Below are 115,343 nucleotides of genomic sequence, written 5' to 3'. Positions count from 1 at the left end.
GAGATGTCCAGCGCTTTACGTTACATGGCGTGACATTGGCCGACATTACAGAGGCCCTTTCCGTCACGAGACCGATGATCATTTGTCGAACCGATATCAAAGGAATGAGGCAATCTTCTAGGTCGCGTTTTCGATATATCGAAGCGCATGAGCTCTCTTCATTCTCGTCTAAGTATTTAAATAACCAAACGACATTCACTGCAATCGATTTCCCGGACTACAATACGCTTGAGACGCTGTCGGATCACGAAATCGCAGAGATCCTATTTTTAAGTCATATGGAGCGCGGGATTAAGAAGCCGTTTCTGGATTCACTTGATAATGAGATTGCGTTCTTCAATGAAGCGAACGACCGTCACAGCAGTCTCTACATCCGTGATTGGTCGACGATCAATCGTTTCGTTCAAAACATGTTGCAAAGCAAATTGGACCGAGACATCCGAAATATTAGCTTCGTGCCGATTCCGCTCCCTGTCATCGATGAATTGCTCGATTTGGCACCTCAAGGGCTCATCATCGATTTTGATCACACGAAACGAAGTCTGTTCAATCGTCAAATCGTGATTTCTTTCTATGTGGCCGGTCGCTATGAAGACATGTCCGTCCTCGAAGAAGACTTTGATGCCAAAAAGGAATCAATCGCGCTGAAAGGACAGTTGGTGTATCGTCGTCGCACATGGCACATTGAACGGTTATAAGGTCATGGATGTAAGAAATGCAATCGAACCTCTGAAAACGGGGTTCTTTTTTGTTATTTTCAGACCGATTGTTTCAAGTCAATTCCCTTCACGAGCGGGTGTGAACGTTATTCTTAAAAATTGATAACAAATTGTCTTAATTTTTTGTTAAATTAACACTTTTCTTTTTCGAACGAGGCGTTATACTAGGAATAACCTTCTGGAGGAATGGAAGGCAATATAGAGAAAGCGAGGTGAAAATCTATTCATCACGCGGATGGATAGATACACGAAATGGAACAACTGAAAGTACAAGGAGTCTCTTCGTTCACCAAGTTTGCGACGAATGGAAAAATGCTGAAACTTAAAGATGCTCACGCAGGGGAACAACGCATTTCACTTCAGGATGCGACTGACATTCAAGTCTCTCTGCTCGACGAGGACCATTCGCGCTTCACTATATTTGGTCATGCCCACCCACTTGTGGAGCTGACCCTTCCTCACAACTCTTGTGAAGTCCTCTATGCATGGTTACTCCACAAGATGAAACGACAAAAAATTAAACTCGCATCGAACGCGTAAAAAAATGAGGTCTTGTCTCCATGTGGGAGAAAGACCTCATTTTTTATATTATGAGAACAATGAAACGAGCCAACTAACCAAAATACCGACGAGGGCAAAGTCTGAATCTCCAAATGTCGTACTTTCAAACCCGAGATTCCCCAAAAGCGGCAAGAGGAGCGCTGGTAAGAAACTGATTAATACCCCGTTGGCGATTGATCCAAGAATCGCCCCGCGTCGCCCGCCGGTAGCGTTCCCGAATACTCCTGCTGTCGCTCCAGTGAAGAAATGTGGAACAAGTCCTGGTACAATGACTGCCAAACCGAATAAAGGTAGAAGGAACATTGAGAACAGTCCAGCTGCAAAGCTCGCTAAAAACCCGATGATGACCGCGTTTGGTGCAAATGGGAAAACGGTCGGGCAATCTAGCGCAGGTTTTGCGTTCGGTACCATTTTATCGGCAATTCCTTTGAAGGCCGGTACGATTTCTGCAATCAACATCCGTACACCGGCAAGAACGATATACACCCCTGCAGCGAATGTAATCGCTTGGATGATGGAGAAGACGATGTAGTTCGACCCATCAGATAATTCCGTTTCCACAAATGCTGGTCCCGCAAAGATGGCGACGACCACAAATAATAACGTCATCGTCAACGAGACGGCGACAGACGTGTCTCGTAGAAAGCCAAGTTGCTTTGGTACTTGAATTTGCTCTGTTGAATGCTCTTTATTTCCGGCATATTTTCCGATTGTTCCAGATATAAAGTAACCGAGTGAGCCGAAGTGTCCGACCGCAAAATCATCCGATCCCGTAATTTGTCGAACGAACGGTTGAAGAAGAGCTGGGAATAAGACCATACAAAGTCCAAGCAATACTGATCCAATGATAATCAAAAGCGTACCATCAAGACCAGATACGGAAAGAATGGCTGCGAGTAAGCTCGCCATGAATAACGTATGATGACCCGTCAAGAAAATGTATTTAAATGGTGTGATACGAGCTAGTACGATATTCATGACCATCCCGAAGACCATAATCATAGCTGTTTCGACACCGAATGCGTCTTGTGCAACTGCGACAATCGCTTCGTTGTTCGGGATGACTCCCCGGATACTGAACGCCTCGTCAAACATCTGTCCGAAAATATCGAGAGCCGCAATGATGACGCCGGCCCCCGCTCCGATAATGACGAACCCCATAATTGTCTTCAGCGTACCAGAAACGATGGAAGCAATGTCTTTCTTCTGTAAAACGAGCCCGATGAGTGCGAACAAACCGACCAGTATGGCTGGTGTCCCCAATATATCTCGCATAATCAAATCAAGCATAAGCGCTCCCCCTTTACGATGAATTCTTTAGTTATACTTTTCCTTCAAGTTTTGATTTAATTTCCTCAATGTTCATGACATTCTCAAGTGCAACGATTTCTTTCGCCCCATCATCGAGTGTGCCAATGATATCTTGTGCCCCAAGGTAAATGTCGGCAGGTTCAGTTCGCGCTGTCGCAATGTCTGTATGTGAAACATCCGCCTCTTTCCCCATTTGTTCAAGCGCTTTTTTCACGTTCAACTCCATAATGAAGCTTGACCCTAATCCGTTCCCACATACTACTAAAATCTTTTTCATTTTTCTTCCTCCTCTGAATATCGATCGAGTATCTCAACAATTTTCTCTACCTTGTCTGCTTCTAATACGAGAGACACGTCTTGTTCATTTCCTAATAACTCTGTCAACTGTGCAAGTGCTTTTAAATGAGTAGTTTGATCAATGGCCGCGAGCACAAAGAATGCACGAACTGGTTTATCCCCTGGGAAGAGGACCGGTTCTGTTAGTTTTAGGACACTCATCCCCAGTTGATTCACACCATCTTCTGGTCGCGCATGCGGGATGGCAATCTGAGGCATGAGAACGATGTATGGACCATGTTCTACTACGTTCTCAATCATCGTTTCAACGTAACGTGTGTCGATCGCTCCGTTTTGGACAAGTGGTTCGGCCGCGAGACGAATGGACTCCTGCCAATTCGACACATGATCGCGAATTTGAATTTCATCTTTTGTTACGAGTTGATTTAGCACGGGTTGTCCCCCTTTCCATTCATCTGTCGTCGTTTCATCTTGGATGAGATGATTTAATTCTTTTCTCAATTGCGATTCTTGATGGATCGTCGCATATTTTTTCACCACTTCGAGAATGTCAGACACATCTAATCGAGCGAGTCCCCCATTCGCAATAAAGCGCTGATGAATTTGTCGCTTCAAAGCGAGTTGTTCTAGCCTTGTCGGAAGTGTCGGAACGAGTGTCACATGTGCCTGTTGTTGAACGGCCAACGGCAATGGGACCGTTGTGAAAATCAAATCGACAAGTGGAGCAAATTCTGAGACGTCACGTTGCGAGATCGGTGGTAAAAATACAAAGTCCGGAAATTGATTCTTCAAAATATGGTCGAGCATATGCGACACGCTAATCCCGCTCGGGCATACGACAATCGCCTTCATTTTCTCATCAAGATGTTGCCCTTGTTGATGAAGATGCGCTGCAAAATGCAACGTGAAATACATGACTTCCGTTTTCGGAAGATCTGCCTGAATTTGTTTTCGGATTGGGTCGAGTGAACGATCGACAATCACATTCAATACCCGGTGTTCTTTCAATACATATCTTTCTAACTCTTCTGGTGGCATGACTTCCGTATGAACACGTTTCAGTGTCGCTTTGGCGTGAAGCACTAACTTCTCACATAATGCCTCCCGTTCAATGACACGTGTACAACTCAATCCCTCGAACCGCTCGATTACCTGAATCATCGTAGCGGCAAGATTTTGTTGAACCGTTTCATCCATCTCTTCCGACACTTTCGGACCACTTTGGATGAGCATCATCAACATATCCCACAGTTGTGGTACGTCTTGAAAGTGCATCCTTACAGACTGTTCAACTTTTTCCGGCAACCAAGAGTCCTCATTACGAACGAATGTATCCGGCGATAATCTCGAACCAATCAGAAGGAAATAGGCCATTTTTTCGCGATGACTTTCCACAAATTGAAACTGTTTGAGGGTTTCAAACTGCTCAATCTGACGGACTCGCTCTTTGAACTCCTCTTGCCAATCGTCAAAACATAGGTCGAGTAATTGTGAGAACGTCGATTTATCGAGTAATTGTTCAATCGTCCGATACACATATAACGTGATCGTTTGGAAATGACCGTTAAACCGATAGCCTTCTTTTCTCGTATAAGAGAAGTCGAGACCGAATTGTGCAGCCTTTTTCTTGATCGTATTTAAACTTTCTTGAACGGTATATTTGGACACATCTAACAAATGTTGAAAGTGGAAACTTGAGAGAAACTCTTCTTGTGTCATGGCATAGAGCGTGATGACAAGCTCACGTTCTTCTTCTGACCAAACTAATTCCGCACGTTCCACTTGCTCAATCAATGCTTCTGTCACTGTCAATTCAATTTTTGCCCCATCCACCTTCAGATTGGATAGACCAGAATCATCAAGCCATTCCTGAATACGCTCTAGTTCATATTCGATTGTCCGACGAGAATATGGGAGCATCATCGTTAACGTTTCGATGGTCATCTGCTTTTCATGCAGGATGACATTTAATATTCGTTTACTTTTTTCATTCAATTGCATGGTAGAGGCCTCCTACACCTGTAGTATAAAACGAATCTACTTAAAAAATGTAAGCGGTTACGACAGACTTTTCGGAGACACTTCCACAAACTTCTGTCTGTACATGAACACAAAGAAAAGAGATGGACGAATCGTTTCCATTCGTCCATCTCTTTTTCGGTTAAGAAGTCGGTGCAACCGGATTGCGACGATAAATTGTGATCCCGCCGTGCTTGGCTTCTCCTACAACTTGAAAGAGCCAGCCTTTCTCAATCAAAATCGTTCGAGCGTTCAAAAAATCTTCTCGAGGCACCTGGACTTCGTCCACTTCTTGATCAAGCAATTGTTGGAACGTCATTTCCCAATCAGTCATGTCCATTCTCCTTACGTGCGTCTTCTCCTTGAATCCATTCGAACAAACGATACCCCGAATTCAACCGGTCTGTCGCATCCCATAACTCGGTCGGGACGTCGTGACCGGTATCGATGGTCTCATCTCCTGCAAAGACGACACGTTCATTCGTCATCTTTTCAAGATAGTCGAGCGCAAACGATAAGATTGACGTTTCCGAGACGTGCCCACTTTCTTGTAAGGCAAGATTGTATGACTCGTCTCGTTGATTATTCACGAGTAACGTTCGTCCCCCGTCAAGTAACGCCATTGGTGGGACGGCATCAACGTGGAAAACTTCATATGAGCGATACGTTTCCTCATCATAAGCTAACAACGGAACGAATTGACGTTGACCCGTCCATTTTTTTAATTGGAATAAAATCTTCATGGAAGTGAACCACGTGGCCCCTTCTATCTTCTTCTCTACTAAAATCGTAGGGACTGACGCTTCATCCGCTTCTTTCTTTTGAACAAATAACCACTTCTCTACATCTACAACGACGATCAAACCGTTTTCCTCCTTATAATCCATTCAGATAAGGCGATTATAGTCAGCGCGACGAGCCAGCCTCCAATCACATCACTAAAGTAATGGACGTTTAAGACGACTCGACTGAGCGACACCGCAAGGACGAGGCACACAAGTACGATGACGGCGAATGTTGACTGTCTCTTGCGATATAAGACATAAGCCATTAATCCGTATAACGCCAGCGATCCTGATGCATGTCCACTCGGAAAGCTATATGTCGTCGCATCGAGGGACGCATCAATAAGCGGGCGATCGATTCCGTAAACGAGCTTTAGCACTTGTGTGAAAAGAAGTGTCCCAATCCCAACGAGCGCAAGTCGCCATGCCTCGACTCGGTTACCGCGCCACAACCAAAACAATAAACCTAAAATCGAGAGCCCGACTATGACTTGAGCGCTCCCTAATTCTGTGACGTATGCAAATACACGATCGGGTAACGGCTGTAACAATTCATACACGAACGTATTCATAGGGCCGACTGCTCCCAAAACGACAAACACCGACACGATCACATATGCAATCGTCCCGGTGATGACCACCTGCATCGGTGTCAATTTCATCAATACAACCCTTTTCGTTCACGCATCTCTTCTTCTCCGAAGTCGACCATATCACGAAGACGGTGTGCCAATCGTCCAGACGCGTTTGCCGCAATCGCGCCGACGAGGTCGTCCATGAACGTATGCACTTGCCCGTCATCCATTTTCGTATCAAGCTGTTTGATGATGCCGATCTTGGCCTTGTCTAAGTACCCGAACGTCGTTACGGCAATCGAACCATATGTGTTCACGGCACCGATCGCAATCGTTTCATCCACTCCAAATAAGCCTTCGTCAGATGCGATGATAGACAAGAGCGGTTCAGACAGTTGACCCTTCTCCGCCAACATATCGAGCTCCGATCCGACGAGAATGGCATGTTGCAATTCGCGTTTATCGAGAACCGCCTCGACGGAATCCATGCAATCTTTCAACGAAAGATGCGGCGAGTAAGGCGCCTGCATCTGATAAACGATTTCGGCAATCGATTCAATCGTGACGCCGCGCTCGAGCAGGCGAGCACGAGCTGCTTCACGGACATCTCGTGAGTGTGGTACGTGTTTCATAATAGGCGCAGGATTAAAATCCCGCTTCACATCCCTTCGTTCAGAGAGTCATCATCTCTCTAGTTAATATAACCATTATACTGAAAAATCGAAAAAAGACGAACCCTGCTTTGACTTCCCTCATTAAATCGTTCATCATAAACATGTAGGTTAAACGATTAAAGGGGGAAGAGGAATGAAGATTGGGGTAGTCTTATTTCCGTCTAAACAAGTGCAAGATTTTGCGAACTCTTATCGAAAACGTTATGACACAAAATATGCGTTGATTTCACCTCACGTGACCATTAAGGAACGGACGGAGGTGTCAGAAGAGGACTTGCCAAAAGTACTGGAGTACTTGCAACAAGTCGCGGATTCGACTAAACCGATTCAGTTAAAAGTCGATGGTGTCCGCTCTTTTGCGCCGACGAACAACGTGCTGTATTTGAAAGTGTTGCCGACACGTGAACTGTCTGCTCTGCAGCAGCGACTTCACGAAGACGTGCTCGGTCAGGCACCAAAATATGAATTCTTGCCACATATCACAATCGGTCAAGATTTGACCGATGCCGAACTGTTCGATGTCCTCGAACGGATGCGGATGGAGCAAGTTCATTTCGAAGAAACGATTACTCGGATGGCTGTCATGTACGAACTCGAAAATGAAACATGGAACGTCTATGAGACGTTCCGTTTCCGAGGCTAATCTTATATGCTCCGGTCGACAAAACGACCGGGGTTTTTTTCTTGCTCTTCTTCTAACCATTCTTCCCGCCGAGGACGGATACGTTGAACGCGTTTGATGCGCGTCACTGGTTCGATGCTGGCTCGACCTGAAGGCTGGACTTGGCGGTTGACGTACTGAACGACAGTAAAATCAATCTGATAAGGACCCATGATCTGACCTCCTTCATAGGTCCTTACCCCATTCAACCGCTAGATAATACAAAAATGGCGCATCACTGCGCCATTTCCCAAACTTATAAAATATGGTATCCGCTATCGACGTGAATCACTTCACCCGTGACGCCACTTCCCATTCCCGAGAGAAGGAAGAGTCCTGTCGATGCAACTTCTTCGGCAGAGACGTTTCGACGTAACGGCGCTTTTTGTTCAAGTTCCGAGAGGATACTGTTAAAGTCGCCTACCCCTTTAGCCGACAATGTGCGAATCGGACCAGCTGAGATTGCGTTGACGCGAACACCGTGCGGACCGTACTCGTTTGCCAAGTATTTGACACTTGAGTCAAGCGCCGCTTTTGCGACACCCATCAAGTTATAGTTCGGAACGACGCGCTCTCCACCGAGGTATGTCAACGTGATCACCGAGGCATCTGATGCGAAATATGGTTTCGCCGCTTTCACGACAGCCGTCAAACTGTACGCCGAGATGTCTAACGCCTGTGCGAATTGTCCACGTGTCATTTCCGAGAATTCGCCGCGAAGCGCTTCTTTATCCGCAAACGCGATCGAATGGGCAATCCCTTGAATCTCCCCTGCTTGTTCATGGATTGAACGGAATGTCGTTTCAATCGCTTCGTCATTTGTTACGTCACACTCGAGCAACATCGCTTCTTGTTTCAACTCACCCGCAAGTGATTCAAGACTTGATTTGAAACGTTCTGCCGCATACGTTAATACGAGCTTCGCTCCCGCTTCATCAAGCGTTTTAGCAATTGCCCATGCGATAGAACGCTTGTTGGCAATCCCCATGACGACATAAGTTTTATTCGTTAACGTTGGAAAAATTGACATCATAAACTCCCCTTTTTAGTACCTGGTGATAATATCTGTTATCAGATTACAGAAAGGTTTCTGTTTTGTCAACCGGCTCGTTTCGTATTGCGATTTTTTTAAGTTGCGGTAAGATAAAATACGTATAGAAAGGGTGACTCGACTCCATTATGAACCGTATTCAATCATATTTTAAAAGTTTAGACACGACGCTGTTGACCATCGTCTTCCTATTGATGATCATCAGCCTCGGTGCAATCTATACGGCACAACCGATGTTGCCGACCCGACTTCAACATATCAACTTCGCTCTCGAACAGGGTATTCGGTACGTCATCGGCTTTTTCGCGATGTTTGCCATCATGACAATCGAGTACGAGCAGCTCCGAAAAATCCATTGGTACTTATATGCATTCGGTCTCCTTTTGCTCGTCGGACTCATCCCGCTCCGCGATACGACACTCGTCCCGAACATTAATGGAGCGTATGGATGGTATAACGTACCGGGATTCAGTTTCCAACCGGCAGAGTTCATGAAGTTGTTCCTTCTCATTTCAATGTCAACGATTGTATATGACCACAACAAGCGATACGGCTCTTCTCAACTCGACACGTGGCTGTTAGTCAAATTGGTGTTAGTCGCCATTCCACCGCTCGGTCTGATTGTGACGCAACCGGACTTAGGGACTGGACTTGTCTTGATGACGATGCTCGGCGCGATCATCATCGTCTCCGGTATCGGCTGGAAATGGTTACTCGGTCTGTTCAGCGCAGCCGCTTTGACCATCGGAACGTTCATGTATCTATTCTTCTCTCATTTTGAAGTGCTACAGGCGTTCGTACCAGGTCACGCCCTGAACCGATTCCAGGCATGGATCTATCCTTATGAGTATTCGGACGACTTGGCGTTCCAGCTGATCAAATCATTACAGGCGATCGGGTCTGGCCAAATGTTCGGAGCCGGATATGGACAAGGACTCGTCTATCTACCGGAATCACAGACGGACTTCATCTTCGCTGTCATCGCCGAGCATTACGGGTTCATCGGCGCGGCGCTCGTGATCATCGTCTTCTTCTTGTTCCTCTATCGCATGATTCATATCGCGCTTGAGTCAAGTAGTGCGTTCGGAAGTTACATCGTCACCGGCGTCATCGCTATGTTCACGTTCCAAGTCTTCCAAAACATCGGGATGACGATTGGTGTGTTGCCGATTACCGGACTCACCCTTCCATTCGTCAGTTACGGAGGGACGGGGATTATCATGAACATGATTGCCATCGGTCTTGTCATGAACGTAGCCTCTAAATCAAAAACCTATATGTTTGACGACGATTGAAAAATCCCTTCAAGGCTATAATGACCTTGAAGGGATTTTGTTATAGATATTGAAAGTCTTCCGGGATTGGTGCTTCAATCATCACTTCTTCTCCTGTTATCGGATGAATAAAGCGCGCAGAGGCGCTGTGAAGGGCGTGACGTGACATTCGAGCCGCTCCTCCATACATCGAGTCCCCAATCAGTGGATAACCGATATGACGCAAATGAACGCGAATTTGATGGGTACGTCCCGTCTCGAGTCGAATCGTCAACAATGAGTCGCCACCAAACTGCTGACAATCGAGTATGTGTGTGACGGCTCGCTGTCCGTCTTCTGTCACGATTCGTTCCATGATTGAATTCTCAGCACGCCCAATCGGTGCATCGATCGTTTGGATGGGGACTTCCCCTTCCACAAGTGCCACATAAGAGCGCGTGAGCGCATTGGCTTTCTGGAGTTCACTAAACCGATGGTGAATGAATCCATACTTCGCAAACAAAACGACGCCGCTCGTATCGCGATCGAGTCGATTAATCACATGAATCGCAGATGTCAAACCGATTTGTCGATAGTAACCGAGTACAGCGTTTGCAAGTGTGTCAGTCGGATGCAATCGTGATGGAATCGTCGCGATTCCTGCTGGTTTATTGACCGCCAGCACTGTCTCATCCTCATACAAAATGTGAATCGGTCTATTTGAGATGACCATATCTGTCGAAGGAGACTCAGGTGGGAATCGTACCACTACTTCATCTCCTGGTTCGAGAACGTGTCGAACCGTACGATGAATTCCGTTCACTTCGATTTTTCCTTCATGTTTTACGAGCGTGAGCATCTTCCGAGAGATCCCTAGGTCTTGCATTAAAAAGTCGCGCAGTGGAATAGCCTTCTCCACAACGCGACGAATCATAAACCCTTGCATTCGTTACTTTCCTTCCTCAATGAACGATTCGCGTACACGGCGCCAAAACGGGAACGGGCGGAAACGGGCGAACGTCACTTTTTCTTTTGCGACCGCGCAACGAATCGACACGACGTCTGACCAAGACAACGCTTCTTGATGGTCAAACGCCAATTCGAATTCCGTTTTCGTATGCGGCTTGATTTTCACTTGATGATGTTTCGGCAAAAGCAGCGGCGCCCCAATCGTCCGATAGACCAGATTATTGATAGAAGCCATTTCCGTCACTTGAATTGCTTCAATCGACGGGTGGACAATTGCACCACCGAGCGCTTTGTTGTAGGCAGTCGAACCAGACGGGGTTGAGATACAAAGCCCGTCACCACGGAACGTTTCAAAATAATCATCGCGAATCGACAAATCACAGACGAGTGTCCGCTTATAGTTTTTAATCGTACAATCGTTCATCGCCAATTGGCGATCGGTCTTTCCGTTCTCATAATCAATCAGTACTTCGACGAGCGGATACGAGACCGGTTCGAACGACTCACTCGTAATCATTTCCGTCAGCTCATCCAATTCATCCGGTTGCCAATCCGCGTAAAATCCGAGGTGTCCGGTGTGAATGCCGACGAGAAGCGTTTCATCGAGACGGTCAATATACTTATGGAATGCCTGTAACATCGTCCCATCTCCACCGACTGATACGACGATGCGTGGCTCTTCCGATAACGTATGCCCAGCGGCTTCAAGTTTTTCAGTCAGTTCCTGGGCGATTTCCGCTGATCGCGCATCTCCCCTCGATACAATCGCAAACTGCATATCGATTTCCCCCTAGTCCTCGTCTGTTTTCACATTCATCTCTTTATCCCGAAACACTTGCTGCGCGTCTTGAATCTCGACACGGAGTTGGCTCATCTCTGCATCGAGAAGAAATGCCGCCTCAGCCGCACGTCTCAATCGTTCTTGTACTTCAAGAGGCATATCGCCATCATATTTATAATTTAAAGAATGCTCGATCGTTGCCCAAAAGTTCATCGCAAGAGTACGAATTTGTACTTCGACAAGTGTCGGAATCTCCCCATGAATCGTTTGGACCGGATATTCGATAATGACATGATACGACCGATAGCCCGAATCTTTTTGATGTGTAATATAATTGCGTTCTTCCACTATTTTAAAATCTGTTCGACGATGAAGCAAATCCAAGACGTGAACGATATCATCGACAAACTGGCACATGATTCGTAATCCAGCAATATCTTGCATGTCGGTCGCCAGCTCATGATCCGCAATATTTTTTCGCTTCGCTTTTTCAAGAATGCTCCCGACCGGTTTGACCCGACCTGTGACAAATTCAATCGGAGAATGGTCATTTTGCGACTTGAATTGCTTACGAACGGCTTTTAACTTTACTTTCAACTCGTCTACCGCGATTTGATACGGTACTAAAAACTGATCCCAGTTCACTGATTGCATACGCTGTCACCACTTTCGTTCTTTTCCGGAAAAAACGCGTCCTTTCCGTATGTATCCGTTTGTATGGTATCATAAACGAACAATTGTTCATAGAATGGAGCGATGATTTATGACCCAAGAAGTGGAAATTGAATTTAAATCGATGTTGACAAAAGATGAGTATGAAAAACTAATTCGGGCTTACAAACTAGAAAATCAAGTCCGCTGGCAAGCGAACGATTATTTCGACACGCCTAGCTTCCAGCTAAAGAAACAAGGCGCAGCCCTTCGTATTCGTGAGAAGAAACATGGCCAGGTATTGACATTAAAACAACCGAACGAAGTCGGATTGCTTGAAACACATTCCTCGATCACTGAAGAAGAAGCGGAAGACTTATTCAAGTACGGAATCATTCACGATAATCAAATGAAGCAAGCTCTCGCCCCATTTCAACTGAATGCTGCACTCGAACACCTCGGACGCCTCGAGACGAATCGAGCCGAACATCAAACGGAAGATGGTCTTCTCGTTTTAGACGAAAGCCATTATTTGGAGACGACCGACTATGAAATAGAATTTGAAGTCACGAATGAAGAAGCGGGCAAACGTGCATTCGAACGACTGTTAGCAGAACACGGTCTCCCGTACCGTCCCGCCAAAAATAAAATCGTTCGATTCATGGAATTAAAAATGAGTCGGTCTGAAGGTTGAGCAGATACATTGCCAACCTTTTTTTTTCGTTGCTACAATGAGTTTACAACATTAAATGAGTTTTTTGCCGAGAGGAGGCGACACAAATGGAACTTGAACAATGTAATGGGTCATCCTGTTCACTGGAAGAAACTCCTATTCAAGTAACGTATAAGCCATTGGAGTTATTCTATTTCATGGACATCTCGAGTCCTGAAAATTTTCACGTGATGACACTGATCAAAAAGTTAGAGATTGAATACGGACATGTGATTCGTTTCCGAATGGTCTCTACCGTTCCTAGCTGTGTTGGCGGATGTCAGGAAGAAGTTCGCCTTCTCACAATGATCAAAGCGCTAGAATTACAAGGGAAACGTCATGCGATGCGTTTTTTACGTCATTTGCATGTAAATGATTTATTCTCTGGTGAACAACTGGGCTCAATCGATTTATGGGAAATCGCACGGTCTTTCGAAGAGTACGGTCTTGATTTGAGTGAACTTGAGGCCGATCTTCAATCGAACCAGCTCTTGAATGCTTTAGCAGTCGATCATCAAGTGCTGAAAGATTGGGAGATTGAGTCATTGCCCGCTCTTACGTTCGTGACGCGCGATGAAGCATTGAAGATTGAAGGTGTCTATCCGTATGACGTGTATCAATCGGTCATGACCGAGTTGCTCGGTTATGCTCCGAGCCGTTCGACTGACTGGGATGTAGCCAAAGTCTTGGCTCGTTATGACACGTCGACGATTACTGAACTATCGTATATTCTAGACTTAGATAAAGCTGTGATTGAACGGGAACTGAAGAAGCTCTCCTTGCAGCAACGCTGCCGCCCTGTCCCGGGATGTAGCGGTGAAGCATGGGCGCAAACGAAATAAAAAAGAACCCCACGGCCGGGGAGCCGTGGGGTTTTTGACGTCTCAAGCGGGGACAAGAGCCGTCGAACCTTGAGGCCCGGGGAAGGCCTACAAGATGGGAGAAAGTTTACGGTCAATAAAGGGGTTTGTGATTGATTTCACACTTATAATATACCTAGTCCCGCTTCATCTGACAACTAGTTTGTGCACATTGTCACATATTGTTCACGAGAACAATAATGATTCCATTTCATCAAGCACCGCTTCGAACTGATCAAGCGCTTTGAGAACCGGTTCTTTCGTCGTCATATCGACACCTGCCGCTTTCAAGACCTCAATTGAATAGTCGCTAGACCCAGCCTTAAGGAAGTTATCGATGTAACGACGTACGGCCGGCTCTCCCTCTTCCATGATCTGTTGCGACAATGCTGCCGATGCTGAGATACCCGTCGCATATTGATAGACATAGTAATTGTAATAGAAGTGCGGGATACGTGCCCATTCATACGAAATCTCTTCATCGATAACGATTTCTTCTCCGAAGTAGCGCTTGTTCAACTCTAAGTACGTCTCATTCAAATATTCCGGTGTGAGTGAGACACCTTCTTGAGCAGCCTTGTGAATCATATGTTCAAACTCAGCAAACATCGTTTGACGGAATAATGTCCCACGGAACGTTTCAAGTTGATTGTTCAACAAGTAGAGACGTTCTTCTTTTGCCTTCCGCGTTTTCAAAAGATGGTCGTTTAATAAAGCTTCGTTTGTCGTCGATGCGACTTCTGCTACAAAGATTGAATAGTCACCATACGGATACGGCTGTGACGTACGCGTGTAATGGCTATGCACCGAGTGACCGAACTCGTGCGCGAGCGTGAACAAGTTGTTGACGTTGTCCTGCCAGTTCATAAGGATGAACGGTTGTGTATCATATGCTCCTGATGAATATGCCCCGCTCCGTTTACCGCGTGTCTCTCGTACGTCGACCCAACGTGAATCGAGACCGTCTTTGACGATTTGAACGTACTCTTCTCCGAGTGGTGCCAAACCATCAACCATCAACTGTTTCGCTTCCTCGTACGACACCTTCATCTCTACATCTTTGACGAGTGGTGTGTATAAATCATACATATGCAACTCATCCAATCCGAGCGCACGTTTCCGCAACGCGACATATCGATGTAGTAAATCAAGACGCTCGTTGACCGCTTCGACCAGACCGTCATACACAGACTCTGGAATCGCATTGTGGTGAAGGGCTGCCTGTCGCGCACTCTCAAACTTACGGACACTTGCATAGAAGTTGTCTTTTTTCACACTGCCTGAAAGCGTCGAGGCAAACGTGTTCAAATACTGCCCGTACGTCCCGTACATCGCTTTAAAGGCGTTCTCGCGGACACTTCGATCACTCGATTCGAGGAACGTGATGTAACGTCCGTGCGTCAATTCGACCTCTTCTCCTTTTTCGTTCTTCACTTTCGGGAATTTCAAATCCGCGTTATTGAGCATACCAAACGTCGAACTCGATTGTCCGAGCACGTCTCCAGCCTGCGCAAGGATTGCTTCCTCCGCTTCCGTCAATACGTGTGGACGTTCTTGCGCCAACTCATCGAACGCATGACGATACACGCGAAGTGACTCGTGTTGTTCCATAAAGGCTTCAATTTGAGCTTCATCGATTGAAAGAAGCTCTGGTGTCATGAATGCGAGTTGGGCTGAAATTTGCGAGGCGAGTGAGCCTGCACGGTCATTCAATGCCTGATAATGACTGTTCGCCGTATCTTCGTCGTAACGCATGTGCGCGTACGTATACAGCTTATGTAATTTACGAGAAAGCTCATCACGGAGTTGTAACGCTTCGTATAACGTTTCTGCCGATTCACCGAGTTTTCCTTTAAATCCGATCAATGCCGGTACCTGCTCTTTTAATGCTTCAAAATCTGCTTCCCATGCTTGGTCGTTACTGTAGATCGTCTCTAAGTTCCACGTCTCTTCGACTGGAACTTGTTGTCGTGTCAATACTTCTGACATACGTTCACTCCCTTTTCTGATTGGTTCTTCGATTGTAACATCAATCGCTGAAGTCCTTGAAACAATCGTGTATCGTGACGTCTCGCATCTTCATAGGTGGTTGGAAGCACCCAAGTCGTGACATCACACGATAGACGACATGCATTCAAGAGTTGTTTCCATTGTACATGAAACGACTGAGAAAAGTCGCTTGTCGGTGTCACTCCGAACTGGCGGCACGTCTTTTGAACGCTCCATTCCACTGAATCATCCGGGGACTCATAGCGATTTAAATACAGAACGATTTGAAACTCAATCGGATGGATGTGTATTCCCCAAAGTGACGTGAGCGGAAGATAGCAGGCAGTCGGTAACAAGGCGGGGATCAATCCTAAAGGATACAGACGATTTAATATGAGACGTCGATTCTTTAGAGATGGATAAATCGGCGACATTCGCTTTCGTCGTATCATCTCCGTCCATTCCAATGCATTGAACCGATAATAAGCTTCATAAGGGGAAGTAGTCACTGAGGACGAGACTTCCCAACTTCCGATTCCATACTTGATCGAAATGGGAAACCCATTGAAACGCACCAACTGTCCATTTCTCACTGTCATCAACCGATGTCGCCGAAACAGTTCAAGGCGCATCCACGGTTGAAACGATTGGTTCATTTTTAAGTCGAGACCGCTCGCGAGCCAAATTACATCCAGACCTGCTCGTTTATAATCATTCGTTCGTGCGACATATTCTTCCGCTACCAATGGAGATGCCTGAATCTCAAACACGGTTGGATTCTCATCCACGTTTGTAAGAATGTCAGCCCGACGATTCCCAATCGTCACTTCTTGGTCGACAGGGTACCCTCTTTCTTGAAGCCATTGGCACACTGCCCATTTATCCTGATGGTGCGTAACGGATTCTGCTCTCCCACATGTATGGATGTGGGCGAAATGTAGCCGACGTTTCGCTCCTTGCTTTAGAATCAACACCTCCTGGCACGTCGGACATCGAAAAGGAGCAAGCTGCTCCGCCTGCATCCGATTTAGAGTAAAGGAATCAACGATATCCCCTTCTCGACCGATCGCAAACCGCATCTTGCTCCCCCCTTATAGTAGTGGTGAAAACATTCTGGCCAATGATTCTACGAGTTTTATAAAGAATGAGCGCTTTTCAAACTCTTCTAATACTAGTTCGTGAGACCCTTCGAAATCATGATATAAGTCTTGTTTCAACTGATGGACCGAGTTCGTGTTGTACAAAAGAGCATTCACTTCGAAGTTCAAATGGAAGCTACGAAAATCCATGTTCGCAGTCCCGATCGTGGCAAGTCCGTCATCGACGACGATGACTTTTGAATGCATGAATCCTTCTTCGTACAAATAAATCTTTACCCCGGCCAACAGTAACTCCTCATAATAGGAACGACTCGCATAAAAGACGATTTTATGGTCCGGATAGCTCGGTAAGACGATTCGAACATCGATGCCCGATAGAGATGCTGTCTTCAAAGCGCTCATAATGTCCTCATCAGGAATCAGATACGGGGAGGAAATATAGACGGACTTTTTCGCAGCATTGATCAACGAGAAATAAATCGATTTCATCGTCTCATACGGTTCATCGGGTCCGCTGGCAACGATTTGGACGCCTCCACTCGCGCTTCGTACCGTTTCGAGCGGTTCTAAATAGAATGGCGTGAACAGCCGTTCCCCCGTCATGTAATACCAGTCTTGTAAAAAGATCAACTGTAACTCGGACACCCCTTCCCCTCTGACATACAGGTGGGTGTCGCGCCAAAAACCAAATTTTGAATGTTCGCCTAAATACTCATCCCCTACGTTCAAACCTCCAGTGAACGCCTCAGTCCCGTCGATAACGACAATTTTCCGATGGTTTCGATAGTTCGTCTTACTCGACACGAGCGGAAGGACGACCGGAAAGAACGCCTGCACTTGAACGCCGGCTTGCTTCATCTCTTCGAAAAACGTACTGCTCGTATGGATGGAACCAACAGCATCATATAAAAATCGAACTTCGACCCCTTTTTTGGCTTTCTCGATTAATATTCGCTGAATTTCCCGAGAAATACGATCTTCCCGAAAAATGTAATACTCGAGATGAATGTGTCGTGTCGCCCCTTTCAGAGCGGGTAATAACTTCGAGAATTTTTCACGACCGTTCGTCAAGATTTGCGTATACGTATTCGAGGAGACGGGCAATTGGTTTAACGAAGAGGTGAGATGCATCAACTTCTCATAATCGTCATGCGCAAACATCAGTGACGGAGATAGCGTCATCGCTTTTTGCCGATAAGCCAAGTACGTCTCTTCGTCGAGCATCGCCTTCTCTTTAAATATCCGTTTACGACGATAGTTCTGACCGAACACAAAGTACGCAAATAGTCCAATGACAGGAAAGCCAATCATGACAATCGCCCAGATCAACGTGCGTTGCGGGTTGCGATTTTCAAGCAAAATCACAAGCAAAATACTGAACGTTGTCAAAAAGACGAGAATCGAGAAAAGCCCGATCACTTGTGAGCTCCAGTAATACGATAATATCGCAATGAGTCCTGCGAGCAAAATAAGGGAAAAGAGTACTTGTATGCGTCGCAACATATTATAACCTGACCTCGTTTCTGTCATGTATTATCATTAATTATACATCGTAACGCCAATTTTTTGAGGGGAGCGAATGAATTATGGGGACTTTTCTAATAACAGGCGCAACAAGCGGGATTGGGCGCGCCGTCGCCTTACAGTTAACCGAGAATGGGCATCGTGTCATCGGAATCGGTCGTGATGAGACACGGGGGGCTTCTCTCGAATCAGATTCGAACGGATTGGCCACGTTCATCCGATGCGACCTCCATTCAGCGGAAGACATCGATCATCTCTTTGGACACTTAAAGGAACAAGGGGTGACGTTACATGGTCTTTTCAACAACGCCGCAACATTTGGTAGACCCGGTACACCGGAGCGTTTGACTCAAGACTCATACAATGAAGTGTTTGACGTCAACCTCTATGCACTGAACACCGTCACACAACGTGCCATCCCTTTGTTTGCTCAAGGCGCGAGTGTCGTCAATAACGCCGCCATCGTCGGACACGTCAAATTCCCACCTATGCTGGCTCATTATGCCGCCTCGAAAGCCGCCGTGGTTGCCTTGACGAAAACGTTCGCACATCGGATGAAAGGAAAGGTTCGATTCAATGCCGTCTGTTTCGGTCCGGTCGATACACCGCTCAGTCATAAACTATATGGTGGAGAAGCAAAATTTAAAGAGGCAATGACCCATCATTTCCGGGGACATGCCGCCCTACCGGAAGAAGTGGCGCCTGTCGTCGAGTTTTTGTTAACCGATGCCTCAACCTATATAAATGGGCAAGCCATTACGGTCGATGGCGGATATACGCTCTCTTGAACAGAGACCACCTCTTCTTTTGAAAAGGTGGTCTCCTGTCATGCCGTCATCTTTTTAGCTCGCCCTATTTTATTGCGTAAATAGTTCTGTTCTTTTGAATGAAGACTTTCCCAATCAATCACATCTTCAAAATAATCAATCATCTCATCAAACGTCGAATCCAATGTCTCATGCGCCTGAAGACGCGCCATTCGAATCGCTTCGAACACGGACCCCATCACAAAGATGTCTTTACTGGCGTAAGTTTGCATCGGCGATAGTGATTCAAAAAGAATTGTCTCAAGCGTCTTTCGCTTCACATGCCAATCAGATTTCCCGTTCGAGTATAGAAAATCTCCATCCGGTAGTTCACAAAGTTCCCGTAAAATATCTCCGATGTAATGAATTGCGTGAATCGCCGTATTCGGGTCATTGATTCCTGGAGAGATTCCACGTAACGCAATCTCACTCAACTTTTCAATCGCAAATGACGGATCTTGCATCGAAGACCGGACTTCGCCGATCTCAAATAGTTCGATGTCCGGGGCGTCCTCGCCTTTCCAAAATCCGAGTAAATCCCCTTTAGCGACAAATTCACCTACGGCTACGACCGATTCAAAGTCCGTTTCATGATCTCCCTGCTTCTCTCTTAAAAATAAGCGGATATACCCCGTCTGCTGTGCCCGCATCGCCTGACCTTCGAATGAATGAACAGAACGTGGTAATACGAGATTCACGTCATCTGACTCGATGGCGTCTTTTTGCTCACTGATTACCGAAAGTGCTTCTTTATGTAACGCGGATAACAAACGTTCTGCCTGAATCGAGACACTGATCGTCTGAATGAACTTGACGAACGCCCAAATCGATCCAATGACCAAGAGCACACTGATCCCTGAAGACAATACGACGCCATCATCTGCCGTTCGGACGAGGAATAAATTCGAAATCCCGTACACGGTCGTCATAATGAAGAGACCAAGCGTATGCTTAGCCGACGTGTTCGTCAAAAAGTTATTGATTGTCCGTGGAGAAAACTGAGAAGAATACGTCGTCAACACGACAAGGATTGTCGAAAAACTAAACGTCATCATCGTCATAAGACTCGTGAACGTCGAAGACAGTACGGATGCTGCCGAGTCCAAGTCCAAATAAATAAAATCTGGTAGTAAATCTCGGAAAAATTCACCGAACAGTTGTGTCAACGCTGTTAACACGATGCCCCCCATCCCATATAGGAATGGAACGAACCATGCACTATCATCGAGCAGTAGTCGAATCCGTCTCACCATACCAACACCTCTTTACCATTGATTTGAAAAAAATCGCCTGTCCGTCTGAACAGGCGATTGATCATTTAGAAGTAGTGACGCACTTTCGCAAAGACATCGCCATCGAGAATGAGTTTACCATACTCTTCAAGCATCGGTTGCGTCTGTGTACTAAATGTTAAATATTCTGCCAAAAGACTGAGTGCATTCTCTTCGTCTTCAGGTTCCATTTCATCCGGGAAATCAATCCACAAATAGTAACGGTCTTGATAATGATATAGTTTCAAATCAAGATCACTGAACGTGTCACCTGCACGCTTACTCAGTGAAATGATCGCCTCGAAATCATCTGTTTCCATTGCGAGTGGCGCCCAAGCATCTGCTTCCGCTTCGAGTTCATCCAACTCACTCAATTGATCGAGTACCGATTGTTGATCTCGTGCTTCATCAATCGCCGAGCGAAGAAGCGAACCGAGTTCAGAATCGTCTTCCGTATCCATCACATTTTTCGCAATTGTCACGGTCACTTCTAGACCTTTTTCAAAAGCTTGGACTTGAATCCACAGTGGACCATCAAACGAGATGTCTTCACGTTCGTGAGCCTCGTCCATCATTTGCCAGAACAGCTGCTCGCCACGTTCTCGGTTGTACCAAATTTCATCACGTGCGAAACCACGTTTTTCGATGTCCACATATGTGATGAAAAATTTGACGGTATTGTCATTGATGCGCTCAATTTTCACGATTGTCCACTCCCTTCTCACCTCGCTCCCAATTCACATAAGGAGGAGAGGGGAAATTGTCTTGTTATCTTTGTACCCTTTTTGCCATCGTTCAATCTTAATGACGGGTTATAACTATATTTTATAGGAAATAATCAATAATAAAAAGCACACTGCTTAAACAGTATGCTCTCATTCATTCACAAGTCGCTGTGCTTCCTGCAATTGGAACGTTCGAACCTTCCGTGGCAAGAATCGGCGAATCTCATCTTCGTTGTATCCGACCTGTAGACGTTTCTCATCAATCAAAATCGGACGACGTAGTAAGCCCGGATATTCTTGAATCAGATCATATAATTGTTGAAGCGATAACGCATCAACGGATACATCGATTTTAGAAAAGACTTTAGAACGGGTCGAAATAATCTCATCCGTTCCATCTTCTGTCATACGTAAGATTTGTTTAATCTCATTCAGTGAGAGCGGTTCTGAAAATATGTTTCGTTCTGTAAACGGGATATCGTGTTCTTCGAGCCAAGCCCGTGCCTTTCGGCAAGATGTACAGCTTGGAGACGTATAAAGTGTGACCATTTTTCTTCCTCCCTGATCGAGTATGCGTCCATCTTTTTAAGTGACTCTATTTGTATACCCAAATTTGCATCCACTTAATTATAATAATTCTTAATTATTAAAACTTCAATGATATTCTTTATCATTCAGATATGAAAAGAGGGCGCATTCGTTGAATGCGACCTTGAACGACTCCTCTCAAGATGCTGGGATTCGAGACACTGGTTGAGATACCGTCTCTTTCCCTGGCTTGACTTGCAAGTCTTTCAACTTTTTCTTCAACACTTCTTTCAAAAGTCGTTTTTTCTCTCGTAGAACTTTGTCACGTTCTTTCATGGCCTCTCACCCCCGTACAGCGTAAGCAACCGACCGAGCATTACCGATTCTGAAAATCTTGAACTTGCACTAATCTACAAGTAAATTATAGCACATTAGTTTGTGAAATGTGAATCATTCTTACGAATTCAACATTTCTTTACATAGATATCGTTTGCATTACGTAGAGAAAACCTGTATAGTTTATAGAAATAACCTTTTTCTATTTAAGGAGGAGAGCGATGATGAGAATCACATTAGAAACCATTATGGGACATCCGGTTACCCAAAAATATTTAACTCGATCAGGCTTAAAACATGCTGTAGACGTTTGTGAACGCGCTCTCGAAATGGCAACAAAACGTGGTCTCGATACAGATTTAGCGACGAAAGCTGCGCTACTTCATGATATCGGTCACTATGAATGGTATACAGAAGGTAAGTGGAATTATGACTTATATCGCCAGAACGATATTCATGCGATTAAAGGTGCCGAACGGGCGCACAAGCTACTCATTCGTCTCGGGGAAGACCCCGCCCGTGCCAAAGAGATTTCTGTTATGATTCTCTTGCATACCGATTCCTATTTACCACCAAGCCGAATTCAACGGACCCCGCTTCAACAGCTCGTTCACGACGCAGATACGTTCGTGGAGCAGCCGGGCGGTCTTCACCATTATGAGACAATGGAAATCGAAGATGCGTTAGCTCGTGTCCGTCAAATCGACGCGATTGTCGAACGTCTCTCGAATTTGCCACGCATTTCAAACGGATAACCCGTCACCTATTCCATTAGGTGACTTTTTTTTGCGCTAAAAAACCCTGACTTCATTTAGAAGTCAGGGTTTTCACATTAAACCAGTTGTGCTTTGTATGCTTCGTACTCTTCGTCCGTGAGTGAGACGTAGTGTCCTGGCTCGACTTCACGAAGTGGTGGGATACTTGAATCTTCATCCGAACGTCCGACTGGACCTTTCGAAGTTGACTCGTATACGATCCGTTTACGTGTACGTTCATGCTCCGGGTCCGGAAGCGGAATCGCTGATAGAAGCGATTTCGTGTACGCATGAATTGGGTTCTCATAAAGGCGATCTGCTGTCGCAAGCTCTACGAGGTGACCTTGATACATAACACCGATACGGTCAGAGATGTATTTAACCATCGACAAGTCGTGAGCGATGAACAAATACGTCAAATCGCGATCGCGTTGCAATTCTTTCATCAAGTTGACGACCTGCGCTTGAATCGAAACGTCAAGTGCAGAAATCGGTTCATCGGCGATGATGAAGTCTGGCTCAACCGCAAGGGCACGGGCAATCCCGATACGCTGACGTTGTCCACCCGAGAATTCGTGTGGGTAACGACTCGCGTGCTCTTTCGTCAAACCAACCGTTTCAAGAAGGTCATACACACGGTTCATACGATCTTCTTTCGTCTTCGCAAGACCGTGAATATCAATCCCTTCTGCGATGATATCCGCAACCGTCATACGCGGGTTAAGCGATGCGTATGGATCTTGGAAAATCATCTGCATAGCACGGTTGAATTTCAACTTGTCTGCTTTTGATTTTTTACCGTGGACGTTTTCGCCTTTGAACACAACGTCGCCGTCAGTCGCGTCATAAAGACCGATGATCGTACGTCCTGTCGTAGACTTCCCACAACCAGACTCTCCTACGAGTCCGAGCACTTCACCTTTGAAAATATCAAACGAGATTCCGTCGACCGCTTTGACGACGCGGCCACGGCCAATTTTAAAGTGCTGCTTCAGGTTTTTTACTTCGAGTAATTTCTCGCGTTCCATTATTCAGCACCACCTTTCGTAAACGATTTTGCGAACGCACTGTCCGGACGATACTTGAGAGCGAGTTCACGAATCGCACGTGGCGGACTAACCGCTGGTGCTTGTGGGTGTAATAACCAACTAGATGCAAAGTGTGTATCACTCACTTGGAACATCGGTGGCTCTTTCTCAAAATCAATCTTCATAGCGTATGGGTTACGCGGTGCGAATGCATCCCCTTTTGGAGGATCGAGTAAGTTCGGAGGCGTACCCGGGATTGCAGGTAACGCTTCGTTACGGTCATCTGTCGGACGCGGCATCGATCCAAGAAGTCCCCATGTATATGGGTGACGTGGCTCGTAGAAAATTTCATCAACCGTTCCTTTTTCAACGAGACGACCTGCATACATAACAGCAACACGGTCAGCCATGTTCGCAACAACGCCAAGGTCGTGCGTGATGAAAATAATCGCTGTGCCTGTTTTTTGTTGAATATCTTTTAACAATTCAAGAATTTGCGCTTGAATCGTAACATCAAGTGCAGTTGTCGGTTCATCGGCAATCAACACTTTCGGGTTACATGCGAGTGCAATCGCGATAACGATACGCTGACGCATCCCACCAGAGAGTTGGTGTGGATATTGTTTCAAACGCGCTTCTGGGTTTGGAATCCCTACAAGTGTCAACAATTCGAGAGTACGTTTTTTCGCATCCTCCCCCGTCAATCCTTGGTGCTGTTTCAACCCTTCTGCGATTTGTTTGTAAATCGTCATTGTCGGGTTGAGTGATGTCATCGGGTCTTGGAAAATCATTGCGATATCGCGACCACGAATTTTGAGCATTTCTTTTTCCGAGAGTTTCGCCAAGTCTTTCCCTTCGAACATGATTTCTCCGTTCGTGATTTCACCTGGAGGGTTCGGAATGAGACGCATGATTGCCTTCGAAGTGACGGATTTACCTGAACCCGATTCTCCTACGATGGCGAGCGTCTCGCCTTTTTTCAAATCAAACGATACGCCACGAACGGCTTGAACCGTTCCTGCATATGTGTGGAACGAGACCTCTAAGTCTCGGACTGATAAAATCGTTTCCATGCACGAGTCCCCCTCTTTCTTTTTTATTTACGCATTTTCGGATCGAACGCATCACGCAAGCCATCGGCAAGCAAGTTGAAGCTGACCATGAGCAAGACGATGATGACCGACGGGATGATAAGAAGGAACGGGAATGTCCGTAGTTCTTTGTATCCATCGTTGATCAACGTACCGAGTGATGCCTGTGGCGGTTGAAGCCCGATCCCGATAAAGCTGAGGAATGCCTCGAAGAAGATGGCAGATGGAATCGTGAACATGAGCGTGATGATAATCGCACCCAATGTGTTTGGAATCAAGTGTTTGAAAATTAAACGCGTACTAGATGCACCAAGTGTGCGAGCTGCCAAGACAAACTCTTGGTTTTTAAGTTTCAAAATCTGACCACGAACGAGTCGACTCATCCCGATCCAACCAGTAATGGCCATGGCGAGGATGATGGTGAATACACCAGGGTCAAAAATCAAGATGAACAAGATGATTAAGATCAAGTTAGGTACACCTGTCAAAATCTCAACAATACGTTGCATGATGTTATCCGTACGTCCACCGAAGTAAGCTGAGACACCACCGTATGCGACACCAATCAATGTATCGATGATGGCCGCAACGAAACCGATGAAGAGGGAAATACGAGTCCCTTCCCAAATACGTGACCAGAGATCACGTCCGAGATAATCCGTACCGAACCAGAAGTTCTCTTCTACATTCTTTTGTTCGTAGAAGTCGATATCGCGTCCACCGAGTGTCGCCATCCCATCAAATCCAGCCCATTCAAGACCTGTGACTTTTGGCGGAAGTTTCGCTTGTGAAATGTTTTGTTCATACGCATCACGAGCCGATAACATCGGTCCAAACAATGCAAGTGCAACGAGAATTAAAATAATTGATAGCGAGATGATGGCCGCTTTGTTTTTCTTTAGGCGCATCCATGCATCTTGCCAGAAGTTTAAACTTTTCCCAGCGATTCGTTCACCAAGCTGTTCATTCATCTCAACAGGTGTGAACATGTCTTGGTCGAACTGTTCGTAATTCTTTTTGTTTTCAATCATCAGTTATTCCCCCCAAGACGAATACGTGGGTCAACAACCCCATAGAGCAAGTCGACAAGCAAAATGATAATAATGAACAATCCTGAGAAGAACAATGTCGTTCCCATGATGACTGAATAGTCATTCAATGTGATTGACGTGACGAACAATTCTCCTAGGCCTGGTACCGCGAAGATTTTCTCGATAACGAACGTACCCGTTAAGAGTCCAGCTGTCATCGGTCCAAGAATTGTGATGGCAGGAATCATCGCATTACGAACCATGTGTTTCCATACGATGGCGTTACCCGTCAACCCTTTCGCTTTCGCGAGAGTGACGTAATCTTGTCCGGTAACCTCTAACATCTCGGTTCGGACGAAACGGGCAATCGCTGCCGTGACACCGAGCGATAATGAGATTGTTGGTAATATTGTATGAGCTGGAGAATCCCAGAATGCGACCGGAAGCAATTGCAATTTAACTCCGACATAGTACTGAAGGAGGGCTGCAAAAACGAACGATGGGACAGAAATCCCGATTACCGATACGAACATTGAACCATAGTCAATGACCGTATTGTGGCGAATCGCCGCAACAACACCTAACAATACGCCTACAAGAGTTCCGAGAACTAATGCCTGGAGCCCCAATTGTGCCGAAGGACCAATTCGTTCCATAATCAATTCAGTTACTGGACGGTTCGCCGTACGGAATGAAACGCCAAGGTCACCTTGGAGCATGTTTCCAATGTACGTCGCATAGCGGACCGGAAGCGGATCGTTGAGTCCGTAGCGATCATTCAATAATTGAATTTGTGATTCTGTCAGTTTTTCCTGGTTTTGATACGGTGAACCTGGGAGCAGGTCCATCAGGAAGAACGTGAACGTGGCAATTAAGAAGAACGTGATGAGGCCGTAAGTCAGCCGTTGTAGGATATAACGTCCCATGAATAAAAACCCCCTGTTTTTTCTAATTCTTTCTACTACTTGCACCAACAGCTTCACTATGACATATGACCTATTTTTCAAATTCACAAAATGAAAGGAATATTCTGAAAGAATAGCGTATACGTCATCTCAAGGCTCTTAGCACAGCGGCTGAAAACAAAGAATATTCTTTTCAGAGATTATTCTGAATTTTCACTGTTACTACATTATACTTTACCAACAAAACATTTGAACAGTATTTTCTCTTAAGTCGATAGAATTTTTTAGAAAATCGGGGACATGCGGTTCGCATGCCCCCTCATCCCATTACTTGATATCAACGTATTTGTACTGGTAATCAGCACCGAATAGTTGACGGTTAAAGTTTTCGATGTTTGGACGAATCAAGTACGCCACACCAGCTTGATAAATTGGCATGATCGCTTGGTCTTGTTCGATTAAGAGAGCCTCAGCTTCTTTGAACAAGTCATAACGTGCATCGATGTTTGTTTCAGCAGACGCTTCGTCAATCAACTGGTCATATTCAGATGACGCATAGTTGATGTCGTTTTGTCCATTCTCTGATGTGAAGATACCAAGGTTCGTAAGTGGATCTTGGTAGTCAGGTCCCCAAAGTGCGAATGACATTTGGTAGTCACCGTTTGCTTCACGCTCAAGTTTGTTGTTGAAAGGTTGTTGAGCGATTTCAACCGTTACGTTCGGCAAGTTCGACTCAATTTGACCTTTCATGTACTCAGAGATTTGTTTTGAAACTTCGCTATCGAACGAGAGGAGTTCGATGGTAGTCGCTTCTCCGCCTGTTGCTTTTTTCCAAAGTGAAGAAGCTTCAGTAGCATCAGTTTTGAAATATTCAACGCCTTCTGTGTAATCCGTTCCGTCTTCATACTTGATGAATTCTTTCGGGATGAATGAAGTTGTTGCCATCGAACCGTTGTTCAAAAGTTGGTCAATGATGCCTGATGGGTCAACCGCACGAGCGATTGCTTTACGAGCATCAACATTTTTGAAGATTTCATCTTCGTGGTTGAACTTGAAGTATCCGATTGAAGAACGAAGTCCTGTGTTATAGTCCTCATCTTCTTGGAAAGCAGCAACTTGTTCTGATGCGAGACCTGCATAGTCAACGTCACCAGCTTCGTACAAGTTTACGACTGTAGATGTCTCTTTAACGACTTTCACGTCAACCGCGTCAAGAGCAACATTCTCAGCATCCCAATATGATTCGTTTTTCGTTAAGACATAGCCTTGTTCACGATCCCACTCTGACCATGTGAATGGCCCGTTGTAGAGAAGGTTTTCAGGGTTCGTTGAGAAATCTTCGCCTTTTTCTGTTGCGAATGCTTCATTGATCGGTGTGAATGTACCGAATGAAGTAAGTGAAAGGAATGATGGGTCTGGACGCTCGAGTGTGACTTCGAGTGTTTTCTCATCGATTGCTTTAACGCCAAGTTCTTCTTTTGGTGTGTCACCTGTGTTGATCGCTTCTGCGTTTTTAATTGTGTTCATGATGTAAGCATACTGTGAACCTGTTGCAGGGTCGACGGCACGTTGCCATGCATAAACGAAATCATTGGCTGTTACTGGCTCTCCGTTTGACCATTCAGCATCACGAAGTGTGAATGTGTAAACAGTCTCATCTTCGTTTACTTCTGGTTCGCCTTCAGCGAGAGCTGGAACGGCATTTCCATCTTTATCAAGACGGTAAAGACCTTCCATTGTGTTGGCGATCAAGTTGAATGCGACCGCATCTGTAGCAAGAGCCGGATCGGCTGTTGTGATGTCTGACGTATCCGTCAAACGAAGAACTTTTTCTCCGTTTGAAGAAGAACTGCCGCCATCAGAGTCTCCGCCTGTCGAACAAGCCGCGAGTACTGAACCGAGTGCCAAGATGATCGTCATCATGAGCAAAATCGATTTTTTCTTCATTGCGATTTCCCCTTTCGTTTTAAAAGCTAGCCATTCGCCGAATGAACATCTTACTTTTTCTTTAATTTTCTGAATATTTCATAAAGTATTCGACGAAAGAACGTTAGGGCTATTGTAAGAAATTTTTAATCAAACTGTCAACTACATAATAAAACGCTACCATACCACTCGAATTTCATACTCGCATTCTCCCCCACCTTCCTAGTATCATAGAAGAAACGCGGAACGGTTGCTCGTTCCCTTTATGGCGTGAAAGGAGATTACATCGTTGAAAAAGTTTCGAAATATATTGATTGTTTGGGGGATTGTCACAATCCTATACACGGTTTGGTCCATTTTTTCGTATTTCCGAAGCGAATCCTTCCTATTTCATTTGAGTGGCGGACTATTCGTTTCCGGAATTCTCACTTTTGCGATCGGGATGTTTTCACATATGAGCGCGACTGGATTGTTCGATGGGATCATGTATGGGTTCAAGCGAAATCGGCGTGCAAAATTAAAAGAAATAGATGCGGATTATGAAGAAGATGAAGAAGAAGATCCTGAAGATCGACAACTCCGTAAACAAACAGCATGGAACTGGGTGTTCGTCGGTGTGGGAAGTATCGCTCTTTCGTTTCTCGTCGCGTTGATTTAATCTTTTCGAGAGCATGATCCTATGCTAAACTTAATGCAGAATAAGAACACTTGGATGAAGACAAGTAATTCAAATTCCCTTTTCCTCAGAGAGTCTACGGTGCTGCGAGTAGATGAAAAGACTTGAATGAATGGACTTCGGAGTGGCTCGCTTGAACATGAGTAAGGCGAGACGGTTCACGCCCGTTACAGCGTTCAAGTGGCATAGTTTATGCAAATTTGGGTGGCACCGCGGTTATTCGTCCCGATTTATTCGGGCGGACGACTGCGGTTTTTTATATTCTTCGGAGGTGTATACACATGGCAACGATTTTTTCAGGAATCAAACCGACCGGCGTCGTGACGCTCGGGAACTACTTAGGCGCGATGAAACAATTCGTCGATCTTCAGGATGACAACAATGCATATTATTGTATCGTTGATTTGCATTCCATCACCGTACAACTCGACCGTGTCGAGTTAATGAACAACACGCGAAAACTAGCGGCACTTTATCTCGCTTCTGGTCTCGACCCAGAGAAAGCGACAATCTTCGTTCAATCTGAAGTGAAAGCGCATGCTCAACTCGGATGGATGTTAACATGCATCGCGGGAATGGGTGAGCTTGGTCGCATGACACAGTATAAAGATAAATCGCAAGGCAATGAGAATGTTGGAGCCGGATTGTTCGTTTATCCAACACTTATGGCATCTGACATTTTGTTATACAATACGGAACTCGTTCCTGTCGGAGATGACCAAAAACAACATATCGAATTGACTCGTGATTTGGCGGAACGGTTCAATAAACGTTACTACGAGACGTTCACGATGCCTGAACCACTCATTCAAAAAGAAGGCGCACGCATCATGTCTCTCACAAATCCCGTGAAAAAAATGTCAAAATCCGACACAAACGCCAAAGGATACATTTCAATGCTCGACGAGCCGAATGTCATCCGCAAGAAGATTAAGAGTGCCGTAACCGATTCAAGTGGCGTCATCTCGTTTGACCGTGAGAACAAACCAGGGATTTCGAACTTGTTAGAAATTTACTCGCTATCGACAGGTACCTCAATCGATGACCTCGTCAAGCAATACGAGAATTCAAATTACGGTACATTTAAACAAGATGTGGCAGAAGCGGTCGTCGCCTTGCTCGAACCGATTCAAGCCCGTTATCATGAATTGATCGATTCTCCAGAACTCGATGAGATTCTCGATGCGGGTCGAGCCAAGGCTGAAGCCGTCGCGAATAAAAATCTCGCGAAGATCGAAAAAGCGATGGGTCTCAGTCGTAAACGTGCCAAAATTAAAAAATAAGCTTATATCAACAGAGCTCTCCATGCGAGAGTTCTTTTTTTGTATAAATAATTGCATAAAAAAGAGAGACAGGCGTCCCTGTCTCTCTTGTAAGCGTGAATTAAAATTATTCTTTACCTTCGATTGAAGCCCACTTGTAAGAGTAGTCCGCACCGAATGCGTGCTCAACGATACCTTTAACATATGGCTTCGTGAGACGAGCTGATCCACGTTGGTAAACTGGTGAGATGACGCTCTCTTCAAGAACGATCTTCTCAGCATCTTGCATTTGCTTCCAACGCTCAGCTGGATCTGTGCTTGCTTTCGCATCCGCGATGAGTTTATCGAACTCTTCGTTCGACCACTTACCACGGTTGTATGGTCCGTCTGTGACGAAGAGGTCAATGAATGTCATTGGATCTTGGTAGTCAGGACCCCAACCAGCGAATGTGAACTCAAACTCTCCTTTGTTTTCAAGGTCAAGTTTGTTGTTGAACGGTTGTTGTTTGATTGAAACGCTCATACCTGGAAGGTTCTTCTCAAGTTCACCTTTGATGAACTCACCGATTTGCTTCGCAGACTCTGAGTCATAGTTGAGGAGTTCAAGCTCAACTGTATCCGTTCCGAGCTCAGAAAGACCTTCTTCCCAAAGCTTTTGAGCTTCTTCCACGTTGTATCCACCGATGTCGCCATTTCCTTCACGGAAGTCTTTCCCGTCTGGACCTGTTGCGAAATCTTTTGGTACGAAGTAGTTTGCAGGGATTGAACCGTTCGCAAGAAGTGTTTCTGAGATTGCAGCTTTATCGTATGCGCGATCAATCGCGTTACGGATTTTTTGGTTGTCAAGCGCTTCCACAGCAGTGTTGAACTGAAGGTAGAAGAGTGTTGGTTCAACGACAGTTGAGAAGTCTTCGTTATCTTGATATTGTGCAACGAGCTCAGAAGTCAAGCCTGTGCGGTCAACGTCACCGTTTTCATACAAGTTAACACCTGTTGAAACTTCTTTAACGACTTTAACGTTGATTTCTTCAAGTTTAACTGTGTCAGCATCCCAATAGTCTTCGTTCTTGACCATTTTCCAGCCTTGCTCGCGCTCCCAGCTGTCGAGTTTGAACGGTCCGTTGTAGAGAGTTGTCTCTGCAGATGTACCGAAGTTTTCGCCTTGCTCTTTATCGAATGACTCAAGTTTTGGCATGAACACGCCGAAGCTTGTCAATCCGAGGAAGTAGTCAGCTGGAGCTTTCAATTTAACTTCAAGTGTTTGATCGTCGAGTGCTTTAACGCCTACTGCATCGCGTTCGCCTTCGCCAGTGTTATACTCGTCAGCACCTTCAATTGGTGACATAACGTATGCATATTGTGAAGCGTTATCTGGGTTAAGTACTTCTTTCCAAGCGTATTCGAAGTCGTTCGCTGTGACAGGCTCCCCGTTTGACCAAGTCGCGCCTTCACGGATTTTGAACGTGTACGTCTTCCCGTCTTCTGAAACTTCGTGAGATTCAGCCATACCTGGAGTTGGCTCATCGTTCTCGTCCATGCGGTAAAGACCTTCGTTAACGTTGTTTAATACGTTGAACGATACAGCGTCCGTTGCGAGTGTTGGGTTAAGGGAAGGAATGTCTGAACCGTCAAGCAAGTTGAGGACTTGCGCTTCGTCTGCAGAACCTTCCGAACCTGATCCATTTGAAGACCCTGTGTCTTCATCCCCTGTCGAACATGCAGCTAGGAAAGCACTTGAAAGAAGTGTAACCGAAGATGCTAAAGCAAAACCTTTTTTCTTATTCATTGCGATGACCCCCTGATTTTTTCGTTTTAACGAAGTGAATGATGGTAGAAAATTCAGTCATTTCTTCTGACAGTATTTGTTACCAAAATCCCGTTGATGCAATAATACAATATTCTGATAATTTTGCAAAGTGTTTATTTTGATTTTTCTAAAAAATTTTCTCTATAGTCAAAAAGCCCGCCTAGAGCGGCGGGCCTTTAGCTCAATTTTCATATTTTTTTGAAAAGGTTAGGACATATGAAGGACCGATGACCGGATAACCGATCTGATCGTATCCTTTTTCAACCAAATAAGAACGTCCTGCTTGATAGATTGGCATAACAACCGCCTCTTCTAACAGCTTCGCTTCCGCGTTTCGTAAAATGATATTACGCTCGTCCAAACTCTCAGTTGAACGGGCTCGATCCATCAGTTGATCGTACGACTCATTTGCATAACGACTTGAGTTTAGCACATCGTCAGACTCGAATTGAGTCAAATAAGCAGATAGCAGCGGATAGTCCGGTTGCCATCCTGACAACGAAAAGGAATAATTTCCTGAGACTTCTTTCCTAACTTTATCTCCAAGTGGAAGCTCTACAATCTTGACGGTCAACCCGTCCAATTGTTCCAAATTCTCTTTTAATCTTGTCGAAATTTCACGTGCTTCTTCATCGACAAAGCTGAGCAATTCAATCTCGATCGTTTCCGTTTTTAACCGTTTTTTCACGGTTTCAAATAATTGGTTGGCATCACCTTCCAACTCTGCAACTGCAGCCTCTTCATCCATGACGAGAAGCCGTTCCGTCGTTTGTTCCGCTCGTGCAAGCGATTCTTTGAGTTTTGTCCGCTCAAGCGTCAGTGCAAGGGCTTGTCGAAACGCAACATCATCGAATGGTGCTTTTTCAACATTCGGTTTTAAATAAAACACGCCACTTCGCGGAACGTCCTCAATATTCATGACTTCCTCATCAATGGTAGAAGTGTCGAAGTCATAAGGAATCGGGTGCATCCCAAACGTCTCAGTCAAATTTGATTCACTTTGGATGGTGATTGTTTCAAGCGTAACGTTGTCGGCTTCACGATACGTTTCGTTTTTATGTAACGAGATGCTTGTATCATCCATTCGATCAAATTCAAACGGACCGTTTGTTTCTAACTCATCCCATGATGTCACGGATGGTTGTGGTAAAAACGCTGGCATAGCGAAAATTTCTTCGAACCCTTCCATCGGACGGATGAGTGTGATCTCCAGCGTTCGCTCATCAATTGCTCGAACACCTAACGTATCGGGCTCTTGTTGTCCGAGTCCGATTTCTTTCGCAGATTGGACATCCGCGAGTAAAAAACTAAATGGTGAGTTCGTCTCGTCATCGACGAGTTTACGGAAATGGTCGACGAACGTCTGCGAGGTAACTGCATTCCCTTCTGTCGTCACACTTTCTTTCAATGTGAACGTATAGACCGTTCCGTCTTCAGATCGTTCTAACTTCTCGACGAGTCCCGGTTCAATCGCCCCATCTGTGCCGAACCGATAGAGTCCTTCATATAGATGTGACAATACGGTTTGGGATGCCGGGTCAATCGCGAGCATGACGTCTGGTTGAGTCGGAAGAGATTCCCCATTAATCGTTATCGTTTGTTCTTCTGGTGGTAGTAATTCACGTGACTGCTCTCGTTGTTCGTTCCAAATAAATAAAAAAAGGATAAGGACTGAACCTAACAAGGCGGCCACGATGAATGATTTCTTGTTCATTCGTTGCACTCCTTTCTGTTAGACCAACCCTTATACCCTAACCTTTTTTGAATGATTTTTCTACCGTCAGTTCGTCACTTTCGCAAATGCGAGTGTCGCATTGTGGCCCCCGAAGCCAAGTGAGTTACTGAGTGCATACTGAATGTCAAGTTCCCGATTTCCTTCACGTACATAATCAAGGTCGCAATCTGCTGCAGGTGATTCACAGTTGATCGTCGGATGAATCTTCCCTTCATGAATCGAAAGGGCTGTGATGACTGCCTCGACGCCACCTGCTCCTCCGAGAAGATGACCAATCATCGATTTCGACGAGTTGACTGCGAGTTTGTCCGCGTGTTCCCCGAACACACGACGAATCGCTTTCGTCTCAAGCATATCGTTGAGCGGTGTGCTCGTCCCGTGTGCGTTAATGTATTGAACGTTTTCTGGCTTGATTCCCGCATCGCGAATCGCCTCACTCATCGCTTTTGACCCGCCTTCTGCTTCTGGTGATGGAGCAGTGATGTGATATGCGTCTGAACTCATCCCGTATCCGACGACTTCTGCATACATTTTCGCTCCACGTGCCTTCGCATGTTCATACTCTTCTAATACGAGTACGCCAGCGCCTTCACCCATGACAAACCCGTCGCGATTCTCGTCGAATGGACGGCACGCTGTATTCGGGTCCGGATTCGTAGAAAGTGCTTTGTTCGAACAGAAGCCTGCGAACGAGAGTGGTGTGATCGGCGCTTCCGCTCCACCGGCGAACATGGCAATCGCATCTCCCCGTTGAATGACGCGGAACGCTTCTCCGATTGAGTTCGTTCCTGATGCACATGCTGTCACGGAACAGTTACTCGGTCCTTTAGCCCCGAGGTAAATCGACACTTGTCCGCTCGCCATGTTCGGAATCATCATTGGAATGAAGAACGGGCTCACACGACGAGGGCCACGGTCATGAAGGATGGCAGACTGCTTGTCGATTGTTTCAACGCCACCGATTCCGCTCCCAATCCACGTTCCGACTTCATCAGCAATCGCTTTTACATCGAGTCCGCTGTCTTTATGGGCAGCGTCTGCCGCCAATAGTGAGTATTGGATGAAAGAATCCATTTTACGCGCTTCCTTTGGTTCGACTAAGTGTTCGATGTTCCACTCTTTTACTTCCGCTCCGACTTTCGCCGGATATTGGCTGATGTCGATTTTCGTCAACGTATCGATTGCGTTGTCCCCTTTTAAAAGACGGTCCCACATTGTCGACACGTCGTTTCCTAACGGTGATACGACTCCTAATCCTGTCACTACTACTCGTTTCATAGATGATTCCCCTCCGTAATTGTTGCATGATTCCATGTCAGACAGCTTGCACCCCACGTGAGTCCAGCTCCGAAACCTGCGATGACGATTGTTTGTCCGTCTTGGATTTTACCAGATTTGACGGCTTCCGCTAAGGCGAGCGGAATCGATGCCGCCGATGTGTTCGCATGGTCTTGAATGGTCATGACGACTTTCTCTTCTTCTAAGTTTAACCGTTCCATCGCCGCATCGATGATTCGACGATTCGCTTGGTGTGGCACAAGGACGTCGAGGTCGTTCAACGACTTATCGGCCTTGTTTAACGATTCGAGCACGATCTCCGGCATTTTCCGTACGGCGAACTTAAACACTTCGCGACCGTTCATGACGATCTTTCCTTCATCGTTTTCGTACAAGTGTTTGCCACCTGTCCCGTCACTTCCAAGTACGATTGAGTCGATTGAAGCGATCTCGTCTTCCCCGAGTACGACAGCTCCAGCTCCGTCTCCAAATAGGACAGCTGTCGACCGGTCATCCCAGTCAATCAAACTTCCCATCTTCTCTGCTCCGATGACGAGCGTTTTCTTGAAGCCTTTCGAATCCATCAGGCTTTTCGCTGTATCCATTGCGAAGATAAATCCACTACATGCTGCACTGACATCGAACGCCACAGCGGCTTTCGCGCCAAGGTTCGCCTGAACCACGCACGCGGTTGCCGGGAAAGCTGGCGCAGTTGCCGTCGCACAGACAATCGCTTCAATCTCATCGATGGTGACCCCAGCGCTCTGTAACGCCCGTTCTGCGGCACGTGTTGCCATATCTGAGACTGTTACGTCACTTTCTGCTAAATGCCGTGCCTCGATGCCTGTACGCGTACGAATCCACTCATCGCTCGTATCCATTCGTTTTTCTAAATCGATATTTGTCACCCGATTGTCCGGTAAGAACGATCCGATGCCGATGATTCCAATATTCATATCGTCGACCCCTATTCTTAGTATCTGGTACTAATATAAGGGAATAAAAAGAGGATGTCAATGCATCCTCCTCATGATCAATCGATTAAGCTTGTTCGAGACGTTTCGTGACAGCCATGACCATCTTCGCAGAGTTGATCGATGCCGTTTCTAAAAATTCATCAAATGATAGGTTCGCCTCTTCGTCTGCGCTGTCTGAAATCGAGCGTGTGACGACGAACGGGACACCGAATTGGTAACACGTTTGCGCGATCGGAGCAGCTTCCATCTCGACGGCAGCAACGCCATCGAAATGGCCAAGGATGTCTGCTACACGTTTCGAGTCGTTGATGAACGAATCTCCCGTTACGATCAATCCTTGATGTACGTTCACGTCCGGTAAGTTTTCAATCACATCTTTACAGACGCTGACGAGCTTTGGATCAGCTTCATATGCTGGTGGCATTCCTGGTACTTGTCCGTACTCATAGCCGAATGCTGTCACGTCAACATCGTGGTGACGTACTTCCGTTGAGACGACGACGTCACCGACTTTCATCCCTTTTTTAAATCCGCCGGCAGAACCCGTATTAATGACGACGTCCGGTTTGAACTTATCAATCAAAAGTGTCGTTCCGATGGCGGCATTGACTTTCCCGATGCCTGACTTCAAGATGACGACTTGCATGTTTCCAAGATACCCTTCATAAAAATGATAGCTTGCGATTTCTGTATCTTTACGTTCAGTTAGTTCATTCCGAAGCAAATTCACTTCTTCTTCCATCGCACCGATGATTCCAACTTTCATTCCGATTCCTCCTCAGAAAGAGAGCGACTTCCAAGATGGAGGTCGCTCAACAACTTATTTGATTTCTTTGATTTCGACGATCATGTCGCCACCTGGTGTTTGAACCGTGACCACATCTCCGATCGTACGGCCAAGAAGTGCTTTCGCGATTGGTGATTCGTTCGAGATTTTCCCTGTGAACGGGTCTGCCTCGGCACCACCGACGATTGTGTATGTCTCGTCTTCGTTATCTTCTTGGATGAAGAACGTTACTGTTTTCCCGATTGAGACAACCGAGTTATCGCCTGCATCATCTTGAATGATGACTGCGTTGCGGAGCATTTCTTCTAATTGTGCGATTCGTCCTTCGACCATCGCTTGTTCTTCTTTCGCCGCGTCGTATTCCGCGTTTTCCGATAAGTCACCGAAATCACGAGCAATCTTAATATTTTCAACGACTTCTTTACGGCGGACCGTCTTCAGTTCGTTTAATTCATTCTCGATCTTCGCTTTTCCGTCTAACGTCATATAGTGTTGTTTTTCAGCCATTTCTGTCACTCCTTCATTGTCTCCTAGTATATTACAGCTAGGGTAAATTGAAAACGATTTATTTCCTCACGCGCGATTACGCTCAGTGAGCACCCAACGGATCTTTGTCACGAGTAAATCGATTGCGACAAAGTTTTCTCCGCCTTCAGGAACGATGATGTCCGCATACCGCTTCGTCGGCTCGCAGAACTGCAAATGCATCGGACGAACGACATTCGTGTATTGTGCCACGACCGAATCAATCGAACGTCCACGTTCATTGATATCCCGCTGCATGCGGCGCAAGATGCGAACGTCAGCATCCGTATCCACGAACACCTTAATATCCATCAATTCACGCAAACGGGCATCTTCAAGTGCTAAAATCCCCTCAACGATGACGACATCGACCGGTTCGATCAAGATCGTCTCATCAGAGCGCGTATGGGCCGCGTAGTCATATACCGGCTTCTCGACAGCCTGATGTTGTTGCAATTGTTGGATATGTTCAATTAGCAAATCGTTATCAAAGGCGAAGGGGTGGTCGTAGTTTGTCTTGTACCGCTCCTCCATCGTCATTTCAGATTGATCTTTATAATACGCGTCTTGTTCAATCATGACGACCGATTGACCTTTAAACGCATCGACGAGCGCTCGGGCCACGGTCGTTTTTCCAGATCCGGTACCCCCGGCCACGCCAATAATGACGGGTTTATGTTGCATCAAAGTTAAGTCCTCCTCATCGTAATTTACGACTGATTGCTAGGCCATCACCAAGGGGCAAAATTGCAGTATGATAATCGGTCCGTGCCATCAATTGCTCAGTAAACTGCTTCACGAGACGGACAAGTCGGCGTCGACGTCGGTCAAGTACTGACACGTCCTCGAGTAAGACGTCCCCTCGTAAAAACAAATTATCGCTGTAAATCGTACCACCAATTGGTACTAAAGCGCCATACCCATCAAAAAATTTTTGATATTGTCCTTTTGCCGCATCAATAAACACGGCATCGAACTCACCTTCAATCGAACCAATCAATTCAACGGCGTCACCGTGAATCAAAGTGATGCGATCGCGAACATCAGATCGTCCGATAAAGCCAGTCGCCTCTTCGAATCGACGAGCATTTCGTTCAATCGTGACGATTTCGGCATCTGGTAACAACTCTGCCATACGGATTGCACTGTAGCCAATTGCCGTCCCCACCTCAAGGATACGGGTCGGTCGCTGCATCGCCAACAACGAGAGAAGCACTTCAGAGCCCGTCAGGTCCATGATTGGAACGTGATGTTCTCGCGCAAATGCCTCCATCTCCGTCAACAGCGGAGAGCGGTCGTTGATCAATTGTTCTACATATCCCTCATAGGATGCATGGTCCACTCGTTCCACCTCTTAACTCTCTTCATTCAAACGACCGGAAGCATCCGCTTCCGGTCGTCCCATCAATTACTGTTCGCTTCTTCAAACGCTTCCCATTCGGAACGGTACTTATTGACGTTTTGTTGATGGTCCTCATAATTGACTTCGAACAAGACTTCCCCATTCGGGAACCCTTCACGTGGAGGGCGTGCATAGAAGTAAATGTTCTCTGTGTCGTTCGGGTTGAGTACCGCCTCAAACGCATCGCGACTGACAGCCGCGATTGGACCGATCGGAATCCCTTCATAACGATACGTGTTATATAAGGAATCGTTCTCCAAGTCTGCGAATGAAGTGAAAATCGATGTCTCCCCCGTACCGTACCAGACGGTCGGGTCAGACTGTAATTTCATGCCGTCGTTTAGGCGATTTTCAAAAACACCGGCAATTTCTTTCCGGTCTTCCGTCGATACAGCTTCTTTCTCGACAACTGATGCGAGCGCGAGCGTCTCATGGAAGGTGCGTCCTGAATCAGCCAAACGACCTTTGTACTCTTGATACATACTTTCAGTAGGAAGTAGCATCTCATCGATGATTTCAGTGAGTGTTACCCCTTTATTGAATTCATATGTTGCCGGGAACAGGTATCCTTCAAGTGGATGGTAAATACCTTCCTGCAATACTTCCTCCGTCAACATCTCATGCTCGTTCACGAGCGAACTGATATATTCACGGTCACTCAATTGTTCGGAAATCTCTTCTTTCGGAATATCGGCCTCTTTCGCAAGTCGCGCGATGACCTGGTCGATTGTGAACCCTTCCGGAATGACGAGCTTGATATCAGGAACCACAATGACTTTACCTGTTTGCAACGTTTCAATCAACTCATCGATTGATTGAGATGGTGACAACGTATACGTCCCCGCTTGGAACGATGACTCGTTTTTAAAGCGTGTATAGAAACGGAAAATCGTGCTACTCCTTACAAGCCCATTCTCTTCTAGTAATTCACCAATGTATCCCGAACCAGCACCGAGTGGGACTTCGACCTCAACGGTTTCCGTCGATGTCGGATCAATCGGTTCGACGGAGCGCTTCACGAAGACGTAAGCGAGTGCCGAGCCTGTGGCGATGACGAGAAGGAAGATGGCAAGGATGACAACCGTGATGCGACGAACAATCCGGTTGCGGGCACGTTTCTCATCTGACATAGATGGATGATTCATGCATTTCTCCCCTGTTCATTTTATAAAGAGAGGCGACGAGGGAAATCCCTAGCCGCCCGTCCCCTATTTAGTCTAGACCGACTTCGTCATTGACGATATCGAATGCTTCCATGACCTCTTCGAAGTCTTCATCGTCTTCGACGAGCTTCAAGATGAATTCGCCATCTTCAAGTTCTTCAATTTCAAATGCGTATACTTCGATTGTGTCTTCATCTTCTGTTTCCGGAGCGCCGACTGGTTCGAGTACAACGAATGTTTTCTTCGAACGGTCGCTTGTCATACGGAAAATTTCTGCAAATAAATGCTCGTCTCCATTTTCATCTGGAATACGGTACATTTCTTCTTCACGACGGATTTCTGCCATGAGAGATTCCTCCTTATTTCCCGGAACGGTCCAGGTAGTTTTGTAAAATCATCACGGCCGCCATTTTGTCGATGACCGCTTTTCTCTTTTTGCGGCTGACATCTGCTGAAATGAGCATCCGTTCCGCTTGCATCGTCGTTAATCGCTCATCCACCAACACGCAAGGTAAGCCTGTCTGTTCTGTGAACGCCTCGGCAAACGCCTCTGACGCCTCACCGCGCGGACCGACTGTCCCATTCATGTTTTTTGGGTGACCGACGACGACTTCTTTCACATCGTACTGCTCGATAAACGGACGAAGGAGACGGACGGCTTCGTCAAAGTCGGGTTCGGTCCAATAGACCGTCTCCACACCTTGTGCCGTCCATCCCATCAGGTCACTCACCGCGACACCAATTGTCTTCGATCCGACATCGAGTCCCATGACTCGCTTCATATTAATCCTCTCTACGATCGTTCAAATACGATTTGACCAACTCTTCGAGAAGTTCATCCCGCTCAATTTTGCGAATCAAGTTTCGCGCATCATTATGACGTGGGATGTAGGCGGGGTCACCTGACAATAAGTATCCCACGATTTGATTGATCGGTTGATAACCTTTTTCCTCGAGTGCTTGATATACCGTAATCAGCGTCTCACGTGTGTTAGCACGTTGATCATCTTCTGGAAAATTGAATTGCATCGTGCGATCCATTTGGCTCACAAGAATCCACCTCTTTCCGTTTGCACTTCACACTCTATTATGCCAGTGATTGAACGTAATGTGAAGCAAACTTCAATGCTTCGTCCAGTTTTGTTGCATCACGGCCACCTGCTTGTGCCATGTCTGGACGACCGCCACCACCGCCACCACAGCGTGTTGCGACTTCTTTAATGAGTTTTCCGGCATGGAAGCCACGGTCGTTCAAGTCTTTCGTCACACCTGCGACGAGGTTGACCTTCTCACCATTTGCCGACCCGAGGATAATCACGGCAGAACCGAGTTTCCCTTTCAAGTCGTCGACCATGCTACGGAGAGCGTCCATGTCTTGTCCATCGACACGCTTCGCAATCAATTGAACGTCACCGATCGTTTCGATTGCATCCGTCAATGAAGAAGCTTCGATATTCGCAAGTTTCGCTTTGAGCGACTCTGAAGCACGCTCCACGTCTTTGATTTCAGCCTGGAGTGCTTGAACACGTGCTGGAACCTCGAGTGGTTTCGTCTTCAACAGTTTCGCTGCCGCTTCGAGCGTCTCGATTTGCTGGTTCATTACTTCGTATGCGCCAGCACCTGTGACCGCTTCGATTCGACGCGTTCCTGCACCGATTCCTGATTCAGACAAGATCTTGAAGAGTCCAATTTCAGCCGTGTTAGATACGTGGCATCCACCACAAAGCTCAACCGAGTAGTCCCCAGCCGATACGACACGAACGACATCGCCGTACTTCTCACCAAAGAGTGCCATCGCACCTTTTGCTTTCGCATCCGCGATATTCATTTCTTCGATGTCGACACCGATTGATGCCCAAATCTTCTCGTTCACTTGACGCTCAATCGATTGAAGCTCTTCAGCTGTCACTTGACCGAAGTGAGAGAAGTCGAAACGAAGACGATCTGGTGTCACGAGTGACCCAGCTTGATTGACGTGCTCGCCGAGCGTGTCTTTCAAAGCACGATGAAGGAGGTGCGTCGCCGTATGGTTTTTCACGATTGCTTGACGTGAGTCTTGGTCAACGGTCGCCGTCACTGCCACTTCCGCTTTCGCGACGCCTGACTCGACTGTGACCGTGTGCAAGTTTTGACCATTCGGTGCTTTCGACACATCTTTTACGCGAAGAAGGAAGTCTTCCCCGACGATTTGACCTTTGTCACCGATTTGACCGCCGCTCTCAGCGTAGAATGGCGTTTGATCGAGAATTACTTGTGCTTCTTCCCCTGCAGCAACGACGTCAACGAGTTCCCCATCGTGAATCAAGCTGACGATTTTCGCGTTCGTCTCAAGGTTGTTGTATCCGAGGAATGTCGATGGCATCGTGATGTCCGCGAGTACGCCAGACTGGATTTGCATCGATTCGACGTCAGCGCGCGCTTGACGTGCACGTTCACGTTGTTCATTCATCGCTTCCTTGAAGCCGTCCTCATCGACCGTCATCTGATGGTCTTCAGCGTATTCGATTGTCAATTCGAGCGGGAAACCGTACGTGTCGTAGAGACGGAACGCGTCTTGACCGCTGATCACGTTTGCTCCTGCTGCTTTTTGTGCTTTCGCGACTTCGTTCAAGATTGCGAGTCCATCGTTCAACGTTTCATGGAAACGCTCCTCTTCGTTCTTGATGACTTTCTTGATGAAGTCTTTCTTCTCGTTCACTTGTGGATAGAAGTCGACCATGATGTCACCGACAACGTCAACAAGTTCATGCATGAACGGACGCTCGATGCCAAGCATCTTCGCATAGCGGACCGCACGGCGGAGCAGACGACGGAGGACATATCCACGTCCTTCGTTCGATGGGAGTGCACCGTCCCCGATTGCGAACGATACGGTACGGATGTGGTCAGCGATGACCTTGAAGGCAACGTCTTTGCTGCTGTCTTGACGATATACGTCGCCACTGATTTTTTCTGTTTCACGAATGATTGGCATGAAGAGGTCAGTATCGAAGTTTGTCGGTACGTCTTGAAGGACGCTCGCCATCCGTTCGAGTCCCATCCCTGTATCAATGTTTTTACGTGGAAGCTCTGTATAGTTCCCGTGCCCGTCATGGTTATACTGGCTGAACACGATGTTCCAGATTTCAAGGTAACGCTCGTTTTCTCCACCCGGATAGAGTTCAGGGTCTGTCGGGTCGTCTCCGAACGCTGGTCCACGGTCGAAGAAGATTTCGGTGTTCGGACCAGATGGGCCTTCGCCGATTTCCCAGAAGTTATCTTCAAGTGGGATGATGCGATCAGCCGGCATGCCGAGGTTCAACCAGATTTGTTTTGATTCTTCATCGTCTGGGTGAATCGTGACCGAGAGGCGATCTGGGTCGAGACCGTACCATTCGTCACTCGTCAAGAGTTCCCAGCCCCATGTGATCGCTTCTTCACGGAAGTATTCTCCGACCGAGAAGTTTCCGAGCATTTCGAAGAACGTATGGTGACGTGCTGTCTTCCCGACGTTCTCGATATCGTTCGTACGAATCGATTTTTGTGCGTTGACAATTCGTGGGTTCGCTGGGATGACACGTCCATCAAAGTATTTCTTCAATGTTGCTACACCTGAGTTGATCCATAAAAGAGTCGGATCTTCGACCGGTACGAGCGACGCACTCGGCTCAACGCTGTGACCTTTTGATTTGAAGAAATCTAAGTACATTTGGCGAATCTGTGCGCCAGTCAATGATTTGAGCGGTTTCATGAACAATTCCTCCTTATTTCTGAACGAAACGAAAAAAAAGCGATGCCTGCCCCTGTGGAAAGGGACGAAAGCATCGCTTCGTGGTACCACCCTCGTTCGCACGGTAAACACCGTGCCTCGAACATCCGTTAACGTGGATGAGGCGCCCAGGTTGAGTGGGGACTCCAGAATAGCTTCGGTCGGCCGACCTCCATCTTCTCGCAGCCTAGGAAGATGTCTCTGTAGAGGCGGTGACGACGTACTCATTTCCTTCATCGTCTGTATCGTTTCAGTTGTCTATTCGTCATTATCACATGCGCTTATGAAGACGTCAAGACTTCCCGCCTAAGCGTTCGACCAATTTTGTCCGCCGTACGGGTTCTTCTTCTCGCGTTGCCGCCTCGAGTGCCCGTACGTCCCCGAACAACAGCAAGCTTTTCTTCGCCCGTGTCACGGCCGTATAAATCAAGTTTCGCGATGAACGGAAGCCACCGTTAAAGAAGACCGGCATAAGTACGATTGGGAACTCGGACCCTTGTGACTTATGAATCGTAATGGCGTAGGCGTGGGTGAACTGATCCCATTCACTACGGTTATATTCGACTTCCGTTTGATCGAATCGGATATAAATTTTATCGACTTTATCAACGTTCTCTTTCGCGTAGAAAATATTCGTGATCTCACCGATGTCCCCGTTATAGACGTTCTCCTCGGCGTTGTTGACGAGTTGTAGCACTTTGTCGCCATTTCGGTAAATGCGCGTCCCATGCTTCACTTCACGGGCACTCGATTTGGGATTGAACACGTGTTGAAGCGCTTCGTTCAGCCCATCGATTCCGCACACACCTCGATACGTCGGTGCGAGCACTTGGATATCAAATGGTGAATACCCTTTCCGGAGGGCCGCTCCTGCCATCTGACAAATCGCTTGAAGCGCCGTCTCTTGGTTCGCCGTATAGAAACGACGGTCCGGAAGCGCCGCCAATAAATCTTCTGGCATCTTTTTGGCGTTCAAGGAATGGGCGAGCCGTAAAATACTCGACTCCGACGCTTGACGGTGGACGACGTCGAGGCGGACGACCGGAATCCCATCCGTCGCCATCAAATCGGCGAGTACTTGTCCCGGTCCGACTGACGGGAGCTGATCGCGGTCGCCGACGAACAAGATCTTCATGCCGTTCGGTACCGCTTTAAGTAAGCTTCTGAACAAGAAGATATCAATCATCGACGCCTCGTCGACGATGAGCACTTTCCCCGCAAGTGGGTTCGTCTCATCGACTTGGAACGAACTTCCGTCAAACTTTAACAGACGGTGAATCGTTGATGCCGGAAGACCCGTCGATTCACTAAGCCGTTTTGCGGCCCGACCCGTCGGTGCGGCCAAGACGAACGGAAACGGTTGGTTCGGGACAGGCTCTAACTTCCAGTCGAAGACGTCACTCAGTGCATGAATGATTCCTCGAACGACCGTCGTCTTCCCCGTACCCGGACCACCGGTGAGTACCATGAGCGGTGATTTGAGCGCGAGCTCAATCGCTTCTCGCTGTTGGGTCGCGTATTCAATCGAAAACATTTCCTCGACACGTCCGACCGCGTCAAAGATTGTCGTCATGTCCACGTCTTCCGTCGTCGATGTCGCCATAATACGCGCCAACTCTTCTGCCGCCTTCCGTTCAGCGCGGAACACGCGAGGATGATAAACGACTCCGTCATCGATGACGACCCGCTCGTCTTTTGCGAGCGATTCTAATGCCGTGACGAGCGCATCACCCGGGTCTGCCCCGATGATTCTAGGCATCTCTGCTTCGAGTTGTTCCGCCGTCACATAGAGATGTCCGTTCCCTTGTTCGAGCTCTAACACGTAAAGTACCGCTGCCGCGATGCGTTCAGGATGAATGCCTTGAATCCCGAAATGCGCGGCGATGGCATCCGCTGTCTTGAATCCGATGCCTTGTACATCGTACATGAGCGCATACGGATTCTTCTCAATCGTTTCCATCGCCCGTCCTTCATATTCTTTATGAATTTTTGAGGCGAGACGCGGTGTCACGTCAAACGGAGCGAGAAACAAGAGCAGTTGGTCGACCCCGTATAAGACGTTCAGACGTTCCGTGATCACACGTGCCTGCTTTTCTTTTAACCCATCGACTTCTGACAAGATGCTCGGATGTTTCACGATTTGGTCGATGCAATCATCCCCGAGCGTATCTGCAATCTTCTGAGCGGTCTTTTGTCCGATTCCGGGGAAGGAGCCGTTCGTCAAAAAGCGGACGGCTGCTCGTTTCGTCATCGGAACGACGCGACGAATCCAATCGGCCTTCATCTGTTTTCCGAATCGGGGATGTTCGACGAGACGACCGTGCGCCTTATACGTCTCCCCTTTTTCGATGCCGACCCCGACGCCAGCGATGACCATCTCGGTCTCGTCCGTCTCAAAATTCTTTTCTTTTATTCGTACGAGCGCAATCGTATGCGCTTCTTCTTCTGATTGAAACAGGACTCGAATGACTTTTCCAGTCAACTCGTAAGGTGCTGCCATCATATCCGACACCTCCAGCTATTTTTCCATCATTCATTATAGCCCGAGATGAATCGATTGAACAAATGACCTAGTCGAACAGACTCAAGATTTGCTCGATTCGGTCGAGGTCAACAACTTCCAAAATGCGAATGAGTTGTTCGAGGTCGACTCTGTCCAAGATGCGCTCGACTTGTTCGAGGTCCACTTCTTCAATCAACCGTTGAATCCGGTCTAAATCACCCGATGCCTCATACGCCTCGAGTCTCGTGAAGAGTTCTGTCTTCTCGACTCGAATCGAATCCTCCAACATCCCCCGAGCACCAAATAAGACGAGACCGATGACCGCCAATTGAATCAACCAATTCGTCACGACTTTCCAGAATGGGACGGTCTGCCCGATGAATGGGATGAGCGGGATGAACGTCAATTGCAGGAGCAACATCCCGACCTGAACGTATACATTCGGAATCAACAAGCCTAAAATCGCAAGAATCAACGGAACGATCCATCCGACCCCGACATGTTCAGACGTGAGTTGCCAGGACTTCTGTTCCGCGTACACATAATGAACAATCCATCCGACAATGAGGAGCGCCACGAATAGAATGAGCAACAGCGTTAAAAGCCCCTGCGGTTCGACGACCACTTGATATAAAATCGTGTTCGTCCACTTCCCATCCGCAAGTCGCTGGTTCACCGTTTCAAATAATTGCGTGAACCACACATACTCAATAATAAAAAATAAAATGACACTGACCATGCTATATTTTCGCAAACGATTCGACCTCCTTCTATAAAGTGTCATTCCCTCACTTCAAGACAGCTAGTCGCGTTTTTGATTTGAAGAAAGCGGGAACTGTTCGAATGACACATTGAAGGAGGAGTCATACATGGGTAAACGAATTCCAGTCAGCGGATTATGTGAACTTGTATTAGAAGTGACAGATATGGAAGAAGCCGTATCCTTTTGGCATGAAAAATTAGGTCTCCCGGTCGTCGAACAATGGGTCGGAGACGATGCCGAGCCAAGTGAATCGCAAGAACAAGCGAATGAGCCATGGGCAACGTGGCTCTACATCGGAGGGAATACGCGACTAGGGCTTTGGTTGAAACGTAACTTTACGGAAGAAGAGGATGCGAACCGAAAACAGGACGTGACCGAGTGGGACACGCTCTATGATGAAGGTGGGGTCCACGTCCACTGTGCGTTCTTCGTTCCGATGGAGTCGTTTGAAAAGGCACTCGAGATCCTAGATGAGACCGATGTGCCTGTAAAACTACGGACATGGGACGAGGACGAGACAAAGAATGGGAAAGAACGCTCGGCGTACTTTAAAGACCCGAGCCACAACATCATCGAACTGTATACGAAAAATATGGACGAGGCCTACGGCGACTTCGCCGGGGAACCCGTCAAAATCACGACGAAACAACTTTAATTGCCACCAAAAAAGTGCCATCGCTCCATTGCGATGGCACTTTCCTATTCAAGAGATCAGTTCCCGAGCAGTGCGTCCATCTTCGCGATGGCATCACGTGCGAGTTCGTGATCCGGTTGCATCTCCAAGACGCGTTGAAGTTCGGCATACGTCCGTTCCTGGTCACCCAAGAACGCATACGCGATTGCCAAGTTGTAACGGGCATCCGTATGGCTCGCATCGAGGTCGAGCGTCTCTTCTAGCGCGACGACCGCCTCTTCAAGCTGTTCACTTTGTGCGAGTGCAAGTCCGTATTGGAACGTGATTTCCACGTCTTCCGGCGATTGTTTCTTCGCTTCACGCAGGCGCGGCATCGCACGAACGAAGTCACCCATCGCTTTATACGTCAAGCCGAGCATGAAATGAAGATCGGCATCATCCATCCCCGAGAGGAGCGCTTGGCGAAGCGACGCTTCTGCCGTCTCCAATTGCTCGAGTTCATAGGCAAGGGCACCTTTCGCATAATGCGCGGCACCGAACGAGCCATCTAGTTCAATCGCTTTGTCATAAAAGATGACGGCACGATCGTAATCGTTGATTGCCTGAAGCAACGTCCCCATGTTGACGAAACCAGTCGGGTCTGTCGGGTTCGCTTCAATCGCCTCATTGAAATGTTTGGCTGCCTGTTCAAATTCACCTTGCTGCATCGCTTGGATGCCTTGTTCGTTTGCGTTCATATCAATCACCTCATCCGATATAGTCGAGTCGTTTTCCGTTTCGGTACGCTTCGTCAATCGTTGCCCCACCGAGACAGATGTCGCCGTCATAAAAAACGACCGCTTGTCCAGGAGTGATGGCACGTTGTGGCTCATCGAATTTGACGAGTACTTCGCCGCCCTCAAGTGGAGCGACCGTGACCGGCACGTCTTGTTGACGATAGCGGAACTTCGCCGTCGCCCGGAATTCTCCTGTAGGAGCAGCCCCTGTCCACGAAAGTTTCGAAGCGAGAAGCGCATCTGAATAGAGCGCGTCGTGATGGAAGCCTTGTCCGACAAACAAGACGTTGTTCTCGACATCTTTCCCGACGACGAACCAAGGGTCCCCATCGCCACCGATTCCGAGACCGTGACGCTGTCCGAGTGTATAATACATCAACCCGTCATGACGTCCTTTGACGACACCGTCGAGCGTCCGCATTTCACCTGGCTGTGACGGAAGGTATTCCGACAAGAACTCTTTGAAGTTCCGCTCACCGATAAAGCAAATTCCGGTCGAATCTTTTTTCTTCGCTGTCGCGAGTCCTGCTTCTTCAGCAATGACACGCACATCTTTCTTGTCCATATGACCGATCGGGAACATCGTCCGCGCGAGTTGGTCTTGAGACAATTGGTTCAAGAAATACGTTTGGTCTTTGTTGTCGTCTTTCCCACGCAACAAGCGGTGTTCGCCGTCGACGTATTCCACTTGTGCATAATGACCGGTTGCGACAAAGTCCGCACCGAGTCGAAGCGCATGATCAAGGAACGCCTTGAATTTGATTTCTTTGTTACACATGACGTCCGGGTTCGGTGTACGACCGAGACGATATTCTGCCAAGAAATACTCAAAGACACGGTCCCAATATTCTTTTTCAAAGTTGACCGCATAATATGGGATCCCGATTTGGTTCGCGACGGCGATGACGTCTTCATAGTCCTCTGTCGCCGTACACACACCGTTCTCGTCCGTGTCGTCCCAGTTTTTCATAAAGATCCCGATGACGTTATACCCTTGTTCTTTCAACACATGGGCCGTCACCGATGAATCGACGCCACCTGACATCCCGACAACGACCGTCGTCTCTTCAGGGGCTTTCGTGCGTAAATTCATCTATCTCACTCCGTTCATAAATGTCGAGACGACTTCTTGTAGTCGCTCCGCGAGCCGTTTCGCGTCCTCGACCGAGTTGCCGTGGCCAAAACTGATTCGAACAGACTGACGCGTCCGCTCTGAATCCCCGTACATCGCCGACAATACATGGGACGGTTCGACCGACCCTGCCGTGCAGGCACTTCCGCTTGAAATCGCCATGCCCCGCATATCCATCATGATGAGGAAGGGTTCAAGGTCAATTCCAGGAAGGTATAGGTTCACGATGTGAGGTAAACGATTTGATCCGTTCACCTCATAAGATACGCCTAGTTCGTCAAGGCGCTGACGTAGTGCCAGATCGAGCGACTCATAGAGAGCCACTCGGTCTTCACGCTCTGCCATGACGAGTTCAGCTGCTTTTTGGAATCCGACGGCACCCGGAACATTTTCCGTGCCGGCTCGACGTTTACGTTCTTGTTGTCCACCAAAAGAACGTGACGCTAATTTTACACCTGTTTTCATGAAAAGAAAACCGATACCTTTTGGTCCATTCACTTTATGTGCGGACGCCGACAATAAATCGACATGAATCGCCTTTACATCAATCATTTCTGTCCCGAGCGCTTGTACCGCATCGGTATGAAAAATAGCGTGATGGTCTTGTAACAACTCCCCGATTTCTTGAATCGGCTGGCGTGTCCCGACCTCATTGTTTCCGTACATGATCGATACGAGAATCGTGTCATCTCGTAACGCGGCCCGGAACGCTTCTATATCGACCGCTCCCGACGCATCGACATCGAGATACGTGACGTCGAAGCCTTCACGCTCGAGTTGTTCCATCGCATGAAGAACGGCATGATGCTCGACTTTTGTCGTGATGATGTGTTTTCCTTTTTCCTGATGGGCATATGCCGCACCGAACAAGGCATAGTTATCCGACTCCGTCCCACCTGACGTAAAGACGATCTCGTTCGGTGACGCACCGATCCATTTCGCGAGGACGCGACGTGACGAGTCGAGCGCCGCTCGGGCGTTACGCCCAATCCCATGAATGCTCGACGCATTGCCGTATGTCTCTAAAAAGTAAGGGGTCATCGCCTCGAGGACTTCTGGTCGCATCGGTGTCGTCGCAGCGTGATCAAAATAGTTCATGTAAGGGTCACCTCGTTCTTAAATATAAAACATATAGCCGTCTGACTCTTCCTCGGCAAGATCGGCGAGTGTCGTTTCGTCAAGGACGGTATCGATGGCTTCTTTGATTTTATCCCAAAGTTTCCGTTTCACCGCATCATCTGCTTCAGAATCTTCGACCACGGCTAATGGTCCTTCGAGTAAGCGAATGATTTCACCCGCCGTCACTTCTTCCGCCGGTTTGACGAGCTGATAGCCACCGTACGCGCCGCGTACGCTCTTGACGAGTCCTCCATTGCGGAGTGGACCGATCAATTGCTCTAAATAATGCTCCGGCAACTCATGGCGTGCCGCAATCTTCTTTAAGCTGAGCGGTTTGTTGTCTGTCTCTCGCGCCAACGCAATCATGATGGTTAAGCCATAACGGCCTTTTGTCGATATTTTCATCTTCAAGTCTCCTTCTGTTATACTAATCGAACAAACGTTTGTCGAAAGGAATGGTTACGTATGCCTGATTTGTTTCATCAATCGAATGGCGGACCGCTCGCCAATCGCATGCGCCCCGAAACGTTAGATGACGTCATCGGACAGCGCCATATCATCGGTGAGGGCAAGCTACTTCGCCGTGCCATCGAAGCCGACCGACTCGGTACGATTATCCTATACGGTCCACCTGGCACCGGGAAGACGACACTCGCCCGTGTCATTTCGAATTACACGAAAGCGACATTTGTCCAATTGAACGCCGTCACAGCCAAACTCGATGAATTGCGGAACGTCATTCGTGAAGCGGAGTCCCGGTTTGACTATGAGGACGAGCGCACGATTCTCTTTTTAGATGAGATCCATCGATTCAACAAGCTTCAGCAGGATGCGCTACTCCCTGCCCTTGAGTCCGGAAAGCTCGTCCTCATCGGAGCGACGACCGAAAACCCAAGCTTTGAAGTGAACGCCGCCCTCTTGTCACGGGCAACCGTATTTCGGCTTGAGCCACCTGGTGCCGAGGAGTTACGGATCGTCCTTGAGCGTGCGCTACACGACTCACGCGGGCTCGGAAATTACCCGGTGAAGATGGATGAAGCTGCCGCTGACCATTATATCAAAATGGCGGATGGTGACTACCGTGTCCTATTGAATGCACTCGAACTCGCCGTCTTGACAACACCAGAAGTGGATGAACAAATTCACATCACGCTCGAGGTCGCGGAAGAATCGATTCAACAGAAGTCGATCAAATACGATAAGACGGGTGACCGACATTACGACGTCATCTCGGCGTTTATCAAATCGATTCGTGGGTCGGACCCCGATGCGGCGCTATACTGGTTAGCCGTCATGATCGAGGCTGGCGAATCGCCGCGCTTCATCATGCGTCGCCTTTACGTCCATGCCGCCGAAGATATCGGAATGAGTGATCCGAACGCACTACTCATCGTGGATGCGGCGGCTCGAGCGAGCGAATACATCGGTTTCCCGGAAGCCCGCATCCCGATTGCAGAAGCCGTTCTCTATTTGGCGACCGCACCAAAATCAAATGCGGTCATCACCGCCATCGATAAGGCACTCCATCACGTCCGGACAGTCGAGGGTGGACCTGTCCCCGTACATCTCCGTGACGCTCATAGTCCAGGGGCTCGCGAACTCGGAAACGGGGTCGGATACAAATACCCACACGATGAAAAAGATGGGTTTGTCCCTCAAAACTACTGGCCAGAAAACTTAGCCCGTAAACGACCAACCTACTATAAACCGACACCACGTGGATTCGAGCAACAGATTCAAAAACGGCTCGATTATTGGGAAAAACGACGCGACTCGAAATGAGCCAGCGTCGTTTTATTTTTGGATGCGGTTGATTTCGACGCCCGCTTTTTCGAGCAAATCGTTAATGACGTAACCGGCAGCCACAAGTCCTGCAACCGATGGGACGAACGCGTTCGAACTCGGTGGCATTTTCGCTTTGCGGATCGGAGCGTCTTTCTTCCCGACGACTTCGTTCACGTCTTCGCGTGTCACGATCGGAGACTCGTCAGAGAAGACGACCGGAACACCTTTGTAGATTTTTTCTTTACGCAGACGGGTACGGACCATCTTCGCGATCGGGTCGTATGACGTGTCTTTAATGTCGACGACTTTGATACGTGTCGGGTCCATCTTGTTTGCCATCCCCATGCTCGAGATGACCGGGATGCCGCGACGCTTACATTCAACGATTAAATGGATCTTATAAATGATCGTATCTGAGGCGTCGATGACGTAATCGATATTTTGAGCGAAGAACTCCTCATATGTCTCTTCTGTATAAAACATTTTCAATTGGACGAGGTCTAAGTCCGGGTTGATGTCGAGGAGACGTTTCCCCATCGCTTCGACTTTCGGTTGACCGACCGTCGACAATAAAGCGTGGATTTGACGGTTGACGTTCGTGATGTCGATGTCATCTTTGTCGACGAGGACGATGCGCCCGACGCCACTGCGCGCAAGTGCCTCTGCCGCAAACGAGCCGACGCCACCAATTCCTAAAATCGCGACCGTTTTATTCTTTAAAGCATCAAGGCCTTCAGAACCGATGGCCAATTCATTTCGTGAAAACTGGTGTAACATATTTCTTCCTCCAACTAATTCTATTTTCTCATACTATTTTACTCGGAATTATAATCAAAAAAAAGACGTCTCGCGACGTATTTACAAAAAAATCGATGGGGCCCGGAGTGCCGTGACGATGCCCTGCTTTTGAACCTGCGTATGCAGGTGGGTGACCTAGCGTTTCCTTCACAAGTCCTCCTGCACGTGATGAGGCAGTTGATCTGGTTAGCAGTTCGGTCTCCCGTATTCAAAGTGTTGGCTCAAAATAACGAAGGCGGCTCTCGTACACCTCAGGTATCCCATCTGTTGATTTAACTATAGCGCTTCTGTAAAAAGAAGTCAATGAGAAACACCGACTTCTCGTGACAGTTTGGTCACAACCATTTGTTACGAAACGCACGATCTGGATCATATGTGAACTGCTGACGATCGATGTTGAAACGTCGGTCGCGTGAGTCGTTTCCGACACCCGCCTGGTACGCCCAATTCCCCCAATTACTCGCGACATCGTAATCGATCAGTTTCGATTCAAAGTAGGCAGCCCCGTAACGCCAGTCTTGCTCTAACTCTTTGGCGAAATAATTGGCCACGATTTGTCGTCCCCGATTGGACATCCAGCCCGTCGCATTCAGTTCACGCATGAACGCATCAACGAAATCGACACCCGTCTCTCCCCGTCGCCATTTTCCGATGACATCCGGATCGACTCGCCAGTCTTTTCGTTTCGAGCGGATGCCTTGTGACCGAAATAATTTTTTCCCTTGTTCGAGTGCAACCCATTGGAAAAATTCACGCCACAACAGTTCAAAGTAAAGCCAGTAGGTCGATTCGTTCACCCCATGCGTTCGTTCATGCGCTTCAAGTTCAAAGAACACTCTCCGTGGCGATAATGACCCGTTCGCCAAATACGCAGACAGCTTCGTCGAGTCATCGACTCCAAACCCATTCCTCGTCTCTTTATATGTCCGAATCGGTACGGACAAATAGTCATTCAATCGACGCTTCGCAGCCAGTTCGCCACCTTTAAACGGAAATGCCGTCCTTGGGTCTTGCTCGACTTCTTGAACCGGAAACGGGAACGTCACCTCGCGCGTAGCAGCAGTCGCCTTTCGGGAGATCAATTCACGAGGACGGACATCGTATTCGACCTTTTTTCGGAACTCCGTAAAGAGAAACGGCATTTTCTCAAACGGGATGTCATCCTCTTCAAATAACGTGAATCCATCGAACGCCTCGTACTCTCCTTTCCACTTTTTCATCACCTCGTCTTCACGTCGGCGCTCATTGTACCCGATGGCCCGTTGAAACAAGAGACGGTCGGTCGGGTCGAGTGTTTCAAGCGGATGACCGACATGGACAAAAAATGGGATTCCGAGTGCGTCTAACGAACCAGCCACATCTTCTAACGACTCTTTCAAGAAATGAAGTCGTTCGCTCCCGAGCGGAATCACGCCATAACGATTTTCGACAAGTTGTTTCGGACTGATAAAATAATGACCTTCAATCGGATCATCATGACGTAGTGCCTCCTCGAGGGGTAAATGATCATCGACACGTAAATCGTTTTGGTACCAAATGATTGTTTTCATGAATAGACCTCCTCCACTCCTTAGTATGATGGGTTTATATGCAGTTCATAAGAATAGAATGTGCTAGAGATATGTTTTTAAAATCAATTTGTGTGGAATATATTGTTCTAGAAGAGAAAGGGGTGCAGCATTATGGCTAAGAAAGGCAAAATGGGAACATTGATCAAAATCGCAACGGCGGTTGCTCCGTTCGTCTACGATTACTATAAAAAGAACAAAGCAAAAAAATCACCGAAGAAATAACACTCACGTCTCAGCCAACAAGCTGAGGCGTTTTTTTCATGTTTTCAAATCGAATGTGCTAAGATAAATCAATGATTTTATTGAAACGAGGCGATGTTCGTGCAAGTCCGATCCATCCACTTTTTACGTATTCTCTTCAAATGGGGTCTTTTCATGACCGGGCTGTTCTTACTCGCACTCGGGTCATCCATCATGATCACGGCAGATCTCGGTGTCTCCACCTGGGACGTCCTCCATATCGGGATTGCCCATCACCTTCCGATTTCAATCGGAACTGTCATCTTATGCGTGGGACTTCTACTCGTCTTGTTCAAATACATACTCGACCGAATCCGCCCTCAATTTGGAACTCTCGTCAACGCGGTCTTTGTCGGAGTATTTATGAACCTGATCTTAAACGAGCAATGGCTCCCGACATTCGATGGCTTATTTGTAAACGTCGTTTGGCTCACGTTCGGGATATTCGTCATGGGGATGGGAGCCGGCTTGTACGTCGCCGTCGGGTATGGAGCCGGTCCACGCGACGGACTGACACTCGCCTTAGCAGACCGGTTTAACACGTCTGTCCGTTCCATGCGGACCTGGATGGAGCTGATCGCCTGTCTCATTGGTTGGGCGCTCGGTGGACCGCTCTTCTTCGGTACCGTCCTATCCATCTTCCTCATCGGTCCGTTCTTCCAGTTCTGGTTGGAACGCTTCCGTCTGTTCATCGCCTACGTCGATCGCCTGAAAGTCAAATTTGCATGAAAAAGAGAGGGATCACTCCCCTCTCTTTTTATGTGTTCGGAATCAAGACGATCTTTCCGAACTTACCTGATTGTTTGAAATAGGTTTGTGCCTCACGCGCTTCTTCGAGTGGGAACGTCCGATCGATGACCGGCTTTAACTTCCCTTCTGCAATCGACCGCAACATTTCAGCGAACTCATGACGTGTCCCGAGTACAGACCCATACATGGCAATATGCTTCAAGTAGAGTGTCCGAAAATCGAGATGGGTCGTCTGTCCACCAGCAGAACCGGATATACAGAACTTCCCGCCCTTCTTCAAGACTTGAAGAGACACACCAAACAACGCATCCCCGACAACATCAAGCACCGCATCGACCGGACCACCGTTCGCAGCGATGATGTCATCCGCGAGCGTCTCAGAACGATAAGAAAAGACTTCCGTCGCCCCGAACGCTTTCAACGCTTGCTCATTTTTTAAATCACCGACGATGGCGAACACCTTTGCACCGAACACACTCGCCGCAATTTGAACGTTGAGCGAACCGACGCCACCGCTAGCACCTGTGACGACAATCGTCTCACCTGAACGGATGTGTAACTGTTCATTCATATGCCACGCTGTAAGTCCGCTCACAGAAAAGACCGCACTCTCGACAAAATCATCGAGTGGCATATCAAAACAAAGGTCAGCCGGCCAGGCTACGTATTCTGCATAACCCCCGTCATATTCTGACCCGATGAAGGACATATCGTCCGACAAATGTTCTTTTCGTTCTGGACCGCTCGAGGTGAACGGGAACAAGACGACGTGTCGTCCCATCATCCCTTGGTCGACCCCATCCCCGAGCTCGACGATTTCTCCTGTGATATCCGATCCTGGGATACGCGGGAACTGAACGCCTTCCGGACGCCAACCTGACTTCTCACCAGTTCCGTACGCCCCTTCTCGCATCCATATTTCTGTATTGTTAATGGCACAGGCGCGTACCTTGATCAGCACTTCTCCAGCTTTCGGTGACGGTTTTGGGATATCGACCACTTGGAGTTGATCGACATCTCCATATCCTACGACTTGTACAGCTTTCATGGTGTATCTTCCTCCTTCTCTTTCGCTCATCCATATGTATTTACCCACGAAGCACCCATACCACGCCAGAAAGGTCACCTTTTAGAGAGGTGACCTTCCGTTTACAGTTGCTGACGTTGTAATAGGTTCGTGAAGACACCGCCTTTTTGGCTAAGCTCTTCATGCGTTCCATCTTCTACGATTCCTTCTGCCGTCACGACAAGAATGCGATCGGCATTTTTTACTGTCGCTAAACGGTGGGCGATGATGAGCGTCGTTCGATTCGCCGCCAATTCATTGAGTGAATCTTGAATGATAGCCTCAGTTTCCGTGTCGAGCGCCGAGGTCGCCTCGTCCAAAATTAAAATCGGTGGGTTTTTCAAGAACATGCGCGCAATGGCGATGCGTTGTTTCTGACCACCAGAGAGCTTCAGTCCACGTTCCCCGATTTGTGTGTCGAGGCCGTGCTCGAGTTCCTCGACGAGCGTCCCGAGATGCGCTTTCTCGACCGCATGCATGATGTCCGCATCGGTGGCATCGAGCTTCCCGTAAGCGATATTCTCACGTAGTGTACCCGCAAACAAGAAGACGTCCTGTTGTACGATTCCGATTTGACGACGTAAGCTCTCTTTCGTCATGTCGCGGATATCCATGCCGTCGATCGAGATGGCACCATTCGTCACATCATAAAAGCGAGGGATGAGTGAACAGATGGTCGTTTTCCCCGCTCCGCTCGTCCCAACTAATGCGACGGTCGTCCCTGCCTTGATCGACAAGTCAATATCCGTCAACACTTGGCGGTAGTCTGAGTAGCCAAACGAAACGTCGTCAAAGACGATATCACCCTTCAACGTCTCGACCTCGATGGCGTTCGCACGGTTCTCGATATCTGGCTCTTCATCGAGCAACTGCGTGAATCGTTTGAACCCTGCCATCCCTTTCGGATACATCTCGAGAAGCGCCGTGATCTTCTCAATCGGCTTGATGAGTAAGTTCATGTACAAGATGAACCCGACGAGCTGTCCGTATGACAACTGACCCTCGTACGTTAAGTACGCCCCGTAGACGAGGACGAGCAACGTCATCAAACGCGTCGTGATGTAAATGCCCGCGAGCGACGTACTCATGACGCGATATGCCTCAATCTTCGAGCCTCGATAGAAGTTGTTGTCTTTTTGGAAACGTCCGATCTCGAACGCCTCGTTCGTAAACGATTGGACGACACGTGCTCCGGACACACTGTCCTCGACGCGTGCGTTCACTTCCCCGATATTCGTGTACATCTTTTGCCACGCCTTATTCATGTTCTTATTCGCATACGTGATCATGATGATCAGGAACGGCACCGCGACAACGGTGACGAGTGCAAGTTCCGGGTCGATCGAGAACATGATCCCGAACGCACCGAGTAACGTCATGATGGCGATAAAGAAATCTTCCGGCCCGTGGTGCGCCACTTCCCCGATGTCGAACAAGTCGTTCGTGACCCGGCTCATCAAATGTCCGGTCTTATGATTATCAAAGAATCGGAACGACTGTTTATGGATATGTGTGAACAACTCTTCCCGCATGTCCGTCTCGATGTTGATCCCGAGCTTGTGCCCCCAGTAGTTGACGACATACTGCATCATCATGGCCAATATGTATAAAATCAACAGACCGATGCTGACGATGATAATCCAGTTCCATTCCCCACCCGGCAACAAGTCATCGATGAACCATTGAACGGCGAGAGGAAACCCGAGTTCAAGCAATCCGACGAGAATCGCGAATGAAAAATCGAGGATGAATAACTTTTTATGTGGTCGATAATAACTAAAAAAACGTGAAATCATTCTCTTTCCCCCTTCTCAACACTCTAAGTGTACGCTTTTTTCCGAAAGGTGGAAAACAGGATGCATCCCTTTTTCATTCTTTTTTCAATCGGCGTATAATGAAAGTAAGGAGTGATACACATGCATGTACACATTACAGAACGTGCGCTCGAACGAATCGAGTCATTGAAAGGCGAACGCGAGGGACAAATGCACCTTTTCTATGAGACGGAAGGTTGCGGCTGTGGAAATAGCGGGATTTTCGAAATTCGATACGTCACGGAGAAGACCCCAGAAGACGTCGAAATCGAATCGAACCTTGGTCCGATCTTAATCAAAAACTGGACGAAAGTATTTTTAGACGAAGAGATGAAAATCGACTTCCTTGAAGACCGTCGTACGCTCGTCTTGAAAAGTGACGGACAAGTATTCAATTCGAACCTTCTCGTCACGGACGGCACAGGTTGCCAGTTGAACGTCCCGAGCCGATGAAACAGACGCTGAAACAACATCCGAGACTGCTCATTCTCTTTTTCGCGAGTTTCGGGCTTGGTCTGCTTGGAATTTATTTAGCGTTCATCGATTCAGTCTATACGATGTCCGCAGTCATCGCCTCGCTCTTTGCCTTTGGTTTCGCCTTGCAACGAACAGCAAAGTATATGCAGCGCGAGGAAGATAATCGTTAAAATAGACTACACTTCTATTTAGACATTTGTAATCTAGCAGTAAGTCAGAATATAATTTCACACACAGAAAAAGGAGATTCGCCTCAGCGAATCTCCTTTTGAATACTTATTTTTTCTCTTTTACTGCCGTACGAATCGACAACTCTTCAAGTTGTGCGTCCGCGACCGGGCTCGGTGCTTGCGTTAGCAAGTCGCTTGCCGAAGCCGTTTTCGGGAAGGCAATCGTGTCGCGAAGGTTCGAACGACCTGCAAGAATCATGACGAGACGGTCGAGACCGAGTGCGATTCCCGCGTGTGGTGGTGTACCGTATTCGAACGCTTCGAGTAAGAAGCCGAACTGTTCAACCGCTTCTTCTTGCGTGAAACCGAGCAATTTGAACATGCGCTCCTGAATATCACGCTCGTAAATACGCTGTGAACCACCGCCGAGCTCGTAACCGTTCAAGACGAGGTCATAGGCGATGGCGCGTACGCTTGCCGGGTCTGTCTCGAGAAGATGAAGATCTTCACGGTTTGGCATCGTGAACGGGTGGTGGTTCGCATAGAAACGACCGTCTTCTTCTTCGAACGTCACGAGTGGGAAGTCTGTCACCCATAGGAAGTTGAATTTCGACTCGTCGATGAGACCGAGGTCGTGTCCGAGTTTGACGCGGAGTGCGCCAAGGCTGTCGGCGACGACAGTTGGTTTCGATGCGACGAAGAGGAGAAGGTCTCCTGCTTCTGCATTCGTCGCTTCGATCAACTTCTGTGCGTACGTTTCGTCGAAGAATTTCGCAATCGGACCGTTCAAGCCTTCCGCTGTCACTTTGAGCCATGCGAGACCTTTCGCACCGTAGACCGCTGTGAATTCTTGAAGCTTGTCGATGTCTTTACGTGAGAAGTTGTCCGCCTCACCTTTGACATTGATTGCTTTGACTTGTCCGTTTGATTCGAGTGCTGCGTCGAATACTTTGAAGCCGGCACCTTTCACGGCGTCAGCCACGTCGATGAGTTCGAGGCCGAAACGCGTGTCCGGTTTGTCTGAACCGAAACGGCGCATCGCTTCTTCATGAGTCATACGTTCGAACTTCGCTGGTGTGTCCGTACGACCGAGCGTCGATTCCATGACTTGTCCCATCATTGACTCCATCATCGCCATCAAGTCTTCGATGTCCATGAAGCTCGTCTCGATGTCGACTTGCGTGAATTCAGGTTGACGGTCTGCGCGAAGGTCTTCGTCACGGAAGCAGCGTGCGATTTGGAAGTAACGGTCAAATCCTGCGACCATGAGCAACTGTTTGAAGAGCTGTGGTGATTGCGGGAGTGCGTAGAACTCACCACCGTGGACACGGCTCGGTACGAGGTAGTCACGTGCGCCTTCAGGTGTCGACTTCGTCAAAATTGGCGTTTCGACTTCAAGGAACTCTTGCTCTGTCAAGAAGTTACGAATCGTGTTCGACGTCTTCGAGCGGAGACGGAACGTCTCTTGAAGCGCTGGACGACGAAGGTCGAGGTAACGGTATTTGAGGCGAAGGTCTTCTGAGACGTTTTCCGCTTCATCACCGATCGGGATTGGTGTCATCTTCGCCGCGTTCAAGATGTTGATCTCAGACGCGATGACTTCGATGTTTCCTGTCGGCATGTTCGGGTTCTTGTTCTCACGCTCGAGAACCGTTCCTTTTACGTCGAGGACATACTCGCTACGGATTGTTTCCGCGAGTTGGTGGACTGCTTCATTTTCTGGGCGTACGACGACTTGGACAATTCCTGTGCGGTCACGAAGGTCGATGAAGATGAGTCCCCCGAGGTCACGACGTTTTTGTACCCATCCTTTTAATTGTACTTCTTGGCCGATGAGTGACTCTGTCACGCGGCCGTTCATATGTGTGCGTCCGATCATTGTCCTGCTCCTTCCGATAGTTCACGAATTTTGTCTGCGACGGCCGAGAGTGGCACGTCAACTTGTTCACCAGTCGTCATATCTTTCAAGGCGGCTGCCCCGCGCTCTACTTCATCATCCCCTAAGATGACTGTGAACTTGGCTTTCAGGCGGTCCGCCTGTTTGAATTGTCCTTTGAACTTGCGTCCTTGGTAATCACGATCAGCCTTGAACCCTTCCATGCGAAGGAGTTGTAAGAGGCGTGTCGCCGTCAATTCGACTTCTTTCTCGCCTTGGGCGACGATAAAGACATCAAGACCTGTCTCGAGTTCAGGTAAGACTCCTTCATTCTCCAATGCGAGGATGAGGCGCTCCAATCCGATCCCAAAACCGATTCCCGGCATGTCCGGTCCGCCGATATCTTGTACGAGACCGTTATATCGTCCACCACCACAAAGTGTCGTGATGGCTCCAAATCCTTCTGCCTCGGACATGATTTCAAACGCCGTGTGCGTATAGTAATCGAGTCCACGAACGAGCGTCGGGTCGACTTCATAAGCAACGCCGAGTGCGTCGAGCTGCGCGAGTACTTGGTCGAAATAAGCTTTTGACTCTTCGTTCAAATATTCAAGGATCGACGGTGTCGTCTTCATCGATGGGTGATCGCGGTCAACCTTACAATCCAAGATGCGAAGCGGGTTCTTGTAAAGACGTGACTGGCAGTCTTGGCAAAGTTCGTCTGCCACCGGCTCGAAGTGACGGATGAGCGCATCGCGGTGGGCGTTGCGGCTTTCCGCGTCCCCAAGCGAGTTGACGACGACTTTGATTTTCTGAAGCCCAAACGACTTGTAGATCGAGTAGGCGAGGCTGATGACTTCAGCGTCAACGGCAGGGTCGCTACTGCCGATCGCTTCGACACCGTATTGGTGAAGCTGACGGAAGCGGCCTTTTTGAGGACGCTCATAGCGGAACATCGGTCCCATGTAGTAGAGCTTCGTCGGTTGGTCCGGATTTCCGAACAGTTTGTTCGTCACGAACGCACGGACGACAGATGCCGTTCCTTCTGGGCGAAGTGTGTACTCGTCTTTCCCTTTCTTCACGAGCGTGAACATCTCTTTTTGTACGATGTCCGTCGTTTCCCCGACACTGCGTGTGAACAGGTTCGTTGTTTCAAAGATTGGTGTGCGGATCTCTTTATAGTTGTAACGGGCGCTCATGTCGCGAAGTTTTTCCTCGACATATTGCCACGTCTCGACCGTGCCCGGAAGCAGGTCTTGTGTACCGCGTGGTGCTTTCATCATCACATTTCCCTCCTTAAAAATACAAAAAGACCCTCGTCCGCAAAGGGACGAGAGCCTGTGTAAGTTTCCCGTGGTACCACCCTCGTTGCAGAGCCATTACTTGAAACTCTGCCACTCGAAATCGGTTAACGCCCGATGAGACGGCTCCCCCTACTTGTTTTCAAGGGAGCACCTCCAAAGTGTCGTTCGGGTCATCATCCAGTCGATGCTTTCAGCCAAGGCATCGCTCTCTTTGCTGGTGGGTTGACCGTACTCTTCTTTATCATAGGTGTTTGACTATATGCTTCATGATGCCGAATCAAGCCGGCATCTGTCAAGCGTTTTTTTCGAGCATGAGTGTGACCGGTCCGTCATTGACGAGTGCGACGTCCATCATCGCACCGAAGCGTCCCGTCTCGACGACGAGCCCGTTTGACCGGAGTCGCTCATTGAATTTTTCATAGAGCGTCTCGGCCATATCCGGTTTTGCGGCCTTTGTGAAAGCAGGTCGCCGTCCTTTCATCGTATCTCCATACAATGTGAATTGTGAGACCGACAAGATTTGACCGGACACATCTTGAATCGATAAGTTCATCTTTTCTTGATCGTCCTCGAAGACGCGGAGCCCGGTCACCTTGTCGGCGAGCCAGTTCACTTCCTCTTCTGTATCTTCATGTGTCACACCGACGAGAAGCAAGTACCCGGCGTTGATTGCCCCGACGACTTCTTCCTCGACTGTGACCGATGCTTCTTTCACTCGTTGCAATAGTACACGCACGTTCCTCTTCCTTTCGTCACGTCATCATGACTCGGCTGACCGAGTACACGTCTGAGATTTGTTTGATGCGCTCGACGACTTTCTGCAAGTGATTCACGTTCGGAATCGAGATCGTCATCGAGATGCGAGCTTGTTTGTTTTGGTCGCCACGCCCGCTGACGGCCACGATATTCGTATTCGTCGCCGATACCGCTTGAAGGACGTCGTTCAAGAGACCTGAACGATCATATCCCGTGATCTCGATATCGACGTTATAGTTCTTCTCTTTCGCCTGTCCGACTTCCCATTCGACGTCAAGGAGACGCTCCGGGTGTTGTTCATTGACGATGTTCAAGCAGTCTTTCCGGTGAATCGAGACGCCGCGTCCACGGGTGATGTATCCGACGATTTCATCTCCCGGGACCGGGTTACAGCAACGGCTCATACGGACGAGCATGTTGTCGATCCCTTTGACCGTTACGCCCGCTTCCGTCGTTTTCTTCTTCGGTGCCTGACTGACTTTTAGTTCGCTGATCGCTTCAGAAAGTTCGAGTTTCGGCTCTTTCCGCTGTTTCTCCGTCAATTTATGTGCGACTTGAGCGGCCGTGATGCCTTGGTAACCGACAGCGGCATACATCTCTTCCTCGTTCCCGAAGTTGAACTTCTCGACGACGATACTGAGTGCCGGCTCATCGATCACTTCTTTCGGTTCAAAACCAAGCTTCTTGATTTCTGCCTCGACGAGATCTTTCCCTTTCTCGACGTTCTCTTCACGCTGTTGACGTTTGAACCATTGACGAATCTTGTTCTTCGCCTGACTCGAAACAGCGAGTTTCAACCAGTCCTTGCTCGGTCCATAACTGTGCTTCGACGTGATGATTTCAATGATGTCACCCGTCTCGAGTTTGTAGTCGAGCGGCACCATCCGACCGTTCACTTTCGCACCTGTCATCCGATGACCGATCTCCGTATGGATCCGGTAGGCGTAGTCGATTGGGACAGAGCCTTTCGGCAATTCGAATACGTCCCCTTTCGGTGTGAAGACGTAGAGCATATCGCTAAAGAAGTCGACTTTGAGCGATTCCATGAATTCCTCAGCATCGGTCGTATCTTTTTGCAATTCAAGAATCTCACGAAGGTGCGCGATCTTCTCATCGAACCCGTTCGTCGAGACGTTCTTCCCTTCTTTATACGCCCAGTGTGCCGCAATCCCGAACTCGGCGATGAAATGCATGTCTTTCGTCCGAATTTGGACTTCGAGCGGTTCACCTTTCGGCCCGATCACGGTCGTATGGAGCGACTGGTACATGTTCGGCTTCGGCATGGCGATATAATCTTTGAAGCGTCCTGGCATCGGCTTATATTGCGTATGGATGATCCCAAGTACCGCATAACAATCACGGATCGAGTCGACGATAATGCGGACCGCCATCAAATCATAAATTTCATTGAATTCTTTTTTATGTTTCACCATCTTATTGTAGATAGAATAGATATGTTTCGGTCGACCATTCACGTCGGCATCGATATGCACTTCTTCAAGAACCCCGTTCACTTCCGTGATGACAGAGGTGACGAGTGCTTCTCGTTCCGTCCGTTTTTGTTTCATCATCGAGACGATCTTATAGTATTGTTGCGGGTTAATATAACGTAACGAAATATCCTCGAGCTCCCACTTGATCGTCGAGATCCCCATCCGGTGTGCGAGTGGGGCAAAGATTTCTAGCGTCTCTTCAGCTTTTTGGACTTGCTTTTCTTTCGGCATATGCTGAAGTGTCCGCATGTTGTGGAGGCGGTCCGCGAGTTTGATCAAGATGACGCGTACATCTTCCGCCATCGCGATAATCATCTTCCGATGGTTCTCGGCGAGTTCTTCTTTTTTCGACTTGTATTTAATCTTCCCAAGTTTCGTGACGCCATCGACGAGCATGGCCACGTCCGGACCGAAGTCGTCCGTCAATTGCTGTAACGAAATATCCGTATCTTCGACAACATCATGTAAAAGCGCTCCGATAATCGTCGTGGCATCTAAGCCGATATCAACGAGAATGCCGGCCACTTGGACCGGATGGAGGATATAGGGCTCGCCCGAACGTCGGAACTGACCGGTATGATGAAGCTTTGCGTATTCGTAAGCGCGTTTCACTTCGGCTATATCGTCGTCACCCATATACTCCCCGAGCGCGTCGAGAAGATCCTCAATACTTACGATTTGTTTTTTGGTCATAACATTCGACACCCTTTTTCTTACCGCTCCAATCGACTCAGATTCGTCGCAGCATGGTAGTAGTTTATATTCAAGATTCTCTAATTTTTATAACCATTATCGAAAAAATCTGACGACCTGTCAAAGGTTGTAGGTTATTTTCCTCAAAAACTATTCAAAAACGGGAAGCATATGCTTCCCGTTTAAACATTAGTCTTCGTATCGGATGAGTGAGAAGACGTCATATCCTTCAAGACGCTCACGTCCACCGAGTCCGTCGAGTTCAATCAAGAACCCGATTCCTGCCACAACTCCACCGAGTTGTTCAATCATTTTAATTGTCGCTTCAATCGTACCACCTGTTGCGAGCAAGTCGTCAAGGATGACAACTTGTTGTCCAGGTTTGATTGAATCTTTGTGCATTGTTAAGATGTCCGTTCCGTACTCGAGACCGTATGATACACGTACTGTCTCACGTGGTAACTTTCCTTCTTTACGTACTGGTACAAACCCGAGTTCAAGTGCATAGGCTGCCGGGCAACCGACGACAAATCCGCGCGCTTCCGGTCCAGCAATCAACTCTGCTCCACGCTCACGTGCATAAGCGACGAGCTCATCTACCGATTTCTTGTAGACTTCGCCATTTTGCATGAGTGACGTGATGTCTTTGAAGCTGATTCCTTCCTTCGGGTAATCCGCTACTTCTTTAATATGATGTTTGAAATCCATTTTATGTGTATGCCTCCTGCATCTTGTTCGATCGCAACGATTGTAACCGCTCTTTGAGCTCCGCCAATGACGCGTATACGAAACGCTCTTCGAGTTGTTGGCGCCCAATCCGGCGTTGATAGCACGGTGCCTCGGTCAAATCGCGTTTCGGTGCTTCTGGATTGACTCCAGGCAGTCCGTCTTCCATTGTAACAAGAAATTCGAGTTCAGAGAATACTTGATGCATAAATTGAATCGTATTTTTTGACCATTTTCGTTCTTTTGACAGACGAATCAGGTTTTCACGTAGATTTTTCCGTTCGCATGTCGCCATGTGTACGTAATACGTTCGGAAATCCTCACGTGAAGGAAGCCGTTCAAAGAACGAGTCCCCTTGACCGAATGCGCAATAGATCCGTTCGACGCCTTCATGGAGTTTTTCTGCGAGGATGTCTTCATCGTCAGGCAAATCGAGCAGGACGACGAAACGATTGAGCGGTTCGTCTCCTTCATGGAGCGGGTAGTCTTCGGTTGTCCCTTGGAACGACAAGAACGACGTATGTTCTTTCGGTAAGTCTTTCAGCTCTTGTACCGATTTTTTCTTCCCGCGATAGTCGAACACTTGGAAGTCATCGACGCGTAAGTCTTGAATCATGAGCTGCGGCTTTCGCATCCCGTTCCATTCATTCACTTGAAGACTTCCCATCACCGAGATGTGGGCCATCTGTGAGATTTCCGAGACGACATGTCCGAACCCGAAGCCGATGCCGTCGAGTTCTCGCTTGTCTCCGGCGAGCTGTACTTTCAAGTGTGTTGCATCGCGTCCGATTTGACGAATATCGCGCAGTTTCGCATCTGCGACGACGACGCGTGGCGACGGGTTGCCCATGCCGAACGGCGCCAGTTTCGCAATCTCTGAAATCAAATCGAGCGAGACGTCATTGACCGTCAGTTTCAAATCGACGTTGACCCGTGGCACGAATACGTCATCTGGAATTATTTCCGCTTGGCGATTCAGTCGTTCACGCAATTCGGCGACATTCTCGGACTGAAGCGTCATCCCGGCTGCGGCCGGATGCCCCCCGAAGTGCGGCAAGATGTCTTCATTTTTCGAGAGTTCTTTAAATAGGTCAAACCCATCAATCGAGCGACCCGATCCCTTTGCCTTGCCCGTCTCCGGGTCGTGGCAAAGGAGAATGACCGGACGATAGTACGCCTCGACGAGACGAGAGGCGACGATCCCGACGACTCCCGGGTTCCACTTTTCACTCGCGACGACGAGCACACGGTCCTCGGTCATCGATGCCTCGACGAGTTCTTTCGCTTCAGCCGTAATCGTTTTGACGATGTCTTGACGTTCTTTATTCTGCTTATCGAGCTGTTTCGCAAGTTCGAGCGCTTCTTCGACATGTTCAGCTAAGAGCATTTGCAGCGCCGGCATCGCCGAATCGAGACGTCCCGCCGCATTGATCCGTGGACCGAAAGCGAAACCAACCGATTCTTCGTTTAACACGCTATCACCGAGACCACACACTTCACGTAATGCTAAAATGCCAGGTCGTTTCGAGGCTTCGAGTGCCGCGATTCCTTTTTTCGCGAGCAATCGGTTCTCACCGTCGAGTGGGACGAGGTCAGCAATCGTTCCGAGGACGGCCAAATCAAGGAGTTCCTCTGGCATTCTTCCTAAAACGGCGTGAGCCACTTTGAGGGCGACCCCCGCACCGGCGAGTTTATCGTATGGATATCTCGGGTCGATGTGCGGGTGGATGATGGCATACGCGTCCGGCAATGTCTCTTTCGGTTCGTGGTGGTCGGTGATGATCAAATCGACACCAAGGTCTTTTAACAGTGTCGCTTCTTCAATCCCTGAGATTCCACAGTCCACTGTGATGACCAAGGTGAACCCTTCGTTCGCTGCCCATTGGAACGCTTCCTTGTTCGGTCCATACCCTTCCGTGAAACGGTTTGGAATATAGCACTCGGCCATGACACCGATCTCGGTCAAGGCGTGCCACATGACCGAAGAGGCACTGACACCATCGACATCATAGTCGCCATAGATGAGTACCATCTCCCCCTCGTCTGCAGCCTGCTTGATCCGGGATACGACTTTTTCCATCTGTTCAAACAAATACGGGTCATGAAAGACGAGTTCTTCCTCGGCATACAAAAATGCCTTGGCCGCTTCTACATTTTGATGTCCACGCTGAACGAGCAATGTCGCGAGTTGTGCTGATATATTTAATTCGTTTTGTAAACGTGTGACGTCGTCCGGGTTCGTTTCCGGATAGAGCCACTGTTTCTTCGAATGGTACATGTCCTTCACTCCAATCAATTGTAGATTATAGCAGACCACGTGAAAGATGTGCCGTCTTGACATTTAAAAAGGTCTCCCGTTTGAAGGGAGACCCACTCGTTACGCCTCTGTGACCGGCGTATCTTTTTTCTTGTTGATCGTTGTGCGTTTGATGAGGAGCCACAAGTACGATGCGATGAAGATGGATGAGTACATCCCCATGAAGAGTCCAATAATCAATGCAAGCGAGAAGCTACGAATCGACTCGGCACCGAACACGTACAAGGCGATCGCCGTCACGAGTACCGTGATGACGGTATTGACCGAACGGACAATCGTCTCTTGAATCGATTTGTTGATGATCGACTCATAGACGTCCATTGAACGAATCTTCCGTTCTTTTTCATACGACGTGATGTTCTCCCGCACGCGGTCGAACGTAACAATCGTATCGTTGACGGAATAACCGATAATCGTCAGAATCGCAGCGATGAAGTACAAGTTGACCTCAATCCCAAAGAGTGAGAATGCGACGATCATGAAGAAGGCATCGTGTAACATCGCCACCACTGTCGCAACCGCATAGGAGAATTGGAAACGGACCGTGATATACAGGATGATCCCGATCGACGCAACGGCTACCGCATACAAGGCGTTTTTCGCCAAGTCACGACCGACTTGAGCCGACACGGTGCTGATGTTCGGGTCATTGCCGAACTGCTCCGTGAACGCCGTCTTGACGCTCGCGACTTCTTCTTGACCTAGTTGTCCGACGAACGTGACATATGCCAAACGTCCTTCATCTGCATACTGGACGCTCGAAATCTCTTGGTCAATCCCTGCGTCATTAAATGCTTGCGTGAACTCTTCTTGCGAGACACGTTCTTCTGTTAAAACCTCGACACGCGTTCCTGAGGCGAAGTCAATCCCAAGGTTCAATCCTCGGAAGAACAAGAGACCGATTCCGAGAACGACGATTGCCGTCGAAACCAAGAACATCGTGCGCATATGTTTGACGTAATTCCATTCAGTAAGCTTAAAGTTCACGGATTTCACTCTCCTTCACACCAAACCATCCTTTACGTTTGTCGAACAGACGACTTGAGACAAGGAGGTGCATCAAATAACGTGAGATGAATACGTTCGAGATGAACGTCATCCCGATTGAGATCATGAGCATGACGGCGAACCCTTTGACCGAACTTTGTCCAAAGTAGAACAAGACCGCAGCCGAGATAAGCGTCGTCAAGTTGGCATCAATGATCGTACTGAGGGAACGACGGTTACCGGCACGGAATGCCGACAAGACCGACTTCCCAGAGCGGAGCTCATCTTTGATTCGTTCCGCCGTGATGATGTTCGCATCGACCGCCATCCCGACCCCGAGGACAAGTGCCGCAATCCCTGGGAGCGTCAAGACCGCATTGATTCCATTGAAGAACAACATGATCAAGTTAATATACAGTACAAGCGTGATGATCGACACGAGTCCTGGTAGACGATAGAAGAACAACATGAAGATAAACACGGCAATGATCCCGATTGAAGCGGCAAATACCGTCTCTTCTAATGCGTCTTGACCGAACTGAGCCGATACCGACGTCGAGTAGATTTCATCGAGCTTGACCGGGAGTGCCCCTGCGTTCAAGATGTCGGCGAGTTGCTTTGCACTCTCAGCTGTAATATCCCCACCTGAAATAATAGCCTTGTCCGATAAGATTTGACTCGTGACTCGGGCATCTGAAACAATCTTCGAGTTCTCTTTTTGAATCTCTTCTTCGTATGTGTCGCCTTCTTCATAATCAAGCCAAATGACGAGACGATTTTCAGGTTCGGGAAGCTGTGCAATTTCAGCAGTTACTTCACCAAATTTTTCAGCCGATTGCAAGGTTAACTCAACAACCGGTTCTCCGCTGTTAGGATCGTACCCAAGGGCCGCACCACGCGGCGCCAAATCTTTCCCGTCGAGCAGAACGTTGTCGTTCACGTCACGGAACGTCAATTGTGCCGTAGACGAGATGACTTCCCGTGCTTCGTTTTGGTTCGATACGCCAGCGAGCTGGACACGGATTCGATTGTTTTCTTCGATTCGAACGTCCGGTTCGGATACACCGAGGACGTTGATTCGGTTGTTGATGGCGCGAACGGTTGCATTCATCGCCGACTCGTCGATGACGTCGCCGTCTTCGAGCGGTTGTACTTCATACAAAACTTCGAATCCACCTTTTAAGTCGAGTCCGAGGTTCGTGTTCTTGACGACCCAAGGTGTCGAGAACACAGCGAGCAGGATTGTCGCAATCATGATGATCGCGAAAATCGCAATATTGCCTTTTTTGTACATACGACTATTTCCTTTCTAAACCACTGTTCTTGATATAACTTCTCTCGTTAACATTACAAATTTTCTAAACATTTATCAATCATTTTCCTAAAATTGTAACGTCTATTCACTTTAATGTTGAGCTAATTTGCGCATGAGACTAAATGTTGCGCAAGGGCAAAACTTCATGTATGATGTAGCTAACATCACAACATCAAAGGAGTCTTTCCATATGGACAGTACAATTATTTTTGCATTTCTCCTTACCTTGTTTGCAGGACTTGCGACGGGAATCGGGAGTATGATCGCTTTCTTTGCGAAACGGACAAACACAGCTTTCTTGTCCATCTCTCTTGGATTTTCCGGAGGGGTCATGATTTACGTATCGTTCATCGAGATTTTCCCAAAGGCGCTTGAAGAGCTCGTCGGTGCACACGGGGAGTATACGGGAACGATTTACACCGTCCTCGCGTTCTTCGGTGGAATGTTCTTGATTGGTATGATCGATAAGTTCATCCCGAAAATGGAGAACCCGCACGAGGTCAAATTCGTTGAATCGATGCAGAACGACCCGTCAACGCAAGAGTTGGCAACGACAGCAACTAATGAAGCGGCTCCAATCAATCATCCTGAGACACAAAGTCGCCTAAAGAAAATGGGAATCTTTATGGCACTCGCCATCGGGATTCACAACTTCCCGGAAGGACTTGCGACGTTCATCTCAGCGCTCGATGACCCAGCCGTCGGTGTAGCCATCGCTATCGCGATCGCACTTCATAACATTCCGGAAGGGATCGCCGTCTCCGTGCCGATTTATTATGCGACAGGGTCACGGAAGAAGGCGTTCAAGCTTTCAATGTTATCCGGTCTCGCCGAGCCTGCTGGGGCTGCCATCGGCTTTTTAATTCTCATGCCATTCTTGAGCGACACAGTCTTCGGACTGTTGTTTGCAGCAGTCGGTGGAATCATGGTCTTCATCTCGCTCGACGAATTACTCCCTGCCGCCCGTGAGTATGGGCATGCCCATCATTCGATGTATGGAATGGTCGCCGGGATGATTGTCATGGCGACGAGTCTTATCCTATTAATGTAACGAGCAATGCCCTGACGCGAGGCGTCAGGGCATTTGTCATGTCGTCTTAAACACATGGACGACATCTTTTAATTCAGACGACATGTGGCTCATCGTTTCGGCGATGCTGTTGATTTCTTGGATGGCCGCGAGTTGTTCCTCAACGTTAGCTCCCGCTTCTTCGACGCTTCGTTGTGTCGAGACGGCGTTCGTGGACATGTCCTCGACCGAAACGGCAACTTCTGTCGTATTGGCACTGACTTCTTCTGTCGCCGCGGCAATCTCACTCATCTGACGCGACGTCTCTTCAATGACCGATACAATCTCGCGGAACGCCGAGGCGACTTCACCCATCTGTGATACCCCACTCTCGACATGCACGCTCGATTCTTCGAACGCCGTCTCGACTTGCTCCGTGTCTCGCTGGATATCACGGACGACTGTCTGAATTTGAATGGCAGATTGCTTCGACTCCTCGGCAAGCTTTCTCACTTCTGCCGCGACGACCGCGAACCCTTTCCCATGTTCACCCGCACGTGCCGCCTCGATGGCCGCATTGAGCGCAAGCAAGTTCGTCTGTTCCGTGATGGCCGTGATCGAACGTGTAATCTTCTCAATCTCAAGCGACTGATTCGAAAGACGGGTCACCATCTGTTGCGTGAGCTCATTGGCGCGACGAATCTCTTGCATTCGTTTCTCAGCTAATTGAACGGTCTCAAGTCCACCGTTTGCTGCTTCAAGTGTATGAATCGTCTGTTCGTTCACGCCTTGTGACGCTGCGGCAATCTGGTTCAACCCATCGACCGCTTGATTGACGCCGATCGTCCCTTCTTCCGCTCGTTTGGAAGACCCTTGGGCCGCCACATTCATGTCTTCAAACAAACGAGAGACACCTTGAGTCGTTGTCGCCACGTGGTCCGTACTCGCATACAGTTCTTCAGAATAGGCAGTGACTTTCTCGGAAGCTTCGCCAACTCGACGAATCAATCCGACAAGGTTATGTTTCATCTCGTTGAAAGCCATGACAAGGTCTCCGAGCTCATCGTTTGAGGCGACCTCAATATCTTCCCCCGTCAAATCGCCGCTCGCCATGATTCGTGCTTGACGACCGAGTCGGTTGATCGGTTTTAAGAAGAGGCGTTGTAAGGCAAGCAAGGACAGGATTCCGATTACGACACCGACGACGCTGATGACAAGCATCCAGAGGATCGAACTCTCCGCTTCGGCCTGTACAGCTTTCGTCTCGGACGCGAGGAGTTCACCTTTGTATTCGACAAGGTCTGTCACTGTCATCCGAACACGGTCCGTCGTCGGCGTCACGCTCGTATTGAGGACCGTCTTATACCCAATCTCATCTTGTTGCTGGCGAAGTTCGATGGCACGATTCATTTCACGGTCCAACAACTCGTTAAATTTCTCCAAATCGCCCAACCAAGATAAAATTTTCTCATCTGAAGAGGATGCCTTCAGTGAAGCCATCAACTCGTCACGCTGCTCTTGGACACTTTGCAGACTGATGAGTGTTTTCGGATTGGCAACGAGCATATAGTAGTTCAAATAACGTTCTGCATCGGTCACCGCAAGCGACAGATTTTCAGCCAACAACATTTCTTGCGTCCCCTCGCTCAACACCCGGTCATATGCAGCAGTCGATTGTCTCAGTTGATATGAACCAAGTGCTCCTACAAGGACGAGAGCAATAATTGTGGGAACTAGCGCGATTGACATCCGTTTTCTAAGAGACGAGCGTCCTTTCTGTTTTGTACCGCTCCGCTTCCATGTCCACCCTTTCCAATTCTTCATCGGTCGTACCAATCGTTTCACGTCCATGTCATCCGTTCTCCTTCATCTCGAATTTCTTCTCAACTTGACATTAATGCAAACGTTTTCATGAATCAAATCGATTTTTCGAAATGAGGTGGATGAATCACCTAATTGACATACTTTGTCAAAAAACAGTCGCTTTTCTATTTTAAAAAAAGCGTCCGACCATAATGGTCAGACGCTTACTTGCTTATTCCTCAAATGAGGCATTCGCTTTTTTCACGACTTCCGCAACTGCGCTTCGGTTGAAACGGAGAAGCGATTGATCGCATTTCAAAACGACATGTGTGTCTTCGATTTGATGAACGACGCCGTGTAAACCGCCGATTGTGACAACGCTGTCGCCACGCTCGAGGGCGTTTTGCATCGCTTGTACTTCTTTTTGGCGTTTCGTCTGTGGACGAATCAACAAGAAGTAAAATACGACGAAAATCAAGATCATTGGTAATAACGCAACGATTGTTTCCATGAGTAACATTCACCCTTTCCTTCAATATCAGGTTCATTATACCGTGAAACTGAAGCATTGTCACACAATGTCCGACACGTTTGCTTAGAAATTCTTCGCGTTCGGCTTGTTGTAGCCGTATTCTTCGAAGAACTCTTCTTTGAAATCGAGCAAACGGTCTTCGCGAATCGCTTGACGAACCTGCTCCATCAACTTCACGAGGAAGTGAAGGTTGTGTGTCGTACATAAGTGAAGACCAAACATCTCGTCTGCACGAATCAAGTGATGGACGTACGCACGTGAGTAGTTCTTACACGTGTTGCAGTCACACTTCTCATCGATCGGGCCGAAGTCTGTCTTATACTTCGCTTGCTTGATCGTGACGCGACCTTTCGATGTCATGAGCGTCCCGTTCCGTGCAATTCGTGTCGGGAGGACGCAGTCAAACATATCGATTCCACGAATCGACCCTTCAATCAACGCGTCTGGCGAACCGACACCCATCAAATAACGTGGTTTGTTTTCCGGCATGAGCGGCGTCGTGAACTCGAGGGCACGATACATGACGTCTTTCGGTTCACCGACCGAGAGACCGCCGACCGCATATCCCGGGAAGTCGAGTGAGACGAGGTCTTGTGCACTTTGACGACGAAGATCCTCATATTCCCCACCTTGAATGATTCCAAAGAGCGCTTGGTCTTCTGGACGCTCGTGTGCCTCAAGGCAACGTTCTGCCCAGCGGCTCGTGCGTTCGACCGACTTCTTCATGTATTCATGTGTCGCCGGATAAGGTGGGCACTCATCGAATGCCATCATGATATCCGACCCGAGTGCGTTTTGAATCTCCATCGCCTTTTCCGGTGACAAGAACAACTTGTCGCCGTTCAAGTGGTTACGGAAATGGACGCCTTCTTCTTGAATGTTTCGAAGATCAGCAAGCGAGAACACTTGGAAGCCACCTGAGTCCGTGAGAATCGCGCCGTCCCAGTTCATGAACTTATGAAGCCCGCCAGCTTGTTTGATGACCTCATGCCCTGGACGAACCCATAGGTGGTACGTGTTCGACAAGATGATGTTTGCACCCATGTCTTTGACTTGCTCCGGTGCCATCGTCTTGACGCTCGCTTGCGTCCCGACCGGCATGAAGACTGGTGTCTCAAACGACCCGTGCGGCGTATGGACGATTCCGTGCCGCGCTCCGGTCTGTTTACATGTGTGAATGTGTTCGTATGTGACTGCGTGTTTTGTCATTTTGTTACTTCCTTCCTCGTGATGAGCATCGCGTCTCCAAAGCTGAAGAAGCGGTATCGTTCTGCGACCGCAGTCCGATAAGCGTGTAAGATGATGTCGCGCGTCGCGAATGCCGAGACGAGCATGACGAGTGTCGATTTAGGCAAGTGGAAGTTCGTGATCAATCCATCGATTGCCTTCAATTCGACACCAGGGTAGATAAAGATGTCCGTCCAGCCCGATGACTCGACGAAATCCCCATGGTCTCGCATGATCGTCTCGAGCGTACGTGTCGATGTCGTGCCAACCGCGAAGATGCGACCACCACTCGACCGGACATCTCGGAGCGCTTCAGCCGATTGAGCTGACAACTCGAAATATTCACTATGCATCGTATGTTCTTCAATCGAATCAGCCGTCACCGGACGGAACGTACCGAGACCGACGTGAAGCGTGAGTGGGATCAATCGAACCCCTTTCGCCTTTGCTGCCTCGAGTAGTTCTTCTGTGAAATGGAGACCTGCTGTTGGAGCGGCTGCACTGCCTCGTTCCCGCGCATAGACAGTCTGATAACGATCCTGGTCATCGAGTTGTTCGCGGATGTACGGCGGGAGTGGCATCGTTCCGAGCTCGTCTAAAATCTCATAGAAGATTCCGTCGTAGTCAAACTTGAAGCGACGCCCTCCTTCCGGGAGTTCCTCGACGCATTCCGCGCGGAGAAGTCCGTCACCGAATTCGACGATGGAACCGACACGAACTTTTTTCGCCGGTTTGACGAGCGCTTCCCATACGTCGTCTTCCGTCTGTTTCAATAAGAGCAGTTCCACTTTCCCGCCTGTCTCTTGTTTCGCTCCGAAGAGACGAGCCGGTAAGACGCGCGAATCGTTGACGACGAGCGCATCTCCCTCGTTCAAGTAGTCGAGCACGTCACGGAAATGACGATGCTCGATGTCTCCTGTCTCGCGGTCCAATACGAGCAAGCGTGAGCTCGTCCGATCGAGCAATGGGACCTGGGCAATCAACTCTTCTGGCAATTCAAAATCATAATCGTTTACGTTCAATTGAATGTCTTGCATACCTTACTCCTCTTCCTCTTCATAACCAAAATGCGACTTGGCAAACTGTGTGATCATCCGTCCTCGCGGCGTCCGCTGCAAGAACCCTTGTTGTAATAAATATGGTTCGTAGACGTCTTCGATCGTCTGAGCATCCTCGCCGATCGTTGCGGCGAGCGTCTCAAGTCCGACCGGTCCACCTCCGAACCGCTCCACCATGGCCCGAAGCAATCGATGGTCGACTTCATCGAGTCCGAGTGCATCGACGTGTAGACGGTCGAGCGCATCGGATGCGAGCACCGGATCGATTTCTTTCGTGCCGGCTACCTGAGCGAAGTCGCGGACTCGACGCAAGAGACGATTGGCGATTCGCGGTGTCCCTCGCGAGCGCTTCGCAATCGCGCCACTTGCCTCAGGGGAGATTGAAAGGCGGAATAGCTGGGCCGTCCGACTGACGATCGCCGCGAGTTCGTGTGGCTCATAGTATTCAAGTTTCAGTGTGACCCCGAAACGGTCCCGAAGCGGCGCCGATAACATCCCGGCCCGCGTCGTCGCCCCGACGAGTGTGAACGGTGGCAAATCGATGCGTACGCTTCGCGCCATCTCGCCTTGTCCGTAGACGATATCGAGACAGTAGTCTTCCATCGCTGGATAGAGAATCTCTTCAATCGTCCGACTCAACCGGTGAATCTCATCGATAAATAAGACGTCACCCGGCTCAAGTGTCGAGAGGATTGCAGCCAGGTCACCCGGTCGTTCAATCGCCGGTCCGGCGGTCGTCTTGATGCCGACGCCCATCTCGTTGGCGATAATTTGCGCGAGCGTCGTCTTCCCGAGTCCCGGTGGTCCATACAATAGGACGTGGTCGAGCGTCTCACTGCGAAGTTTAGCGGCCTGAATGAAGACCGACAAATTACCTTTCGCCTTTTCCTGCCCGATATATTGCTCGAAGCGCTGCGGACGTAAGCTCCACTCTTCAGAGTCTTCATATTGCTGATGAGATTGTGACAACAATCGTTCGTCCATAGCTTCCTCCTTATTTCAATAACAGCTGTAGCGCGCGTTTTATGTACGCGTCGGTCGTCAAGATCTCGCCGCTCAATGCTTTGCGGACTTTCGCAATCTCTCGTTCAGAATACCCGAGGGCAACGAGCGCCTCACACGCCTCGTCTAGTTCTGATGCACCTTGTGCGAACAACCCTTCGTTCGGTACATAATCCGGTGCGAGTTCGGATAACTTCCCTTTCAAGTCGAGTGCCATCTGTTTGGCCGTCTTCTTCCCGACTCCCGGGAACTTCGTCAAATACTTCTCATTCTCGGTTTCAATCGCATCGATCAACGCGTCGATATCTCCAGAGGCGACGATCGCGAGTGCCCCCTTCGGTCCGATGCCGCTCACGCTAAGGAGTTTATTGAAGAGCTCCCGTTCCCGGCGTGACCGGAAACCGTATAGCGTCTGTTGATCTTCACGGACATAATGATGCGTAAACACGATTACATGTTCGTCTTGTTCACGATAAAAAAACGGGTTAGGCACATGTACTTTGTAGCCGACGCCCGAGACATCTAACGTTATATATTCCGCACACACATAGGCGACGGGTCCTTTTACGAATTCAATCACGGTGTAATCTCCTTTTCGGTCGGAAAAACTGCATTAATTGTACCATAACGAGCGATATGAAAAAAGGACAGGCGTTTGCCTGTCCTGAAGCGATTATCGTGCGAGCATACGTTCAAGTGCACGTTTCGACCACTCTGTCGTCTCAGCATCGACGCGAATGACGTTCACAGGGTCCGTTTCGAGCGATTCGAGCGCCCAGAGGAGGTGTTGCAAGTCGATTCGGTTCATCGTCAGACACGGACACATGAACGGGTTCAACGAGACGATATCGAGATGCGGATACGTTGCCGCCAACCGGTTCACGAGGTTCATCTCCGTCCCGACCGCCCATTTTGTCCCGGGTTCACTCGCATCAATCTTGTCGATGATATACGATGTCGATCCTGCCTCATCGGCTGCCTGCACGACATCAAACGTGCATTCCGGATGGACGATGATGCGACGATCCGGTTCGCGCTCACGGAACGCTTGAATTTGCGAGATGGTGAACTTCTCATGGACAGAACAATGTCCTTTCCAAAGAATGACCCGGATCTGTTCGAGGTCGCCTTCTGCCACCAGTTCTTCGCGGAGCGGATCCCAGACGGCCATCGCCTCGAGCGGGATGCCGAGGTCATACGCCGTATTCCGTCCGAGATGCTGATCAGGCAGGAACAAAATGCGCTCTCCTGCCTCTAGTGCCCAGCGGACGATTTCATGTGCGTTCGACGATGTGACCGTCGCCCCGCCATGACGTCCGACAAACGCTTTGATGGCCGCCGTCGAATTGACGTATGTAATCGGGATGATGCCTTCCCCGAACTGCTCCGTCAATTCTTCCCACGCAATCTCCGTCTGGTCGATATCAGCCATGTCTGCCATGGAGCAACCGGCCCGCATATCAGGTAAGACGACAATCTGATCGTCGCGTGTCAACATGTCTGCTGTCTCCGCCATGAAATGCACGCCACAGAAGACGATGAATTCCGCTTCGCTCATCTGTTCTGCGAGCCGCGCGAGCTGGAGCGAATCTCCTGTCGCGTCCGCGAATTGAACGACCTCATCTTTTTGATAATGATGCGCCGGTAAGAAGAGACGTGTCCCGAGCCGGTCTTTGACCGCTTGAATCCGCGTCTCCATTTCCTCCACTGACAGATTAGCGTACGTCGGTGGGAGTGTTCCGAGTAGTTGCATGTTTCATTCCTCCTTGTAAATTCATACTGCAGTCGAGTGCCCGTACCGAGTGGGTCAACTGACCGAGTGAGATGACATCGATACGAATCCCTCGATAGTCGGCAATCGTGTCGAGCGTGATGCCGCCAGATACTTCAATTGTGATGTGGTCCGGAATATGCTGGACCCATTCTCGCAGTTCATCGGGTGTCCGATTATCGAGCATCACAATATCCGGATTCGCTTGAACGGCTTCTAAGAGCTGGGCGAACGACTCGACCTCGACTTCAATCGGGGTTGTATGACCGACTCTCGAACGTGCGGCGTGAATGGCTTCTGTCACACCGCCGAGTGCGACGATATGGTTGTCTTTGATCATGACGGCATCGTCGAGGCGGAGCCGATGGTTGTAGCCGCCGCCGACACGAACGGCGTACTTCTCAAGCATGCGGAGTCCCGGTGTCGTTTTCCGCGTATCGGTGACGTGAATCGAGTCGTCATCGAGCGCATCGACACATTGACGTGTCATCGTCGCAATCCCGCTCACGCGTTGAATCACATTCAATAGGACGCGTTCCGTTTCTAATAGGACACGGGTCTTCCCTTTCAAGACAATCAGTTCATCGCCTGGTTCAATCCGATTCCCGTCATCTTGGCAATCCACCAATTCGAGTTGTTGCATTCTAGCAAGTTCTTGGGCAATCGGCTTCCCGCAGAAGATGCCTTGCTCTTTTGCGATGATGGTCGCGATTGACTCGTCGTGTTCATCAATCAATTCACTCGATAGATCGCCATATCCGATATCCTCAATCAGAAACTGTCGTAGCTGTTCGCGTAGATAAATCGTGTTCATCGTACCTCTCCATTTCGAGGATGCTTTGCGCGATGAGGCGCGCCGCATCAAGTTGTAAAGTTTGTTCACTTAATTGTCTTGTCACGTGTTTCGTCAAGGTCAACGTTTGGGTATTTTGTAAGAAACATTTCATTTCGTCGTGATTCGGTGAAATCGTCAACCACTTGCCGATTTGATGACGGAGCGAACGGAACGTGTCAGGTGAGATGTCATACGCCATCACATCGCTCGTCGCAAAGCCTCTGTCCTTCACTTGAATCGCCTCAGCGACACGTTTTCCGAACACCCAGCATTCCAAGAGTGAATTTGAGGCCAGTCGATTCGTCCCGTGTACACCTGCTTCCGCAACTTCTCCGACGGCATACAATCCGTCGACGTCCGTTCGACCCACGTCATCCACTTCAATTCCGCCCATATGAAAATGGAGCCCTGGGCGAACGGGGATTTGTCGAAGGTCGATGCCTAACTTGTCACATGTCGTTGCGAGTTTCGGGAACCGCTCACGTAGTCGCGTCACACCAGTCGTATCAAGAAAGATGGGTTCAACTCGGTCTGTTAAGACACGGGCCACCACGTCTCGAGGGGCGAGACTCCCAAGCGGGTGATGCGCCATCACATCGTTTCCGTATGGATCGACGAGCTTCGCACCGGCACCACGGAGGGCCTCGGTGACGAGATGAGGTTCCTCGGCGGCCAACAAGGTCGGGTGAAATTGAATCCGCTGTAAGTTCGTCAGCTTGGCCCCGCACCGATTTGCCAAGACAAGACCATCACCGGTCACCGTCTGCGCGTTCGAGGTCCAATCGACAAGTCCACCGATTCCTCCGGTCGCGAGAACGACGGCACCTGCCTCGATGTGCAGTAATTTTTCTTTCTGAAACGCCATCGCACCGACGACTCGTCCTTCCTTCATCACAAGGTCATGGACGAGGACGTGTTCGAGTATGTTCACGTTATCCGGTAAAGACCGACGCAAGTGCCGCATGACATGTCGACCAGTCTCGTCGCCTCCGGCATGAAAAATGCGATGCAACTGATGAGCCCCTTCCCGTCCGAGGGCATACCCGTCCTCGTCACGATCGAAGCGGACACCGAACCGTTCCATCTCTTCAATCGCTCGACGTCCTTCTTCCACGAGAATGTCGACGCGTTCTGAGCATGATGTCTGATTCGAAGCAAGCATCGTGTCTTCTTTATGTGCCTCACTCGTCTCCTCGAGATACGAGCTCGCAATCCCCCCTTGTGCCAAATCGGAGTTCGTCGACGTCGCCTCCCCTTTGGAGACGAGAAGGACAGACAATGAGGATGGCACATGTAGCGCCGTCGCGACGGCGGCAAGTCCTGTTCCAATAATCAAAATGTCGGTTTTCTCTATCTGTAAAGACACCTGTATATCACCTGTTTTTCATATGTAATGTTGACTTGTAAACTAGTTTCGCATAATTTTGTGTAGAAGACAACATGAGAAAAGGGGAGTCCATGATGAACCGCTACTTCGACTACGCCGCTACACATCCTATGACACATGCAGCATTAGACCATTACGTGGCTATGGCCAAAAACGTTTATGGGAACCCATCATCACTCCACGCGCACGGATATATGGCTGAAGATTATTTGACAGAGGCACGGCGACTACTTAAACAAGCACTCGGACTCGACGTCTTACGTGGGAAGTTATTGTTCACCGGAAGTGGTTCTGAAAGTAACTACATCGCACTGACGAGCTTACGGAAGCGCATGAAAGGGAAAGAGGTCATCACGTCCTGGCATGAACATGATTCGGTCGCCCTCCTGCTTGAAGAATGGGAACGCGAAGGAGTCATTGTCCATCGCTTGAAGCTGAAAGACGGAAAGTTTGATTTGGAGACGTTCACGCACTTACTCGACCGTGACATCGGACTCGTCACGCTCCAACACGTCAATTCCGACACTGGATGGGTGTTGCCGCTCCATCACATTCAATGTCTCTTAAAATATAAAAAGATTCTCTTTCACGTGGACGGGGTACAGGCACTCGGGAAAATCCCCATCTCCGTTGAAGGAATCGACGCCTACTCGTTCAGCGCCCATAAGGTCGGTGGACCAAAAGGGATCGGAGCCCTCTATATGGAACGCTTGATTCCCCCACCTTACTACCCGGGTCATCACCAATACGGGATTCGTCCAGGTACGATCGATGTTCCCGGAATTAGCGCCTTCGTCAAAGCGCTCGGGGAACGTCAGGATCAACTGACACGTTTTCAGAGAAATTTCATGGCGTTTCGTGCTATCTTGAAAGAGAAGACGTCAGCGTATGTCCATTGGCTCGAGTTTGACGAACAAAGTCCCGCTATCTTTTCCTTCGTATCCCATCAACGCGACGGACAATGGTGGATGACCGAGCTCGACGACCTCGGGTTCCAAGTATCCGCCGGGTCAGCATGTCGCGCCGGTCAGAACGGACCGAACCGCATGCTCGAAGCACTCGGATATGAGACGAGCGCCTGCCACGGACTCGTCCGCATTTCCTTCGGCGCGCAAACGACCGTCGAAGACACATCGGCCCTCGCCGATGCCATCGTCACTTTAGCAAGGAGAGTCGAACATCATGAACAAACGTTTAGCCGGTGAAGAACGCCGTCGCACTTTACTTCAACTGATCGAATCGAGCAATGAACCGATCACTGGATCTGAACTGGCAAGGCACGTATCCGTCAGTCGCCAGGTCATCGTCCAAGACTTGTCGCTCTTAAAAGCGAAAGGTCACCAAATCGTCGCCACCGCGCGCGGTTACGTCTATTTGCACGGCGACTTCACCCCGTCTACCTATTCAAAAAAAGTAGCTTGCCGCCATACGGCAGAGGAGATGGAGGCAGAGATGAACGCCATCGTCGATGAAGGGGTCACCATCAAAGATGTCATCATCGACCACCCTGTTTACGGATCCATCACGGGACAGCTCATGGTGAAGAGTCGACGTGACGTCCGCGCCTTCCTCGAACGGGTCAAGGCACACGGGGCCTCACCGCTCTCGCAATTGACCGGAGGATTACATGTCCATACACTTGAAGCCGATCATCAGGAAGCGATTGATGCCGCGGTGAAGGAGCTTGACCGGCTCGGTATTCTCGTATCTGAATTAGATTGAAGAGACGTCACGAATATGTGACATCTCTTCTTTTTCTTTTCAGTCATGTCCGTTATACTGATGGATGGAACAAGTTTCCTGCAATCACCTTGAAAGGAGGTCTCGTCATGAACGTCCTCGAGCACATGCTCGCCGTATGTGGTGTCTTCAGCATTCCTCTCGGCATCTTCATCCAATTCATCCCGAACGAACTCGTTCTCGCATATGGCGGCTTTCTCGTCGATTCGCATGACGCGTCTTTCTTCCTGATGTTCCTACTGGCGTGGGTTTCCTTCACGCTCAGTCAGATCGGTCTTTACTGGATCGGTCGATATGGTGGGCGTCCCGTCGCCTTGAAGCTGTATCGTTACTTCCGGATTCGGCAAGACAAGCAACTGCGGGCCGAGCGCTGGTTTGAGAAGTACGGGGCATGGATTGTCTGTCTCAGCCTGTTCTGGCGCCAGCTGTTCGCAGTCAGTGCCGGCGTGATGCGCCTGTCGTTCCGAAAGTTCTTGTCGGTGACGACACTCATTTTTGCCGTCTGGTCATTCATCTTCATTCATGTCGGGATGATGCTCGGCAACAACTGGCGGATGATTGGCCACTTCATGGACGACATCCTGCCCTTCCTGGCGCTCGCCATCGGAATTTTTCTCGTTGTCCGTCATCTTCGTCAGCATCCGAAACACGTGAAAGAATCAGCGTAACTTGCGCTGATTCTTTTTTTGTCAGAAAGGGAAACGCTATCATCTGTCGAATAAGAACCATGTAAGCGAATCGCGGTCACACAAACAGGACACCGCACAACGAAAAAGGAGGAATCACCATGTTCCATCGCCGTAAAACGTATACGATTCGACCTGAACGCCTGCAAGAATTCACCGACTTCTTCCATACATACATTTATCCGATTCAAGCGTCCCATGGCGCCCGACTCGTCGGACGCTGGGTGACCGAGGACAAGTCGGAGGTCATGGCACTATGGGAATACCGGGACCGTGAACACTATGAACAAGTCGAACGGGATTACCGCGGTAGCACGTTACGACGGGACGCCATGAAACAGCGGGCCCGCCTCGGAAAAGACCTATATATCAAGTCGAGCGAAGAATTCATGATGCCGACCGGTCACTATACACCACCGCGTGCGATTGTCTGTGTGACAGCGTATATTACGAATGAAGCGGGTGAGGTCCTCCTGGTTAAAAACATGCATCGGAACGACTCCTTTGAGATGCCGGGCGGACAGGTGGAAGAGCACGAGTCACTCGTCGACGCCATCCACCGTGAAGTGGATGAAGAGACAGGCGTGAAAATCGAAGTGGAAGGCATCACGGGAATCTATCAAAACGTGTCGTCCCGCGTCCTCTGTGTCACGTTCCGTGCGAAATATGTATCCGGTGACCTCAGACCACAAGCCGGGGAAACACAGGAAGTCGGATTCTACAAAGTCGACTCGCGTAACGTCGGTGACTATATCAAATGGGAGCACTTCCAAATGCGATTCCTCGATGCGATCGACCCTGTGTATATGCCATACGCCATCTATAAAGTACGTCCATACGAATTGATTGAGCGCATCGAGCGCCAATCGGTGTAACGCAAAAAGGGATGATTCGCTCATAGCGGATCATCCCTTTTCCTTATGCTTCTTCTTGCATGTCTTCTTGCTGTGATTGTCCAGTCTCCACTAACAGTTTCCGGACACGGCGTTTTTCCACGTGAAGAACGGTGAACGTCATATCTTGATACGTGACTTGTGCACCTTTCTCCGGAATGTCGCCGAGTAATTCAACGAACCAACCGCCCATCGTGTTGGAATCGACGTCTGGTTCCGTAATCCCCATCTCTTCAGCGAATTCATCGACGTTCATGTCAGCCATACACTCGTAGACCCCTTCACGGAGACGTCGGAGATAGACGACGGATTCGTCGTGCTCATCCCAGATGTCGCCGACGAGTTCTTCAAGCATGTCTTCTAACGTGATGAGACCCGCCGTGCCCCCGAATTCATCGAGGACGACAGCCATGTGAGATTGCTTCTGTTGGAGAATCGGAAGTAGTTCAATCAATTTCGTCTGTGGTGACACGTACGTGAGCGGTCGGATGAGCGAACGGACATCCGTCACTTCATCCTTCATCATCGAACGTAAGAAGTCACGTTCTGACAAGACACCGATGACGTTGTCGATCGAGTCTTTGTAGACCGGCAAACGTGAATGTCCACCACTGAAAATCGTGTCTTTGATTTCATCGAGCGAATCGTCGATGTCGACAGCCAAAATATCGATTCGCGGCGTCAAGACGTCATCGACGGTAATATCGTTGAAAGCGAAGGCGCTATGGACGAGCTCAGCTTCTGTCTCACCAAGCACACCTTCCTCTTCCCCCATATCGACGAGCACTTTCAACTCTTCTTCCGTGACTGACGGTTCCTTGGCTTTCATACCAATCATCCGAAGCGTCAACTTCTTCAAACCAGTGAAGATCATCGTCACCGGTTTGAGGATCTTGACAAGGAAGACGAGAATTCCGCTGATAAGAAGCGAATACTTCTCCGCAAACTCTTTAGCGAGCGACTTCGGTAAAATCTCACCAAAGATCAAAATGATGACCGTCGTCGCGAACGTCGACACGAGAAGACCCGTACCGCCACTGAAAATCGATGTGGCGATCGCCGTTGATACCGTCGCCGAACCGATGTTGACGATGTTGTTCCCTACGAGGATCGTCGAGAGCGTATCATCAAAGCGGTCGACGAGACTAAGGACGCGTTTGGCGGCTTTATCGCCGTCTTCTGCCATCCGAATCATCCGAACACGGTTTACACTTGAAAGCGCCGTTTCTGCTGATGAGAAAAACGCTGACAACATGATGAGAACTACATATAGAATTAAACTTGACGAGGGCACAGGGTCCACGTTAGCTTCACACTCCGTTTCTTCTTAACAAATAATTTTTTCTTACTCCACGAACTCGAATTCGAAGTCGAGAATCGCAACGACGCTGCCGTCTTCGGCACCGAGCTTACGAAGATCATCATCGACGCCCATCTGACGCATTTGACGAGCGAATCGTTTGATTGACTCATCATGGTCGAAGTTCGTCATCTTGAAGAGCTTCTCGATACGAGGGCCCGTGATGACGAAGCGCTCGTATTCATCGATGTGGATCTGATAGCCTTTCTCTTCCTTCTCATAACGATACACGACACGAGGCGTCGCTGTCTTCTCTTCAAGCTCATCGAGTGGGAATTCAGGTGTCGTATCGACAAAGTTCGCCACTTCGATCAACAAGTTACGAAGACCATCTTGTGCGAGGGCAGAGATTGGGAAGACTTTGACATCGTCTCCTACCTTCTTCTTGAACTCTTCAAGATGTTCCTCTGCGTCCGGCATATCCATTTTGTTCGCCACGACGACTTGTGGACGTTCGAGAAGTCGTAAGTTGTACGACTCAAGCTCACGGTTGATTGTCGTGTAGTCTTCGAACGGGTCGCGTCCTTCCATTCCACTCATATCAATCATGTGAACGATGACTTTCGTCCGTTCGATATGACGAAGGAATTGGTGACCGAGACCGACGCCTTGGCTAGCACCTTCGATGAGACCTGGAAGGTCGGCCATGACGAAGCTACGGTCGTCCGCTGTCTTGACGACACCGAGGTTCGGTGTGATCGTTGTGAAGTGGTACGCCCCGATTTTCGGACGTGCCGAAGAAACGACCGACAGCAATGTTGATTTCCCGACAGACGGGAAACCGACGAGTCCGACGTCTGCGAGGAGTTTCAATTCAAGACGCAATTCGCGCTCTTGACCTGGTTCACCGTTCTCCGCGATTTCTGGAGCCGGGTTGGCTGGTGTCGCGAAACGACAGTTCCCACGTCCACCACGTCCACCTTTAGCGATCGTCGCTTGTTGTCCGTGCTCAGTCAAGTCGGCGATGACTGTATCCGTCTCTGCGTCGAATACGATTGTGCCAGGTGGGACTTTGACGATGAGCGGCTTCGCTTTACGTCCGTGCATCCCTTTTGACATTCCTTTTTCGCCATCATGGGCGATAAACTTCTTCGAATAACGGAAATCAACGAGTGTGCGCAATCCTTCTTCTACTTCGAAGACGACGTCTCCACCGTGACCACCGTCACCACCTGCAGGTCCACCATCTGGGACATACTTTTCGCGACGGAAGGCAACCATCCCTTTTCCGCCGTCTCCAGCTTTTACAAAAATATTAACCTGATCGACAAACATTTATTTCCCCTCCTTTATGTGAAACGTAGTCATCTCTACGTTCTGTTCGTACACATCGGCTGACGTGAGCACGTCTTCCGGGACTTCTCCCGTGACGCGAACCATCAGTCCGTCCGTGAACGTCACATGAATCGGCCCGTCCGTGTCTTTCAACAAGCGGACAAGCATCTCTGCCACTCGCGCATCATCGATGGCGAGTTGGTCGGTCGAAATCGTATACGTCATCCGTCCTTCCCAATTCGCTTGAATCACGACAAGGCTTGTCTGTGGCACGTTCAACCGAACGAGCGCACTCTCCTCGTCGGCCTGTTTCCGATAGCGTTCGTAAAGTTCCTCGAGCTTAGTCGGATCGAGTGCCGCATAGAGCGAGATCAATTGAAGCCGATTCATCCATTCGTGACGGACGGTCGATAAAAGCTCGAGTGTCTGTTCTGAATCCATTTGATCCTCTCCTAGAAAAAAAGACTCTAACCAAAAAAGTGGCTAGAGTCTTCTGCGTCGTTCAACTTACGCGACTGGGTAAACGCTCACTTGTTTCTTGTCGCGACCAAGACGCTCATAGCGTACTACGCCGTCAACTTTCGCAAACAAAGTGTCGTCGCCACCACGGCCAACGTTTTCACCTGGGTGAATCTTTGTACCGCGTTGGCGGTAAAGGATTGATCCAGCTGAAACTGTTTGTCCGTCAGCGCGTTTTGCACCGAGACGTTTCGAAATTGAGTCACGACCGTTTTTAGTCGAACCAACTCCCTTTTTCGAAGCGAAGAACTGAAGGTTCAATTGTAACATGAGGTCCACCTCCTATTGTTCAATTTGGATATATTCACCGTAGCTTCGGGCGACCGTGTCTAACTGCACGAGCATCCCTTCTAATAACAGTTGGGTGCGTTCCATATCCTGCGGTGATAAGTCAGGATACGTCTCGACATAAAAGTAACCACCCTCTGTTTGATCTGCCATTTCTACAAGAAGCGATTGACCCGCAAGCGTTTCGACGGCGTTATAGGCACCAAATATGATGGCTGAAACACCGGCGCACACCAAGTCAGAACCAGGTTCTGCAAAATTGGCATGACCAGTCACTTCGACGGAGCGAATCGAGTTCGCCTCGTCTCGTCTTACCTTGACCCGAATCATAGCTTACGCTTCGATTTTCTCGATGCGAACTTTCGTGTAAGGCTGACGGTGACCTTGCTTACGACGGTAGTTTTTCTTAGCTTTCATTTTGAAGACAGTGATCTTCTTAGCGCGGCCGTGTTTTACCACAGTACCGACAACTTTAGCGCCTTCTACGAGTGGAGCGCCGACTTTAACATCGTCACCACCAACGAAAAGAACCTCACCGAATTCTACAGTACCTTCGACATCAGCATCGAGTTTTTCGATGTAGATCTCTTGACCTGCTTCAACTTTGATTTGCTTACCACCAGTTTTGATGATTGCGTACATATACGTGCACCTCCTTGTTAAACTCAGACTCGCCATCCTGGGCAGGGCAAATACCTTTAAAACCCGTTCTGTGCGGTTGTAGCCATTTGGGTGCTTCCAAACGAACTAACGTTATAGATAATACCACTCTCAATTATTCATTGTCAACGGCGAGATAAGAAATTCTGACATTCTGCGGACGTCCCGTAAAAGGCGAACTCCGGCTCTCCTTCGACGAGGTGTACGTCGATGTCAAATTCATGCCAGGAAGCGGCATGCCACTTTTTCGGTAGTGCGAGCACGACCGCCTCGTATTGCTCGCTAAGGTCAAGGAGTGCGCGTTCAAACTGCGAGAAGACAGCCAGTTTCGATGGCTTGCCTCCATATGTCATCCGGTCTTGGATCGAGCGTCCGGTCCGTTCCCGTGACAATTCGAATAAGCCCATCCGTGTGAATCCGTACACTTCGACGCGTCGCGGGTCACGTGCCCCGAGCTCTTTCATTTTCTTGAGAAGTCGGGTCTGGCCTTCTTTCGATCCGCGTAAAAAGTCGATGACGATCATGCCGCCGATGTTACGTAAGCGCATCTGTTCCATGATCGTATAGAGCGCCGCTTCATTGATTGTATCGGCTGCGCGTCCTTTATCTTTGACGGCGACGTTCTTCCCACTGTTGACGTCGATGACAGTCATCGTCTCGACTTGTTCGATCAAGACGAACGCCCCGCCATCTAACCAGACGGCACGACTCTCGAGCTTTTCAATCGCCTCGTCAAGACGTTTCGCCTCTGGGATTCGACCTTTGCCGATGTGGCGTTTCACGGGAACGTCCAAGCGTTCGATACGCGTCTGTCCTTCTTTGTCGTTCAAGAGGACCGACTCGACCGCATGACGCCGTACGAAATGTTCACAAAGTAGTTCGTCTTGTCCGTATCGCTGTTCGATTACAGCTTTCGCACGATCTCGGAGCAGGTCGAGTTCTTCTTGTAAGGCGTCTGGCGCCATTTGTCCGGCCTCCGTCCGAAACAGGACCCCCTCCTCTTCTGTAAGGGCAACCGACTTCGAGAGGCGGTCCTGCGTGACGAGGTCGAGCTTGCGACTGAACAGTTTCCGACGACCGTACGGGAAGTAGACGAGGTAACGTCCACCGAACCGAATGTTTTCGGTTACTTTATGATGCTTGCCGTTGATGCCTTCTTTCGTCACTTGCACGAGTCGTTTTTCCCCGACGACCGCCGCTTGTCCGATGGCCGGCACGTCCGGATACGAGATCAGTGCGCGAAGCGTCTCCGCAATCGGTAAAAAGAACGTCGTCTCCCCGTCCGTCAAAAATGCCGCGCCGAGTGACGGGTGGATCCGTTCAATCGCAGCCTCGACGATTGTACCGACCGATAATTGGTCGACGAAGCGTTCTTCGACCTCGAGTAACCGTTCCCCGTCCACGAGCATCGCCCGTTCAATGGAAGGTGTTCGTTCGTAGATTAACTTCATGTGCACCTCTCCTTTCGACAGAAAAAGGCAACTTTCGTTGCCTTTACGCTTTTTTCATTCCAAATTTCATCATGAGTCGTGCCCAGAAGCCGACCGGCGCCGTCTCTGTCTGAATCGACATGAGCGGGACCGATTCGCCGAGGATGCGACGTGTGATGTTGCGGTACGCTTGTCCGGCATTGTTGTCCGGGTTCATCGTGACCGGCACCCCGCGGTTCGCAGCGGCAATGACTTCCTCATCATCGATGACGACGCCAAGGAGATCGATCGACAAGATGCGCATGATGTCATCGATATCGAGCATATCACCCGATTCGACGAGGTGGTTCTTCACCCGGTTGACGACGAGTTTCGGTGCTTCGATATGACTCGCTTGCTCAAGCATCCCGATGATGCGGTCCGCGTCTTGAACGGCGGCCTTCTCAGGCGTCGTGACGACAATCGCCTCGTCCGCTCCAGCAATCGCGTTCATGAACCCTTGCTCGATTCCTGCAGGACAGTCGATCAAGACGAAATCATATTCCGTCTTCAACTGGTCGACAATTTCTTTCACTTGCTCAGGATTGACCGACGTCTTGTCTTTCGACTGTGCGGCCGGAAGTAAGTACATCTCCTCGAACCGTTTGTCGCGAACGAGCGCCTGATTCAACTTACATTGTCCCGTGATGACATCGACGAGGTTATAAATGCTCCGGTTGTCGAGTCCGAGAATGATATCGAGGTTACGCAACCCGATATCCGTATCGACGAGACAGACCGAGTGTCCAGACAAGGCGAGCCCCGTCCCGATGTTGGCGGTCGTCGTCGTTTTCCCGACGCCCCCTTTTCCTGATGTCACGACGATGGCTCTGCCGTTTTTCACTTCTTTTTCTGTATGTACAGGCTCCACTACTTGCTCCATTCCACTCACCCTCTCTGTAATTCCATTGCATATGCGTCCTTCAGACCGGTCATGACGTGGCGGAGACGTGTCATCTCAATCCCGTCATTCGTCTGATACGCACAACCCATCTCAATCTCAGGAAGTTCTTCCTCATCGTCGGACGTGAGAACATGTTCGCCGATTGCCAAAAACTTCGGATGGAGGAGGCTCGCGGTAATGACCGCTTCTTCCCATCCTTCGACACCCGCACGCACATTTCCTCGTATCGTGCCCAAACAATAAATACTTCCTGTCGCCCGGACCTCAGAACCAGGGTTGATGTCCCCAATCACAAGCACCGAGCCATCAAACGCGAGGACCTGTCCACTGCGAATCGTCCCACTATGATAGTGGAACGTCTTTCTGCCGTACGTCGCTTTCGCTTCTTCCGTCAACATGACATCGCTCGACAAGTCTTCAATATAAAAAACGCCATGACGAGCGACGACCTCACGAATTTGACGTGTCAGCTCCTCGTCAAGATAACGAGTTCCCGCGTGCAACTTCAGGGCAATCTTACCGGACGGCGGCTCCATTTCTTGTAATGTCGCTTCAAAGTCCGTAAGCACCTCGTCGATGCCACTCTTCGGATTGAAGTGAATGGCAATTCCGTTGCGATGTCCTTTAATCGTAATGTGTCGTTTACGCTCCATCATGGCTACCCTCTTTTCACAACAGGTCGGATCGCCACGTACCGCATCATCGGATAATAAAGAATCACGATGGCGATGGCATTGACGAGCACGGTCCCTGGAATCTGTTCAATCAATAGTGTTTGAATCGTCATCAACGTCCCACCGATTGCTGCCATGATCCCGTATATCGCAACTGTGAATACGACAATCATGAACGTAAAGGTGATGGTGACGGAGAAGAAGTTCTCACCTATATATTTTAACACGAAGCTGGCTAAGAGAGGAATGAGTGAAAAAGTAAATACATAAATTCCGAGCAAGTCGGTGTAGACGATATCATACAGCAACCCGAATACAAGACCGAACCCGAGCGCCGTCTCCCATCGACCATACAGACTGACGAACATCAGCCCGATTAGCGTTAATAAAAGATACGGCGTGGCATAGTGCCACGAGAAAATCGATGCCCATGTTCCTTCAATAAGAAAAAGGAGGAACAGGGCGATGAACACTTTCATGTTACTCACCCGCTGCTCCTCCTTCCTCGGGACCCGTTAGAAACGGTTCGTCTAGTGTCCGATCAATCACGTACATTTGTGAGAACTCATTGAAGTCGGCCTCCGGTTTGATCCGGGCGACTTGAGAGACGCCATATTCGTCCGTCTCGATCGACTCGATCGTACCGATGACGAGTCCGGCCGGGTAACGTCCCCCGAGTCCAGAGGTCGATACGATTTCTCCTTCTTTCAGCTTGACGCTATTCGATACTTTCGTGAAGAACAACTCGTTCGTCTCCGTATCGAAGCCGTCAATCGTCCCATACGTCGCTTTGCCGTCCGCATCTTTGACGACAGCCGAGACGTTGTTCGTCCGGTTGTTGTCGCTGAGCAGTTGCACTTGTGACGTATAGGCGCTCGTTTGAATGACACGACCGACCATCCCGCTCGCCGCGGTCACGGCCATGCCCTTCTCAACGCCGCTTTCAGAACCGACGTTGATGGTGACGTAGCGTTGCCAATCGTTCGGTGTCCGACCGATGACCTCCGCCGGAATGAGGTCGAAGTCGCGTAACGACTCGTCTTTCGCTTCGACCATTTTCCGAAGCTCCTCATTCTCACGGCGTAAATCATCCGCCTCAACCGATACCTCGGCGTACTTCGCCAAATGTTCTTTCAGTTGACGGTTCTCTTCGTAGATGTCGCGGACGTCCGAGATGGACGAGACGGTCGAGTCCATCCATCCGATTGGTACCGCGAACACTCGCTGGAACGTGCCGACCACATCACGCGTGACGTCTTGGTACCAGGCTGATTCCGATCGTCCTCGAATCGAAACCCCTAAAATGACGAAAAACAAGATCAGTACAATTAGCGTGATGATGAGCTTTTTATTACGTACGAATCGGCTCATCGTGTCTCACCTCTCATCGACGTGACGAGATGCCTGATTTCGAACGGAGGACGTCCATCATTTCAAGAGATTTTCCTGTACCGACTGCTACACAGTCGAGTGGCTCATCCGCAACGAGTGTCGGGATGTGCGTCTCGTCTGAGATGACGTCGTCCAAGTTTTTGAGGAGCGCGCCGCCGCCTGTCAAGACGATTCCACGGTCCATCACGTCAGCCGCGAGTTCTGGTGGTGTTTGTTCGAGCGTCTGCTTGACACCTGCCAAGATCGCTTCGACTGTATCCGAGAGTGCTTCGCATACTTCTGTAGACGACACTTCGATTTGTTTCGGAAGTCCTGTCACGAGGTCGCGACCACGGATTTCCATCTTCTCCGCCTCGTTCGATGCGTCGATGCGCGCCGAACCGACTTCCATTTTGAGCGTCTCGGCCGTACGTTCCCCGATCATGAGATTGTACTTGTTTTTGATGTAACGAATAATGGCGTCATCCATTTCGTCACCACCGACACGAATCGATTGGCTTGTCACGATGCCGCCGAGTGAGATCACTGCGACTTCGGTCGTACCGCCACCGATATCTACGACCATCGAGCCTGTCGGTTCCCAAACCGGGAGACCTGCGCCGATTGCTGCCGCGAACGGTTCTTCGATAGTATAAGCTTCACGAGCGCCTGCTTGTTTTGCCGCGTCTTCAACAGCGCGTTTTTCAACAGACGTGATGCCACTTGGCACGCAAATCATGACGTTCGTCTTCGATGAGAACAAACCGCCTTTTGATTTTTGAGCTTGCTCCATGAAGTATTTGATCATCGTTGCTGTCGTTTCAAAGTCAGCGATAACGCCGTCTTTCATCGGACGACGAGCAGAGACGTTCCCTGGTGTACGTCCAATCATATCTTTGGCCTGGTTACCAACGGCCTCAATTCTACCTGTATCTGTGCGGAACGCCACAACGGACGGTTCACGAACAACAATTCCTTGACCCTTTACGTAAACGAGCGTGTTAGCCGTTCCAAGGTCGATTCCGATTTCTCGGTTAAAACTACGAAACATAGGTGTTGCTCCTCTCTTCGTTACACTATTTTTTATTATAACGGAAAAATCATGTTTGAAAACGTTCATTCGATTACAGGTTATTTACAATAACCGCATCTCAGTCCTGTCTCACCGTCTACTAGTTTGCCTTCTTTTGAGGAAAAAGGCAAATCAAAAAAGCAGACGCGAGTGGGCGTCTGCCTAAGAGAGAACGGTTACAAACCAGGTTGGAGCGGAAGTAGTAACATCGCGCCGTAAAAGAAGACTGAGAAGATGAGTACCGGTCGAAAGAAGCGGGACGGCTTCAAGCGCGTCGCTCCGGCTAAAAAGCTCGTCGTCGTCATGACGAATATGTAGATGCCGACGTACATGAGAAGTAAGCGGACGAGTATCGTCCAGATGCCGAGTTGGTCGAGTTCGTTGAATGCGAGCACAATCAGACCAAGATAGGCAATGAGTGAGAGAATCCCAACTCCGACGCCGACGAGCGGAGAGACACGATCGAGCCAGTGGTCCTCGTCGAACCGAAGGAATAGCGCTGTACTCACAAATATAAATAAGACGAATAGGACGAGCGAGAAGATGGTTGTGTCTAGATGGACGTAACTCACGAGGAGCGAGACGCCGAGCATTAACAACCAGATGATTTTTTCCATGTTGAACACCTCACTTAATATCTTACCAAAGTCTCTGATTCAATTGGAGGAAATTGTATATTCCTTTTTCTTAGTCATAGTTTCTTTAATGTATGCAAGGTATTTTGTTGCAAGGAAACGTGGAGATTGTCTTCGTTTAACTGGACTTATAGCCATCGCTTTTCATTCGTTCGTTTGACGATTTTGATCCTTGTCATTGACGCCATAAAAAACCATTGATAGACCTATAATCAAACAAATTAGACCCCCAAGCCCTGTTGTTATGATTGACGACTGTTCAGGATAAAATTCTTTACTTAGACTCAGGAATATAAAAAATATCCATCCTACAAGATTAATCTTATGTCTTTTTGACAATCCAGCTCCTCCTCTTCAATTAAAGGATTCATAACTATTATTCAATCATTGTCTTGACCATATTTTCTACCTGATATTTCTTTTTAAGAGGTTAGTTATACCTGTTTCCTAAACTGTTTAAATTTTATACACGGCACCATTTCCGATAGCGATTGATTATGATTAAAAGAAATAAAAAAAGCAGACATCACAATGCCTGCTCCCCACTTCTCACCCATTCATATATCCTCGCTGCTTCATGCTGACGTAATGGTCTTCCCCAATGATGACGTGATCGAGACAGGCGATGCCGACGATGTTCCCTGCTTCGACCAACCGTTCGGACACTTCGATATCTTCCCGACTCGGCGTCGCGTCCCCACTCGGATGATTATGCACGGCGATAAAGCACGCAGCAGACAGTTTGAGCGCTTCACGGAACACGTCGCGCGGATGCACGATCGATGAATTGAGCCCACCGACGAAGAGCGTCTTCCGAGCGATGAGTTGATTTTTCGTGTTGAGGTACAGACAAACGAAATGCTCCTGATTCAGTAGCCTCAACTCATCTCGCAACAGCTCATATGCATCTTGGGGCGATCGAATCGTCGGCATACTCGCTTTCGGCTCTTCGACGTATCGAATCCCAATCGTGAATGCGGCCAGGAGTTGCTCTGCTTTCTTCTTCGTCATTCCTTCGATTTTGCACAAGTCTTGGACAGACGCCTGTGACAGCGCCCGTAACGTCGGATACACATCCGAGATGCGGCGTGCCGTCTCCATCGGGTCCGGTCCCCGTCCTCCGATTTGAAGCAATCTCGCGATGGCGGTCTCTACACTACGGTCAATCACCATGGTCATTCCTTCACCTACTTTCAAGGCATTCACAGGAAGCGAGGCTTCACCCCATGCCGGTCGAGCGTCTTGACGAGCGGATGGATCGGTAAACCGACGACGTTATAAAAATCACCTTCGATTTTCTCAACGAAAAGACCACCCGACCCTTGGATGCCATATGCTCCCGCCTTGTCGTACGGTTCTGTGGAATCAAGGTAATCTTTCATCCAACTCTCCGGAATCACGTCGAATGTCACATGCGTCGTCGTGACAAACAAGTCCTGCGTCGCACCGATGATGCTCACGCCTGTGAGCACTTCATGGGTCGAGCCGGACAAGCGTTCGAGCATCCGTTTCGCATCCTCACGATCCGCTGGCTTCTCCAGGATGACTCCGTCTAAGACGACGACCGTATCCGCACCAATCACGATAGCATCTCGATGATCCCGCGCCACATCCATCGCTTTCTCACGAGCGAGACGGGCAACGTAATCGCTCGGGGACTCCTTGCCGTCCGTTCCTTCCGTCACGTTCGATGGGATGACCTCATGCTCGATTCCCGCTTTACGCAGTAACTCCGTACGTCGTGGTGACATCGAGGCGAGAATGACACGCTTCTGTGTTGAATTCATTGTATCGACTCCTTCTCTTCTTCTAAAATGGGCTTCCTTGCCGTTTCATACTTCTCTGTTGATTGTAGGCAACACGGGTCGTAAACACAATCACTCGGGTCGAAAAAAACGCCCCTTCAATTTCTGAAGGGACGTGTCGATTCATGGTGTCGTATAGTCGTAAACCGGGATATCCTTCTGTTCGAAGGCCGGTTCCGGGATGTAACGATCTGGAACGAGTTGATCGAGGTCCGGGCGATAGAAGGCATCCAGCTCGACCGTAAAATCAAGCGCCTGTACTTCTTCGACCGTATTTGGTCCTGTCTCGGCTGGTCCCGTGAATTGAATCGTCCGCAACACATGGATGCGGTTCATCGACTCAATCGATTCTAAGAACGAGACGAGGGCATCATACGTCTCAGCCTGAAGGGTCACGGTCGAACGAATTGTCGAGGCGTTGACCGGTGCGACGTCCGTCGGTTCAGCCGGTTCATTCGTCTCACTGACGTCGGCCGGATTGAACGGTTCGACTGTCTCAGGTACCTCTGACTCGGCCACCAAGGAGTCCGCGAAGGCGATGCTTGTCACATCGACGCCAGCTAATAAGCTTGCCTGTGACAATGCCTCGACGACCGTATCGAGTGCAGGTGCCGTCGGAACGCGCGTCTGGAGCGTTTGTGAGTCTGCCACGTCAACGGCTTTCCCTGCCTGACGCAACAGTTCAAGCTTCGTCCGTTCGAGCGAGAGGTCTCGCTCGAGCGCTTCGACTTCTCCTTGTTTGATGAAATACGTATAGCCGAAGTAAGTCGGTGCTACGATGGCTGCGAGGAGGCAAATCGCAAATAACGCATAAATTGTCGAACGTTTCATTGACTCACCACCTCCGCATCTGCTTCCTCTTCTTCAGTCAATTCTTCCTCCACGTCTTGGAACATGAACGTGAACTCTCCGATGTAGCGTGGAAGCGGGTCTTCTTCGAATGAATTTTCCTCTTCCTCTTCTGCCGACTTCAATTCGGTCGTTACGCCGAGAAGCTTCACGTCAAGGAAGCGTTCATCTGTCATGAGCGAACGTTGGAAGGCGTTCAAATCTTCAAGCGTCTCAAATTGTGTCCGCACGCTCATAATCGATCCGTCCGCGTAGTTATACGTCAACACGTAACCCGTCGGAGGCAATTGTTCGGTCAGCGCCCGAAGTGCCGGCACCGCATCTTTCTCCATGTCCGTCAACGCCGTCACGGTCTGGTCGAGCGAGAGCACTTGTTGTGCTTTCGAGTTCACTTGTTCCGTTTGATAGATTTCAACAAGTTGGAGTTCCTCTTCAATACGTGCTTGTTCTGCTTCCAATTGCCCTACCTCATAGTAAAGGTAACCGGCAGCGCCTCCTCCGAGGAGAAGTGCGACAAGTCCCGTCACGATTGGCCAACGGAGCGTCACATCGGTCGAGTTGATAAAGTTCGTATCCTGGTCACGTTGAAGGGTCGCCATTCCGAGTAAAGGAAGCATCTGATGCGATAGCGGTGTCCCATGGGCAATCGCGAGCGGTTGCTCGACCCGTGTGACGGAGACGAGGGACTCGGATTGAATCATGTGAACAAGATCGTCTACTTCAGGAACCGTTCCCGAGACGTATAAGTGGTCAATCGCTCGACCATCCGTCCGTAGCGAGTAACGATAGAAATCAAGGAAACGGGCGAGTTCGTTCAACCAGTCATCCATCTGGTTCGCTTTCATCTCATCCGTTCCGTTGTATGTATACGTCACGACTCCGTCTTTCGTCCCGACTTGGTACGGAAGGTCTGACTCGATGGAACGAATGAAGCGAATCTGTCCTTCTTCTAACACCAACAATTGATGCGAGAATGGTGTCACGTGCCAGATGAGCGTCGACTGGAGCGAATCGATGTCTGATAAACGCATGACGCCGTTTGCGACTGCGACGGAGCGTGGCGTGATTTTCTTCAACGCGAGACCACGTTTTTTCATGTACGAGCGGAGCGACTTCGTCAGTTCAATCGATACAGCATGAAGCATGACGTCCGTCTTGACCCCGTCTTCACCTAACACTTCATAATCGAACGACACGTCGTCGAACGGTAAGATGATGGAACTACCGATTTCCATGAATAAGTAGCCACGAATCTCATCCTTCGGAATCGTAGAAGGAATCTCGACTTTCCGTGACAACACTTCTGTCTCATCCAATGCGACCGCACACGTCATACCGCGACGGACTTTTAATTTGCGACAGAGTTCGTCGAAGGCGAGACTGAACGTGGTCTCGTCTAAGATTCTCCCTTCTCCGTACGCGTCTTTCGCCAACTGAACCGAGGCGCTTCGCTTGAACACACCTTGTTTGATGACGGCACCGTGGATGCTGAGTGCATCAAACGAAAAATAGGTGACCGTCCCTTTCTCTATCCCACGACTCATGATCGTTTTCCCCCTACATCAACTCAAAATACCAATCAAAAAAGCTTTCACTAAACCAAAACGTCAACATCGTCCCAAGCGCGATCGATGGCACGAACGGAATCGGTTGTTTTCGTCCAATTTTTTTTGAAGCAATCAAACCCACTCCGACAACCGCACCGATCAAGCTCGACAAGAACAAAGCGACGAGTACATCACGAGGACCGAGCACGAGACCAATCATAGTAAACAATTTGACGTCCCCTGCCCCAAGTCCCCCTTTTGAGACGAAAAAGACGGTCGCTAAAAGAGAAAATCCGAGGAGCGCACCAGCAAGCGGTGACCACCACGTGGCACCTGTGGCGTATGTAAGGACGAGTAAGATCGGTGCCGTGATCCGCAAGATGACGTTCGGCACGAGCATCGTCGATAAATCAGATACGGCGAGCGCCAACAACGTCGATAAGAAGGCGAACGCGAGAAGCGTCGTCATACTAAATCCGTAAAGTGTATAGCTATAGCCATATCCGATGGCTCCGAGCAATTCAAAGATCGGATACGTCGGCGCGATCCGCTCGCCACACCCACGGCATCTCCCTCTGAGAGCGAGATAGCCGAGAATCGGAATGAGTTCCCACGGTGACAATTCGTGACCGCAAGACGGACAATGTGAGCGCGGTGTCACGATAGATTGTTGACGTGGCACGCGGAGCCCGACGACGTTCGTGAACGACGTGATAACCGCCCCGAGGACGATGCTATATAAGAATCCAATCAATTCGATCAAGGGAGGATCCTCCTTTTGTCAGTATATGCCAAAAACAGAAAACCGGCTAGGCTGAGCGAGTGCCCAGCGCCAGCCGGAAGAATTATAAAATACTAGATTATTTTCAAATTCATTAAGGAGTTGGTTTTGGGGCTTTAGTCTCGCTTTCGAGTGTACCTTTGTCAAGCATATCTTCTGGAGTAGCTGCGAAACTATAGTCATCTTCATCACTAGTAAGTGTGACAGCGTAAGTATACTTACCTGATACATTTTTAATTACAACTGACGCGGCCTTGTATTCAGCATTATCAGCAAACGGATCTTGTAAATTGTCGACATAAGTCGTTCCATCAGCTTCACCTGAATCGACAGTTCCTTTAAATTTCATTGTTGTCGAATCACTAACAGGATTCGATGCTGTATACAACTTCGCCGCACTCACCATCTGCTTCGCATCGGCGACCATTGCATCCTTCTTCGAGTTCTCGATAATCCCACCAATCGCAACGACCGCGATGGCTGCGATAATTCCTAAAATAACAACGACGACGAGCAACTCGACGAGTGTGAGTCCACGCTCATCTTTTAATTGTTTGGCATCTTGCCAAATCATTTTTAACTTTTCTACCATGATTCATTCTCCCCTTTTGTGTGATGTGCTGCATGTAAACTAGATTTATTACGAAAGACCTAAACTAGAAGTAGAACAATTTTACTATACCTTCTAAATATAGTATTGAAAAGGTATATTTTCAAAAGTTTGCATATTTCGATTATTGATTTTGAATATCGCCATAGATTTGGAACATCGGAACGACAATCGAAATGACGATCACCCCAACGACACTCGCTAAGACAACGATGAGAAGTGGCTCGATAATCGACTTGAGTCGGTCCGTCGTCGTCTCGACCTCTGTCTCATAAAACTCGGCGACTTCGTTTAACATCGAATCTAAATCTCCACTCTCTTCCCCGACCGCAATCATTTGCGTCATGAGTGGCGGGAAGTTCGAGTTGCGCATGAGCGGTTCATGGAGCGGGATCCCTTGTGCCATCATTTCCCGTGCTTCCGTCAATCCTTTTCGGATGACGCGGTTCGACACGATGCGTTCTGTAATCTCGATGGCTGTCAAAATCGGGACAGCCGCCTGTAACAGAACGGCCAAGCTTCGTGTCAGTAGCGCGATTTGCGATTTCGTCACAATCGGCCCAAAAATCGGCATCTTGAGCAACAACCGGTCGATGACGAATCGTTCCCGATCCCGCTTCAACATCCAGGTGAACACGAGTACGCCGAGTATAGCGATGGCGAGTAAGAGCCACCAGAACGCTGCGATAAAATCTGATACCGCGACGACGATTCTCGTGATGAGCGGAAGCTCACCACCGAGTTGACCGAAGATGCTTGCGAACGTCGGAACGACGTTCACCATCAAGAAGGCGACAACGCCAATGGCGACAATCGAAACGACCAACGGATACGTAAGGGCAGAGATGACTTTCCGCTTCACATCATACTGTTTCTGGAGTTGGAGCCCAATCTGGTCGAGCGCCTCCTCCAAGTTCCCGCTCGTCTCCCCGGCAAGTGCCATCGAACTGAAGAAGTTCGAAAAGACGCGTGGATGCTTTTTGATCGCCTCGGAATAGGCAATCCCTTCTTTCAAATCGTCCTCGACTTGACTAAGCGTCTTCTTCAAGACTTTTGATTCGGTCTGTACCCGCAAGATCGACGTCGCGCGGACGATCGGCACCCCCGCCCGGATGAGCGTCGCGAACTGTCTGACATACATAATCAGATGTTCGATCTTGACGCGTTCCGGCAGGATATTGACCTCTTTGTTTAGTCCGGTCGACTCAAGTTCGGACAAGTCCGTCACGAGAATCGATTCTTGGCGTAACTTATCTTTTGCCTCCCGAAGCGAGACGGCCGTGATGCGACCTTTCTTGCGCTTCCCGTTCAGGAGCTTTCCTTCATACTGAAATATCGCCATCACTCATCACCTCATCTCTTCTGTCGGGACGGCGTTCGGATTGATGATTCCTTGCCGTACAAGCTGTTCAATCGCGGCATCCATCGACTGCATGCCATGCTGGCGACTCGTCTGGATGACGGTCGGAAGCTGGAACTCTTTTTCGTTTCGAATCAAGTTGGCGACCGCTGGGTTTCCTAACATGATCTCCATCGCAGCGACACGGCCTTTCGGCACGTCAATCCGTGGGAACAATCGTTGACTGACGACGCCGAGCAAGACGTTCGCGAGCTGCGTCCGGATTTGGTCTTGCTGCTCCGCCGGAAACGCATCGATGATTCGGCTCACAGTCGACATCGCACTCGACGTGTGGAGCGTCGCCATGACAAGATGCCCCGTCTCAGCTGCTGTCATCGCCGTCGAAATCGTTTCTAAGTCACGCATCTCCCCAAGCAAAATGACGTCCGGGTCTTGTCGTAAAGCGGCTCGTAGACCGCTCACGAACTTCATGACGTCCGAGCCGATTTCACGTTGGTCGACGATGCTTTGATCATGTGAATGTAAATACTCGATCGGATCTTCTAACGTGATGATTCGCTTCCGTTGCGTCCGGTTGATCTCGTGAATCATCGCCGCAAGTGTCGTCGATTTCCCAGAACCGGTCGGCCCCGTCACGAGGATAAGACCATGCGGTTTTTCAATCAATCGCTTCAATACCGTTGGCAAGTTGAGTTCATTTAATGTCGGGATTTCCCCGGAAATCGAACGGAATGCGATCGCAATCGTTCCCCGTTGATAGTAGGCGTTGACACGGAAGCGTGAGACACGCGGCACCCCGAACGAGAAGTCGAGATCACGCTCATGTTCGAGGCGTTCCCGCATGTCTTCCGTCATAATTTCTTTTAAGTATCCTTCAAGATGTTGAGGCAACACTTTCTCCTCGCCCATCGTGATCAGACTCCCATCCACCCGAATGATTGGTGGAGAACCCGCCGTCAAATGAATGTCTGATGCGCGTCGCTCGACCGCATTCGTCAAGATGACTTCAATCGATTGATTAATCATAAGCACTCTCCGTAATGACCGTTCGTAATATTTCTTCCGTCGTCGTCAATCCGGCTGCGACTTTTTCTAGCCCGTCAGCCAATAAGAACGTCGCCCCTTGTGACTTCGCATATTCCACCATCTCGGACTCGGTCGCCTGGTTCATGATCATCCGTCGTAATCCTTCGTTGATTGGAATTACTTCATGGATGGCAAGACGCCCACGGTATCCTGTCGAGTTGCACGAAGAACATCCTTTCCCACGAACAATTCGGTCGATGTGAATGCCTTCTGTTTCGAATAGGCGTTGCTCACTTTTCGAGACCGGCTCTGCCTGACCACAGTCACGACAGACGCGTCGTACGAGACGTTGCGCGACGAGCCCGGTCGTCGAAGCGGCGACGAGGAACGGTTCGACCCCCATATCGACGAGACGGGTGATGGAACTGATGGCCGAGTTAGTATGTAGTGTCGATAGGACGAGGTGGCCCGTAAGTGAGGCCCGAATGGCAATCTCGGCTGTTTCGGTGTCACGAATCTCCCCGACCATGACGATGTTCGGGTCTTGTCGTAAAATCGAACGAAGACCGGATGCGAACGTCAAACCGACTTTTGAGTTGACCTGAACTTGGTTGATGCCATCTAGCTGATACTCGACCGGGTCTTCTACCGTGATGATGTTTTTCGTCTCGTCATTCAACTCTACTAGTGAGGCATAGAGAGTCGACGACTTCCCTGAACCGGTCGGACCGGTGATGAGAATAATGCCGTTTGGACGTTTGAGCATCTCGCGATATGCTTGCTCGTTACGTTCCCCAAATCCTAGTTTCGTCAAATCTGTCAGCCCTTGCGACGAGTCGAGCACTCGAATGACAATCTTCTCCCCGTACATCGTCGGAAGCGTCGACACACGGAAGTCATAGGCGCGATTGCGTAACGTATATTTGATTCGTCCGTCTTGCGGTAAGCGACTTTCCGTGATGTCGAGGTTACTCATGACTTTAAGGCGCGTCAGCATCACGCTCTGTATCTTTTTCGGATAAATTGTTTCCGTACGCAAATCTCCGTCGATCCGAAAGCGGACGTGAAGTTGTTTCTCATGCGGATCGAAATGGATATCTGAAGCTCGTTGATCGATTGCACTCAGGAAGATTTGGTTCACGAGACGAATGATCGGGGCATCGTCCCGATTCATCGTTTCTTGTTGATCCATCTCCGGTGCATCTTCTTTTAAAATCTCGACGAGCGAATGATCCATCTCATAATAACGACTGATTGTCTTCCGAATCTGTTCACGTGTCGAAATACCAATCTCAATATTCATCCCGGTCTGCAGACGGACATCATCGATCGCAATCAAATCGAGCGGGTCGGCCGTTGCGATATGAAGCGTGTTTCCGATTAACTGATATGGCATGACGTCATGTTTTTGTGCCAATGCTTTCGGCACGAGCTTCGTGACCGTCACGTTGATATCCTGAGCATACAGCTCGATAATCGGCACATGCAGTTGTTCATGAATCATTTGAATCAATTGCGTTTCGGTAATGTGGTTCAACCGAATGAGTGTATCCCCCAGTTTTTCACCGGGGCGTTTTTGTTCGAGCGCTTCATCGAGCTGACTCGTCGTAATGAGTCCGGCCTCGATGAGCATCTCGCCGAGTCTTCGTTTCGTTCGTCTCACGTTACTTCACCATCCTTTGAGGAGCCTCCTCTTGCTCGACTTCCCTCTCTTCGACGAAAGTACTAGCCGTCACTCCACCAATCAATATGACAACGAGTAGGAACCATGCCCACCAGGCTTGCGTCAACGACTCCGTCACCATGTAGTAAATTCCTGCTGAAAGAAGTGCTGTCCATACACTGATGAGTAATTTCGTTTCACGCTTTTTCATTGATGGGACAGACAAGGCGAACAACGTCAATGTCGCCAATACCCAAAAACCAAGTAAAATCATATAACCAATCATCCGACTGCCTCCTGATCTGCAGGGTCTTCTTCAAATACGGGTAGTTCTTCAAAGTTGTCATCTACTTCATCGTCAAAAGTCGGGTCTTCTTCCACCTCTTCATCCGGGAATGTTGGAATGACCGGTTCGACCGGTTCAGGTGGTGGAAGTGGTACCGAGCTCTTCGTCACGATTTCTGGTGTCGGGGCATAAAAATCAAAGCCGAGCAATTCCATCGTTTCTCCTTCTTCCGTCACTTTGACACGGTACAACTTGCCTGACTGGCCCGTTTGTCCGGACTGTGTGACAGATGAACTGCCTGAAGGAAGCGATGAAGAAAAACGGACGACTTTTTGATAAGGAACCGACGTCACTTCTTCCACTCGCGCCTCGTAAGCCGAATCAAACGGTTGACCGAGTAATTGGACGGTCACGGCATTCCCTTCATTCAAGACGAGAATGGCGTATGATGACTTCTCACGGTTTTGGACCGCAAAGTTCGAGCGGGTGTCTACTTTCGTGTCATATCCGAGTTCGACACCAGACGGAAGCGTCTCATGCGGCACACGTTCAAGGATGGCGAAAGGTGTGGCAGCGAACATGCGATAAAATGAAGAGCCGAGCGTCGTGAGCGCCTCAAAGTCTTCCCCGAACGATTTGAGACTAAAGATATCACCTGCTGCCATCTCGAATCCGTTCATTCGATCGAGCGTGGACTGCATCGCCGGAGTCGGGCTCACGGTGAACGAAGCGACGACTTCACTCTCCGCCGCGACTTGTTCTAGTGCGACCGTTGACTCAAGCATCGATGCCGCTTCCATCAATGCCGGGGCAATCATCGGCATCGTCACAGGTTGACCTTCGAGATACGGTTCAACTTTAGATTCATCGATTGCGGTCAACAGTGGGTATTCACCCTCATCTGTGATGGCATCGAGTGTGTTCGGTACATCGAACGTCACGACTTCTTTTCCGATTTCAATGACGGTCCCGTCCATCAGATTGACCGAAAACGGCATCGTGTTGAAATCTTTGATGGCGTTATCGAGACGAACGTCAGCCTCTTCCTTCGTCATCCCGGAAACATCGACGCCTGCGACTGTTGTTTCTGTATATGTAGTACTTGACTCGGCGGACGCATCTAAGTAATTGACGAGTCCGATGGTCGGTAGCGTCACGAGCATGACGAGTCCGATCAAAATGAAAAGATGCACCCCATACCGCTTCATGTAAAAATCCTCCTATGTCTTATATGTCTACTATTCATTGTATCCGTTTAGTGTGTAACTTTAGTATAATATGTATTGTATAAAAAATAACAATTTATTCATTATTCCATACGTTTTTTACCGATTGTTTTACTTTTTTTGAATAGGAGGTCAATGTTTTGTCAGATTCCGAAAAAGGGTTCACGCTCATCGAAGTACTCGTTTCCATCGTCGTCCTCTCGATTGTCTCATTTTCGTTACTTACCATTTTTACTCAAAGTCTGAAGACGACCCATGACAGTCTCAATCAGACGATTGCCAACCAAGTGGCACAAAATACGTTACATACATTGAACCGCCGGGCCGCAACAATCGAGCAACCGCTTGAATTGAGTCAATTGATGAATCAGGGCGGAACGTGCGATTTTTGTGAAGACACACGAATCCATGGTGATAAGTATGTCGCGACGATTGAATCCCTATCTTCAGGACCGGGACATACCATCGAGGTCAAAATTTCGGTTACAACGGATCGGTTACAAACACCCGTGACCTTGAAAGGAGTCATATCGAATGCGACATTACGCGAACCGTTTCCTGAAACGGCTGTACCGACAACTGACTGATCAAACAAAGCGTGAAGACGGCTTCACGCTCGTCGAGTTGCTCGTCACGGTCGTCGTGGCCTCGATTTTAAGCGGGGTGATCATCACAGCCTTCATCACGGGAACGCTCGGTTTTCAGATGACGAATGAAACGAGTGAACTTCGAAGTGAGGCGGACTATTTGATAGCGTCCGTTCTCTCTGACGTGAACCGAACTGAATTTGACGCGGTGACTGAAATCGACGGAACATTCCAATTTTATCGGTTGTCCACACCTGGTATCTCGGATGCTGGAATGATTTATCGGGAGGCGGGGTACGTTCCGACAGAGTTGGTCCTGTCGCCCGATTCATTCACTCCATCTAATCCACAAATCATTGTGGAACGGATGACCATTAAATTAGAGGAACCTGTCTTTGATTCGCGACGCCCGACCTATATGACGGGTGGTCTGATTGAAATCGAAATGGACTTGGTTCAGACGAATGATCCGGATTCGGTGACCACATTCAAAAGTTCAATCCCATTTTAAGGAAAGGAGGTATGTTGATGCGAAAACGTGAAGATGGTTACGTCCTCGTGCTCGTGCTCGTAACGATGGCAGCTCTTGCCGTTCTGTCGCTTGCTGCCATGCAAGTGAACTTGGCGACAAATAAACTGACAGTCATCCGAACGGAAGACACACAATTGAATGAAGACGCGAAAAGTGCACTTCGACTCATTGCCGATGAGGTTCGGACCCAATTCCCGCTTCATGGCGACATGGAGCTCCCGGATCATATGGAATCGGAAGTCGCTTTTAATAGCAAAGTACAGTCACTCATCGTCAACGATGAACCATTCACGGCGTTGACGACAGATAGCGAGGTCCGTTACTCGATTGAACTGAAGCGAGATGCGACGGATACCGAGGTACAGACGGCACCGTTCACTACCATCCTGCAAGTGAACGTCACGGCGTCTCGACAAGTAAATCCAGAACAGCCTGAGCTTTCGGTCGAATATACACAAGACCTGTATTTGACGGCACTCCCGTCCTTCCTGTATTACGTCCTCGGGTCTGACGAACAATTAAACGTGAATGGTATGCCGACAGTCAAAGGAAATATGTATTCGAACGGACCGCTAACGTTTAATCGAGATGCCAATTATCAACTTGGTTCCGAGCGACTTACGATTGAAAATTTGAACTCCAGTCGGTTCCATTTAGATGGTCGAATCGATTTATCCGATCAAGGAAGTTGTACAAGTTGCCAACAGGAAAACTATTTCACTGCCGGAGACGAAGAAGCTGGCGAGAAGGCCGATGTGGGCGTTTCTCCGAGTAGTTTCTCACCGTTCCAATATGACTATTCGATTATCGAGTTTTTGAACCGAAGTCTCGATTCGAAGCTCGCGTATACGAGTAATATAGAATCTGAGATTTTTAAAGATGGGTTGATTGCTTCGACAGATGACGTATTTGAACTCGAAAGGGTTTTATCAGAGGATGGGGCATCTATTCTCGATCGTCCGACGCCATACTTGAATGCAGACGCATACAATCGTTTATCGGAATCGACCATATTAAAACGACCTGATCTCATCCTCGATCGCCCCATGTACGTCACCGAATCCATCACGGAATCAAATGCGCCTCTTCTTTTTGATGGGGACGTCGTGATTGAATCGATTGATGAACTGACGATTGCGCGACCGTTAATTGTACGAGGGAACTTAACGATTCGAGGAAACGTATCGTTTAACTCGACCGTGTACACACTCGGCGATACGTTCATCGACCGTGCCAACATTCTTCCGATTGATGAAGAGAAAGGAAACTCACTCATCCTCTTATCGAAGGGGAAGATTTTATTGAATCGGATCAACGAATTTGATAACACGCCGACGACACTTCAGGCGTTTATGTATAGCGACTCTGAAGAAGTGACAAAGGTCTATGCGGTCGGTTCCATCCTTGAAATCAATGGAGGTCTTTACAGCAAAGGACCGCTAGAAGTGAACGTATTTCGTGGGAAATTTGCAGTTGCAGAAGGTTTAAGTCCAAAAGAATATTTTGACAATGCGAATTACTCCCCTGCTCAGGGTGCTGCCGATTCGAGATTAAAACTGACCTATAACGATTCCGTGTTCAATCAACTCGACACGTTACCGGTCACGAATCAGCTCCAGTTCTTTGTTAGTCATCCTGTTCAAATTCGTTAATATCAAAACAAGGACGGTCCAATATTGGATCGTCCTTGTTTCTGCCATCATTTAAACATTCATTTTGTTTGTGATTGCTTCTAACATTTCAGTTTGCCCCGATTCTTGAATAAGCGGAACAAGGGCATCATATGGGACAGCATGATGATCCATTCGCTCCAGTACATCTAAAAAAGCTTCTGTGTTTCCATCGTAAACAGCGCGGAACAAAATGGTAGGATGTTCATTGAAAAATGAAGGATTGATTGCCTCATGAGCGAATCGCCATTTTTCAGGTTCATCGTTTAAACTATACAATCCTTCTACTAATGTTTGTGAAGAAGTTGCTATTTCGAGTGGAGCACCAGCTACAACCATTTGTTCAAACTCCTTGAATGTCATCAAATCCGCTAAGTACATCCATTGCTCATCAGAAATTGGTACATCATGTTCGAAAAGAATGAGCGCTGATGTAACATCATACTGATTTACCGCGGTATCCATCCAACTGTTTTCCATTTGAATAAATGGTCGATTCAGAATTGTAGAAAGCTGTTTAGAATCGGCAGCTTCAAGTGCCTCTTCTACTTTCAGTTGCTGATAGTGAGCATAACTCCCTCCCACTACTCCAATGACGATCAAAACAAGAATAAAAATGATAAACACTCGTTTCATCAATAATAATCTCCCGTCTCATTCGGCAATTCAGGATTCGGGTCATTCCCTTCACGTACTCGTACGTAAAATTCACGATAGATGATTTGAGGTCCATCTTGCCCAGAGAAGAATCGACTCACATCTTCCGTTGCAATTCTGACCCTCGCAATCCCAGGCTTTTTCAAGCGAAGTTTCGTTTGGTCAATTACTTCGACAACATCTTTCCCTTCTGCTACTTGCATCCCGTAACCACGAACGTTTGCAGTACTTGGTAAAAAGATTGGGACGTACGTATAAGGAGAGTTTTCAAGATAAAGTTCTACATTCGAAACTAATAAATCTTGCGGATATTCACGTACATTGACATTGGTGAGTACACGTTGAGCATCAAAACTCGTAAAAGCTCCAGTGACTGGAATTGTTCGATTCTCCACGCCTGTTCCGTGAACCGCTTGAACTGTAGCACCGTTAAGAGTTGGGTTTTGTAACAGAATTTCAGTAGCATTTGTTGGAATTGTCCAGGTGATTGGCAATTTAGTCGTTCCTGTTTGATTAATCGTGACAGCATTTGATTCGCGATTCATCTTACCACTCGAATCTTTGTAAACCCATAGTGTCAGTTCAGATGGTGAGATCGAAAGTTGTGGCAATGTCACGTCAATATTCACGTAAATTGGGGCGACTTTAACATAATCAGGTTGGTTAGAAAGCGAAATTTTGATTCGTGCAGTTCCAGGACTGTTCCCTTTCACTTTCAGTTCACGATTCGTCTTATTCTCTACAGTTATTACACGATCACCCGAAACAACTTCGAACTCGAAATTTCGATAAAGCTCATTTGTAGTCATAATTGTAGGCACAATCGTTCCGTCTTCACCCACAAGTAAGTCTAAAGAATTTGCATTCAACTGTCTTGGTGGATCATCAACGACGACATCTACCTCATTCGATCGAATCGTTTTACCAGTCAAAGAAGTGTATTCGACGTATACTTTTGTTTTTCCGGGTTTTAACCCTTTTAACGTCGCACTATTGTTGACATAACTTGGTGTGAGTTCAGCTACTTGCGAGCCAATGTGCCACTTCAAATCAAGTTTTCGAGTTGTTTCCGGAGTCAAGACTGGAGTCAATTGACGCGACTCACCGATAGTCAAATTGATAGGACCTTCTAAACGTAATTGTTCGATTTCTTTTTCGATAACTCTTGTATTGATCGATGTTAAATCCCTTTTTCCTTCTTTTGTTACGTTATGTTTATCGGAACCTTTTGAATTGTGGTCAGCTTCAAAAAGATAATCATACTTTCCAGTATTAAAAGTATAATCTCCAATCTTATTTGCTTTCAATTTCACTTCATATGATTGAGATGATGCTTTACACGACTTATCACCATTTTGAATTATACAAGTCGCTTGCAGTGTTCCAATCAATTCGTTGCTATTTTTACCACGTTCCCATCCAGCCGGTAAGTTACCCTCGATGGAATAACCACTTGGAATCGTTTCTTTAACATTGATTGTCCACGAGAAGTCTTTATAAGCATTGCCACTTGGTTTCTGAATGATTGGAACTAAATAGTTCACATCATACTTCAATGTCACGCCATCCCCTACTGCAGATGTAAGTGGCTCGATAGTCCGAGAAACAAGTGCCGCTTCATCAGACGCTAAGACATCAACATTAAATTTTTCCTTCGAAGTAATCGCACCTTTTTCGCGTTGTTCTTTCGTTTCGATTTCAATTTTTAACGTTTCACCTGGAGAAGCTTGATGATTGTAGAAAAAGCCTTGAACTTCATTATTACGTACACTTGCGAACTCACCTTCTACTGAAGGAAAAACTTGTTTACCGTTCACCAATACACGTGTATCTAAAAATTGATCAGCAAAATCGTAATCAATTGATTTCCAGGATAAATAGAGTGGCTCAATATCATAGACGCTACTTTTTCGATTAGTATCAAGTACGGGTTGCTGGAGTTCGATTTTAGGAGCGTGGTTCGAGCCAATGAATGCTCGAAACATCGTATTCACAAAAATTTCTTTTTCGATTCTTGTGGTAAATGTATTCGTATGCCCGGCACCAGAATAAGTGAGGTTGTCTACCGTGTACATATAATAGTGGTGAGCACTATCACCGATTGTTCGATTTCCAATTAAGTTATACCAAGGTGTTAAAGACGGATTTTCTAAATCAAGTCCAAAGTACTGATTATGAGTTACTTCGATCATTTTTTCATCTGAAGAACTTGGCTTTTCAGCTAGTTTATATGGATATTCCGTAAACAATCCTTTGGACACTTGTTGAACTTTAGTCGTCCTATTTTGAGCATAAATTCCCATATTTGTGAATTGATTTACCGCAAACCGATCCGCATAAAAGGTTTCCCATGACGCGCGGTCCTTCGGATCATTCGAGAATTTTCTATTTTTCTCGATGCGATATAACATATCATGGGTGAACATGACTCCTCGACCTTCATTCATAAATGTTGAAAGGGCAGGTTCAGAACAAGTGACGTCAAGTCCTGAGATATAACTGTCTTTAAATCCAAAAATAATTAAATCGTACTTGAAGAGCCAGTCACGATATTCAGAATCTGTTTTTTTACAAGTATTTTCGTTAAATTGTTTAAAATCAATTACATCGACTTTGAAATCATATAATCCTTCCGCTTTTAACATATTTGATTCCTTAAAAGCATCGGTTAAACTGCCCACCTTAGTTCCATTACCGTCTGTTTGACTAACAACTTGTAATACGTTAGCTTTTGCCTGAACATCTTTTAATAAAAATCGTCCCGTTTGATAGGAAATAGACCGATTTACAGGATCATGTACAACAATTTTCCAATAACGGGGACTCGTATAACTTGGTACATCAATTGAATAAGTAAATTGACCACTGATATCTGCTTGTTTTCGTTCAATCAATTCTTGGCTTGTAAAGCGATCGTTACTGTCAAAATCAATATAAAACTCGACATAAGCATCAGAAGACGGATTGTGAGCAAGTTCATATTCAAATGTAATCGGCTTTTCAGAAGTAGCAAAATTTTCACTCACCACTTTATTCGCACTTACATTGGAGGACAACACTTTTTGATTTTGAAGAACTTTTACTGTTGTAATTCGATTTATGTTTAATTGAGAAAACGTCTGATTGATTTTTGATTTTCCTTCTGAGACATTACTGAAAATCATTTGTTGTTCCGATGCAAACAAATCAAAATTTCGTTTCACACCTTGCGCTTTTTCACCAACAGTGGTGAATACATCTGTATGGAAAAATACAGGTACCCCATTTTCCATCAATTGATTTAATTCTGATTGCTTCAATAATGTAATATCATTTTCAAACAAGCTCGTGTCATGAGCTTTCGAAGTAAAGTTTGTGATTGGAGTTACGTCATCTTTGTTCTTATCTGTTCCCTTTTCTAACGTAAAGTCATATACTACTTTTTCTGGTGAATATTTTTTTGCACTATTTAGGTTAGTAACTCGAGATGGGGCAAACACGACTGCATCATACTTTCCTAGCAATTCTTCACGTGATGCATTTAACTGTTTGACTGTCATCGTATGAACTGTGTAGTTCGTTCCTAAATTTAATTGTGAAGGATTTGAACTAGTTACTGAAGTTGTATTCTCATTGGCTTTTATCAAATCCGTCACTTCCAAAATCACTGGTTTGACCGGCGTATTCGCTGATACGGTTGAATACATCTCAAATAAAGTTGTGATGAGGAGTGATGTGATAAAGACGATGGCGACGAATGCCGTCACGGGTCGTTTCAATCTACGTTGACTGACCATGCTGCGTTTCCTCCTTGGAAGTTTCGAATGATTTTTGACATACGTTCTCATATTCATTCATACTCTTTCCCTCGTCTGAACACAACCTTATTTTTTCAAACTTTGGAAATGAGTTCTTACTTCGCTAATGAAATACAGAGACCCGGTCACAATCAACGTCTTACTCGTCGGCGCTTCCATCCAATCGGTGAGCCATTCTTTCCATTCAACGAAGCGTGCTCCATCTTTTATAAGCTGCTCTTTCGTTCTCGCACGTGGAAAATCAAACGTCGTCTCATACACGTCGCCAATCTCTTGAAGCGCGTGAATCATCGTGTCTCGGTCCTTGTCTGCTAAAATCGCCGTCAGCACGGTCACATCTGTCTCTTGTTTAGCTTGCACAACCAACGCCTCGATGCCTTCCTGGTTATGCGCCCCGTCCAAAATCACCCGTGGTCGTTTGGAGACGAGTTCATAGCGACCTGGATGTTGTGCCCTCTCAAGACCAGAACGAATCGCATCTTCTTCCCAGCCGAGATGACGCGCTACCGCTACGGCACATGCTCCGTTATAGGCTTGATGATGGCCCGTCAATCCGAGCACGACAGGTGTCATACCTTCATACGTCACAATCGTCTCAGCCCCGTCCTCGATTTCTGTCACAAGTGTTCGTACATCATGAATCGAAGCGCCTACGTCTTCTCCTTTTTGAAGCAACAGTTCAATCAACTTTTCCTCACCGACACTATGGAACATCGGCACGTCACGCTTCATGATGCCGTACTTCTCCATCGCAATCTCTTCAAGCGTATCGCCGAGAATTCCTTGGTGGTCATGACCAATCGATGTCACGATGGTCGCAAGGGGATGTGTCAATACGTTCGTCGAGTCCAGTCGTCCCCCGAGACCGACTTCCCACATGATCACATCAGGACGTGTATCATCAAAATAGCACCATGCCATCATCGTCAAGAGTTCAAACTCCGTCAACGTCTCCGGTGCTTTGTCCGCACACGCTTTGACTCGATTCGCCACATCGACGAGCGCGTCTTCTTGAATCGGTTCCCCGTTCAACATAATCCGTTCCTCGAACTGAATGATATATGGAGACGTGAACGTTCCGACGGATAATCCATTCTCCATCGCCATCGCCCGTAAAAATGCAACGGTCGACCCTTTTCCGTTTGTCCCTGCCACATGAATGGATGGACGTTCTTCTAATCCTAACTGCTCAATCATCCAGTTCATCCGCTCAAGACCTGGTTTGATCCCGAAGCGAAGCTGTCCACTCAACCAATCGAATACATCTTGTCTCGTCTTCATCTTCCACACTCCTACTGTTTACACTTCTGTTTCATCTTATCAAAATTCACGACAGGCGTTATGGAAAACAGTCTGTGCTATACTCGAAGCGAAGAAGGAGGCATGCGCCATGACAACTGACTGGAACTTCGAGGCGACGTACCTCGAACTGCGTGACATTTTTTACGACCGTGGACC

The 115,343-nt window shown here is 48.4% G+C and carries 113 protein-coding genes, 1 other RNA gene, 1 pseudogene and 3 other annotated features (2 of these 118 running past the window's edge); of the genes and pseudogenes, 24 read left to right on the top strand and 91 right to left on the bottom strand.

What is annotated here, in order from left to right:
- Window positions 1-698: the 3' portion of a hypothetical protein gene (locus tag KNP04_RS08555; RefSeq protein WP_214819525.1), read on the top strand. 34 nt of this gene lie to the left of the window's left edge; 698 of the gene's 732 nt are visible here — the last part of the coding sequence; the start codon falls outside the window, past its left edge; it ends in the stop codon at window positions 696-698.
- Window positions 699-971: 273 nt separating this feature from the next.
- Window positions 972-1,259 (top strand): hypothetical protein, encoded by a 288-nt coding sequence (locus KNP04_RS08550; protein ID WP_015881237.1) that lies wholly within the window; start codon window positions 972-974, stop codon window positions 1,257-1,259.
- A gap of 48 nt (window positions 1,260-1,307) precedes the next feature.
- Here KNP04_RS08550 and KNP04_RS08545 read toward each other — a convergent pair whose 3' ends face one another.
- The 7 genes from KNP04_RS08545 to KNP04_RS08515 all read right to left on the bottom strand — a co-directional run bounded on the left by KNP04_RS08545 (window position 1,308) and on the right by KNP04_RS08515 (window position 6,899).
- Window positions 1,308-2,570, bottom strand: coding sequence for a PTS ascorbate transporter subunit IIC (locus KNP04_RS08545; RefSeq protein ID WP_214819524.1), 1,263 nt, complete (start codon window positions 2,568-2,570; stop codon window positions 1,308-1,310).
- A 31-nt stretch (window positions 2,571-2,601) separates the two neighbouring features.
- Window positions 2,602-2,868: a PTS sugar transporter subunit IIB gene (locus KNP04_RS08540; RefSeq protein WP_214739852.1), complete on the bottom strand. Its 267-nt coding sequence runs from the start codon at window positions 2,866-2,868 to the stop codon at window positions 2,602-2,604.
- Window positions 2,865-4,889, bottom strand: a complete 2,025-nt coding sequence (locus tag KNP04_RS08535) for a BglG family transcription antiterminator (RefSeq protein ID WP_214875343.1) — start codon at window positions 4,887-4,889, stop codon at window positions 2,865-2,867. Before KNP04_RS08535 ends, KNP04_RS08540 begins: the two co-directional genes overlap by 4 nt.
- Window positions 4,890-5,049: 160 nt before the next feature.
- Complete coding sequence (locus tag KNP04_RS08530; RefSeq protein WP_214695528.1) at window positions 5,050-5,241, bottom strand: hypothetical protein; 192 nt, start codon at window positions 5,239-5,241, stop codon at window positions 5,050-5,052.
- Complete coding sequence (locus tag KNP04_RS08525) at window positions 5,234-5,770, bottom strand: hypothetical protein (protein ID WP_214695526.1); 537 nt, start codon at window positions 5,768-5,770, stop codon at window positions 5,234-5,236. Before KNP04_RS08525 ends, KNP04_RS08530 begins: the two co-directional genes overlap by 8 nt.
- On the bottom strand, window positions 5,767-6,354 hold the full coding sequence (locus tag KNP04_RS08520) for a phosphatase PAP2 family protein (RefSeq protein WP_214875342.1): 588 nt from the start codon (window positions 6,352-6,354) through the stop codon (window positions 5,767-5,769). Before KNP04_RS08520 ends, KNP04_RS08525 begins: the two co-directional genes overlap by 4 nt.
- On the bottom strand, window positions 6,354-6,899 hold the full coding sequence (locus tag KNP04_RS08515; protein ID WP_015881233.1) for a phosphatidylglycerophosphatase A family protein: 546 nt from the start codon (window positions 6,897-6,899) through the stop codon (window positions 6,354-6,356). Before KNP04_RS08515 ends, KNP04_RS08520 begins: the two co-directional genes overlap by 1 nt.
- Window positions 6,900-7,074: 175 nt before the next feature.
- Here KNP04_RS08515 and KNP04_RS08510 point away from each other — a divergent pair, with 175 nt between their 5' ends.
- The gene (locus KNP04_RS08510) at window positions 7,075-7,584 is read left to right on the top strand and encodes a YjcG family protein (protein ID WP_214695523.1); all 510 of its coding nucleotides are present in this window, start codon (window positions 7,075-7,077) and stop codon (window positions 7,582-7,584) included.
- Window positions 7,585-7,586: 2 nt separating this feature from the next.
- Here the strand turns inward: KNP04_RS08510 and KNP04_RS08505 are convergent, their stop codons facing one another.
- Window positions 7,587-7,775 (bottom strand): hypothetical protein, encoded by a 189-nt coding sequence (locus KNP04_RS08505; RefSeq protein WP_074035057.1) that lies wholly within the window; start codon window positions 7,773-7,775, stop codon window positions 7,587-7,589.
- Between the two features lie 83 nt (window positions 7,776-7,858).
- Window positions 7,859-8,632: an enoyl-ACP reductase FabI gene (gene fabI, locus KNP04_RS08500; protein WP_214875341.1), complete on the bottom strand. Its 774-nt coding sequence runs from the start codon at window positions 8,630-8,632 to the stop codon at window positions 7,859-7,861.
- Between the two features lie 149 nt (window positions 8,633-8,781).
- Here fabI and KNP04_RS08495 point away from each other — a divergent pair, with 149 nt between their 5' ends.
- Complete coding sequence (locus KNP04_RS08495) at window positions 8,782-9,948, top strand: FtsW/RodA/SpoVE family cell cycle protein (protein ID WP_214695514.1); 1,167 nt, start codon at window positions 8,782-8,784, stop codon at window positions 9,946-9,948.
- 40 nt (window positions 9,949-9,988) lie between these two features.
- Here the strand turns inward: KNP04_RS08495 and KNP04_RS08490 are convergent, their stop codons facing one another.
- Genes KNP04_RS08490 through yjbM form a run of 3 tightly spaced genes read right to left on the bottom strand, consistent with a single transcriptional unit; the run spans window position 9,989 to window position 12,310 of the window.
- A complete protein-coding gene (locus KNP04_RS08490; protein ID WP_251129892.1) occupies window positions 9,989-10,840 on the bottom strand; it encodes an RluA family pseudouridine synthase in 852 nt (283 codons plus the stop codon).
- A 15-nt stretch (window positions 10,841-10,855) separates the two neighbouring features.
- Window positions 10,856-11,653 (bottom strand): NAD kinase, encoded by a 798-nt coding sequence (locus KNP04_RS08485; protein WP_214695497.1) that lies wholly within the window; start codon window positions 11,651-11,653, stop codon window positions 10,856-10,858.
- A 12-nt stretch (window positions 11,654-11,665) separates the two neighbouring features.
- Window positions 11,666-12,310, bottom strand: coding sequence for a GTP diphosphokinase (yjbM, locus tag KNP04_RS08480; RefSeq protein WP_015881226.1), 645 nt, complete (start codon window positions 12,308-12,310; stop codon window positions 11,666-11,668).
- Window positions 12,311-12,419: 109 nt separating this feature from the next.
- Here yjbM and KNP04_RS08475 point away from each other — a divergent pair, with 109 nt between their 5' ends.
- Both KNP04_RS08475 and KNP04_RS08470 read left to right on the top strand, forming a co-directional pair.
- Complete coding sequence (locus KNP04_RS08475; RefSeq protein WP_214875339.1) at window positions 12,420-13,001, top strand: CYTH domain-containing protein; 582 nt, start codon at window positions 12,420-12,422, stop codon at window positions 12,999-13,001.
- 86 nt (window positions 13,002-13,087) lie between these two features.
- Window positions 13,088-13,861, top strand: a complete 774-nt coding sequence (locus tag KNP04_RS08470) for a DsbA family protein (protein WP_214819507.1) — start codon at window positions 13,088-13,090, stop codon at window positions 13,859-13,861.
- Window positions 13,862-14,065: 204 nt separating this feature from the next.
- On the opposite strand, the gene pepF is transcribed toward KNP04_RS08470, so the two are convergent.
- From pepF to cls, 3 genes are read right to left on the bottom strand one after another with little or no spacing between them, the layout of a single operon-like run.
- On the bottom strand, window positions 14,066-15,868 hold the full coding sequence (gene pepF / locus KNP04_RS08465) for an oligoendopeptidase F (RefSeq protein ID WP_214875338.1): 1,803 nt from the start codon (window positions 15,866-15,868) through the stop codon (window positions 14,066-14,068).
- Window positions 15,853-16,947 carry a competence protein CoiA gene (locus KNP04_RS08460; protein ID WP_214875337.1) on the bottom strand — a complete coding sequence of 365 codons (1,095 nt, stop codon included), beginning with the start codon at window positions 16,945-16,947 and terminating at the stop codon, window positions 15,853-15,855. The genes pepF and KNP04_RS08460 overlap by 16 nt, the downstream gene beginning before the upstream one ends.
- Window positions 16,948-16,959: 12 nt before the next feature.
- Entirely contained in the window at window positions 16,960-18,471 is a 1,512-nt protein-coding gene (gene cls / locus KNP04_RS08455; protein WP_214875336.1) for a cardiolipin synthase, read from the bottom strand.
- 83 nt (window positions 18,472-18,554) lie between these two features.
- Between cls and KNP04_RS08450 the strand changes: the two genes are divergently transcribed.
- Window positions 18,555-19,280 (top strand): SDR family NAD(P)-dependent oxidoreductase, encoded by a 726-nt coding sequence (locus KNP04_RS08450; RefSeq protein ID WP_214875335.1) that lies wholly within the window; start codon window positions 18,555-18,557, stop codon window positions 19,278-19,280.
- Between the two features lie 38 nt (window positions 19,281-19,318).
- Here KNP04_RS08450 and KNP04_RS08445 read toward each other — a convergent pair whose 3' ends face one another.
- From KNP04_RS08445 to KNP04_RS08430, 4 genes are all read right to left on the bottom strand, one after another.
- Entirely contained in the window at window positions 19,319-20,551 is a 1,233-nt protein-coding gene (locus KNP04_RS08445; protein ID WP_214875334.1) for a DUF2254 domain-containing protein, read from the bottom strand.
- 65 nt (window positions 20,552-20,616) lie between these two features.
- Window positions 20,617-21,273, bottom strand: coding sequence for an adaptor protein MecA (mecA, locus tag KNP04_RS08440; protein WP_214695474.1), 657 nt, complete (start codon window positions 21,271-21,273; stop codon window positions 20,617-20,619).
- Window positions 21,274-21,444: 171 nt separating this feature from the next.
- Window positions 21,445-21,843, bottom strand: coding sequence for a transcriptional regulator SpxA (gene spxA, locus KNP04_RS08435; RefSeq protein WP_015881217.1), 399 nt, complete (start codon window positions 21,841-21,843; stop codon window positions 21,445-21,447).
- Between the two features lie 177 nt (window positions 21,844-22,020).
- Entirely contained in the window at window positions 22,021-22,158 is a 138-nt protein-coding gene (locus tag KNP04_RS08430) for a hypothetical protein (RefSeq protein WP_015881216.1), read from the bottom strand.
- Window positions 22,159-22,379: 221 nt separating this feature from the next.
- Here KNP04_RS08430 and KNP04_RS08425 point away from each other — a divergent pair, with 221 nt between their 5' ends.
- A complete protein-coding gene (locus tag KNP04_RS08425; protein ID WP_074035089.1) occupies window positions 22,380-22,913 on the top strand; it encodes an HD domain-containing protein in 534 nt (177 codons plus the stop codon).
- 77 nt (window positions 22,914-22,990) lie between these two features.
- Here KNP04_RS08425 and KNP04_RS08420 read toward each other — a convergent pair whose 3' ends face one another.
- From KNP04_RS08420 to KNP04_RS08400, 5 genes are all read right to left on the bottom strand, one after another.
- Window positions 22,991-23,941 (bottom strand): ABC transporter ATP-binding protein, encoded by a 951-nt coding sequence (locus KNP04_RS08420; protein WP_074035095.1) that lies wholly within the window; start codon window positions 23,939-23,941, stop codon window positions 22,991-22,993.
- Window positions 23,941-25,014: an ABC transporter ATP-binding protein gene (locus tag KNP04_RS08415; RefSeq protein ID WP_214695470.1), complete on the bottom strand. Its 1,074-nt coding sequence runs from the start codon at window positions 25,012-25,014 to the stop codon at window positions 23,941-23,943. The genes KNP04_RS08420 and KNP04_RS08415 overlap by 1 nt, the downstream gene beginning before the upstream one ends.
- A gap of 23 nt (window positions 25,015-25,037) precedes the next feature.
- Complete coding sequence (gene opp3C / locus KNP04_RS08410) at window positions 25,038-26,063, bottom strand: oligopeptide ABC transporter permease (protein ID WP_412093968.1); 1,026 nt, start codon at window positions 26,061-26,063, stop codon at window positions 25,038-25,040.
- Window positions 26,063-26,989, bottom strand: a complete 927-nt coding sequence (opp3b, locus tag KNP04_RS08405) for an oligopeptide ABC transporter permease (RefSeq protein WP_214748439.1) — start codon at window positions 26,987-26,989, stop codon at window positions 26,063-26,065. The genes opp3C and opp3b overlap by 1 nt, the downstream gene beginning before the upstream one ends.
- A 306-nt stretch (window positions 26,990-27,295) precedes the next feature.
- Window positions 27,296-28,915, bottom strand: coding sequence for a peptide ABC transporter substrate-binding protein (locus KNP04_RS08400; RefSeq protein WP_214875333.1), 1,620 nt, complete (start codon window positions 28,913-28,915; stop codon window positions 27,296-27,298).
- A 268-nt stretch (window positions 28,916-29,183) separates the two neighbouring features.
- Here KNP04_RS08400 and KNP04_RS08395 point away from each other — a divergent pair, with 268 nt between their 5' ends.
- Window positions 29,184-29,552 carry a DUF3899 domain-containing protein gene (locus tag KNP04_RS08395; protein WP_214875332.1) on the top strand — a complete coding sequence of 123 codons (369 nt, stop codon included), beginning with the start codon at window positions 29,184-29,186 and terminating at the stop codon, window positions 29,550-29,552.
- A 42-nt stretch (window positions 29,553-29,594) separates the two neighbouring features.
- Window positions 29,595-29,801: a binding site (T-box leader), on the top strand.
- 50 nt (window positions 29,802-29,851) lie between these two features.
- Window positions 29,852-30,853: a tryptophan--tRNA ligase gene (gene trpS, locus KNP04_RS08390; RefSeq protein ID WP_214875331.1), complete on the top strand. Its 1,002-nt coding sequence runs from the start codon at window positions 29,852-29,854 to the stop codon at window positions 30,851-30,853.
- A gap of 106 nt (window positions 30,854-30,959) precedes the next feature.
- On the opposite strand, the gene KNP04_RS08385 is transcribed toward trpS, so the two are convergent.
- The 15 genes from KNP04_RS08385 to KNP04_RS08315 form a co-directional block, all read right to left on the bottom strand.
- Window positions 30,960-32,618 (bottom strand): peptide ABC transporter substrate-binding protein, encoded by a 1,659-nt coding sequence (locus tag KNP04_RS08385; RefSeq protein ID WP_214875330.1) that lies wholly within the window; start codon window positions 32,616-32,618, stop codon window positions 30,960-30,962.
- Window positions 32,619-32,820: 202 nt separating this feature from the next.
- Window positions 32,821-34,353: a peptide ABC transporter substrate-binding protein gene (locus KNP04_RS08380; RefSeq protein ID WP_214875329.1), complete on the bottom strand. Its 1,533-nt coding sequence runs from the start codon at window positions 34,351-34,353 to the stop codon at window positions 32,821-32,823.
- Between the two features lie 66 nt (window positions 34,354-34,419).
- Entirely contained in the window at window positions 34,420-35,652 is a 1,233-nt protein-coding gene (gene fabF / locus KNP04_RS08375; RefSeq protein ID WP_214875328.1) for a beta-ketoacyl-ACP synthase II, read from the bottom strand.
- Entirely contained in the window at window positions 35,649-36,608 is a 960-nt protein-coding gene (locus tag KNP04_RS08370) for a beta-ketoacyl-ACP synthase III (RefSeq protein ID WP_214875327.1), read from the bottom strand. Before KNP04_RS08370 ends, fabF begins: the two co-directional genes overlap by 4 nt.
- Window positions 36,609-36,693: 85 nt before the next feature.
- A complete protein-coding gene (gene mtnN / locus KNP04_RS08365; protein WP_214760592.1) occupies window positions 36,694-37,395 on the bottom strand; it encodes a 5'-methylthioadenosine/S-adenosylhomocysteine nucleosidase in 702 nt (233 codons plus the stop codon).
- A gap of 54 nt (window positions 37,396-37,449) precedes the next feature.
- Window positions 37,450-37,923 carry a transcription elongation factor GreA gene (gene greA / locus KNP04_RS08360; protein WP_074035127.1) on the bottom strand — a complete coding sequence of 158 codons (474 nt, stop codon included), beginning with the start codon at window positions 37,921-37,923 and terminating at the stop codon, window positions 37,450-37,452.
- A 66-nt stretch (window positions 37,924-37,989) separates the two neighbouring features.
- On the bottom strand, window positions 37,990-38,625 hold the full coding sequence (gene udk / locus KNP04_RS08355) for a uridine kinase (protein WP_074035132.1): 636 nt from the start codon (window positions 38,623-38,625) through the stop codon (window positions 37,990-37,992).
- A gap of 16 nt (window positions 38,626-38,641) precedes the next feature.
- Window positions 38,642-39,283 (bottom strand): O-methyltransferase, encoded by a 642-nt coding sequence (locus tag KNP04_RS08350; protein ID WP_214748553.1) that lies wholly within the window; start codon window positions 39,281-39,283, stop codon window positions 38,642-38,644.
- Between the two features lie 62 nt (window positions 39,284-39,345).
- The gene (gene mltG, locus KNP04_RS08345; RefSeq protein ID WP_214785243.1) at window positions 39,346-40,488 is read right to left on the bottom strand and encodes an endolytic transglycosylase MltG; all 1,143 of its coding nucleotides are present in this window, start codon (window positions 40,486-40,488) and stop codon (window positions 39,346-39,348) included.
- A 67-nt stretch (window positions 40,489-40,555) separates the two neighbouring features.
- Window positions 40,556-40,852, bottom strand: coding sequence for a DUF1292 domain-containing protein (locus KNP04_RS08340; RefSeq protein WP_078146594.1), 297 nt, complete (start codon window positions 40,850-40,852; stop codon window positions 40,556-40,558).
- Window positions 40,853-40,865: 13 nt separating this feature from the next.
- Window positions 40,866-41,288, bottom strand: a complete 423-nt coding sequence (ruvX, locus tag KNP04_RS08335; protein WP_015881197.1) for a Holliday junction resolvase RuvX — start codon at window positions 41,286-41,288, stop codon at window positions 40,866-40,868.
- Window position 41,289: 1 nt separating this feature from the next.
- Window positions 41,290-41,556 (bottom strand): IreB family regulatory phosphoprotein, encoded by a 267-nt coding sequence (locus KNP04_RS08330; protein WP_015881196.1) that lies wholly within the window; start codon window positions 41,554-41,556, stop codon window positions 41,290-41,292.
- Window positions 41,557-41,593: 37 nt separating this feature from the next.
- On the bottom strand, window positions 41,594-44,236 hold the full coding sequence (alaS, locus tag KNP04_RS08325; protein WP_214819481.1) for an alanine--tRNA ligase: 2,643 nt from the start codon (window positions 44,234-44,236) through the stop codon (window positions 41,594-41,596).
- 310 nt (window positions 44,237-44,546) lie between these two features.
- A complete protein-coding gene (gene recD2, locus KNP04_RS08320; RefSeq protein WP_251129891.1) occupies window positions 44,547-46,754 on the bottom strand; it encodes an SF1B family DNA helicase RecD2 in 2,208 nt (735 codons plus the stop codon).
- Window positions 46,755-46,824: 70 nt separating this feature from the next.
- Complete coding sequence (locus KNP04_RS08315; RefSeq protein WP_214819478.1) at window positions 46,825-47,511, bottom strand: hypothetical protein; 687 nt, start codon at window positions 47,509-47,511, stop codon at window positions 46,825-46,827.
- Between the two features lie 115 nt (window positions 47,512-47,626).
- On the opposite strand from KNP04_RS08315, the gene KNP04_RS08310 reads away from it, so the two are divergent.
- A complete protein-coding gene (locus KNP04_RS08310; protein ID WP_214785247.1) occupies window positions 47,627-48,175 on the top strand; it encodes a VOC family protein in 549 nt (182 codons plus the stop codon).
- A 56-nt stretch (window positions 48,176-48,231) separates the two neighbouring features.
- Here the strand turns inward: KNP04_RS08310 and KNP04_RS08305 are convergent, their stop codons facing one another.
- Genes KNP04_RS08305 through cymR form a run of 4 tightly spaced genes read right to left on the bottom strand, consistent with a single transcriptional unit; the run spans window position 48,232 to window position 51,586 of the window.
- Complete coding sequence (locus KNP04_RS08305; protein WP_214760583.1) at window positions 48,232-48,891, bottom strand: tetratricopeptide repeat protein; 660 nt, start codon at window positions 48,889-48,891, stop codon at window positions 48,232-48,234.
- A gap of 10 nt (window positions 48,892-48,901) precedes the next feature.
- Window positions 48,902-50,023 (bottom strand): tRNA 2-thiouridine(34) synthase MnmA, encoded by a 1,122-nt coding sequence (gene mnmA / locus KNP04_RS08300; RefSeq protein WP_214695422.1) that lies wholly within the window; start codon window positions 50,021-50,023, stop codon window positions 48,902-48,904.
- The gene (locus KNP04_RS08295) at window positions 50,024-51,160 is read right to left on the bottom strand and encodes a cysteine desulfurase family protein (RefSeq protein WP_214875325.1); all 1,137 of its coding nucleotides are present in this window, start codon (window positions 51,158-51,160) and stop codon (window positions 50,024-50,026) included.
- A gap of 18 nt (window positions 51,161-51,178) precedes the next feature.
- Entirely contained in the window at window positions 51,179-51,586 is a 408-nt protein-coding gene (gene cymR / locus KNP04_RS08290; RefSeq protein ID WP_026826435.1) for a cysteine metabolism transcriptional regulator CymR, read from the bottom strand.
- Between the two features lie 60 nt (window positions 51,587-51,646).
- On the opposite strand from cymR, the gene KNP04_RS08285 reads away from it, so the two are divergent.
- Window positions 51,647-52,963, top strand: coding sequence for a replication-associated recombination protein A (locus tag KNP04_RS08285; protein ID WP_214875324.1), 1,317 nt, complete (start codon window positions 51,647-51,649; stop codon window positions 52,961-52,963).
- 12 nt (window positions 52,964-52,975) lie between these two features.
- Here KNP04_RS08285 and KNP04_RS08280 read toward each other — a convergent pair whose 3' ends face one another.
- The 3 genes from KNP04_RS08280 to KNP04_RS08270 all read right to left on the bottom strand — a co-directional run bounded on the left by KNP04_RS08280 (window position 52,976) and on the right by KNP04_RS08270 (window position 55,314).
- Window positions 52,976-53,743: a tRNA threonylcarbamoyladenosine dehydratase gene (locus KNP04_RS08280; protein WP_214819470.1), complete on the bottom strand. Its 768-nt coding sequence runs from the start codon at window positions 53,741-53,743 to the stop codon at window positions 52,976-52,978.
- Window positions 53,744-53,838: 95 nt separating this feature from the next.
- Window positions 53,839-54,025: non-coding RNA, 6S RNA (gene ssrS, locus KNP04_RS08275), on the bottom strand.
- 74 nt (window positions 54,026-54,099) lie between these two features.
- Entirely contained in the window at window positions 54,100-55,314 is a 1,215-nt protein-coding gene (locus KNP04_RS08270) for a DASH family cryptochrome (protein WP_214875323.1), read from the bottom strand.
- A 336-nt stretch (window positions 55,315-55,650) separates the two neighbouring features.
- On the opposite strand from KNP04_RS08270, the gene KNP04_RS08265 reads away from it, so the two are divergent.
- Window positions 55,651-56,304: a YczE/YyaS/YitT family protein gene (locus KNP04_RS08265; protein ID WP_214785253.1), complete on the top strand. Its 654-nt coding sequence runs from the start codon at window positions 55,651-55,653 to the stop codon at window positions 56,302-56,304.
- A 28-nt stretch (window positions 56,305-56,332) separates the two neighbouring features.
- Here KNP04_RS08265 and KNP04_RS08260 read toward each other — a convergent pair whose 3' ends face one another.
- Both KNP04_RS08260 and KNP04_RS08255 read right to left on the bottom strand, forming a co-directional pair.
- The gene (locus KNP04_RS08260) at window positions 56,333-57,373 is read right to left on the bottom strand and encodes an alcohol dehydrogenase family protein (protein WP_214875322.1); all 1,041 of its coding nucleotides are present in this window, start codon (window positions 57,371-57,373) and stop codon (window positions 56,333-56,335) included.
- A gap of 101 nt (window positions 57,374-57,474) precedes the next feature.
- Window positions 57,475-59,187, bottom strand: coding sequence for an ABC transporter ATP-binding protein (locus KNP04_RS08255; protein WP_214875321.1), 1,713 nt, complete (start codon window positions 59,185-59,187; stop codon window positions 57,475-57,477).
- A 120-nt stretch (window positions 59,188-59,307) separates the two neighbouring features.
- Between KNP04_RS08255 and KNP04_RS08250 the strand changes: the two genes are divergently transcribed.
- Window positions 59,308-59,658, top strand: coding sequence for an iron-sulfur cluster biosynthesis family protein (locus KNP04_RS08250; RefSeq protein WP_214875320.1), 351 nt, complete (start codon window positions 59,308-59,310; stop codon window positions 59,656-59,658).
- Window positions 59,655-59,852 (top strand): hypothetical protein, encoded by a 198-nt coding sequence (locus KNP04_RS08245; RefSeq protein ID WP_214875319.1) that lies wholly within the window; start codon window positions 59,655-59,657, stop codon window positions 59,850-59,852. Before KNP04_RS08250 ends, KNP04_RS08245 begins: the two co-directional genes overlap by 4 nt.
- A gap of 106 nt (window positions 59,853-59,958) precedes the next feature.
- On the opposite strand, the gene aspS is transcribed toward KNP04_RS08245, so the two are convergent.
- The 7 genes and pseudogenes from aspS to secD all read right to left on the bottom strand — a co-directional run bounded on the left by aspS (window position 59,959) and on the right by secD (window position 71,298).
- Entirely contained in the window at window positions 59,959-61,731 is a 1,773-nt protein-coding gene (gene aspS / locus KNP04_RS08240; protein ID WP_214785258.1) for an aspartate--tRNA ligase, read from the bottom strand.
- Entirely contained in the window at window positions 61,728-63,008 is a 1,281-nt protein-coding gene (hisS, locus tag KNP04_RS08235) for a histidine--tRNA ligase (RefSeq protein ID WP_251129910.1), read from the bottom strand. The genes aspS and hisS overlap by 4 nt, the downstream gene beginning before the upstream one ends.
- Window positions 63,009-63,051: 43 nt before the next feature.
- Window positions 63,052-63,286, bottom strand: a binding site (T-box leader).
- Between the two features lie 38 nt (window positions 63,287-63,324).
- Window positions 63,325-63,768: a D-aminoacyl-tRNA deacylase gene (dtd, locus tag KNP04_RS08230; protein ID WP_031421442.1), complete on the bottom strand. Its 444-nt coding sequence runs from the start codon at window positions 63,766-63,768 to the stop codon at window positions 63,325-63,327.
- A gap of 16 nt (window positions 63,769-63,784) precedes the next feature.
- Window positions 63,785-65,974 carry a RelA/SpoT family protein gene (locus tag KNP04_RS08225; RefSeq protein ID WP_074035181.1) on the bottom strand — a complete coding sequence of 730 codons (2,190 nt, stop codon included), beginning with the start codon at window positions 65,972-65,974 and terminating at the stop codon, window positions 63,785-63,787.
- 189 nt (window positions 65,975-66,163) lie between these two features.
- Complete coding sequence (locus KNP04_RS08220; protein WP_214819456.1) at window positions 66,164-66,682, bottom strand: adenine phosphoribosyltransferase; 519 nt, start codon at window positions 66,680-66,682, stop codon at window positions 66,164-66,166.
- 1 nt (window position 66,683) lies between these two features.
- Window positions 66,684-68,978, bottom strand: a complete 2,295-nt coding sequence (gene recJ, locus KNP04_RS08215) for a single-stranded-DNA-specific exonuclease RecJ (RefSeq protein ID WP_214875317.1) — start codon at window positions 68,976-68,978, stop codon at window positions 66,684-66,686.
- A gap of 99 nt (window positions 68,979-69,077) precedes the next feature.
- Window positions 69,078-71,298, bottom strand: a pseudogene (gene secD, locus KNP04_RS15370) (protein translocase subunit SecD).
- 211 nt (window positions 71,299-71,509) lie between these two features.
- On the opposite strand from secD, the gene zupT reads away from it, so the two are divergent.
- Window positions 71,510-72,370, top strand: a complete 861-nt coding sequence (gene zupT, locus KNP04_RS08200) for a zinc transporter ZupT (protein WP_214875315.1) — start codon at window positions 71,510-71,512, stop codon at window positions 72,368-72,370.
- A gap of 36 nt (window positions 72,371-72,406) precedes the next feature.
- Here the strand turns inward: zupT and KNP04_RS08195 are convergent, their stop codons facing one another.
- The 9 genes from KNP04_RS08195 to KNP04_RS08155 all read right to left on the bottom strand — a co-directional run bounded on the left by KNP04_RS08195 (window position 72,407) and on the right by KNP04_RS08155 (window position 81,922).
- The gene (locus KNP04_RS08195) at window positions 72,407-74,179 is read right to left on the bottom strand and encodes a methyl-accepting chemotaxis protein (RefSeq protein ID WP_214875314.1); all 1,773 of its coding nucleotides are present in this window, start codon (window positions 74,177-74,179) and stop codon (window positions 72,407-72,409) included.
- A 184-nt stretch (window positions 74,180-74,363) separates the two neighbouring features.
- A complete protein-coding gene (gene yajC / locus KNP04_RS08190) occupies window positions 74,364-74,642 on the bottom strand; it encodes a preprotein translocase subunit YajC (RefSeq protein WP_031421435.1) in 279 nt (92 codons plus the stop codon).
- An 84-nt stretch (window positions 74,643-74,726) separates the two neighbouring features.
- A complete protein-coding gene (tgt, locus tag KNP04_RS08185) occupies window positions 74,727-75,872 on the bottom strand; it encodes a tRNA guanosine(34) transglycosylase Tgt (RefSeq protein WP_214794295.1) in 1,146 nt (381 codons plus the stop codon).
- A complete protein-coding gene (gene queA, locus KNP04_RS08180) occupies window positions 75,869-76,912 on the bottom strand; it encodes a tRNA preQ1(34) S-adenosylmethionine ribosyltransferase-isomerase QueA (protein ID WP_143406650.1) in 1,044 nt (347 codons plus the stop codon). Before queA ends, tgt begins: the two co-directional genes overlap by 4 nt.
- Window positions 76,913-76,930: 18 nt before the next feature.
- Window positions 76,931-77,932, bottom strand: a complete 1,002-nt coding sequence (gene ruvB / locus KNP04_RS08175) for a Holliday junction branch migration DNA helicase RuvB (protein WP_214695364.1) — start codon at window positions 77,930-77,932, stop codon at window positions 76,931-76,933.
- 10 nt (window positions 77,933-77,942) lie between these two features.
- Complete coding sequence (gene ruvA / locus KNP04_RS08170; RefSeq protein WP_015881166.1) at window positions 77,943-78,530, bottom strand: Holliday junction branch migration protein RuvA; 588 nt, start codon at window positions 78,528-78,530, stop codon at window positions 77,943-77,945.
- A gap of 93 nt (window positions 78,531-78,623) precedes the next feature.
- Entirely contained in the window at window positions 78,624-79,703 is a 1,080-nt protein-coding gene (gene nadA, locus KNP04_RS08165; RefSeq protein ID WP_214875313.1) for a quinolinate synthase NadA, read from the bottom strand.
- Complete coding sequence (gene nadC / locus KNP04_RS08160) at window positions 79,666-80,535, bottom strand: carboxylating nicotinate-nucleotide diphosphorylase (protein WP_214875312.1); 870 nt, start codon at window positions 80,533-80,535, stop codon at window positions 79,666-79,668. The genes nadA and nadC overlap by 38 nt, the downstream gene beginning before the upstream one ends.
- On the bottom strand, window positions 80,489-81,922 hold the full coding sequence (locus KNP04_RS08155; RefSeq protein ID WP_214875311.1) for an L-aspartate oxidase: 1,434 nt from the start codon (window positions 81,920-81,922) through the stop codon (window positions 80,489-80,491). Before KNP04_RS08155 ends, nadC begins: the two co-directional genes overlap by 47 nt.
- Window positions 81,923-82,017: 95 nt before the next feature.
- Here KNP04_RS08155 and KNP04_RS08150 point away from each other — a divergent pair, with 95 nt between their 5' ends.
- From KNP04_RS08150 to KNP04_RS08135, 4 genes are all read left to right on the top strand, one after another.
- Window positions 82,018-83,148: a cysteine desulfurase family protein gene (locus KNP04_RS08150; protein ID WP_214695356.1), complete on the top strand. Its 1,131-nt coding sequence runs from the start codon at window positions 82,018-82,020 to the stop codon at window positions 83,146-83,148.
- The gene (locus tag KNP04_RS08145) at window positions 83,126-83,665 is read left to right on the top strand and encodes a transcription repressor NadR (RefSeq protein WP_214695354.1); all 540 of its coding nucleotides are present in this window, start codon (window positions 83,126-83,128) and stop codon (window positions 83,663-83,665) included. The genes KNP04_RS08150 and KNP04_RS08145 overlap by 23 nt, the downstream gene beginning before the upstream one ends.
- A gap of 107 nt (window positions 83,666-83,772) precedes the next feature.
- Window positions 83,773-84,351 carry a DedA family protein gene (locus KNP04_RS08140; RefSeq protein WP_214695352.1) on the top strand — a complete coding sequence of 193 codons (579 nt, stop codon included), beginning with the start codon at window positions 83,773-83,775 and terminating at the stop codon, window positions 84,349-84,351.
- Between the two features lie 119 nt (window positions 84,352-84,470).
- The gene (locus KNP04_RS08135; protein WP_214875310.1) at window positions 84,471-85,244 is read left to right on the top strand and encodes an NUDIX domain-containing protein; all 774 of its coding nucleotides are present in this window, start codon (window positions 84,471-84,473) and stop codon (window positions 85,242-85,244) included.
- A gap of 43 nt (window positions 85,245-85,287) precedes the next feature.
- Here KNP04_RS08135 and KNP04_RS08130 read toward each other — a convergent pair whose 3' ends face one another.
- From KNP04_RS08130 to KNP04_RS08015, 24 genes are all read right to left on the bottom strand, one after another.
- Entirely contained in the window at window positions 85,288-86,556 is a 1,269-nt protein-coding gene (locus KNP04_RS08130) for a hemolysin family protein (RefSeq protein ID WP_353047923.1), read from the bottom strand.
- A gap of 51 nt (window positions 86,557-86,607) precedes the next feature.
- Window positions 86,608-87,897 (bottom strand): GTPase ObgE, encoded by a 1,290-nt coding sequence (gene obgE / locus KNP04_RS08125; RefSeq protein ID WP_214875308.1) that lies wholly within the window; start codon window positions 87,895-87,897, stop codon window positions 86,608-86,610.
- The gene (locus KNP04_RS08120; RefSeq protein WP_214875307.1) at window positions 87,898-88,338 is read right to left on the bottom strand and encodes a Spo0B domain-containing protein; all 441 of its coding nucleotides are present in this window, start codon (window positions 88,336-88,338) and stop codon (window positions 87,898-87,900) included.
- Window positions 88,339-88,404: 66 nt separating this feature from the next.
- Window positions 88,405-88,686 (bottom strand): 50S ribosomal protein L27, encoded by a 282-nt coding sequence (rpmA, locus tag KNP04_RS08115; RefSeq protein WP_015881155.1) that lies wholly within the window; start codon window positions 88,684-88,686, stop codon window positions 88,405-88,407.
- Window positions 88,687-88,698: 12 nt separating this feature from the next.
- Window positions 88,699-89,034, bottom strand: coding sequence for a ribosomal-processing cysteine protease Prp (locus tag KNP04_RS08110; RefSeq protein WP_214819431.1), 336 nt, complete (start codon window positions 89,032-89,034; stop codon window positions 88,699-88,701).
- 3 nt (window positions 89,035-89,037) lie between these two features.
- Entirely contained in the window at window positions 89,038-89,346 is a 309-nt protein-coding gene (rplU, locus tag KNP04_RS08105) for a 50S ribosomal protein L21 (protein WP_015881153.1), read from the bottom strand.
- A 15-nt stretch (window positions 89,347-89,361) separates the two neighbouring features.
- Window positions 89,362-89,434: a sequence feature (ribosomal protein L21 leader region), on the bottom strand.
- A gap of 55 nt (window positions 89,435-89,489) precedes the next feature.
- Window positions 89,490-90,815 carry a ribonuclease E/G gene (locus tag KNP04_RS08100; protein WP_214875306.1) on the bottom strand — a complete coding sequence of 442 codons (1,326 nt, stop codon included), beginning with the start codon at window positions 90,813-90,815 and terminating at the stop codon, window positions 89,490-89,492.
- Window positions 90,816-90,858: 43 nt separating this feature from the next.
- On the bottom strand, window positions 90,859-91,716 hold the full coding sequence (gene minD, locus KNP04_RS08095) for a septum site-determining protein MinD (RefSeq protein WP_214695335.1): 858 nt from the start codon (window positions 91,714-91,716) through the stop codon (window positions 90,859-90,861).
- Window positions 91,717-91,721: 5 nt separating this feature from the next.
- The gene (locus KNP04_RS08090; protein ID WP_243834777.1) at window positions 91,722-92,390 is read right to left on the bottom strand and encodes a septum site-determining protein MinC; all 669 of its coding nucleotides are present in this window, start codon (window positions 92,388-92,390) and stop codon (window positions 91,722-91,724) included.
- A gap of 5 nt (window positions 92,391-92,395) precedes the next feature.
- A complete protein-coding gene (mreD, locus tag KNP04_RS08085; protein WP_214875817.1) occupies window positions 92,396-92,890 on the bottom strand; it encodes a rod shape-determining protein MreD in 495 nt (164 codons plus the stop codon).
- 1 nt (window position 92,891) lies between these two features.
- Window positions 92,892-93,782, bottom strand: coding sequence for a rod shape-determining protein MreC (mreC, locus tag KNP04_RS08080; protein ID WP_074035245.1), 891 nt, complete (start codon window positions 93,780-93,782; stop codon window positions 92,892-92,894).
- A gap of 13 nt (window positions 93,783-93,795) precedes the next feature.
- Window positions 93,796-94,833 (bottom strand): rod shape-determining protein, encoded by a 1,038-nt coding sequence (locus tag KNP04_RS08075; protein WP_214695333.1) that lies wholly within the window; start codon window positions 94,831-94,833, stop codon window positions 93,796-93,798.
- 197 nt (window positions 94,834-95,030) lie between these two features.
- Window positions 95,031-95,471: a hypothetical protein gene (locus KNP04_RS08070; RefSeq protein ID WP_214875305.1), complete on the bottom strand. Its 441-nt coding sequence runs from the start codon at window positions 95,469-95,471 to the stop codon at window positions 95,031-95,033.
- Between the two features lie 567 nt (window positions 95,472-96,038).
- Window positions 96,039-96,668 carry a RadC family protein gene (gene radC, locus KNP04_RS08065; protein WP_214749668.1) on the bottom strand — a complete coding sequence of 210 codons (630 nt, stop codon included), beginning with the start codon at window positions 96,666-96,668 and terminating at the stop codon, window positions 96,039-96,041.
- Between the two features lie 23 nt (window positions 96,669-96,691).
- Window positions 96,692-97,276 (bottom strand): Maf family protein, encoded by a 585-nt coding sequence (locus KNP04_RS08060; RefSeq protein ID WP_214875304.1) that lies wholly within the window; start codon window positions 97,274-97,276, stop codon window positions 96,692-96,694.
- Window positions 97,277-97,417: 141 nt separating this feature from the next.
- Entirely contained in the window at window positions 97,418-98,125 is a 708-nt protein-coding gene (locus KNP04_RS08055; RefSeq protein WP_214875303.1) for a hypothetical protein, read from the bottom strand.
- A complete protein-coding gene (gene pilM, locus KNP04_RS08050) occupies window positions 98,122-99,687 on the bottom strand; it encodes a pilus assembly protein PilM (RefSeq protein WP_214875302.1) in 1,566 nt (521 codons plus the stop codon). Before pilM ends, KNP04_RS08055 begins: the two co-directional genes overlap by 4 nt.
- 13 nt (window positions 99,688-99,700) lie before the next feature.
- Window positions 99,701-100,453, bottom strand: a complete 753-nt coding sequence (locus tag KNP04_RS08045) for a prepilin peptidase (protein ID WP_214875301.1) — start codon at window positions 100,451-100,453, stop codon at window positions 99,701-99,703.
- Window positions 100,454-100,565: 112 nt separating this feature from the next.
- Window positions 100,566-101,063, bottom strand: a complete 498-nt coding sequence (locus KNP04_RS08040) for a prepilin-type N-terminal cleavage/methylation domain-containing protein (RefSeq protein ID WP_214875300.1) — start codon at window positions 101,061-101,063, stop codon at window positions 100,566-100,568.
- A 142-nt stretch (window positions 101,064-101,205) separates the two neighbouring features.
- Window positions 101,206-102,423 (bottom strand): type II secretion system F family protein, encoded by a 1,218-nt coding sequence (locus KNP04_RS08035; protein WP_214749686.1) that lies wholly within the window; start codon window positions 102,421-102,423, stop codon window positions 101,206-101,208.
- Between the two features lie 6 nt (window positions 102,424-102,429).
- The gene (locus KNP04_RS08030) at window positions 102,430-103,467 is read right to left on the bottom strand and encodes a type IV pilus twitching motility protein PilT (RefSeq protein WP_214749689.1); all 1,038 of its coding nucleotides are present in this window, start codon (window positions 103,465-103,467) and stop codon (window positions 102,430-102,432) included.
- Window positions 103,460-105,130 (bottom strand): GspE/PulE family protein, encoded by a 1,671-nt coding sequence (locus tag KNP04_RS08025; RefSeq protein WP_214875299.1) that lies wholly within the window; start codon window positions 105,128-105,130, stop codon window positions 103,460-103,462. Before KNP04_RS08025 ends, KNP04_RS08030 begins: the two co-directional genes overlap by 8 nt.
- Window position 105,131: 1 nt before the next feature.
- Complete coding sequence (locus KNP04_RS08020; protein WP_074032840.1) at window positions 105,132-105,416, bottom strand: hypothetical protein; 285 nt, start codon at window positions 105,414-105,416, stop codon at window positions 105,132-105,134.
- Window positions 105,413-106,624 (bottom strand): G5 domain-containing protein, encoded by a 1,212-nt coding sequence (locus tag KNP04_RS08015; RefSeq protein WP_214875298.1) that lies wholly within the window; start codon window positions 106,622-106,624, stop codon window positions 105,413-105,415. Before KNP04_RS08015 ends, KNP04_RS08020 begins: the two co-directional genes overlap by 4 nt.
- Before the next feature lie 158 nt (window positions 106,625-106,782).
- Between KNP04_RS08015 and KNP04_RS08010 the strand changes: the two genes are divergently transcribed.
- From KNP04_RS08010 to KNP04_RS08000, 3 genes are read left to right on the top strand one after another with little or no spacing between them, the layout of a single operon-like run.
- Window positions 106,783-107,229: a type IV pilus modification PilV family protein gene (locus tag KNP04_RS08010; protein ID WP_214875297.1), complete on the top strand. Its 447-nt coding sequence runs from the start codon at window positions 106,783-106,785 to the stop codon at window positions 107,227-107,229.
- Complete coding sequence (locus KNP04_RS08005; protein WP_214875296.1) at window positions 107,177-107,740, top strand: prepilin-type N-terminal cleavage/methylation domain-containing protein; 564 nt, start codon at window positions 107,177-107,179, stop codon at window positions 107,738-107,740. Before KNP04_RS08010 ends, KNP04_RS08005 begins: the two co-directional genes overlap by 53 nt.
- A gap of 17 nt (window positions 107,741-107,757) precedes the next feature.
- Window positions 107,758-109,413: a hypothetical protein gene (locus KNP04_RS08000; RefSeq protein WP_214875295.1), complete on the top strand. Its 1,656-nt coding sequence runs from the start codon at window positions 107,758-107,760 to the stop codon at window positions 109,411-109,413.
- 51 nt (window positions 109,414-109,464) lie between these two features.
- On the opposite strand, the gene KNP04_RS07995 is transcribed toward KNP04_RS08000, so the two are convergent.
- From KNP04_RS07995 to KNP04_RS07985, 3 genes are all read right to left on the bottom strand, one after another.
- Window positions 109,465-110,067, bottom strand: coding sequence for a hypothetical protein (locus KNP04_RS07995; RefSeq protein WP_214875294.1), 603 nt, complete (start codon window positions 110,065-110,067; stop codon window positions 109,465-109,467).
- Window positions 110,067-113,864, bottom strand: coding sequence for a DUF5057 domain-containing protein (locus tag KNP04_RS07990; protein WP_214875293.1), 3,798 nt, complete (start codon window positions 113,862-113,864; stop codon window positions 110,067-110,069). The genes KNP04_RS07995 and KNP04_RS07990 overlap by 1 nt, the downstream gene beginning before the upstream one ends.
- 87 nt (window positions 113,865-113,951) lie before the next feature.
- Window positions 113,952-115,166, bottom strand: coding sequence for a bifunctional folylpolyglutamate synthase/dihydrofolate synthase (locus KNP04_RS07985; RefSeq protein WP_214875292.1), 1,215 nt, complete (start codon window positions 115,164-115,166; stop codon window positions 113,952-113,954).
- A 109-nt stretch (window positions 115,167-115,275) separates the two neighbouring features.
- Here KNP04_RS07985 and KNP04_RS07980 point away from each other — a divergent pair, with 109 nt between their 5' ends.
- A protein-coding gene (locus tag KNP04_RS07980; protein ID WP_214875291.1) for a protein adenylyltransferase SelO crosses the window boundary here: on the top strand, window positions 115,276-115,343 show its 5' portion. It continues 1,369 nt past the right edge of the window; the window shows 68 of its 1,437 coding nt (coding positions 1-68); the start codon lies at window positions 115,276-115,278; the stop codon falls past the right edge of the window.

The sequence above is a fragment of the Exiguobacterium sp. CH10 genome (assembly GCF_018617635.1).
Classification (GTDB): domain Bacteria; phylum Bacillota; class Bacilli; order Exiguobacteriales; family Exiguobacteriaceae; genus Exiguobacterium; species Exiguobacterium aestuarii_A.
This window is presented reverse-complemented; position numbering and strand designations above follow the sequence as displayed.

Excerpts from the sequence above, each read along its gene's own strand:
- KNP04_RS08550 (WP_015881237.1), top strand. The coding sequence starts at position 972 with ATGGAACAACTGAAAGTACAAGGAGTCTCTTCGTTCACCAAGTTTGCG.
- KNP04_RS08545 (WP_214819524.1), bottom strand. The coding sequence starts at position 2,570 with ATGCTTGATTTGATTATGCGAGATATATTGGGGACACCAGCCATACTG.
- KNP04_RS08540 (WP_214739852.1), bottom strand. The coding sequence starts at position 2,868 with ATGAAAAAGATTTTAGTAGTATGTGGGAACGGATTAGGGTCAAGCTTC.
- KNP04_RS08535 (WP_214875343.1), bottom strand. The coding sequence starts at position 4,889 with ATGCAATTGAATGAAAAAAGTAAACGAATATTAAATGTCATCCTGCAT.
- KNP04_RS08530 (WP_214695528.1), bottom strand. The coding sequence starts at position 5,241 with ATGACTGATTGGGAAATGACGTTCCAACAATTGCTTGATCAAGAAGTG.
- KNP04_RS08520 (WP_214875342.1), bottom strand. The coding sequence starts at position 6,354 with ATGAAATTGACACCGATGCAGGTGGTCATCACCGGGACGATTGCATAT.
- KNP04_RS08515 (WP_015881233.1), bottom strand. The coding sequence starts at position 6,899 with ATGAAACACGTACCACACTCACGAGATGTCCGTGAAGCAGCTCGTGCT.
- KNP04_RS08510 (WP_214695523.1), top strand. The coding sequence starts at position 7,075 with ATGAAGATTGGGGTAGTCTTATTTCCGTCTAAACAAGTGCAAGATTTT.
- KNP04_RS08505 (WP_074035057.1), bottom strand. The coding sequence starts at position 7,775 with ATGGGTCCTTATCAGATTGATTTTACTGTCGTTCAGTACGTCAACCGC.
- fabI (WP_214875341.1), bottom strand. The coding sequence starts at position 8,632 with ATGTCAATTTTTCCAACGTTAACGAATAAAACTTATGTCGTCATGGGG.
- KNP04_RS08495 (WP_214695514.1), top strand. The coding sequence starts at position 8,782 with ATGAACCGTATTCAATCATATTTTAAAAGTTTAGACACGACGCTGTTG.
- KNP04_RS08490 (WP_251129892.1), bottom strand. The coding sequence starts at position 10,840 with ATGATTCGTCGCGTTGTGGAGAAGGCTATTCCACTGCGCGACTTTTTA.
- KNP04_RS08485 (WP_214695497.1), bottom strand. The coding sequence starts at position 11,653 with ATGCAGTTTGCGATTGTATCGAGGGGAGATGCGCGATCAGCGGAAATC.
- yjbM (WP_015881226.1), bottom strand. The coding sequence starts at position 12,310 with ATGCAATCAGTGAACTGGGATCAGTTTTTAGTACCGTATCAAATCGCG.
- KNP04_RS08475 (WP_214875339.1), top strand. The coding sequence starts at position 12,420 with ATGACCCAAGAAGTGGAAATTGAATTTAAATCGATGTTGACAAAAGAT.
- KNP04_RS08470 (WP_214819507.1), top strand. The coding sequence starts at position 13,088 with ATGGAACTTGAACAATGTAATGGGTCATCCTGTTCACTGGAAGAAACT.
- pepF (WP_214875338.1), bottom strand. The coding sequence starts at position 15,868 with ATGTCAGAAGTATTGACACGACAACAAGTTCCAGTCGAAGAGACGTGG.
- KNP04_RS08460 (WP_214875337.1), bottom strand. The coding sequence starts at position 16,947 with ATGCGGTTTGCGATCGGTCGAGAAGGGGATATCGTTGATTCCTTTACT.
- cls (WP_214875336.1), bottom strand. The coding sequence starts at position 18,471 with ATGTTGCGACGCATACAAGTACTCTTTTCCCTTATTTTGCTCGCAGGA.
- KNP04_RS08450 (WP_214875335.1), top strand. The coding sequence starts at position 18,555 with ATGGGGACTTTTCTAATAACAGGCGCAACAAGCGGGATTGGGCGCGCC.
- KNP04_RS08445 (WP_214875334.1), bottom strand. The coding sequence starts at position 20,551 with ATGGTGAGACGGATTCGACTACTGCTCGATGATAGTGCATGGTTCGTT.
- spxA (WP_015881217.1), bottom strand. The coding sequence starts at position 21,843 with ATGGTCACACTTTATACGTCTCCAAGCTGTACATCTTGCCGAAAGGCA.
- KNP04_RS08430 (WP_015881216.1), bottom strand. The coding sequence starts at position 22,158 with ATGAAAGAACGTGACAAAGTTCTACGAGAGAAAAAACGACTTTTGAAA.
- KNP04_RS08425 (WP_074035089.1), top strand. The coding sequence starts at position 22,380 with ATGATGAGAATCACATTAGAAACCATTATGGGACATCCGGTTACCCAA.
- KNP04_RS08420 (WP_074035095.1), bottom strand. The coding sequence starts at position 23,941 with ATGGAACGCGAGAAATTACTCGAAGTAAAAAACCTGAAGCAGCACTTT.
- KNP04_RS08415 (WP_214695470.1), bottom strand. The coding sequence starts at position 25,014 with ATGGAAACGATTTTATCAGTCCGAGACTTAGAGGTCTCGTTCCACACA.
- opp3C (WP_412093968.1), bottom strand. The coding sequence starts at position 26,063 with ATGATTGAAAACAAAAAGAATTACGAACAGTTCGACCAAGACATGTTC.
- opp3b (WP_214748439.1), bottom strand. The coding sequence starts at position 26,989 with ATGGGACGTTATATCCTACAACGGCTGACTTACGGCCTCATCACGTTC.
- KNP04_RS08400 (WP_214875333.1), bottom strand. The coding sequence starts at position 28,915 with ATGAAGAAAAAATCGATTTTGCTCATGATGACGATCATCTTGGCACTC.
- trpS (WP_214875331.1), top strand. The coding sequence starts at position 29,852 with ATGGCAACGATTTTTTCAGGAATCAAACCGACCGGCGTCGTGACGCTC.
- KNP04_RS08385 (WP_214875330.1), bottom strand. The coding sequence starts at position 32,618 with ATGAATAAGAAAAAAGGTTTTGCTTTAGCATCTTCGGTTACACTTCTT.
- KNP04_RS08380 (WP_214875329.1), bottom strand. The coding sequence starts at position 34,353 with ATGAACAAGAAATCATTCATCGTGGCCGCCTTGTTAGGTTCAGTCCTT.
- fabF (WP_214875328.1), bottom strand. The coding sequence starts at position 35,652 with ATGAAACGAGTAGTAGTGACAGGATTAGGAGTCGTATCACCGTTAGGA.
- KNP04_RS08370 (WP_214875327.1), bottom strand. The coding sequence starts at position 36,608 with ATGAATATTGGAATCATCGGCATCGGATCGTTCTTACCGGACAATCGG.
- mtnN (WP_214760592.1), bottom strand. The coding sequence starts at position 37,395 with ATGAAAGTTGGAATCATCGGTGCGATGGAAGAAGAAGTGAATTTGCTT.
- greA (WP_074035127.1), bottom strand. The coding sequence starts at position 37,923 with ATGGCTGAAAAACAACACTATATGACGTTAGACGGAAAAGCGAAGATC.
- udk (WP_074035132.1), bottom strand. The coding sequence starts at position 38,625 with ATGCAACATAAACCCGTCATTATTGGCGTGGCCGGGGGTACCGGATCT.
- mltG (WP_214785243.1), bottom strand. The coding sequence starts at position 40,488 with ATGAATCATCCATCTATGTCAGATGAGAAACGTGCCCGCAACCGGATT.
- KNP04_RS08340 (WP_078146594.1), bottom strand. The coding sequence starts at position 40,852 with ATGGCAGAAATCCGTCGTGAAGAAGAAATGTACCGTATTCCAGATGAA.
- ruvX (WP_015881197.1), bottom strand. The coding sequence starts at position 41,288 with ATGAAGCGAGTCATGGGACTCGATGTCGGATCGAAGACAATTGGTGTC.
- alaS (WP_214819481.1), bottom strand. The coding sequence starts at position 44,236 with ATGAAACCGCTCAAATCATTGACTGGCGCACAGATTCGCCAAATGTAC.
- recD2 (WP_251129891.1), bottom strand. The coding sequence starts at position 46,754 with ATGGCAGCACCTTACGAGTTGACTGGAAAAGTCATTCGAGTCCTGTTT.
- KNP04_RS08310 (WP_214785247.1), top strand. The coding sequence starts at position 47,627 with ATGGGTAAACGAATTCCAGTCAGCGGATTATGTGAACTTGTATTAGAA.
- KNP04_RS08305 (WP_214760583.1), bottom strand. The coding sequence starts at position 48,891 with ATGAACGCAAACGAACAAGGCATCCAAGCGATGCAGCAAGGTGAATTT.
- mnmA (WP_214695422.1), bottom strand. The coding sequence starts at position 50,023 with ATGAATTTACGCACGAAAGCCCCTGAAGAGACGACGGTCGTTGTCGGG.
- KNP04_RS08295 (WP_214875325.1), bottom strand. The coding sequence starts at position 51,160 with ATGAACTATTTTGATCACGCTGCGACGACACCGATGCGACCAGAAGTC.
- cymR (WP_026826435.1), bottom strand. The coding sequence starts at position 51,586 with ATGAAAATATCGACAAAAGGCCGTTATGGCTTAACCATCATGATTGCG.
- KNP04_RS08285 (WP_214875324.1), top strand. The coding sequence starts at position 51,647 with ATGCCTGATTTGTTTCATCAATCGAATGGCGGACCGCTCGCCAATCGC.
- KNP04_RS08280 (WP_214819470.1), bottom strand. The coding sequence starts at position 53,743 with ATGTTACACCAGTTTTCACGAAATGAATTGGCCATCGGTTCTGAAGGC.
- KNP04_RS08270 (WP_214875323.1), bottom strand. The coding sequence starts at position 55,314 with ATGAAAACAATCATTTGGTACCAAAACGATTTACGTGTCGATGATCAT.
- KNP04_RS08265 (WP_214785253.1), top strand. The coding sequence starts at position 55,651 with ATGTTCGTGCAAGTCCGATCCATCCACTTTTTACGTATTCTCTTCAAA.
- KNP04_RS08260 (WP_214875322.1), bottom strand. The coding sequence starts at position 57,373 with ATGAAAGCTGTACAAGTCGTAGGATATGGAGATGTCGATCAACTCCAA.
- KNP04_RS08255 (WP_214875321.1), bottom strand. The coding sequence starts at position 59,187 with ATGATTTCACGTTTTTTTAGTTATTATCGACCACATAAAAAGTTATTC.
- KNP04_RS08250 (WP_214875320.1), top strand. The coding sequence starts at position 59,308 with ATGCATGTACACATTACAGAACGTGCGCTCGAACGAATCGAGTCATTG.
- KNP04_RS08245 (WP_214875319.1), top strand. The coding sequence starts at position 59,655 with ATGAAACAGACGCTGAAACAACATCCGAGACTGCTCATTCTCTTTTTC.
- aspS (WP_214785258.1), bottom strand. The coding sequence starts at position 61,731 with ATGATCGGACGCACACATATGAACGGCCGCGTGACAGAGTCACTCATC.
- hisS (WP_251129910.1), bottom strand. The coding sequence starts at position 63,008 with ATGAAAGCACCACGCGGTACACAAGACCTGCTTCCGGGCACGGTCGAG.
- KNP04_RS08225 (WP_074035181.1), bottom strand. The coding sequence starts at position 65,974 with ATGACCAAAAAACAAATCGTAAGTATTGAGGATCTTCTCGACGCGCTC.
- KNP04_RS08220 (WP_214819456.1), bottom strand. The coding sequence starts at position 66,682 with ATGGATTTCAAACATCATATTAAAGAAGTAGCGGATTACCCGAAGGAA.
- recJ (WP_214875317.1), bottom strand. The coding sequence starts at position 68,978 with ATGTACCATTCGAAGAAACAGTGGCTCTATCCGGAAACGAACCCGGAC.
- zupT (WP_214875315.1), top strand. The coding sequence starts at position 71,510 with ATGGACAGTACAATTATTTTTGCATTTCTCCTTACCTTGTTTGCAGGA.
- KNP04_RS08195 (WP_214875314.1), bottom strand. The coding sequence starts at position 74,179 with ATGGACGTGAAACGATTGGTACGACCGATGAAGAATTGGAAAGGGTGG.
- yajC (WP_031421435.1), bottom strand. The coding sequence starts at position 74,642 with ATGGAAACAATCGTTGCGTTATTACCAATGATCTTGATTTTCGTCGTA.
- tgt (WP_214794295.1), bottom strand. The coding sequence starts at position 75,872 with ATGACAAAACACGCAGTCACATACGAACACATTCACACATGTAAACAG.
- ruvB (WP_214695364.1), bottom strand. The coding sequence starts at position 77,932 with ATGGACGAACGATTGTTGTCACAATCTCATCAGCAATATGAAGACTCT.
- nadA (WP_214875313.1), bottom strand. The coding sequence starts at position 79,703 with ATGCAACTACTCGGAACACTCCCACCGACGTACGCTAATCTGTCAGTG.
- nadC (WP_214875312.1), bottom strand. The coding sequence starts at position 80,535 with ATGAACACGATTTATCTACGCGAACAGCTACGACAGTTTCTGATTGAG.
- KNP04_RS08150 (WP_214695356.1), top strand. The coding sequence starts at position 82,018 with ATGAACCGCTACTTCGACTACGCCGCTACACATCCTATGACACATGCA.
- KNP04_RS08145 (WP_214695354.1), top strand. The coding sequence starts at position 83,126 with ATGAACAAACGTTTAGCCGGTGAAGAACGCCGTCGCACTTTACTTCAA.
- KNP04_RS08140 (WP_214695352.1), top strand. The coding sequence starts at position 83,773 with ATGAACGTCCTCGAGCACATGCTCGCCGTATGTGGTGTCTTCAGCATT.
- KNP04_RS08135 (WP_214875310.1), top strand. The coding sequence starts at position 84,471 with ATGTTCCATCGCCGTAAAACGTATACGATTCGACCTGAACGCCTGCAA.
- obgE (WP_214875308.1), bottom strand. The coding sequence starts at position 87,897 with ATGTTTGTCGATCAGGTTAATATTTTTGTAAAAGCTGGAGACGGCGGA.
- KNP04_RS08120 (WP_214875307.1), bottom strand. The coding sequence starts at position 88,338 with ATGGATTCAGAACAGACACTCGAGCTTTTATCGACCGTCCGTCACGAA.
- rpmA (WP_015881155.1), bottom strand. The coding sequence starts at position 88,686 with ATGTTACAATTGAACCTTCAGTTCTTCGCTTCGAAAAAGGGAGTTGGT.
- KNP04_RS08110 (WP_214819431.1), bottom strand. The coding sequence starts at position 89,034 with ATGATTCGGGTCAAGGTAAGACGAGACGAGGCGAACTCGATTCGCTCC.
- rplU (WP_015881153.1), bottom strand. The coding sequence starts at position 89,346 with ATGTACGCAATCATCAAAACTGGTGGTAAGCAAATCAAAGTTGAAGCA.
- KNP04_RS08100 (WP_214875306.1), bottom strand. The coding sequence starts at position 90,815 with ATGAAGTTAATCTACGAACGAACACCTTCCATTGAACGGGCGATGCTC.
- minD (WP_214695335.1), bottom strand. The coding sequence starts at position 91,716 with ATGGAGCAAGTAGTGGAGCCTGTACATACAGAAAAAGAAGTGAAAAAC.
- KNP04_RS08090 (WP_243834777.1), bottom strand. The coding sequence starts at position 92,390 with ATGGAGCGTAAACGACACATTACGATTAAAGGACATCGCAACGGAATT.
- mreD (WP_214875817.1), bottom strand. The coding sequence starts at position 92,890 with ATGAAAGTGTTCATCGCCCTGTTCCTCCTTTTTCTTATTGAAGGAACA.
- mreC (WP_074035245.1), bottom strand. The coding sequence starts at position 93,782 with ATGAGCCGATTCGTACGTAATAAAAAGCTCATCATCACGCTAATTGTA.
- KNP04_RS08075 (WP_214695333.1), bottom strand. The coding sequence starts at position 94,833 with ATGTTTCGTAGTTTTAACCGAGAAATCGGAATCGACCTTGGAACGGCT.
- KNP04_RS08070 (WP_214875305.1), bottom strand. The coding sequence starts at position 95,471 with ATGGAAAAAATCATCTGGTTGTTAATGCTCGGCGTCTCGCTCCTCGTG.
- radC (WP_214749668.1), bottom strand. The coding sequence starts at position 96,668 with ATGACCATGGTGATTGACCGTAGTGTAGAGACCGCCATCGCGAGATTG.
- KNP04_RS08060 (WP_214875304.1), bottom strand. The coding sequence starts at position 97,276 with ATGAATTCAACACAGAAGCGTGTCATTCTCGCCTCGATGTCACCACGA.
- KNP04_RS08055 (WP_214875303.1), bottom strand. The coding sequence starts at position 98,125 with ATGAAACGTTCGACAATTTATGCGTTATTTGCGATTTGCCTCCTCGCA.
- pilM (WP_214875302.1), bottom strand. The coding sequence starts at position 99,687 with ATGAGTCGTGGGATAGAGAAAGGGACGGTCACCTATTTTTCGTTTGAT.
- KNP04_RS08040 (WP_214875300.1), bottom strand. The coding sequence starts at position 101,063 with ATGGTAGAAAAGTTAAAAATGATTTGGCAAGATGCCAAACAATTAAAA.
- KNP04_RS08035 (WP_214749686.1), bottom strand. The coding sequence starts at position 102,423 with ATGGCGATATTTCAGTATGAAGGAAAGCTCCTGAACGGGAAGCGCAAG.
- KNP04_RS08030 (WP_214749689.1), bottom strand. The coding sequence starts at position 103,467 with ATGATTAATCAATCGATTGAAGTCATCTTGACGAATGCGGTCGAGCGA.
- KNP04_RS08020 (WP_074032840.1), bottom strand. The coding sequence starts at position 105,416 with ATGATTGGTTATATGATTTTACTTGGTTTTTGGGTATTGGCGACATTG.
- KNP04_RS08015 (WP_214875298.1), bottom strand. The coding sequence starts at position 106,624 with ATGAAGCGGTATGGGGTGCATCTTTTCATTTTGATCGGACTCGTCATG.
- KNP04_RS08005 (WP_214875296.1), top strand. The coding sequence starts at position 107,177 with ATGCGACATTACGCGAACCGTTTCCTGAAACGGCTGTACCGACAACTG.
- KNP04_RS08000 (WP_214875295.1), top strand. The coding sequence starts at position 107,758 with ATGCGAAAACGTGAAGATGGTTACGTCCTCGTGCTCGTGCTCGTAACG.
- KNP04_RS07995 (WP_214875294.1), bottom strand. The coding sequence starts at position 110,067 with ATGAAACGAGTGTTTATCATTTTTATTCTTGTTTTGATCGTCATTGGA.
- KNP04_RS07990 (WP_214875293.1), bottom strand. The coding sequence starts at position 113,864 with ATGGTCAGTCAACGTAGATTGAAACGACCCGTGACGGCATTCGTCGCC.
- KNP04_RS07985 (WP_214875292.1), bottom strand. The coding sequence starts at position 115,166 with ATGAAGACGAGACAAGATGTATTCGATTGGTTGAGTGGACAGCTTCGC.